The sequence below is a fragment of the Dietzia sp. PP-33 genome, from assembly GCF_033790845.1.
Classification (GTDB): domain Bacteria; phylum Actinomycetota; class Actinomycetes; order Mycobacteriales; family Mycobacteriaceae; genus Dietzia.
In genome coordinates this window covers 57,104-169,892 of record NZ_JAMYEI010000004.1, presented here as the reverse complement: position 1 = coordinate 169,892, position 112,789 = coordinate 57,104, and the positions used below count along the sequence as shown (strand labels likewise).

Below are 112,789 nucleotides of genomic sequence, written 5' to 3'. Positions count from 1 at the left end.
ACCACGTTCTGGTCGAGGCGGCCCGGAGCCCTCGCCTGTCGAGGGTCCACGAGACCGTCCTGGTCGAGACGAGCATGTGCCTGCACGCCATGCGCGGCACCTATTCGGACGCCGCGTCCAGACTCGCCGAACACCGCGCTATCGCCGACGCCGTCCGTGCCGGAGACGCGGATCGCTCCAGGACCCTGCTGGTCGAGCACATGAGGGACGGCCTCGACCGGGTCCGCGAGCGGGGAGGGGCCCGGTGAGCGGTGTGTTACGGCGAGGTCACGCTTGGCGCGTTAGGTGATGGACCCGGACGATTCGGCCATACGGTCGAGAGACCGTTAACTTCTACCCGACGGAGGCACGATGAGCACCACCATCTCGCGAAGGCAACTATTCAGGGGAGCGCTGGCTCTGGGCGGAGTGGTCGCGGTGGGTGGATCCCTCGCCGCGTGCTCCACCACGGACACCGGTGGCCCCGAGGCGGGCGGGGGCGGCGGCCTCCTCGAGCGGGCCCGGCAACAGGGCCTGCGGATCGCCATCGGCAACGAGCCGCCCTACACCGAGCTCGCGCCGGACGGCACCGTCACCGGGGCGGAGCCGGATGTCGTCAGGGCGGTCGCCGCCCGGATGGGGATCGACCAGGTCGAGGGCATCGTCTCCGGCTACGACGCGATGATCCCCGGGCTCAAGGCCAACCGGTGGGACACCATCGCCGCGGGGTTGTTCATGAAGCAGTCCCGCTGCAGCGAGGTCGCCTACGCCTCGCCCGTGATCGTCTCCACCGAGTCCTTCGGTGTGCGGCCGGGCAACCCGGAGAACATCACGACCATCGCCGACGTCCTGGAGCGGCCGGACCTGCGCGTGGGTGTGGTCCCCGGCGGGTTCGAACAGGGCATCCTCGAGACCGCAGGGGTCGGAGCGGACCAGATCATCAACGTCACCGACGCCCGGGGCGGGGCCGACGCGCTCGGAGCCGACCGGATCGACGCCTTCCTCCTGCCCACACTGTCCCTGCGCGAGCTCGACGGCGTGGAGGTGACCGAGCCCATCGAGGACGCCCCCAGCACGGGGTCCTCGGCGGCGTTCCGGCCCGAGGACCAGGACTTCCTCGACGCGTACAACACCGAGCTCGAGGCGTTCAAGACCGAGCCCGAGTTCGCCGAGATCCTGGAGAAGTGGGGGTTCGACCCCACGGTCGTCGAGGGCGTGACGACCGAGGAACTCTGCGCCGTCGACGGCTGATCCCTGTCGATGGACGCGATAGCCGAATACCTCCCACTCATCCGGCAAGGCTTCATCACCACCGTCCAGGTGACGGTCCTCGGCGCGGCGCTCGCGCTGGTCGTGGCCTTCGCCCTGGGTCTGGCCCGGCTGTCGACCCATCGCTGGCTGCGCTGGCCGGCGGCGTGCACCGTGGAGTTCCTCCGCGGCACGTCGCTGGTGGTGCAGTTGTTCTGGTTGTTCTTCGCGCTCCCGTTCTTCGGGATCCAGCTCACCCCGCTGTTCGCGGGGGTCCTCGCGTTGGGGCTCAACGAGGGTGCGTACGCCTCGGAGGTGGTCCGCGGGTCGATCGCGTCCCGGCCCCGGGGCCAGACCGAGGCCGCGATCGCCCTCAACATGACACCCGCCCAGCGGATGCGCCGCATCCTGCTGCCGCAGTCGATCCCGGCGATGCTGCCACCCATGGGCAACGTCATGGTGGACCTGCTCAAGAACAGCTCGCTGGTCTCCCTGGTGACGGTGGCGGACCTGACCTTCAACGCCGGGCTCATCCGGTCCTCCACCGGTGAGACCGCCCTGATCTACGGGATCATCCTGGTCCTGTACTTCATCCTGAGCCTCGTCATCGCCGGGATCATCGCGGTCCTCGAGCGGCGGTTCTCCCCGGACCGCCGGGGCGGCTCGCTGTTCGGCGCGCTGACCGGCCGGATGCAGGGCGTGAGCTGATGATCTGGGACAACGCCTTCGCCATCAGCATCATCCCCGACCTGCTCAGGGGGCTGGTCACCACGGTGCAGATCACGTTCGCGGGCATGGCCATCGCGGCCGTCCTCGGGCTGGTCGTGGCCGTGTTCAGGTACCTGCGGATCCCGGTGCTCTCACAGCTCCTGGGCTTCCTCGTGTACTTCATCCGCGGGACACCGTTGCTCGTCCAGGCGTTCTTCGTGTTCTACGTCCTGCCGGAATACGGCGTCACCATGAGTGCGCTGATCACCGGCATCATCGTGATCGGCGTCAACTACAGCGCCTACACCGCCGAGGTCTACCGGTCCGGGATCGAGGGGATCCCGGTCGGCCAGTGGGAGGCCGCGACCGCACTCAACCTGCCGGTGCGCCGCACCTGGACGAGGATCGTCCTGCCCCAGGCGGTGCGTCGGGTGGTCCCCCTCCTGGGGAACTACCTCATCCAGATGTTCAAGGACTCGGCCATCCTGTCCGCCATCACCGTCTACGAACTCATGTCGGTGGCCAAGGCGATCGGGCAGTCGGAGTTCCGCTACATCGAACCGTTCACCATCGCGGCGCTGCTCTTCCTCATCGTGAGCGTCCCGTGCACACTCGTCCTGCGTCGATTGGAGACTCGATATGGCACCGTCCACTGAGCTCGGCAGCCCCGGGGAGCCGATGGTCCGGTTCGAGAGGGTGAGCAAGAACTGGGGCGAGAACCGCGTCCTGCGGGAGCTCGACTTCACGGTGTCCGAGGGCGAGAAGATCTCGATCATCGGGCCGTCGGGATCCGGGAAGACCACCATCCTGCGCGTGCTGATGACACTGGAGTTCCCCACCTCCGGCCGCGTGATCGTGGAGGGGGACGAGCTGTGGAACACCGACGGTGCGCGCAAGCGGCCGCGGGAGACCAGGCGGATGCGGCAGATCCGCAGCCGGATCGGCATGGTGTTCCAGCAGTTCAACCTGTTCCCGCACATGACCGCGCTGGAGAACGTCATGGAGGCGCCCGTGCACGTGCTGGGCAAGGACAAGGCGACCGCCCGGCGGGAGGCGGAGGACCTGCTCGCGTTGGTCGGGTTGGCCGACCACTCGGCCAAGAAGCCGCCGCAGCTGTCCGGCGGCCAGCAACAACGCGTGGCGATCGCCCGGGCCATGGCCACCAAACCGGACGTCATGCTCTTCGACGAGCCCACCTCGGCCCTGGACCCCGAGCTGGTGGGGGAGGTGCTCAAGGTCATCCGCGACCTGGCCAACGACTCGTCCATGACGATGCTGATGGTCACCCACGAGATGAACTTCGCCCGCGAGATCTCCGACAGGGTGGTGATGTTCGACGGGGGCGTCGCGGTCGAGTCGGCCCCACCCGCGCAGTTCTTCGACTCACCCGAGCACGAGCGCACCAAGCGGTTCCTCGGCGCGGTGCTGGGGTACTGAGCTGCTGACCGCTCCGCCGGTCGCCGCGGTGGGTCAGCGGGAGGCCTCGAGCCCGTTGCGCATGGCCCACGCCACCGCCTGCGGTCTGGTCGTCACACCGATCTTGCGGTAGGCGTCCCGGATGTAGGTCTTGACCGTGTTGATCGACAGGTAGCACGCCGCGGCGATCTCCTCGTTGGAGCGGCCCTGGGCGATCAGCGCGAGCATCTCGGACTCCCGAGGGCTCAGACCGGCCTCCCCGCCCGGCCACGGCCCGCCCGGTGAGGCCTCCCCGTCGTCCCCCAGGATCCGGACGCGCTCGCCCGAGGCGATCCTCTCGATCGCCTCGATCAGAGCCTCGCCGGACAGTGACTTGGACAGGTACCCGGTCACTCCCGAGTCGAAGGCCTCGTCGACCGCCCGCGGGTCCGTGACGAACGAGTAGACGGCCACCGCGCCGATGGTCGGGTCGAGCGTCATGGCCGCGCACCTGGCCTGCCAGTCGGCCGGGGAGGCGAAGGTGTCGAACAGCACCACGTCCACGCCCGCCCCGTCCCGGCAATCCGGTCCGTTCACCACCACCTGGGCGCGGTCGGGATAGGGGGCGAGAAGAGCGTGCACACCCGCGATGACCACCGTGTAGTCGTTGACCACCGAGACTCTGACGGGCATGAGAAAATTCTATCAGTTGTGACCCATCCCACCCCTGGGGGTGTGCCGAATAGAGACGGGCTGAAAGAAGCTGAACTCGACGGGGGGAGAACCATGCAACCGACCGCCACGACCAGGATCGACGAGCGATGGGCCTGGGCCGATCACAGCATGTGCCGAGACGTGCCGGATCTGTTCTACAACGCCGAGGAGGATCCGAAGAGCCTGCGACGGCGCAAGGAATCGGCCGCGAAGAAACTGTGCGCGCAGTGCCCGGTCATCGAGGCGTGTCGAGCGCACGCCATGGCCCACCGCGAGCTGTACGGGGTCTGGGGTGGGATGACCGAGGCCGACCGCCACCGGCTCGCGGGTCGCGTCCGCACCGGCTGACAGGCCACCCGGCGCAGCCGGGCTCCCGCCCGGCCCCGCGGGCGCCGGTCAGCGGACCGGGATCGCGACGAGTTTGGTCTCCACGAACTCCTCGATACCCGTCAGGCCGCCCTCACGGCCGAGACCGGACTGTTTGATGCCCCCGAACGGCGCGGCCGGGTTGGAGACGATCCCGGTGTTGACGCCCACCATCCCGGCCTGCAGGCGCTCGGACATGGTCATCGCGCGGTCGAGGTTCTCGGTCATCACGTAGGAGACCAGGCCGAACTCGGTGTCATTGGCCATGGCCACGGCCTCGTCGTCGGAGTCGAACGGGATCAGGGCGGCCACGGGGCCGAAGATCTCGGTGGACATCAGGTCGGAGTCGGCGGTCACCCCGGTCAGGACGGTGGGTGGGTAAAAGTAGCCGGGGCCCTCGCCGCGGGCACCGCCGCACAGCACCTCGGCGCCGCGCCCCACGGCGTCGTCGACCAGGTCGACCACCTTGGCCACGGCCTTCTCCTCGACGAGCGGGCCCACGTCCGTGCCGTCCCGCGTGCCGTCGCCGACGGTCAGCGCGGCCATCCTCTCGGTGAGGCGCCGTCCGAACTCGTCCAGTACCGACCGGTGTACGAGGATCCGGTTGGCGGAGGTGCAGGCCTCGCCCATGTTGCGCATCTTGGCGGCCATCGCGGCGCCCACGGCGGTGTCCATGTCCGCGTCCTCGCACACCACGAACGGTGCGTTGCCGCCCAGTTCCATGGACGTGCGCAGCACCCCGCGGGCGCACTGTTCGAGCAGCTTCCGGCCGACCGGTGTGGACCCGGTGAAGGACAGCTTGCGGGCGATCCCGGAGTCGATCCACGGCTCCACCACACTGCCCGGGTCTGTGGTGCACACCACGTTCAGTACGCCGTCGGGGAGCCCCGCCTCGCGGAGGACGTCCACCACGTACAGCGAGGTCAGGGGCGTGAGATTGGCGGGCTTGAACACCATGGTGCACCCGGCGGCGATCGCCGGGCCGATCTTGCGGGTGGCCATGGCCAGCGGGAAGTTCCACGGTGTGATGAGGATGCACGGACCGACGGGCTCGTGGGTCACCATGAGCCTGGTCTTGCCGTCGGGGGAGCGGCGGGCGTCGCCACGGATGCGCACGGCCTCCTCGGAGAACCAGCGGAAGAACTCGGCGCCGTAGGTCACCTCGCCCCTCGCCTCGGCAAGCGGCTTGCCCATCTCGGTGGTCATGAGCAGCGCGATCTCGTCGGCGCGCTCGACCAGCAGTTCGTAGGCCCTGCGCAGGATCTCGGCCCGCTCGCGGGCGGGGACGGCGGCCCAGGAGGCCTGGGTGCGGCCCGCGGCCTCGATGGCGGCGGCGGCGTCGTCGGCCCCGCCGTCGGCGACGGCCGCGATCGACTCGCCGGTGGCGGGGTTGACCACCTCGAAGGTGGCGCCGGAGGCGGCGTCCCGCCACTGCCCGTCCACGTGCACGCCGGTGCCGAGCGCGGCGATGATGTCGGTGACGGAGCGGGTCATGTGTGCCTCCTGGTGGGTGCGGGGTCGGGGCTGTGGTCGGGGTCGGGGCCGTGGGGATCGGGATCGAGCAGTTCGAACAGGTGGCGGCCGGTGCGGCCGGATCCGGTCGTGGGGTCGGTGGCTCCCAGGTGGTGGACCTGGGTGGCGCAGGAGAAGCCGTCGGTGAGCACCGGTGCGGCCCGGTCGGCCCGCAGTGCGGGGGCCAGCGCCTGTTCGGCGACGGCGGCGGTGACCGCCTCGTGCCCGGCGGTGAAACCGAAGTCCCCGGCAACGCCGCAGCACCCGGTGGCCTCCCGGACCGAACCCACGCCCAACGCGGTGAGCGTGGCACGTTGGACGCGGTTGCCGAAGGTCGCGTACTCGTGGCAGTGGGTCTGGACGGTGACCCTGTCCGGTGCCACGCCGCCGGGCCACGCGGGGGCGCGGCCCTCGGCGGCGAGGCGGCCCAGGTGGTCGGCGGCCGAACGGATCCGGGCGGCCACGCGGGTCGCGGCCCCGGCGTCGGGGGAGTCGGCGAGCAGGCGGGGGAGGTCCTCGCGGAGGGTGGCGGCGCAGGAGGGTTCGACGACGACGACGGGGACCTCCGCCCCGTCCGGCCCGCGGATCGCATCGAGATGCCGGGCGGTCGCGGTCATGGTGCGGCGGGCCGCGTCGAGGCGGCCGGTCGTGACGTGGGTCAGTCCGCAGCACTGGTCCGCGGTGCACGCCACCGAGGTGTGCGCACCGCCCAGGACGCGGGCGGCGGCGCCGGCGACGGCGGGGCGCAGTCCGCGGGTGAACGAATCGAGGAACAACACGATCTCGGCCGAGGTGCGCCCCGGCTCCGGTTCGCGCACGGTCCACACGCTGTCCGGGACCCGGGCGAGCTCCTCGCGCAGCTCGCGGGCGGAGGTGAAGCGCGGCATGGTGCGCTCGGTGGCCAGCCCACCCAGTCGGGCGGCGACCCGCCCGGCGCGGGTGCCCAGCAGGGCGTTGATCGGCCCGGCCGCCCGGACGGTCCCGCGCAGCCACAGCGGGAGCAGACCGAGGGAGTAATGGGCCACAGGTCGCACCCGACGCCGGTAGCGCCGGTGCAGGGCCTCGGATTTGAAGGTGGCCATGTCGACGCCGGTGGGGCAGTCCGACGAGCACGCCTTGCACGCCAGGCACAACTCCAGCGATTCCTCGACCGCCGGGTCGTGGATGGGCAGCGTCCCGCGGACCACCTCCTGCAGTACGCGGGCCCGGCCGCGGGTGGAGTCCTTCTCGTCTCCCGTGGCGCGGAAGGACGGGCACATCACGCCACCGGTGGAGGTGCGGCAGCGGCCCACCCCGATGCAGGCCTGGACCGGGTGTGCGCCGTCCGGCGAGGTCAGCAGCCCCAGATCCCGGTGGCCGACCCCGGCCAGCGCGAGGTCCGCGTCCAGGGGTCGCGTGGCCGTCAACCCGCCCGGGGCCAGGATCCCCGTGGGGTCCCAGGTGCGGGCGAAGCGGGCGAAGGCGTCCAGCATCTCGGGTGAGTACATCACCGGGAGCAGTTCCGAGCGCGCACGGCCGTCGCCGTGTTCCCCGGACAGTGACCCGCCGTGGCTCACCACCAGGTGGGCGGCGTCCGTGCAGAAGGCCCGCATCGCGGCCCGGCCCTGGTCGGAGCGCAGATCGAAGCTGATCCGGATGTGCATGCACCCGGCGCCGAAGTGCCCGTACATGACGCCGGTGAGCCCGTGCCGCTCGAGCAGCTCGCGGAAGTCGGCCAGGTAGCCGGCCAGTCGCTCGGGTGCGACGGCCGAGTCCTCCCAGCCCGGCCAGGACTCGATGACCTCGCCCGTGGCGGGGTCGGTGAGCCTGGAGCTCAGCCCGGCCCCGTCCTCGCGTACCCGCCACAGATCGGCGCGGGCCACGGGATCGGTCACGACGAGCGCCTCGACCGCGTGGCCGGAGCCGGTGAGCTCGCCCGCCAGCTCGGCGACCCGGGCATCGAGCCGTCCCGCCGCGCCGGCCTCGTCGTCGTCGTTGTCGCTGTCGTCGAGCTCCACGAACAGCCACGCCCGACCCTCGGGGAGCTCTGCCACGGCGTCGGCCCCGCGCCGGGTGCGCATGGTCGCCACGATCGCCTCGTCGATCCCCTCCACTGCGGTGGGGTGGTGCCGCAGGATCGCGGGTACGTCGCGGGCGGCGTCCACGACGTCGGCGTAACCCACGACCAGCAGTCCGGTGCGTGCGGACCGGGGCACCGCACGCATGGTGGCGGCCGTGACCAGCGCACACGTGCCCTCCGAGCCGACGAGCGAGCGCGCCACGTCGAAGCCCTCCTCGGGCAACAGGTGGCGCAGGTGGTACCCGGACACCTGGCGGGGCAGCCGTCCGAGCTCGGTGCGAAGGGCGGCGAGGTGGTCGGAGGCCAGCGCGCGGAACTCGGCGGTCAGGTGTCCAGCGCGGGCCGTGGCGGCCGCGTCCGCCGGATCGGTGGCCTCGATCCCGCTGCGCGTGGCGGTCAGGCGCAGGCCGTCGGCGGTGACGAGCCGTAGCGCGATTACGTGGTCGGCGGTCCGGCCGTGGCGCACCGAGTGGTTGCCGCAGGCGTCGTTGCCGATCGCCCCGCCCAGGCAGGCCCGCGACTGACTGGAGGGGTCGGGGGCGAAGGTCAGTCGCTCGCCGGTGGCGGTGTGGACGGCCGAGCGCAGGGCGGTGAGGACGCATCCGGCCTCGGCGGTCACGGTCCCGGCGGTCTCGTCCACCTCCAGGACCCGGTTCATGTACCGCGACACGTCCAGCACCAGTCCGGTGCCGATCGCGTTGCCGGCCATCGACGTGCCGCCTCCGCGGGCGGTGGCGGGTACACCCAGCCGGTGACATACGGCCAGCGCGGTCGCGACCTCGGCCTCGGACCGCGGGAACAGCACGGCCGCGGGGACCACCCGGTAGTTGGAGGCGTCGTAGGAGTACTCGGCGATGCGGCGGGGGTCGGCCTCCGGCGCCAGGCCCTCCGCGACGAGAGCGCCCACCAGTGCCTCGGCGCCCGCGCGCGCCTGCCCGGGGGCGGCCGGTGCGACGCGGGTGGTCACGCCGCCCCGTCGCACACCCGGTGGACGGCGCGGGCGAAGCGCTCGACGCCGGCGTCCACCTCGTCCGCGGTCACCACCAGTGCGGGTATCAGGCGGACGACGGAGCCGGTGGGGCCGCAGGTGAGGGTGAGCAGGTCCTCGTCGATGCACGCCTGCTGCACCGCGCCGGCCAGTCGGGCGGCCTCCTGTGCGCCGGCGCTCCCGGCGGGCGCGGTGGGGTCGCCGAACTCCACGCCCAGCATGAGGCCGGTCCCGCGGATGTCGCAGATCTCGCTCACGTCGCCGAGGCTACGCCGCAGACCGTCCAGCATCTGCGTTCCGCGCTCGGCGGAGTTGGTCACCAGGCCCTCCCGCTCGACCACCCCGAGGGTCGCCACGCCGGCGGCGGCCGCCACGGCGTTGCCGCCGTAGGTGCCGCCCTGGGAGCCCGGCCAGCCCTTGGCCATGAGCGCGGAGGGTGCGGCGATCGCGGAGATGGGGAAGCCGGAGGCGATGCCCTTGGCGGTGATGATGATGTCGGGCACGAGCCCCTCGGTGTGCTGGTGGCCCCAGAAGCGGCCCGTGCGTCCGATGCCGGCCTGGACCTCGTCGAGTACCAGCAGCGCGCCGATCCGGTCCGCGCGCTCGCGCAAGCCCTGCAGGTACCGCGGCGGGGTGGCCGTGTAGCCGCCGTCGCCCAGCACCGGTTCGATCAGGAAGGCCGCGATCTCGCGGGCGTCGACCCGGGTGGCCATGAGGTAGTCGAGTTCGGCCAGCGCGAAGTCGATCGCGTCGTCCTCGCTCCACCCGTGGCGCAGGGCGTGCGGGAACGGGGTCATCACCACGCCGCCCATGAGCGGGGAGAAGCCGGCGGAGAAACGGGTCCCGGCGGTGGTGAGGCTGGCGGCGGCCACGGTGCGACCGTGGAAACCGCCCTGCACGGTGACGATGTTGGGCCGGCCCGTGGCCATGCGGGCCAGTCGGACCGCTGCCTCGACCGCCTCGGAACCCGAGTTGGCGTAGAACACCGAGTCGAGACCGTCGGGCAGGTGCTCGCCCAGCTTCTCCGTGAGTTGCAGTAGCGGCTGGTGCATGACTGTCGTGTACTGCGCGTGGATGATCTTCCCGCACTGCTCGCGCGCGGCCTCGACCACGTCGGGGTGGCAGTGTCCGGTGCTGGTCACACCGATGCCGGTCGTGAAGTCCAGGTAGGTGCGGCCGTCGGTGCCGTGGATCCACGAGCCGAGCGCGTGGTCCACCACGACGGGCGTGGCCTGCTTGAGAAGGGGCGACAGGTGCGCGGTCATGACGCCAGTGTGTGGCGCACCCCGTAGATTGTCAACAATCCGACGATCCTGGTTCGCGAGGGGGCCCGAGCGCTACCGTGTCCCCATGACGCAGACCCACCGGGACCCGGGCGCCCGACCCACCGTCGTGCTCCTCACCGCCGACGGGGTCGCCCCGCCCTCCTCGCTCGACGAGGTCCGCGAGCTCGCCGACGTGCGCGAGTGCACGGCGGACACCCTCGCCGGGGCATTGCCGGGAGCCGAGGTGCTGCTGGTGTGGGACATCTTCTCCGGCGCCCTGGCCGACGCCTGGCACGCCGCGGACTCGTTGCGGTGGGTCCACGTGGCCGCCGCCGGGGTGGACAAGCTCCTGTTCGACGGGCTGCGGGACTCGGACGTGCTGGTCACCAACGCCCGCGGGGTGTTCGACGGGCCGATCGCGGAATACGTGCTGGCCTGCGTCCTGGCCCACGACAAGCGCCTGCACGAGACGGAGGCGCTGCGGCGCGCAGGACAGTGGCGGCACCGCGAGACCACCCGGGTAGCCGGTCGTCGCGCCCTGGTGGTGGGGACCGGCGGGATAGGCCGGGCCACCGCGCGGCTACTGCGGGCGGTCGGGCTCGACGTGAGCGGGGCCGGACGTCGACCGCGCGACGACGACGAGGACTTCGGCGTCATCCTGGATTCGGCCCGCCTCGCCGACCACCTGGGCGAGGTCGACCACCTGATCATGGTGGCCCCGCTGACCGAGGCCACCCGGGGGATGCTCGGGGCCGCCGAGTTGGCGGAAATGCCGGACGGTGCCCACGTGGTCAACGTCGGGCGCGGGCAACTCGTGGACCAGGGTGCACTCACGCGGGAGATCGCCTCCGGCAGGCTCGCTGCGCACCTGGACGTCCTCGACGTCGAACCGCTTCCCGACGGCGACCCGCTGTGGACCCTGGACGGCGCGCACATCAGCCCACACATGTCGGGCGACGTGGAGGGGTGGCGGGGCACCCTCTCGGAGCAGTTCCGCGACCACCTGCGCACCTGGCTGGCGGGCGGTGAGCCCGGCCCGGCAGTGGATAAAAGTCGAGGATACGTCAGCGGCTGACCGGTTGTCAGTGGTCACGGTCACGGATACGGTCAGCGCCGCGAGGGTCGGCACACCTCGTTTTCCCGAGTCAGCCGGGGTTTTCAGGCTGAGGAGAGAAAGGAGTCGTAATGACCATTGCCGTTGATGACTATGTGACACGCGTGAGCGACATGCCGAGGATCATCGATCGACCGGACCCGGTGGTGTGGTCTCGTTCCCACGACCCCGAGATCCTCGAGTTCGCCGAGCGCGGCTACGTCCAGAGGGAGGACGCGCTGGACGACGGGCGGGTGGACGCCTGCCTGGAGGAACTGCACCGCATCGGCGCGGACCCCGCGATGTCCGGGGACCCCCGGGTGATCCGCGAGGCCGGCAGCGACGCGGTCCGCTCCATCTTCGACGTCCACACCCTCAGTGAGGTGGTGTGGGAGGCCGTCGAGCACTCCGGCGCGATCGACCTCGCCCGTGAGATCCTGGGCACGGACGTGTACATCCACCAGAGCAGGCTGAACTACAAACCCGGTTTCGCCGGCGGCGCGTTCTACTGGCACTCGGACTTCGAGACCTGGCACGCCGAGGACGGGATGCCCCGTCCACGCGCGTGCAGCGCCTCCCTCGCGCTCACCAGGAACGAGATCTACAACGGGCCGCTGATGATCATGCCGGGTACTCAGAAGTACTTCGTGCAGTGCGCGGGCGAGACGCCGGAGGACTACTACAAAGAGTCGCTCGTCTCGACCGCACCGAGGGTCGGCGTACCGTCCGAGGAGCACATCGCCGAGATGTACCGCTCCCACGGACTCGACGTCCTCACCGGAGGCTCCGGGTCGATGACCATGTTCGACTGCAACGCCCTGCACGCCTCCGGCGGCAACATCAGCCCGGTGCCCAGGGCGAACGTCTTCATCGTGTTCAACAGCGTCGAGAACGGGCTGACCGGCCCCTTCGCCGGGACCCCGCCGCGCCCCGACTTCCTCGCGCAACGCTGAGCCGGCGCGGCTACGGGGCGTCGAGCCCCAGCCCGAGCGCGGCCTCGGTGAACGCCTCGACGAAGGCGTGCAGCGGCCGACGCCGGGCGTCCCGCTCGCGGTAGGCGATGGAGACCGTCCTGGTGAGGGCATCGGTCAGCGGCAGCACGTCCACGTCCGCGGGTGAGGTGCTCAACCCCAGGTCGGACGCCAGGGTCACGCCGAGGCCGGCCGCGACGAGCGCGAGAGCCGTCGACTGCTCGCCCGCCTCGTGGCTCATCTGCGGTTCGAACCCCGCCTCCCGGCACGCCATCCGGACCGCCCGGCCGAAGTGCGAGCGCGGGTGGGCGAGCACCCAGGGTTGCCGGGCCAGGTCGGCCAACGCCACCTCGCGGGCGTCGATCACCCCGCGGGGGGCCACGACGTGCAGTGATTCCACGGCGACGGGTGTCCGGGTGAGTTCGGGGACACGCGCCATCGGATAGCTGGAGTAGTCCAGTACGAAGGCCAGGTCCAGTGAACCGTCCCGGACGGCGCCGGTGGTGTCCTCCGGTGCCAGTTCGCGGCTGCGGACCTCGATCCCCGGATGGTCGCGGGCGAGAACCCGGATCCCCGCCGGGAGCAGCGCCGAGGCGACCGACGCCCACACGCCTGCCGTGAGAGTGGTGCCGACCCCGGCCCGAGCCGCCTCCATCGCGTGACCGGCGTCCTCCACCGCCGCCAGGATCGTCTCGGCGTGCCCGACCAACACCAGACCGGCCTCGGTGAGCGCGATCCGTCGACCGCGCCGCTCGAACAGCGGGGTCCCCGCCTCCCGTTCGAGTAGCGCGAGCTGTTGTGAGACGGCGGAGACCGTGTAGTCCAGGGCTCCGGCGACGGCGGTGACGGTTCCTCGCCGTTCCAGCTCGCGGAGCAACCTGAGTCGGTGCAGTGACGGCTCCATGGTCCCGAGAATAGGGGCCCACCGGCAACTGTGCAGAAATAGTGAACGATCGACTCCACGGATTCGCGCTGGACCGCAGCCCGTGTGCGCTCGCATGCTTGGGTCACCCCGCAGGAGAGTCGGGACAGACGTTTCAGGAGGCGAGCACCATGACATCCATCGAGATTCCGGGTATGACCGCGACAACCGGGTCGGTGCCGGTGGCAGTGCCGGCTCCCCACTCCGCGGGGTCCGCCACCCGCGAGCCCTACCTGCGGTTGCACTGGAAGGACGATGTCACCGGGGCTCGTGGCTATCTCGTGGTGGACACCCTCGTCGGCGGCCTGGCCACCGGGGGGACCAGGATGCGGGCGGGCTGCACCCTGGGCGAGGTGGAGGATCTGGCCCGGGGCATGACCCGCAAGACCGCGGCCTTCGACCTCCCGGTGGGCGGCGCCAAGGGCGGGATCGACTTCGACCCCAAGGATCCCCGGGCCGTCGAGGTGCTGACCCGCTTCTGCGAGGCCATGCGGCCGTTCCTCGACCGCCACTGGGTGACGGCCGAGGACCTGGGGGTGCCGCAGCACCTGATCGATGAGGTCTTCGCCACGTTGGGGATGCGGCAGTCCTACCACGCGGCGCTCGAGCGCGCGGATGACCCGGCCGCGACCGCGGCACGCATCTTCCGCGGGTTGAACTCGGAGGTCCCGGGCGGACTGCTCGGCGACGTGATCGGCGGGTACGGGGTGGCGCAGGCCTGCCTGGCCGCCGCGTACGTGCGGGGCTGGGACCTTGCACGCACCACCGTCGCGGTCCAGGGAGTGGGCACCATGGGTGGCGCCGCCGCCTGGTACCTGCACGAGGCGGGGCTGACCGTGGTCGCCCTGGCCGACGCGGCCGGGACGCTCTACGACCCGGCGGGACTCGACGTCCCCGCGCTCCTGGCCACCCGCGACCGCTTCGGCGAGATCGACCGCGACGCCGTGCCCGCCCGGGTGCAGCTGCTCGCGCGGGACGAGATCATCGGGATGGACGTCGACGTCCTGGTCCCCGCCGCGGTCTCGTACGCGATCACGGCGGAGAACTGCGCCCGCGTCACCGCTCCGGTGGTGGTGGAGGCCGCCAACGCCGCGACGACCATCGACGCCGAACTCGACCTGACCGCCCGCGGGATCGCCGTCCTCCCGGACTTCGTGGCCAACGCCGGGGCCGTGGCCTGGGCCTGGTGGCTGATCCTCGGTGAGGTCGACGACCAGCCCGAGTCCTCGTTCCTGCGGCTCAGTCGCGAGATGACGGGCAAAGTCGCCGACCTGCTCACCGACTGGAACCCCGCGGACGGCCCGGTGCGCTGGGCGGCCGACGTCTCGAACCTGGTTCGTGAGGTCCCGACGGTCATGGTGCCCTGACCGCCGAACTCGACGACCGCGCCTGAGGACGATCGCAGGCGCGCGTAGCCACTGCAGCCGCACACGGAAATATCGTGTGCGGCTGCAGTGGTTGCGCGCGTGTGCGGCAGGCGGGGGCGGAGGGTGTTCAGGCCTCGGGCTCGGCTGCCGCTGCCGCGTTCCCCTCGGTATCCCCGTTGCCCTTGCCGATGGCGGTGTGCAGGCGCGCCCGGCGGGGTGAGTCGTCGGTGCCCAGCAGGAGGTCGATGGTCAGGCCGAGCCGGCTGTTGACGTCGGCGGCGGACGACCGCCTGGTGAGCCAGGAGACGAGGTTCGACATCCACACGTCGGAGACCACGCGGGCGATCGAGAGCTGGACCTCGTCCGGCTCCCCATCGGCCATGGCGCGGGCGATGATCCGGTCCATGTAGAAGCCCACCTCCTCGACCTCGTTGGCCACGGAGGCGTCGGCGAACATGAACGCCCGGGTCATTGCCTCGGTGAGGTTGGGGTCGCGCTGCATGGACTTGGTGATCATGTCCACCACGACCTTCATGCGTTCCTGTGCGGTGTCCCCGGGCGGAGCCGAGCGCTCGGTGCGCTGGTCCAGGCGGCGGAATTCGCGGGCCAGGGCCGAGACCAACAGGTGGACCTTGGAGGGGAAGTAGCGGTACAGCGTGCCCACCGCGACCTCGGCCTTCTCGGCGACGGCACGCATCTGCACCGCCTCGTACCCGCCCTTGGCGGCCAGCGCCAGCGTGGCGTCGAGGATCCGGCGACGACGCTCCCGCTGCGAGGAGGTGGTGGGCTCGTCACCGCGGGGCGCGGGTTCAGACACGGCAGGACCGGAACCGGTCTCGGTCGAGCTGTTGGTCATGAGGCGAGCCTCCTGGGCTGGCGAGCGGCCGACGGGGGCCGGGTGCGGTGATCAAGTCCTGCTGGTGCATTCTAGAACACACTTGTTAGAACACGTTCTATTATGGGCGGGGGTGTGGGTCCCGGAGGACCCGCACCGGCACGAACCCCACCCGCGCCGAGGAGCCACCGTGAGTATCGCCACCACCCCGGATCAGACCGAGATCCAGAACTCGATCAAGTCCTGGGCGAAGTCCGTCGATCCCGTGGACACAGTACGCGCACAGGAGACGGAACCCGACGCATGGAAGGCACATTGGGCGCAGTTGGCCGAACTGGGGATTTTCGGCGTGGCCGTCGCCGAGGAACACGGGGGAGCCGGCGCGGAGATCGTCGACCTGGCCTGCATGCTGGAGGAGGCCGCCGCCCGGATGGCTCCGGGCCCGGTGCTGTCGACCGCACTCGCCGGCGTCCTGGTGTCCCGGGCCGGTGGCGCCGTCGCCTCCGCACTGGGCGAGACCATCGCCGAGGGCGGGCTTCCCGTGGGCGTGTGCCTGGGCTACGGGGTGGCCATCCTCGACGTCTCGGACGGTGCGGGGTCGAGCACCGTGACCGGTGACCCGGGTATCGCCTACGGCGGAACCGCCGACGGCGCGATCCTCCTGCCCGTCGAGGTGGACGGACAGACCCGGTGGGCCCTCCTGGACGGGAGCACCGAGGGTCTCACGGTGACCCCCGCGACCCCGTACGACCTGTCGGCCTCCATCGGGCACGTGGCCCTGGAGGGCGCTTCGATCCCGCCCGACAGGTTCCTCGACGGCATCACCACAGACTGTGTCCACCAGCTCTTCGTGACACTTGCCGCCGCCGAGGCCGCCGGGGTCGCCGACTACACGCTGGCCACGGCGGTCGAGTACGCCAAGATCCGCGAGCAGTTCGGCCGCACGATCGGGTCGTTCCAGTCCATCAAGCACCTGGCGGCCGACATGCTCTGCCGCACCGAGCAGGTCCGCGCACTGGCCTGGGACGCCGCGGTCGCCGCCGAGGACCTCGGCACCGACGCCTCCGAGTTCCCCGTCGCCGCCTCGGTGGCGGGCGCGCTCGCCTTCGACAACGCCGTGCGCAACTCCCAGGACTGCATCCAGATCCTCGGCGGCATCGGCTTCACCTTCGAACACGACGCCCACTTCTACATGCGGCGGGCCGGTGCGCTGCGGCAGGCGATCGGCGGCTCCGCCCGCTGGCGACGCCTCCTGGCCGAGCTGACCCTGGCCGGACAGCGCCGCCATCTCGACATCGACCTGTCCGGGATCGAGGGGATCGACGCCAGGCGCGAGGAGATCAGGTCCCTGGTCGCGAGGGTGGCCGCCGTCGAGGGGGACGAGCGCAGACAGGCCCTGGCCGACACCGGCCTGTTCATGCCGCACCTGCCCGAGCCGTGGGGCCTCGGGGCCTCGCCCGCGGAGCAGCTCCTGATCGACGAGGAGCTCGAGGCCGCGGGCGTGAGCCGCCACAACATCACCATCGGCGGCTGGGCCGTGCCGACCATCCTGCAGGCCGCGCCCGAGCACGCCGATCTGTTGGTGCGTGGCACCATGGCCGGCGAGATCAAATGGTGTCAGCTGTTCTCGGAGCCCGGCGCCGGTTCCGATCTCGCCGCGCTGCGCGCGACCGCGGAGAAGGTCGACGGCGGGTGGAGGATCAACGGCCAGAAGGTGTGGACCTCGCTGGCCCGCGAGGCCGACTGGGCCATGTGTCTGGCCCGGACCGACCCCGACGCCCCCAAGCACAAGGGCATCACCTACTTCCTCGTGGACATGAAGTCAGAGGGGATCCGGACCAGGCCGCTGCGCGAGATCACCGGTGAGGCGCTGTTCAACGAGGTCTACCTCGAGGACCTGTTCGTCCCCGACGAGTTCCAGGTCGGACAGGTGAACGACGGCTGGAAGATCGCCCGCACCACACTGGCCAACGAGCGCGTGGCCATGGGCGGCGGCTCCTCGCTCGGCGACGCCGCCGAGGAGATCGTCGGCCTCATCCGCGCGGCGGGGGCGGAGGACGACGCCCTGGTGCTGGACGAGCTCGGCAAGCACGTCGCCGACGGCGTCGTGGGGAGCCTGCTCGACCTGCGCACCGCCCTGCGGACCCTCTCCGGCTCCGGCCCGGGCGCGGAGTCGTCCGTCCGCAAGATCGTGGGCGTGCGACACCGCCAGGACATCGCCGAGTTCGGGCTCGAGCTCACCGGCACCGGCGGGGTCGAGTTCACCGAGCAGGGCCGCAAGTTCCTCATGGTCCGCTGCCTGTCCATTGCCGGCGGCACCGAGCAGGTGCTGCTCAACGTGGTCGGTGAACGCATCCTCGGCCTTCCCCGCGACTGAACCCCTCCCACCCCCGGACCGAACAGGACTGATTCCCGTGGACTTCACCCGTACCGAGACCCAGGCGGCCGTCGCCGAGGCGGTAGCCGGCGCTCTCACCACGGCCGCCCCGGCCGACGAGTTGCTCACGGCGCTGCCCAGCCGCGGCGTCGACGACGCCGGATACGACGAGCGACTGTGGTCGGCGTTCGCCGGATCGGGGCTGCTCTCGCTGGGCCTGCCGGCGGCCCTCGGCGGTGACGATCTCTCGGTGGCCGACATCGCCGTGGTGCTCGAGGAGGTCGGCAGGGCCGGCGTCGTGATCCCCGTGCTGGAGACCCTCGGGCTGGGCGTCCTCCCGATCGTCGCCCTCGGCAACGCCGACCAACAGAAAGCGCTGCTCGAGGGGATCGAGGACGGCCGCATCCTCACCGCCGCCGTGGCCGAGCCCGGCAGTCCGCTACCACTCGAGCCCACGGTGCGCCTGGACGGCGGGACGATCACCGGCACCGTCACCTCGGTCCGCTACGCGGCCCAGGCCCGTTCCGTCCTGGTGCCGGTGTCCACGGCGGAAGGGGCCCTCGGCCTCGTTGTTGTCGCCCCCGACGCCCCCGGGGTCACCCTGACCCCGACCCTCGGGTCGCTCGGCGTCCCGGAGTACGCGATGCGGTTCGAGGCCACCCCGGTGGACGACGACGAGGTGCTCCGCGGCCGGGAGGACGGGGCCGTCCTCGACGAGTTCCGACGCCTCGTCCTGACCGCCTGTACCGCCCACGGCGACGGGCTGGTCTCCGGCGCGTTGGACATGACCGCGGACTACCTCAAGCAGAGGGAGCAGTTCGGCAGGCCGCTCGGGGCGTTCCAGGCGGTCCAGCAGGAGCTGGCCGACGTCTACATCGTCTCGCGTACGCTGCACGTGATCGCGCAGTCGGTGGCCTGGCGCGTCTCCGAGGGGCTCGCCGGCCCGGCGGACCGCTACTCCACCGACCCGACGATCGGCGCCTACTGGCTGGCCGCCGAGGGGCCGCGCGCGGTCCAGATCCTGCACCACCTGCACGGCGGCGTCGGAGTGGACATCACGTACCCGATGTTCAGGTACTCCTCGGCCGTCAAGGACCTGGCCCGGTTCGTCGGTGGTGCGCAGTTGCACCTGGACGGGCTAGCGTCCGCCGTGGCCGCCGACCCCGTCGAGCACGTGGCGCCCGCCTCCACCGACGCCGACGCGGGCGCGGCACCGGAGGGGACGTTCATCGACCTCACTCCCGAGCAACGGGCGCTGCAGGCCGAGCTCCGCGAGTACTTCTCCACCCTCATCTCGCCCGAGGAGGCGGCGGACATCGCCACCACCCGCCACGGCGACACCTACGCCGAGATCATCAAGCGCATGGGCCGCGACGGCTGGCTGGGCGTGGGCTGGCCCACCGAGTACGGCGGCAAGGGCTTCGGCCACATCGAGCAGCAGATCTTCACCAACGAGGCCACGCGCGCCGATGTCCCTTTGCCGTCGGTCACGCTCCAGACCGTGGGACCGACCCTGCAGAAGTACGGCTCGGAGAAGCAGAAGGAGAAGTTCCTCCCCGGCATCCTGGAGGGCACCCTGCATTTCGCGATCGGCTACTCCGAGCCCGACGCCGGCACCGATCTGGCGGCGCTGCGGACCACGGCCAGGAAGGACGAGGCGACCGGGGACTGGATCATCAACGGACAGAAGATGTGGACCACCGGCGGGCACCACGCCGACTACATCTGGCTGGCGGCCCGGACGGGGACCCCCGACTCGCGCCACCGCGGTCTGACCATCTTCATCGTCGACGCCTCCGACCCCGGTTTCTCGTTCACGCCGATCATCACCTGCGACGGCGCCCACCACGTCAACGCCACCTACTACTCGGACGTGCGCGTCCCCGCGGACATGGTCGTGGGCGAGGTCGACGGCGGCTGGAAGATGCTCACCACCCAGCTCAACCACGAGCGGGTCATGCTGGCCCCGTCCGGTCGACCGGGCGGCTACTACGACGGGCTGGCCGACTGGGCCCGGGGTACCGGCGCCGACGGCATCCGCCACCTGGACCGCCCCGAGGTCCGGCGGGGTCTGGCCGAGATCTTCGCGACCGTCCGGCTCAACGAGCTGCTCAACTGGCAGGTCTCCTCGACGGGCGACAACCCGTCCATGGGCGACTCCGCGGCGTCCAAGGTGTTCTCCACCGAGAAGATCCAGCACGTCGGCCGGATCGTCGAGGAACTGCTCGGCCGCTTCGGCGACCCCACCGACCCCGACACGGCGAAGCTGCAGCGGTGGTTCGACATGATGAACAAGCGCAACGTCGTGATCACCTTCGGTGGTGGCGTCAACGAGGTCATGCGCGAACTGACCTGCATGGGTGGCCTCGGCATGCCCCGCACGGCTCGCTAGACCCGGCCCGCTGACCCCGCACGAACGAAGTGAGGCATACATGAGTGACGACACGGTGACCAACGAGCGAGCCGGCCGCATCCTCGCCGCCGCCGACGAGGTGCGGGATTCCGGGGGCAGTTCCCGCCGGGCGGGTCGCGATCCGATCAACCTGCCCATGATCCGCAACTGGACCGAGGCGATCGGGGACGTCAACCCGGTCTACGAGTCCGAGGAGGCCGCCCGTGAGGCCGGCCACGAGGGTCTGGTCGCTCCGCCGGCCATGGCCCAGGTGTGGACCATGCGCGGCCTGGGCAGGACCCGGGAGTCCGACGACCCGTTGGGCCGGATGACGGACATCCTCGATGCCGAGGGATTCACCTCCGTGGTGGCCACCAACTGCGACTCGACCTACCACCGCTACACGCGACCGGGTGAAGAGGTCACCATCTCCTCGGTCCTCACCGACGTCGTGGGGCCCAAGACCACTGGTCTGGGGGAGGGCTGGTTCTTCACCACCCGCAACTACTGGCGGGTCGGCGACGAGGTCGTGGCCGAGATGGACTTCCGGATCCTCAAGTTCCGTCCGCCCGCGACGAAGGCCGAGCCGTCGACCGAGGAGGCCGCAGGCGCGATCGTGTCCAGCTCCGGATCGCCGACCGACGACCTCGTGGTGGGGAAGGTCCTGCGCCCGTCGGTCTCCCAGGACACGAGGTTCTTCTGGGACGGGGTCCGCGCCCACGAGCTGCGGATCCAGAGACTCGAGGACGGTTCGCTCCAGCACCCGCCGGTACCGGCGCTGTGGAAGGACAAGACCGAGCAGACCGACTACGTCGTGTCCTCGGGGCGCGGCACGGTGTTCAGCTTCGTCACCCATCACGCCCCGCGCGTGCCCGGTCGCACCCGGTTCCCGTTCGTCATCGCGCTGGTCGAGTTGGAGGAGGGCGTGCGCATGCTCGGCGAGTTGCGCGACGTCGACCCGGCCGAGGTGTCGATCGGGATGCCGGTTCAGTCCGAGTTCCTGGACATGCCCGGCGAGCCCGGCGAGGACGCGGCCTTCGGCACCGAACCGTGGACGCTCTACGCGTGGCGACCCGCCACCACCGATGAGGAGGGCTCGAAGTGAGCGACCGTGTGATCTGCCCGGAGACGCCGCCGTCCGTGACGGTGGGGGACCGGCTCCCGGAGCTGGCGATCGAGGGGACGCCGACGTTCATCGTGGCCTCGGCCCTGGCCACGCGTGACTTCCAGGACGTGCACCACGACCGCGACCTGGCCCACGCCAAGGGCTCGAAGGACATCTTCGTCAACATCCTCACCGACACCGGCCTGGTGCAGCGGTTCGTCACCGACTGGGCGGGCCAGCGCGCCCGGATCACCTCGATCAAGCTCCGCCTCGGGGTCCCCTGGTACGCCTACGACACCCTGACCCTGACCGGGGAGGTCACGGAGATCTCGGGCGACGGGCTGGTCACGCTGAAGATCGTCGGCACCGACTCGCTGGGCGCGCACGTCACCTCGACGGCCACCCTCTACATGGACGGAGGAGCGGCCTGATGGGCTCTCTGGCAACTGCGTCACTGTCAGACCGGGCGGCGATCGTCGGCATCGGCGCCACCGACTTCTCGAAGGACTCCGGTCGGTCGGAGCTTCGCCTGGCCGCGGAGGCCGTCCGGGCCGCCGTGGCCGACGCCGGGCTGCAACCGTCGGACGTCGACGGACTGGTGTCCTTCACGATGGACACCAACACCGAGATCGCGGTGGCCCGGGCCGCCGGCATCGGGTCGCTGAACTTCTTCTCCCGCATCCACTACGGCGGCGGTGCTGCGTGCGCCACGGTGCAGCAGGCCGCGATGGCCGTGGCGACGGGCGTCGCCGAGGTCGTGGTCTGCTACCGGGCGTTCAACGAGCGGTCCGGGATGCGATTCGGTCAGGTCAACTCCGCGCTGGTCCAGCAGGTCAACTCCTCCGGAACGGACAACGCGTTCTCCTACCCGCACGGGTTGTCGACCCCCGCCGGGTTCGTGGCCATGGTCGCGCAGCGCTACATGCACGAGTACGGCGCCACCAGCGAGGACTTCGGGCGGGTCGCGGTGGTGGACCGCAAGCACGCCGCCGTCAACCCCGCGGCCTTCTTCCACGGCAAGCCGATCACGTTGGACGACCACCAGAACTCGCGCTACATCGCCGAGCCGCTGCACCTGCTGGACTGCTGCCAGGAGTCCGACGGCGGCCAGGCGATCGTGGTGACCACGCCCGAGCGGGCCAGGGACCTCCCGCACCGGCCGGTGTCGATCGCCGCGGCCGCGTCGGGCTCGGGGCCGGACCAGTACATCATGACCTCGTACTACCGCCCGGAGCTCGCGGGACTGCCGGAGATGGGCATCGTCGGCGATCAGCTCTGGGCCCAGTCGGGCCTGCGTCCCGGGGACATGGACATGGCGGTGCTCTACGACCACTTCACGCCGTATGTCCTCATGCAGCTGGAGGAGCTGGGCTTCTGCGGTCGGGGAGAGGCCAAGGACCTGGTCCGTGAACCCGGTGCGCTGGAGGTGGGCGGGCGGCTACCGCTGAACACCCACGGCGGGCAGCTGGGTGAGGCCTACATCCACGGGATGAACGGCATCGCCGAGGGCGTACGGCAGCTGCGGGGCGACTCGGTGAACCAGGTGCCGGGTGCCGAGAAACTGGTCGTGACCGCGGGGACCGGGGTGCCCACGTCGGGTCTGGTGCTCACGGTCTGACCGTTCCGATCCCACCGCCGCGGCCGCGCACGGCCGGGTTCAGTCGCGCAGGCACCCGCGGACGAACGAGCCGATGTCGCGGACCGCGAGCTTGGCCTCCGGCACGAGGGGGTGGAACACCTGGAACACGTGGAACTGGTGTGGCCACAGTTGGAACTCGTGCCGGACACCGTGTTCGGCGAAGCGCTCGGCCAGTTGCTCGATCCCCCCGCTGAAGATCTCCTCTCCGCCGCACTGGATGAGGAACGGAGGCCAGTCGGGGGAGGGCACGTACTTGATCGGCGAGATTGCCGGGTCGTCCGGGTCCACGCCCGGTGCGTACTGCGAGCGACAGAGTTCGGCCAGCCCCACCGCGAGGAACGGGTCCTTGCGGGCCCGGTCCCGTGCGGTCATGTCCGTGAAGTCCAGGTCCACCCACGGCGAGAGCAGGACGACCCCCGCCGGCATCGGGGCGTTGTCCCTGTCCAGGGCCGCCACGAGTTGGAGGGCGAGGTTCCCGCCGGCGGAGTCGCCGGCCACCACGATGTCCTCGGCGCGGAAACCCATGCTCAGCAGCCACTCCCAGCCGGCGAGGGTGTCCTCCGTGGCCGCGGGGTGCGGGTGCTCCGGTGCGAGCCGGTAGTCGGGCAGGAAGACCGGCACACCGGTCTCGCTGGCGATCCGCGAGGCGAGCGCCTTGTGCGACCAGGGGGATCCGAACGTGAACCCGCCGCCGTGGATGTGGAAGATCACCTTGTCCGAGTGGAAGAACCGCTTGCGCCCCACCCACAGCCCTGGCACGGGGCCGTCCGAGGACCAGTCGTTGGTGGTCTCGAGGGCCGCCGCACGACCGGCTCCCGAGGTCAGCGCCCGCAGGCGTCCGAGGGAGACGTCGGTCGCCGGCATCTTGTCGAGGGCCGGACGGACGAACATCCGCAGTCCACCGGCGAGGCCGCGGGACCGGAGGGTCCCGTGTTCCCCGGGACCCGTCAGGGCCGGGGTCCGGGCGGACGGCCGGTCCGCCTCGGGGGCGGCGGATCGGCGGCCGTCGACGGGAACGCTGCCCGACCGGGTGGCGTGGGGCAGCATCAGGCCCCCGTCGTAGGGCGCGCGTCGTCGCGGTGGCCGCCGTGAACTCATGTCCAAAATGTAGGCCGTCCCAGGGCCCGGAGCACACCGATTCGGCTCAGGCGGCCGATTTGGTTCTGTAACCTGTTGCAGTAATCTAGAGTTAGAGCAGGTCAGCTTGCCGTCTGGACATGAGAACAAGTTCAGGTCACAATGTGAGGACCGCCACAATTAAGCCCCCTCCGTGCGAAGGAATCTGCCATGACTGATGCCCCCGACCAACTCGCCGATCCGCTGGCCGGAACCAACCCGGAGATGAACGAGGCCTCCGTGTTCGAGGCCGTCGCGGACAAGATCCCGGACAACTTGTTGCTCACCATAGACGGGGCGGAGTACTCCTACCGTCAGATCGATGAGCTGGCCAACCGGATGGGCCACCTGCTCCGGGCGCACGGCGTCGAGCCGCGCACGCACATCGCGCTGTACATGAAGAACAGCCTCGAACACATGACGGCGATCATCGGCTGCATGAAGATCCGGGTCGCCGGCATCAACGTCAACTACCGCTACACCCCGGCGGAGTTGGTCTACCTCTTCAACGACTCGCAGTCGGTGGCCGTCCTGGTGGACGGGGAGTTCGCGGAGACCATGGCGGCAGCGGTGCCCCGCCTGGAGACCGTACGGACCGTGTTGGCGGTCGGCGGGGTGTCCGAGGTGCTGGCGACCGCGTGTGCCGACAAGGGGATCGAGGTCGTCGACGTCGACACGGAGTGGCCGACGCAGTCCGCCGAGCGTGACTTCGAGCCCGCTCGCGGGGACGACCACTGGATCGTCTACACCGGCGGCACCACGGGCTTCCCCAAGGGCGTGCAGTGGCACATGTCGGACTATTACTACGCGTGCCTGTCCGGCGGCAACCCGTACGGGGACAAGCGCCACAGCCCGCAGGAGGTCGCCGATAACGTCTCGCCCGACGGTGGCCTGAAGGTCGTCGTCTCGGCGCCGCTCATGCACGGTGCAGGTCTGTTCACGCTGCTGACCTTCGTCAATCTCGGTGGACACCTGATCATGTTCCGCGACTTCGACGCCGGTGAGATCGTCCGCGCCACCGCCGAGAACAAGGCCGCGATCCTGATGTTCGTCGGCGACGGCATGGCGGTCCCCATCACTGACGAGCTGATCGCCGCCTCGGAGACGATGGACTTCAGCTCGTTGTTCATGGTCGCCTCCGGGGGCGGCATCTGGTCCAAGTCCTCACGCGAGCGGCTGATCGAGGTGTTCCCCAACGTCATCGTCCGCGACAACTTCGGTGCGTCGGAGTCGGGGAACGACGGGGAGCTGGGCATGAACGAGGCAGGCGAGATGACGATCCCCGCCAGTGCCCGGCTCGGTGTCATCGATGAGTCGAACAACCCGGTCCCGCCCGGTTCGGACGAGATCGGCTACATTGTCCGCCGCGGCCACGTCCCGGTCGGCTACTGGAACGACCCGGAGAAGACCGCCAGGACCTTCCCCGAGGTCGACGGCCAGCGGGTGTCCGTCCTCGGTGACATGGGGCAGATCCGTGAGGACGGCACCATCGTCTTCCTCGGTCGCGGCTCGGGGTGCATCAACACCGGCGGGGAGAAGGTGTTCCCCGAGGAGGTCGAGCAGGCGCTCAAGGCCCACCCGGCCGTTCACGACGCGCTGGTCGCTGGTGCCCCGGACCCCCGGTACGGGCAGAAGGTCGCCGCGGTCGTGTCGTTCCGCGAGGGACAGTCGGCCGAATCCGACGAGCTCACGGCGTTCCTGCGCGAGTCGCTGGCCAACTACAAGGTGCCCAAGGTGATCGTGGACGTGCCCGAGATCCGCCGCTCGCCGGCGGGCAAGGCCGACTACAAGTGGGCCAAGGACCAGCTGCCGGCGAGCTGACGCCGGGGCTAGTCCGTCGCGAGGATCCGCTCGACCGCGCCCAGCGGGACCCCGATCCAGCTGGGCCGGTTGCGCGACTCGTACATGACCTCGTAGAGGGCCTTGTCCAGGGTGTAGGCCCGCAGCAGAGCTCCGGTCTCCCTCGGGTCGGAGTCACTGACCCCGGCGTAGCCGCTGCAGAAGGCGTCGACGTTGCGGTCACACCACTCCCGCGCCCGGAACCGCAGCTGCCGGTCGGTGACCCCGACCAGCGTGTGCTGGGCGGCGTAGTCGAGGCTGCGCAGGATCCCCGCCACGTCGCGGGCGGGCGAGTCCGGCACCCGTCGCTCGGCCAGGGGGGCCGCCGGTTCGCCCTCGAAGTCGATGATGATCCAGCGGTCCGGGGTGCGGAGTGTCTGGCCCAGGTGCAGGTCGCCGTGGACGCGGTGGACCGGCACCGGGCCGGAACCGGCGACCTCGTCGAACACGGCGCGGGCCGCGTCGACGAACCCGCCGAGCTCGGGGACCTCGGCCACCGCCGCGTCGAGACGCGCCCGCATGGCCGCCACGATCTCGCCGCCGGGCCGGGTGGAGGTTCCGGTCGCGGCCGCGAGGTCGTCGTGGACCCGCGCCACTGCGGCGCCCAGCCGATGGGCCTCGTCGGCGAAGTCGGTGCCCACCTCCTCGGCCAGCAGGTCGGCCTCCGCGAACAGGTCCCGCACGCTCGCCGTGGCCATCGCCCACCCGTCCGCGGCGCCCGCGAGGAACTCCTGGGCCATGGCCAACGTTGTGGGACCGGCATCGTCGTCGTCATCCAGTTCAACCCAGCCCCGCAGCGGCGCGACGGCCGGACACCCCCGGTCGGCCAGCGCGGCGTGGAGCTCCACGTCCGGGTTCAGGCCCGGCTGCACCAGGCGGAACACCTTGACCATGAGGTCGTCGCCGAACACCAGCGACGAGTTGGACTGCTCGCCCTCCAGCAACCGGCCCCACGTGGGTTCCGGGAGTGCGGTGTCGGGTACGCGCCGGAACCGCAGGCCGCCCACCTCGTCCTGCGCGGTCAGATGGGCGAGCAGGGACTCGGTGCCGCGCGGGTCGCGGAGCCCGTCGTAGACGACGGGCGAGGTGCCCTCGGGGGTCAGCGGGTGTGCCCGCCGGTCGCCCGGGAGTTCGGCAGCGGTGGCGATCGGCACCTGGTAGCGCTGGGGTCGGTCGTCGACCAGGACGTCCACCAGCAGGTGCTCGACCAGCACCCCGGACTCGTCCAACAGGACGGCCCGGCGGGAGATCCGCACCCCGGTCAGCACCGACCCCTTGCCGGAGAACCACCGTTGCTCGGGCAACCAGTCCGTCAGCAGACGGGTCAGGGTCGCGTCGTCGACCGGGGTGATGCCTGCGCCGGTGTCGGTCATGACGGTCCCTCCGTGGGGCTGCGCAGCTCGAGCCAGTAGAAGCCGTACCCGGGCAGGGTGAGCTGGTACGGATCGGCGTCGACCCCGGGGAACGGCACGCCGCCGGTGAGCTCCACGGGCTGGCGGCCGGCGAACTCGGCCAGGTCCAGGCGCACGGCCTGGGGGAACCGGGACAGGTTGTTGACGCACAGGATGAGGTCCGGCTCGCCCCCGTCGGCGGACTCGAGGCGGCGCAGGTAGGACAGGATGGACGGGTTGGACCCGCCGAGGTCGGTGAACTCGCCGCGGCCGAACGCGGGGTGACTCTTGCGCACGTGGATCATCCGCCTGGTCCAGTGCAGCAGGCTCGCGCTGGAGTTGAGCTGGGCCTCCACGTTGACGCCCTGGTAGCCGTACTGCGGGTCCATGATCACCGGGAGGTACAGCTTGCCGGGGTCGCACCGGGAGAATCCCGCGTTGCGGTCGGGGCTCCACTGCATGGGCGTGCGCACGGCGTCGCGGTCGCCCAACCAGATGTTGTCACCCATCCCTATCTCGTCGCCGTAGTACAGCATCGGCGATCCGGGCAGGCTCAGCAGCAGCGCGGAGAACAACTCGAGTTGGTTGGTGTCACCGTCGAGCAGCGGGGCCAGGCGCCGGCGGATGCCGATGTTGGCCTTCATCCGCGGGTCCTTGGCGTACTCCGCGTACATGTAGTCGCGTTCCTCGTCGGTGACCATCTCGAGCGTCAGCTCGTCGTGGTTGCGCAGGAAGATCGCCCACTGGGCCGACGACGGGATGTCGGGGGTGTGGGCCAGGATCTCGGTGACGGGGAAGCGGGACTGCCGACGCACGGCCATGAAGATCCGCGGCATGAGCGGGAAGTGGAACGCCATGTGGCACTCGTCGCCCACCTCGGGCTCGCCGTAGTAGTCCACCACGTCCTCGGGCCACTGGTTGGCCTCGGCCAGCAGCACGCGCCCGGGGTACTCCTCCTCGACCACCGCGCGGCACTTACGCAGGAACTCGTGGGTCTCGGGCAGGTTCTCGCAGTTGGTGCCGTCGCGCTCGAACAGATACGGCACGGCGTCCAGGCGGAACCCGTCGATCCCCAGGTCCAACCAGAAGCGCAGGACGTCGATCATGGCGTCCTGGACCTCGGGGTTGTCGTAGTTGAGGTCGGGTTGGTGGGAGAAGAAGCGGTGCCAGTAGAACTGCCCGCGGACCGGGTCGTAGGTCCAGTTGGAGGACTCGGTGTCGACGAAGATGATGCGGGCGTCCGGGTACCGGGTGTCGTCGTCGGACCACACGTAGTAGTCGCCGTACGGGCCGGTCGGGTCGGACCGGGACTCGGTGAACCAGGCGTGGGTGTCGGAGGTGTGGTTCATGACCAGGTCGGTGATCACGCGCATGCCGCGCTTGTGGGCCTGGTCGAGGAACTCCACGAAGTCGTCGACGGTGCCGAACTCGGGGAGCACCGTCCGGAAGTCGCGGATGTCGTAGCCGCCATCGCGCAGCGGCGAATCATAGAACGGCGGCAGCCACAGGCAGTCGACCCCCAGCCACTCCAGGTAGTCCAGCTTCTCCGTGAGTCCGCGCAGGTCGCCGGTCCCGTTGCCGTCCGAGTCGTTGAACGCCCTGACCAGTACCTCGTAGAAGACGGCCGACTTGTACCATTCCCGGTCGATCTCGAGCTCGGACGCGTGGCGGTAGTCGTCGGCGCTGGGCTCGATCACGTGCCCGTCGTCGGTGAGCTCGGGTTCGGCTGGGCGGGGATCGGACGGGTGGAGATCGGCCTGGTGGCGCGACGTCGGTGCCATGGGGGCGAGCCTACGGCCCCGTACGATCCGTTGCATGCGGAAATTCCAGTCGATGGCGCGCCTGCGCGACCTGGGGCGCCTGAATCCCGCGCGGTCGTACCGGGACCGTCACGGCCGGCGTGCCCTCGCGCTGGCGGCGCTGTTGGACGGCGACGACGACGAGGTGGTCGTGCGCCCGTGGGACCTGCGATTGCCCCGGACGGTCATCCTCGCCGCGGCCCGGAGCAGGGGACTGGAGCCCGTGGGCGGAACGCGGTCGCTGGTCCCGCGCGGGCCGTGGACCGATCCCGTGCGGTTCACGCGCTCGTCCGGGGAGGGTGTGCGGTGAGCCCCGGCTGGGCGCTCGTGGTCGTAGCACTGGTGCCGCTCGCCGCGTGGCTGGTGGCCCTGTCCGTGGTGGTCGTGCGCCGGGCGCTGCGCCGCCGGGGGGACGAACAGGCGCGCCGACTGCGACTGGCGCGGATGCTGGGGTCCGCCGACCTCGTCGTCGTCCCCACCGCGGACGTCGACCTGCCCGAGCACACCGTCATGGAGGTCGCCTCGGGCGCGGGGTTCAGGTTCCTGGGTTACGAGCGCACCGACTCCCCGCTGCGCAGGCGCGTCGGGGTCTTCGTCCGGGCCGGCGGCGCGGTCGACGCGGTGGTCCGCGGAGGAGGGACCGGGGCCCCCCGGTAATGTCGCGCCCATGCGTATCGGGATGGCACTCAACTACAGCGGCGGGTTCGCCGAGACGGCGGCCGAGGCCGCGGACCTCGAGCGGGCGGGGTTGGACATCGCGTTCGTCCCCGAGGCCTACTCGTTCGACGCGGTGAGCCAACTCGGCTACCTCGCGGCCAGGACGTCCACCATGGAGCTGGCGTCGGGAATCCTGCAGATCTACACCCGTACGCCCACGCTCACCGCGATGACGGCGGCGGGCCTGGACTACGTCTCCGACGGGCGTTTCACCCTGGGGCTCGGTGCCTCCGGGCCGCAGGTGGTCGAGGGCTTCCACGGCGTGAAATACGACGCGCCGCTGGCCCGCACGCGCGAGATCATCGAGATCTGCCGCAAGGTGTGGCGCCGGGAGAAGCTCGTGCACGACGGGGCCAAGTACCAGATCCCGCTGCCCGCCGACCAGGGCACGGGGCTGGGCAAGCCGCTCAAGCTCATCAACCACCCGGTCCGGTCGACCATCCCGATCGTGCTGGCCGCGCTGGGGCCGAAGAACGTGCAGCTCGCGGCCGAGATCGCCGACGGGTGGCAGCCGTTGTTCTTCCACCCCGAGAAGGCGGACTTGGCGTGGGGCGACGCACTGGCCAAGGGCCGCGAGAAGCGTGATCCGTCGCTGGGCGAGCTCGAGGTCTACGCCGGGCCCGCGTTGGCGATCTGCGAGGAGGACGAGGTTCCGGGCTACCTGGACTTCGTGCGCCCGCACCTCGCCCTCTACATCGGTGGCATGGGCGCGCGGGGCAAGAACTTCTACAACGAGCTGGCCTGCCGCTACGGCTACGAAGCCGAGGCCGCCCGCATCCAGGACCTGTATCTGGACGGCAAGAAGGACGAGGCCACCGCGGCCGTGCCCGACGAGCTGGTGCGGTCGGTCTCGCTGATCGGCCCCGAGTCGTACGTGGCCGAGCGGGTCGAGGCGTTCCGCGAGGCCGGTGCCACGACCCTGACCGTGACCCCGATGGCGATGGACGCGCCCGGCCGTGTCCGCCTCGTGGAGCAGTTCCGCGCGCTGTGTTGATCTAACCCCCGCGCTGACGGACTCCCCGGACTGACGGGTCAGGCGAGCGTGACCACCACGTTCTTGAGCACGGGGGCGTCGTCGCGGTCGGCGGACGTGGCTGCCACGAGCAGGCGCGAGCCGTCTTCCCACACCCGGATACGCATGGTCTCACCGGGGAAGAAGACGCCACCGAACGTCACCCCGTAGCCGCGCACCCGCTCGACGTCGCCGTCCAGGACCTCGTCGACGACCGCGCGCAGCACCATGCCGTACGAGCACAGCCCGTGGAGGATGGGCCGCGGGAACCCGGCGGCCTCGGCGAACGCGGGATCGGAGTGCAGCGGGTTGCGGTCACCGCACAGGCGGTAGATCAGGGCCTGTTGCGGCAGGCTCGCGACCTCGATGGTGTGGTCGGCCTCGCGCTCGGGGTACTCGACCTTCTCGGACGTCCCGCGCTCGCCGCCGAAGCCGCCCTCACCCTTGGCGAAGATCCCGGACCGCGAGGTCCACAGCTTCTCGCCCTCGGCGGAGACGGTCTCGGACTCCTGGATGATCACCGCGGCCGAGCCCTTGTCCTGGATCTCCGCGATCCGGGTGGTGGTGACGGCGGTGCCGTCCGCGGGGATGGGGCGGTGCAGCTCGACGGACTGGCTGCCGTGCACGACCTTGGCCAGGTCGATCTCGACGCCGGGGAAGGACACCCGCGGCGCCTCGGTGACGTTCATCGTGGCGGCGACGGTGGCGAACGACGGCAGCACCTTGGGCTGCGAGTCGTCCACGTAGGCGAGCCCGGCGGTGTCCATCGGATCGCCGGCCGCGCCCACCCCGAGCGCGTAGAGCGCCACGTCGGAGGCGGTCCAGGAGAACTCCTGGGAGGGGAGCTCGGCCCCCAGGGCGGTCGAGAGGTCTATCGGCACGTCAGACTCCCGTCTTGTCGGTGCTGGTGGTGGACCCGGTGGAGACGCCGGCCAGCATGTGCTCGACCGCGAGGTATCCGAAGACCATCGCGGGGCCGATCGTCGCCCCGGGTCCGGCGTAGGTGTGGCCCATGACCGGCGACGACGCGTTGCCGGCGGCGTACAGCCCCTCGATCACGGAACCGTCCGACCGGAGCACGCGACCGTGGACGTCGGTGTTCGCCCCGCCCTTGGTGCCGAGGTCTCCGGGCACCATCTTGGCGGCGAAGAACGGGGCCTTTCGGACCGGGCCGAGGCTCGGGTTGGGCTTGTTGGTGGGGTCACCGTAGTAGTGGTCGTACCCCGAGACGCCGCGCTGGAAATCCTCGTCGACGCCCTTCTCGGCGAAGCCGTTGAAGCGGGAGGCCGTCTTCTCCAGCGCCTCGGCGGGGACGCCGATGAGGTCGGCGAGCTCGGCGAGGGTGTCCGCCTTGTGGAAGTTCTCCGTGGCGAGCCACTTCTTCGGCAGCGGCTGCTTGGCCTGGAGGCCGGCGAAGAGGTACCGGTTCTTGTACTCCTGGTCGAAGATGATCCAGGCCGGGACGTTCTCACCCTCGGCCCCCTCCTGTCCGGCTGCCGCCTGACCGTACTCGCCGCCGTACATCCTGTGGCCGGCCTCGACGTAGGGCAGGGACTCGTTCATGAACCGCTCGCCCCGGGAGTTGACCAGGAACGAGCAGGGCAGGGACCGCTCGGCGAGCGCGAACCAGGGACCACGGGGGAGCAGGATCGTGGGACCCCACCACGCGTCCTCCATGAAGGCCAGTTCCGCCCCCACCTTCTCCATGTACTCGATTCCCTCGCCGGTGTTGGCGGCGGCTCCGACGGTCCACGAGGTGGGGATGGGCTGACGCTGGTACTTGTCGCGCATCTCCTGGTTGTGCTCGAATCCGCCCGACCCGATGATCACGCCCCGACGGGCGCGGAGGGTCTGCTCCTCGCCGCCACGGGTGACGGTGATGCCCACGACCCGCTCCTGGTTGCCGGAGCCCTCGGTCACGAGTCCGGTCATGGGCGTCTCGAGCCACACCGGGACGCCGGCGTCGAGCAGGCCCTTGCGCATCGCGGCGATGAGGGCGCGACCCATGCCCACCGAGTTCTGGCCGCGCGCCTTGGCCAGGAACATCCGCAGGGCGACCCGGATGGAGCGTCTGATGCCCTTGGTGTGCGGCCGCTGTAGGAGGTTGAGCCAGCGGTAGTCGGACTGCATGACCACCATGTTGACCGGCGCCTTGGCGTAACCCGGCTCCAACTTGTCGGCCTCGGACCCGAGCTGGCGGAGGTCGAACGGCCTGGGCTCGACGGACCGGCCGCCAAGACGACCACCGGGGGCCTCGGGGTAGTAGTCGGAGTAGTCCTTGACCCACTCGAGGCGCAGGGGACTGTTGGCCAGGACGAAGTCCAGGACCTCGGGACCGCGGTCGACGTAGGTGTCGATCCGCTCCGGGGCCACGACGTCGCCGACGATCGACCGGAGGTAGGTGCGGGCGGCCTCCGGGGTGTCCTGGACCCCGTCCCGCCGGAGGACCGAGTTGCCCGGGATCCACACGCCGCCGCCGGAGCGGGCGGTGGAGCCGCCGTAGTGTGGGGCCTTCTCCACGAGGACCACACTGAGGCCCTTCTTCGCTGCTGCGAGGGCGGCCGTCATGCCTGCTCCACCGCTACCGACGACGACGACGTCGAATTCCTGATCTGCCATGTAGAACACGTTATAGAACCGAGCGCATTCGCGCCAGACGGCCCAGGTAGCATCCCGTCCATGCTCAACGAGGAGACCCGCGCCACTCTCGCACAGCGACTCTGGGACGCCGAGGCCGACGTCGCGCCCGTCCAGCCGCTCACTACCGACCACCCGGACATGACCCCGGACGACGCGTTCGAGATCCAGCTCGTCAACATCCGCCGCAAGCTCGACGCCGGTGCCGTGGTCACGGGGCACAAGGTGGGCCTGGCCTCCAAGGCGATGCAGGAGATGATGGGTGTCGACGAGCCCGACTACGGACATCTCCTCGACACGATGGAGTACCCCGAGGGTGCCCCGGTCGAGGCGGCCCGCTTCTGTTTCCCGCGTGTCGAGGTCGAGGTGGGCTTCATCCTCGGTGCCGACATCCCGCCGGAGGGGTGTTCCCAGGAGGAGGCCGCCGCGGCCATCGAGTGGGTGGTGCCCTCGATCGAGCTCATCGACTCGCGGATCAGGGACTGGAAGATCACGCTGCCCGACACGATCGCCGACAACGCGTCGTCCTGTGGGTACGTCGTCGGGGCGCAGCGCGTGAGACTGGCGGACATCGACGTCGCCGCGATCGACGCGACCCTCTACAAGAACGGCGAGTTCCTGGCCTCGGGCCGGTCCGACGCGGTCCTGGGCAACCCGCTCAACTCGGTGGGTTGGCTGGCGTCGACGGTCGCCAAGTTCGGCGTCCGTCTGCGCAAGGGTGACGTGATCCTGCCGGGGACGGCCATCCGCGCGATGGACGCCGCTCCCGGCGATTCCTTCCGCGCGGAGTTCGCGGGTCTGGGCGACGTGACCATGGAATTCAGCTAGCGAGGAGTTTGGCCGGCGCGGGAATCCAGCTAGTGCGCCGCTCCTACCGGTCTGACGCCATCGAGCGACTGGCGGCCACCGCCACCCTGGTGACCAGGGGCTCCAGTCGCGCGAGTGCCGCCCCGTCCGCCGCACTCGCGGACAGTGCCGCCACCGCCCGCGTGCCGCCGGTGCCCTCCTCGTCGTCGTCGAACACCGGCGCGGCCACGCAGTAGAGGCCGGGCGTGAGTTCTGCGCGATCCACCGCTCGTCTCCTGCGTCGGATCTCCGCGAGCTCCACGGCGAGCGCATCCGGCGAGGTCAGCGTGGTATCGGTCCATTCGACCATCGGGCCCTGCGCCACCCGTTCGGCAGCCGCGTCGTCGAACGCGAGCATCGCTTTGCCCACACCGGTGCAGTAGGCCGGCAGTCCGCCGCCGATCCGCGACGGCGACGGGATGGGCCGGGGACCGTGCAACTTGTTGAGGTACACGACCTCGTCACCGTGCAACGTGGCCAGATGCACCGTCGCCCGGGTCGCTTCGAAGAGGTGCGCGAGGAACGGGGTGAGTACCCGGCGTATCCGCTCGTATGCCGGGGAGGTGGGAATGGGATCCAGCTCGTTGACCAGCGGGCCCAGCCGGTAGCGCTGTTCGATCCGGGTGACCGCGCCGTTGCGTTCGAGCGCCGTCAGTAGACGCAGGGTCGTGGATTTGGCGAGTCCGGTCGCCCGCGCGATCTCGCTCAGCGTCAGCCCGGTTCCCGCGGCCGTCGCGCGCAGGACGTCGAAGGCGCGGTCGACGGGGGAGGAGGGGGCGTCGGTCATGTCGGAAGTGTAGCGGTGCGCTCGCGGGGCGCCTATTCGAACACTTGCGCGATAGTTGCGGCGAGGGTAGAGTGGAACGTGCGTTCGAATCCGGCGCAACGTGGGGAGGGGGATGGTCATGACGACGACGACAACAACATCGACCTCGCCTGGCCCTGTGCGGTTTCGCGACCCCGTTCTGTTTCACGACCACCGCGAAGCCCTGGACACCCTCGGTGCGGAGGCGTTGAGCGAGGTCGCCCGGTCAGCGACAGTGACGCAGAACCTCGCCGCCGCCACCCGGCTGGAGGCCGCTCACTTCCTGGTCGAGGCGATGCGCCGCGTCGATGCCGAGGCTCACTCCGGCTCGGATTCGGGCAGTGCGCGTCGCCCCGCCCGCGCCCGCCCCTCCCATGCCCGGTTGGTTCCCGAGGACCGGGCCCGCGACCACCTGTGTGCCGCCCTGACCCTGACCACCTGGCACGCCGCCCGCCTGGTCACCGCCGGCGTGCAGATCCACACCCGACTGCCCCGCCTGCGCTCGGTGGTGGCCCGCGGCATGTTCCCCGAACAACTCGCGGTCGACGCAGCCTGCCGGCTTGCCGCCGTCCCCGACGACATCCTCCCCGGCGTGGAGTCCGAGGTCGTCGACGCCCTGGCCCGCCACCTCGACGGCGGACACCGCCCCAGCCGCAGCAACGTCGACAACCTCATCGACACCGCGGTCGAACGCCGCGACCCCCGCGCCGCCGAGGACGCCGTCGCCGACGCCATCGAGAAGCGCACTGTGCGTTTCCGGCCCGAACGAGGTGGCATGGCCTCCCTGTGGGCCAACCTGCCCGTCGCCGCCGCCGAGAAACTGCGCCGCCGCATCGAGGCCGCCGCCAAAGCCGCCGCCGACTCAGGACATCCCCGCACCCGCGATCAACTGCGCGCCGACGCGCTGGCCGCTCTCGGCGACCCCACCACCGACGACATCGGCAACCCCCTCCACGATGATGACGCCCCCGCCCCCGACACCGACACCGGCGCTGGCGCATGCGGCGGCGAGGCCGCCCGCCCCGCCCCGGGCAGCGCGTGGGGTACCGATCAACCCATCCGGATATCCGTCATCGCCGCCGCCGCGGAGGGCCTGCCCAACCGGGTCCAGTTCGTCAACGGCGCCTACTCCAGCTTCGGCTGGCTCTGCCAGGAACTTCTCGAAGGCGGGGACGCCAGGGTCCGCTTCGAACTCATCGACCCCGCCCCCGGCGTCCTCGACAAGCCCGACTCGGCCCTCAAGTACTTCATCACCCCGGCCCTGGCCGAACGCATCAGACTACGGGACGCCACCTGCCGCCATCCCGGTTGCACCGTCAACGCTCACGACTGCGACGTCGACCACATCATCGCCTTCGACCTGCAACGACCCGAACTGGGTGGGCCCACCGCCGAGTGGAATCTCGTCTGTCTCTGCAGAAAGCACCATCGCGAGAAGACCTTCGGTCACAACGCCTACCGCCCCGGCCCCTTCGGGGAGCTGATCATCATCACCGACACCGGACACGAACACCGCACAAGACCGTCGGGGCCACTGGCCCAGGCCCGCGACCAACTGCTCGAACACACCTGGCAACAGCGCCTCGATCACCTCATCGCCGACGACGGGCACCTCGCGAACCCACCAGGTGTCTCCAGGGTCGATCGCTACTCACCGGACCCCGACAGCAGTCACTCCGCCTGAAGTTCCACTCAGCGGCACGCACGATTGTGGCCCGCGCGCCCTGGGGTGACACTGACGGGTATGACAGAGAAGACCAAGCTCAGCGCCGCGATAGTCGGGTCGGGAAACATCGGAACCGACCTCATGTACAAGCTCGAGCGCAGCGAGTACATCGAACCCAAGTGGATGATCGGTATCGATGCGGAGTCCGAGGGGATGAAGCGCGCCGCGGACCACGGATTGACGTGTATGTCGGGCGGCGCCGACGAACTGCTCAGCTCGATCGAGGCCGGTGGCGAGAAGCCCGACCTGCTCTTCGAGGCCACCAGCGCCTACGTGCACAAGGAGTATGCGCCCAAGTACGAGGCCGCCGGCATCATCGCCATTGATCTCACGCCGGCAGCGGTCGGACCGATGGTGATCCCTCCCGCGAACCTCCACGAACACGTCGACGCACCGAACCACAACATGGTCACCTGTGGCGGCCAGGCCACGATCCCTATGGTCCACGCCGTCTCGTCGGTCGTGCCGGTCGAGTACGCGGAGATCGTGGCCTCCGTCTCCTCGGAGTCGGCGGGGCCGGGTACCCGGGCGAACATCGACGAGTTCACCGAAACCACCAAGCTGGCCATCGAGAAGGTCGGCGGCGCCAAGCGCGGCAAGGCGATCATCATCCTCAACCCGGCCGAACCGCCCATGATCATGCGCGACACCATCTTCTGCGCGATCCCCCCCGACGCCGACCACGACCTCATCACCACCGCCATCCGCAAACGCGAGAAGGAGATCCAGGAGTACGTCCCGGGCTACCGGCTCCTCCAGGAACCACAGTTCGACCCGCCCACCGAGATCACCGGCGGGATGGCGCGCGTCGCCATCTTCGTCGAGGTCGAGGGCGCCGGGGACTTCCTCCCGCCGTACGCCGGCAACCTCGACATCATGACCGCCGCCGCCACCAAGGTCGGCGAGGACATCGCCAAGACCAAGCTCGCCAAGACCACGCTCGGAGTGTGAGAACAATGGACAGGACCAACCCGTACAACGCCGACGCCCGCGCGTACAGCTCCGAACTCGACATCCGCATCACCGACTCGTCACTGCGAGACGGATCGCACCACAAGCGCCACCAGTTCTCCGTCGAGGACGTGCGCAACGTCGTCGCCGCGCTCGACGGTGCCGGTGTCCCCGTCATCGAGGTCACCCACGGTGACGGTCTCGGCGGCGCCTCCTTCAACTACGGCTTCGCGAAGTCCTACGACCAGGAGCTCATCAGGGCGGCGGCCGAGACCGCCACCCAGGCCAAGATTGCCTTCCTCACGCTCCCGGGCCTGGGGATCAAGGACGACATCCTCGCCGCACGCGACAACGGTGGCTCCATCTGCCGCGTCGCGACCCACTGCACCGAGGCCGACGTCTCCATCCAGCACTTCGGGTATGCCCGCGACCTCGGACTCGAGACGGTGGGCTTCCTCATGATGAGCCACACCCAGCCGCCGGAGGTGCTGGCGAGGCAGGCCCGCATCATGGCGGACGCGGGGTGCCAGTGCGTGTACATCGTCGACTCGGCGGGGGCGCTTGTCATGGACCAGGTGTCCGACAGGGTCGCGGCGGTGGTCGCGGAGCTCGGCGATGACGCGCAGGTGGGATTCCACGGACACGAGAACCTCGACGTGGGCGTCGGGAACTCGATCATGGCCATCCGTGCGGGAGCGCAGCAGATCGACGGATCCACCCGCCGTTTCGGTGCGGGCGCCGGCAACACCCCGGTCGAGGCGCTCGTGGGCGTGTGCGACAAGCTCGGCATCACCACCGGTGTCGACTTCTTCAAGATCGCGGACGCCGCCGAGGACGTGGTGCGACCGCTCATGCCCACCGAGTGCGTGGTCGACCGCTCGGCGCTGATGCTCGGCTACGCGGGCTGCTACTCCTCGTTCCTCAAGCACGCCGAGGGCCACGCCAACCGCTATGGTGTGCCGTCGTCGGAGATCCTCATCCGGGCGGGGGAGCGTCGCCTGGTGGGTGGTCAGGAGGACCAGCTCATCGACATCGCTCTGGAGATCCAGAAGGAGCAGGTCAACGCCTGATCCCGCCCGGGGCTCGCTCCAGGGCGCCAGCCCCGCGGCTGCGGGTGCGTGTGGCCCCTGTCGTAGCGGTTCACACGCCGGCGTCGGTCACTCCGAGTAGGAGACCTCCACGCGATCGGTCTTGGGCAGGAGCTGGCAGCTCAGGACGTACCCCTCCTCGACCTCCTCCGGATCGAGGATCCCGTTGTGGATCATCTCGACCTCGCCGGACTTGAGGACGCAGGCGCACGCCGAGCACTCACCCTTCCGGCAGGAGAACGGTGCCTTGATGCCCTTGGACAGGAGCACGTCCAGGAGCGGGGTGTTGCGGGGCCACGAGATCTCGTGGGTCTCGTCGTCGAGTTCCACGATCGCGGTGGCCGGGCCCACCCCGTCGTCGCCGGGGGAGTCGTCGATCACGATCTCGGCGAACGGGTCGCCTTCGATGGAGGAGAACACCTCGGTGTGGATGAGGTGCATGTCGGCCCCCGAGCGCCGGAGTCCGTCCTTGACCGTCTCCATGAACGGTGCCGGACCACAGATGTACGAATGGCGCTTGGTGGCCACCGGATGCAGGAGGTTGCCGATCATCTCGGGGGAGGGGATTCCGGACACCGACTCGAGCCAGTGGAGGACCGTGAGCCGGTCGGGGTTCTCCCGCTGCAGGGTCTGCAGTTCGTCCTTGAAGATCACGGACTTCTCATCCCGGTTGGCGTACACCATCACGATGTGCCCGGTGCCCTGGGCGAGCGCCGACTTCAGGATCGACATGACCGGGGTGATCCCGGATCCCGCCGCCAGGAGGATGAAGTCCTGGTCGAGGTTCTTGGGTGTGAAGATCCCGGACGGCGCCAGCACGTGCATGGCCATGCCGGCCTCGGCGTTGTCGCACAGCCAGTTGGAACCGTAGCCGTCGACCGTGCGCTTGACGGTCACCTTCAGCTTGGATTCCTCGGTGGGCGAGCTCGAGAGCGAGTAGCACCGCGCCACCGACCCGGTCTGGTCGCTGGGGATCCGCAGGGTCAGGAACTGCCCGGGGGTGTAGCGGAAGTCGTCCTCGGCGCCGGCGGGGACGTCGAAGACGATCGACTTGGCGTCGGCGGTCTCCTCGATCACCTCGGCGATCGAGAGTTCGCGCACGAAGGAGCCGAGTTGTGGGGTGTCGGTCATGGATTGGGAGCCTATCGCTTGAATGCGGCGGGGCGGGCGGTCACTCCGGGGCGTACAGCGGATTGACCATGTGGTCGGCATCGGCCGGGTCGACACCCTCCGAGAGGGTGATCAGGCCCTCCGCATACGCGTACCGGATGCTGGCGAGCATCCGGGGACAGGTGTCCTCGCCCTGCGGCCGCTCGCCGCCCCCTCGCCACTCGGTGAGCACGGGACACGAGCGGTCGCTGCCCTCGGTCCACTGGATGGAGGTGTGCTTCTCGCTGTTCTTCCGCACGGCGGCGCAGGCCCCGCAGGCCTGGCATTCCACGGGCTGGAAGCCTGCCCGGGTGTAGGTCTCGCGGTCCAGGTCGGTGTGGGCGTGCAGTCGCGCGGCGCGCGCCGGGTCGGTCTGGTCCCAGGTGGGCGCGCGCCGCGAATCGTGTTGTTTGAACATCACTTCTCGGACCGGGAGGCTCCGGCTTCCTGGGCGACCTCGGCGATACCCGTGTACTGGGTCTGCGGGGTCGACTCCTCGATCTCCTCCGCGTTCTCTCGGCGGATGTTCTCGGCGACCTCGTTCTCCCAGTACTGGTTGGCCGCGGTGGTGTCGACCTCGAACTCGAAGCGTTCCTGCATCTCGGGCTCGACCTTGTCGCGGTCCACGTAGAACTGCTCGTACCACCGGCGCAGCTGGTAGACGGGTCCGTCCTCCTCGCACAGGAGGGGGTTGGCGATCTGGGACTTGCGCTGCCAGATGCGGACGTCCTGCAGGAAACCCTGGCCGAAGAACGTCGCGATCTTCGCGGCCATCTTGGCCGACGTCTCGTCGTCGAAGCCCTGGGGCTTCTTGACCGACAGTCCGTACATCAGCACGAACGAGTTCTGGTCGATCGGGTAGTGGCAGTTGATGAGGATCGCTTCGGTCTCGAAGTCGCCGTACATCTGCTTGAGGGGATTGATCATGTACGCCGGTCCGAAGTACGAGGCCTCGGACTCCAGGAGCGTGTCACCGTACTTGCCGCCCGTGGGGTCGTGGTCGGGCCGGCCCTTGGTGTTGAGGTATTGGGTGGCCTTCTGCCCCTCGAAGACGTTCTTGAAGTACGTCGGGAACGCGAAGTGAATGTAGTAGAAGTGCGCCATGTCGACCACGTTGTCGACGATCTCCATGCAGTTCGAGCCCTCGATGACGAGGCGGTTCCACTCCCAGTCGGTCCACTCCCCGGTCTCGTACTCCGCGATGGTCGGGATGGCGTCCTCCTCGAGGGGAGGGTTGCCCTCGTGGTCGTGCCAGACGAAGACCTGGCCGGACTGGATGTTGGTGATCCAGGCGCGTGTCTTGGCGCGCAGGGGGACGCGCTTGGCGTAGGGGATGCCCTTGCACTTGCCGTCGCCGCCCCAGCGCCAGTCGTGGAACGGGCACGCGATGTTGCCGTCCTTGACCTCGCCGTCGGAGAGGTCGCCACCGAGGTGGCGGCAATAGGCGTCGAGGACGTTGATCTCACCCTCGTCGTTCGCCCACACGACCAACTTGGAGCCGAAGGCGTGGATGGAGTGGGGCTTGCCGTCGGTGAACTCCTTGACGGTGCCGATGCAGTGCCAGCCGCGGGCGTAGCGCTCCCGGACCTCGCCGGTGTCGATCTCTCGGATGGCTCCGGGGGTCGAGCCGATTGCGGTCATGATGATCCTCCTGAGGGCATGAGCCGGATGAGAACAGGTTATAGAATCGGGATGCTGGTCACAACCAATCCGTGTAGGTGCTGGCACGAGGTGCCATAGCCTGCTGTTCGGGGGGTTCGGTCTGGTGAAAAACTGTAACGTGTTCTAGTCTAGGGTCAAGCGCCCCGTAAAAGCCAGAGAGGTATCACATGAGCGAGCACGCCAACCACGAGGTAATCGACCGGATCAAAGCCCTGCTGCCCGGTTTCGCCGAGCGTGCCCAGGAGACCGAGGACCTGCGCAGGGTCCACCCGCAGAACATCGCGGAGCTCGACGAGGCGGGCTTCTTCAAGCTCTGCCAGCCGGCCCAGTGGGGCGGTTACGAGGCGGACATGGAGGCCTTCTACACCGCGGCGATGACCATCGCGACGGCGTGCCCGTCCACCGGGTGGTGCGCCAGCATCCTCGGGATCCACAACTGGCACCTGGCCCTGTTCCCGCAGCAGGCCCAGGAGGATGTCTGGGGCTCGGACAGCACCGTGCGCATCTCGTCCTCGTACGCCCCGATGGGCGCGGCCAAGAAGACCGACGACGGGTTCCTCCTCAACGGCAAGTGGTCCTGGTCCTCGGGTTGCGACCACGCCGACTGGGTCTTCGTGGGCGGCCCCGTGCTCGACGAGAACGACAAGATGATCGACTTCTGCACCTTCCTCGTGGAGAAGTCGCAGTACGAGATCCTCGACGTCTGGCACGTCGCCGGGCTCAAGGGCACGGGCTCCAACGACATCCTGGTCAAGGACGCGCTCATCCCCGCGCATCGTGTGCTGTCCTTCGGGGACATGGCGAACACCACCAGCCCGGGGCTCGAGGTCAACACCAACCCGATCTACCGGATGCCGTGGGGCACCATCCACCCCACCACCATCTCCACCCCGATCGTGGGCATGGCCTTCGGCTGCTACGAGGTCCATCGCGAGCACCAGCGGGCGCGCGTCCGGGCCGCCTTCGGCACGAAGGCCAAGGACGATCCGTTCGCCAAGGTCCGGCTCGCCGAGGCCGCGGGCGACATCGATGCCGCGTGGCTGCAGTTGATGCGCAACGTGCGGGAGGAGATGGACCTGATCAAGGCCGGTGACTACCCGGGTATGGACATCCGTACCCGCGCGCGTCGCGACCAGGTCCGCGCCACCCAGCGCTCGATCGACGCCATCGGATTGCTGTTCCAGAACTCCGGCGCCCGCGCGCTCGAGGACACCTCGCCGATCCAGCGGTTCTGGCGCGACGCCAACGCCGGTCGGGTCCACGCCGCCAACGAGGCGACCAAGGCGTACATCATGTACGGACAGAACGAGTTCGGCGAAAAGGTCTCGGATTCGATGGTCTGATCCGCCGGAGCGGATCGAGAGGACTGACTTGGCATGGCAATAAGCAACTTCGGATATGTGCGGATCTACGCCACCGATATGGACGCGTGGCGTGAGTACGGCACCAAGGTGCTCGGGTTCGTCGTCGGTTCGGGCGACGACCCGGACGCGCTCTACTTCCGTATGGACGAGAATCCGCACCGGTGGATCGTCGTGCCGGGACCCGAGGACGAGCTCGCCGCGGTGGGCTGGGAGTGCGCGAACGAGGCCGAGCTCGACGACGTGAGGACGCGTCTCGACGCGGCCGGGGTGGCCTGGGAGGAGGCCCCGGACGAGGTCAAACGCGACCGCAAGGTGCGGGGTCTGATCACCTGCGTGGACCCCGCCGGTTTCACGCTGGAGATCTACCACACCATCGCGCTGCAGCACCGTCGCATCCCGACCCCCTACGGGCACCAGTTCGTCACGGGCGATCAGGGCGCGGGACACATCGTGCTCTCTACCCCGGACGAGGTGGCGGCGCTCGAGTTCTACCGCGACGTGCTCGGTTTCTCGCTCCGCGATTCCATGAGCCTGCCCCCGGAGATCGTCGGCCGCCCGGCCGACGGGGAGCCCGCGTGGTTGCGCTTCCTCGGTTGCAACCCCCGCCACCACTCGCTCGCCTTCACACCGTTCCCCAACCCCACCGGGATCATCCACCTGATGGTGGAGGTCGCCTCGGCCGACGACGTGGGCCTGGCGCTCGACAGGGCACTGCGTAAGAAGGTCCAGATGTCGGCGTCGCTCGGCCGGCACGTCAACGACAAGATGCTGAGCTTCTACATGAAGACGCCCGGCGGCTTCGACTGCGAGTACGGCTGCGAGGGCGTACAGGTCGAGGACGACGAGAAGTGGGTCGCGCGGGAGTCGACGGCCGTCAGCCTGTGGGGCCACGACTTCTCCGTCGGCTTCAAATAGACGCATAGGCTGAGTTACGTACGGCTGAGTCCCGTACGGCCGGGCCACACCCCTATCCCCGTCCCCGAGTCCTGGGAGGACCGACTTCTGATGAGCAGTACCGACAAGCCCACGGAGGAGCAGAGCTTCTCCAGCCGGGGACTGCGCGACGCGCTCGGCCAGTTCTGCACGGGGATCACCGTCATCACGGCGGTCAGCGACGACGCTCCGGTGGGCTTCGCCTGCCAGTCCTTCTCCGCGCTCTCCCTCGAACCGCCACTGGTCCTGTTCTGTCCGATGAAGACGTCGGGGTCGTGGAAGGGCATCGAGGCGGCCGGTCGGTTCTGCGTCAACATCCTCTCGGAGGATCAGGAGGATGTCTCGTCCACCTTCGGGCGCCGCGGCGACGACAAGTTCGCGTCGATCGACTGGTCGCCGAGTCCGCTCGGCTCGCCGGTGATCGACGGGGTGATGGCGTGGCTCGACTGTGAGATCGAGCAGGTGCTGGACGGCGGCGACCACTGGATCGTCCTGGGACGCGTCGTCAACCTCGGACCGACCGAGCGGGAGGTGCGACCACTGCTGTTCTACCGGGGCGCGTACCTCAGCATCGAGGAGGACGTGGTCGACCCCACGCCCGAGCAGGAAGAGCTCGCCAACTTCATCACGTCCGCCGACTCGTACACGTGGCTGTGAGCGGCGCGGTGGGGGAGAGCTCGGTGGGGGAGACCGGTGTGACCGCGCCGCTGGCCAGGGCGCTGGCCGAGGCGGAGCGGATCATCCGGTCCGCGCCGCACGTGCGCACCGAGGACGATGTGGCCGAGGGGCTGGACTACCTCCTCGGGACGATCCGTGGGGTGCTCGAGAGCGGGCAGCACCGCGGTCGCAGCCATCCGCAGTTGTTCCAGGCCACCGGCCCGTACACCAAGATGGGCCTGGACAACCCGGACACGCTGTACTTCTACGCCAACCTCACCGACGGTGCCGAATACGTGATCGAAGGTCGTCGCGGCACCACCGCGGACCTGTCCTTCCAGGTCATGGCCGGGACGTACTCGGCGGACGAGCGCGCGGCGTCGCACGCGGCGTTCGACGACCGCGCCCTGGAGATCGACGACGACGGTCGGTACTCGTTCCGTCTGGGGCCGCCACGATACGACGACGACGAGGGCGACGCCGGCTACGTGGTGCTCCGTCCCGGTACCTCGATGATCGCCGTCCGCGAGGTCTACTCGGACTGGGCCGCCGAGGAGGCCGGCTCGGCCGTTCTGCGCCGTGTCGACGCGGTGGGTACCGCCCCGGAGCCGGTGACGCTCGCGGGGCAGGAGAAGTTCTACGCCAAACTCGCGGACGCGCTGACCGGCCGGTTGCAGACCTGGTTGGCGTTCCCGGGATGGTTCTTCGGCGAGCAGCCCCGCAACACCCTCGGCCCACCGCGGCAGACGCCCGGGGGGCTCACCACGCAGTTCTCCTCGGCCGGGGTCTTCGAACTCGGGCCGGACGAGGCCATGGTGATCTCCGTGCCCGTCGCGGGTGCCCCCTACCAGGGCTTCCAGCTGGGCAGCATGTGGTACGCCTCGCTCGAGTACGTGCACCACCAGACCAGCCTGACCGCCGATCAGGCGCACGTCGCGGCGGACGGGATGGTCCACCTCGTGGTGGCCGACCGGGACCCCGGGTTGGCCAACTGGATCGAGACCCTGGGCCACCGGGAGGGCATCATGCAGTTCCGCTGGCAGCGCGTGGACGCCCCGATCACCCCGGAGCAGGGACCGACCGTCAAGGTCGTGCCCGTCGAGTCGCTCGCCGCCGAGGTGCCCGGATACGCCGACCAGCGGGTCACCGCCGAGCAGTGGCGCGAGCGGATCGCCGCCCGACAGGACGCCTTCGCGCGACGGGGCCTCTCATGAGCGGGGCGATCGTGAATGACGCGGACCGGGTCCACGTCGGGACCGTCGACGACCTCCACGCGAGCGCCTCGCGGGCCGTCGGACTCGAGGACTTCGGGGACGGGGAGGACCGTCACCGCGAGGCGCTGGGTGTGCTGCTCGACTCGCTGCACTCCGACGCCGGGCTCACCCCGGCCGGCAGCAAGTACTGGCGGTCCGTGCTCAAGGGCGCGATGGTCGCCCGGCTCGTCTCGCAGGCGGGTTTCGCGGCGGGCCCGGCCCAGGCGGACGTCGAGATCGAGCGGCCCGTCGTCGTCACCGGGCTTCCCCGGACCGGCACCACGGCGCTGCACCGGCTCCTCGGCGCCGACCCCGCCAACCAGGGGTTGGAACTGTGGCTCACGGAAGTGCCCAAGCCGCGGCCACCCCGGGAGCAGTGGGAGGACGACCCCACCTACCGCGGACTGCGGGATCTGTACGCCGGCTTCATGTCGGAGAACCCCGACTACGGCGGCGTGCACTACATCTCCGCCGACGACCTGGAGGAGTGCTGGCAGCTGCTGCGCCAGTCCGCCACGTCGGCCTCGTACGAGTGCCTGAGCAGGCTCGACGGATACTCCAGATGGCTGGAGGGCGTGGACTGGGTGCCCGCCTACCGGCGGCACAAGCGCAACCTGCAGCTGATCGGCGCGGACGACCCCGGACGTCGCTGGGTGCTCAAGAACCCCAGCCACCTGTTCGCGCTCGACGCGCTGCTGGAGGTGTACCCGGACGCCGTGGTGGTGCAGACCCACCGCGATCCGCGCAAGTCCATGGCGTCGATGTTCTCGCTGGCGCACCGGACCGCCGCGGACTGGTCGACCCGCTTCACCCCGGAGTACATCGGGTCCTCGCAGCTCGACCTGTGGGCGCGGGGCGTGGCCGAGTTCGACACGGCCCGCGCCCGGCACGAGGCGGACCCGGCGTCGAGGGCGACCTTCGTCGACGTCGAGCACCGCGAGCTCATCGAGGACCCGGCGGGAGTGGTGGAACGTGTGTACGCCGCGGTCGGCACCGGGCTGGACGAGGGGGTCCGGGAGGCGGTCGAGAGCGAGAACGAGAAGAGCCTGTCCGGCGACCGGGCGCCCGCGCACCGCTACACGCTGGCCGACTACGGGCTGAACGAGGAGCAGATCGCCGAGCGGTTCGCGGGCTACCGGGGGTTGGAGCGCTAGAGGTACGGCCGGACCGCCTCGATGATGCGGTCCGCCACGTCCTCCTTGCAGACGAGCAGGTCGGGGAACTCGTTCTGTTCGCTGTTGTAGACCAGCTCGGAACCGTCGAGTCGGCTGGCGTGCAGGCCGCGTTGGCGGACCACGCCGTACGTCGCGGCCGAATCCCACTGGTGGTGTCCGCTGGTGTGGATGTAGGCGTCGCACTCGTCCTCCACCACGGTGGCGGTCTTGCCGCCGCCCGAGCCGAGGCGGGCGAGGGAGGCACCGAGCGCCTCGGCGAGTTCCTCCGAGAATTCCGGGGGCTCGGCCTCCGAGACGGCGATGCGCAGGCGGTCGTCCTCCCGCGGGGGGACCAGCGGCCCGGGACGCGGACCGCGGATGATGGAGGCCGGCTGATAGGTGGTGGCGCCGCGGCCGGTGATCACCCGCCCGTAGGCGGGCATGGCGATCGCGCAGGCGGTGATCCCGCCGACGCCCTCCGGGTCCTTCTCCCACAGGGCCACGTGTACCGCCCAGTCGGGGCGGCCCTCGGTGCGATACGAGCGGACGCCGTCCAGCGGGTCGATCATCCACACCCGGTCGGCCTCGAGGCGGGCGCGCGAATCCGGGTTCCATTCGCCAAAGACGACGTCGTCGGGACGGGCCACGGAGAGCCGGTCCACCATGACGGCGCGGGCCTCACCCTCGGCGAACTCGGCCAGTTCCTCCGCGGGGACCCGGGAGACCCGGAGGTCGGTGAGCAGCCGCCCGGCCTGGGCCGCCAGATCTTCGGCGAGTCGTTGGTCGTTGGTACGTCCGTGCTCGGGGAAGGGGCTCATACAGGCGATTCTAGAGGCCCGCGGCGGCCTCCAGTGCAGTGAGGATCTCGTGGGGTTGGCCGAGCAACTGGGCCGTGCCGTGGGCGCGTTTGAAGTACAGGTGGGCGTCGTACTCCCACGTGATCCCCACGCCACCGTGGAGTTGGATGGACTCTCCGGCGATCCACTGCAGCGCCTCGGAGCAGTACACCTTGGCGGCGGCGGCCTCGATCTCGGCGGCGTACGCGATCTCGTCGGGGCCGTCCTGGGCCTCGGCGACCGACGCGGCGGCCGAATAGGACAGCGACGCCGCGGTCTCGGCCCTGACGTACATGTCGGCCATCCGGTGCTTGAGAGCCTGGAAGGAGCCGATGGCGCGGCCGAACTGCTTGCGCTCCTGCGTGTACGCCACGGTCGCCTCCAGGACGGCCCGCGCGGCCCCGATCTGTTCGGCGGAGATCGCCGCCCACCCCGCGGCGCGCAGGCGGGGAAGGAAGCTGGGACGGGTCGGGATCGGGGTCGCGGCGACGGACTCGAACTCGACGCGGGCCATCGTGCGGGTGGGATCCATGACCGGGACGCGCGAGATGGTGACCCCGTCCGCGTGGGCGGGGACCTCGAACAGCGCCACGGTGTGCCCGGTGAGGGCCAACACGAGAAGCGACGAGGCGATGTCGGCGCCCAGGACGTGGTGGGCGGTCCCCGTGAGTGTGTCCCCGGTCGCGCGAACTCCTGGTGTCGACCAGCCGCCCTTCGACGCCCAGCAGAGGGCGACCTGCTCGCCGGCGGCGATGCCGGGCAGGATCCGCGCGCAGGCCGCGTCGTCCCCGGCGGCCAGCACGGCCTGCGCGGACAGGACGGCCGAACCGAGCAACGGCGAGGGGGTCAGTCGTCGGCCCAGCTCCTCGCACACCAGGTGGGTCTCCACCCAGGTGGCACCCGCACCGTCGTACCGCTCGGGGATGGACAGCGCGGCCGCGCCGATCTGCTCGCACAGCGTGGACCACAGGGCGGGGTCGTAGCCGTCCGGCGAGGCGAAGGCCGCGCGCACCGCGGCCGGGTCGGAGCGCTTGGTCAGCAGCGCGGCCACCGAGTCACGCAGGGCGGCCTGCTCGTCGGTGTCGACCCCGGGGGCGGTGGTCGTCGTCATCGCGCGCGCTCCAGGCTGTCCAGGACCCGTCCTCGGTGGTAGCTCTGTGTTCCCCACGCCGACTGCAGGGCACGGGTCTTGGTGAGCCACAGCCCCAGGTCGTGCTCGAGGGTGTAGCCGATCGCGCCGTGGATCTGCAGGGCGGTGCGGGCGGAGAGGTGGGCGGCGTCGGCGACGGCCACGCGGGCGGCGGAGACGTCGCGTGCGGCGGCGTGCGGGTCGTCCGGGTTCCCGGCCACCGCGAGTGCGCCCGCCCACAGCAGCGGGCGGGCCATCTCGATCGCGATCGCGACCTCGGCCAGCTGGTGCTTGAGCGCCTGGTACTGGCCGATGACCTTGCCGTACTGCGAGCGCTGCTTGGCGTAGTCCACGCTCATGTCGAGCATCGCCTGCCCCAGGCCCATGAGCTGGGCCGCGGTGCCGAGCGCGCCGTGGTTGACCAGGTCCACGGTGGAGGCGGAGGCGACCCGCTCCCCGCGCTGCGGGGTGAACACGGTGCGCGCCCGGTCGACCGACCGGCGACCGTCGCCGGCCGTGCCGGTGAACACGGCGTCGTCGTCGGCGACCCACAGGTGTGCGGCGACGTGGGCGTCCGGGGCGAACGGCGAGACGCCGGGGACGGCGACCGACGCGAGCGCACCGCCGGCCAGCTCGCCGGCGATGTCGGGGGTGGTCTCCCGGAGTGCGGCCGCGATGCGGGGCGCCACCATGACCGACTCCACGACCGGTCCGGGGACGGCGTGGCGGCCCAGGACCTCCAGGGCGACGACGGCTTCCACGGCCGATGCGCCTGCGCCGCCCGACTCCTCGGTGACCAACAGTGCGGCGACGCCGGTCTCGGCGACACGGCTCCACACCGCCGTGCCGGGGTCGGTGTCACCGGCGCTCCAGGCGCGGATGACCGACGGCACGTCGGATCTGACCAGTAGCGAGTCGATGCTCGCCGCGAAGTCGACGATCTCGGGATCGAGTGCGAATCTCATGGTGCTCTCCAGTCCCGTCAGCCGCGTGGGAGGCCGAGGAGGCGCTCGGCGATGATGTTCTTCTGGACCTCGTTGGTGCCCGCGTAGATGGGCCCGGCGAGGGCGAACAGGTACCCGTCCATCCACTGCTCTCCCGCGAGTTCGCCCGCGGTGCCGAGGACGTCCAGGGCGGTCTCGTGGGTGGCGATGTCCCAGTTCGACCAGAAGACCTTGTTGATCGAGGACTCGAAACCCAGGTTGGCCCCGCCGGTCAGCTTGGTGACGGTGTTCCAGGTACTGAGCTCGTAGGCGCGCGAGCCGATCCAGGCGTCCACCACGCGATCGGCCAGTGCACCGCGGGTGCGCTCGTCGAGGTCCGCCTCGGCCGAGCCCCACAGGTCGAGCAGCCGGTCGGTGGTGGCGAGGAACCGGCCGGGGGAGCGCAGGGAGAGGCCGCGCTCGTTGTTGGCGGTGGACATGGCCACCTTCCACCCCTGGTTGACCTCACCGATCACACCGGAGGAGGCCGGGTGTGCTGGATCATCCGCGACGAAGACGTCCTCGAGGAAGAGCTCGGCGAAGCCGGGCAGGCCGTCGAGCTGGTCGATCGGTCGTACGGTGACGCCGTCGGCCCGCAGGTCGAACATGAAGTAGGTCAGTCCCTTGTGGCGGGGCTCGTCCGGGTCGGTGCGGAACAGGCCGAAGCCCCGGTCGGCGAAGGAGGCGCGGGTGGACCACACTTTCTGGCCGCTGAGGACCCAGCCGCCGTCGACCCTCTTCGCCGTGGAGCGTAGTGAGGCGAGGTCGGAGCCGGCCTCGGGCTCGGACCAGGCCTGCGCCCAGATGTCGTCGGCGCGGGCCATGCGCGGCATGATCACGGCGAGCTGCTCGGGGGAGGCGTGGTCGAACAGCGTGGGGGCGAGCAGGAAGATGCCGTTCTGGCTCACGCGGAGCGGGGCGCCGGCGCGAAAGTACTCCTCCTCGAAGACCACCCAGTTGACCAGTCCGCAGTCGCGGCCGCCGAACTCCTCGGGCCAGGACACGACCGACATGCGGGCGTCGGCCATCGTCCGCTCCCACTCGCGGTGCGCCTCGAACCCCTCGCGGGTGTCCATGTGCGGCAAGGGTTCGGTGGGCACGTTGGCGGCGAGCCAGTCGCGAACCTCAAGGCGGAACTCCTGGGTCGAGGCGTCAAGATCCAGATCCACGACGTCAGCCCTCCGTCTTCCCGGTCGAGCCCTTGTTGGCACTGTCCCGCATCGAGCGCGCGTCCATTCCCCCCAGCGAGGCGGAGAACGAGTCGGTGTCGTCGGGTTCGGCGTTGGCCGAGTGGGCGAACATGTGCCACCCGAACGCGGAGTCCAGCGAGGTCTGCAGGCCCATCTGGTCCTCGTTGGAGTTGATGACCTTCTTGGTCAGCGTGAGACCGAAGGGGGGCATCGCCTTGATCTCGTCCGCGATGGAGTCGACCTTGGCCTGGAGCTCCTCGCGTGGAACGACGTGGTTGAGCATGCCCCACTCCAGCGCCTCGGCCGCGCCGAACCTGCGACCGGTGTAGAGGATCTCCTTGGCGCGTCGCGGACCCAGGACGAAGGCGTGGGCGAAGTACTCGACGCCCGGGATGCCCATCTTGACCACGGGGTCGGAGAAGAAGGCGTCGTCGGAGGCCACGATGAAGTCGCAGACCCAGGCCAGCATGAGACCGCCGGCGATGCACGCGCCGTGGACCTGGGCGATCACCGGCTTGGGGATCTCGCGCCAGCGCCGGCACATCTGGACGTAGACCTCGGTCTCGCGTGCCAATCGGCGGTCGCCGCCGCCCCGGGTGGTGTGGTCCCACCAGATCGAGGCGCGGTTGGGGTACTGCACGTGGTGGTCGCGCTCGGTGGTCCCGATGTCGTGCCCGGCGGAGAAGTGCTTGCCGTTGGCGCGCAACACGATCACCTTGACCGAGTCGTCCTCGACGGCCTTGATGAAGGCGTTGTCCAGCGAGTAGGTCATGACCGAGTTCTGCGCGTTGCGGAAATCGGGGCGGTTGAGCGTGACGTACGCGGTACCGCCGGAGGCCTCATAGGCGACCGGCTGCGTGTCCGGTCCGAGGTCGTCGACCTCGAGGACCGGGGGGATCTGTGCATCGGTCATGAGCTGCGGTTCTCCTTACCTAGCAAGTGCTTGGTTGGTACTGTACCGGACTCCTGCGCGCGAGCGGATCCAGACGCCGTAACCACCGTCGTTCAGACGCCGTAGCCACCGTCGACGTCGAGTTTCTGGCCCGAGATGAAGCCCGCCCGCTCCGAGGCCAGGAACGCCACCGCCTCCGCGATGTCGACGGCGGTGCCGAACCGCCGCAGCGGGATGTTGCCGCGGGTGATCTCCAGCGCCCGCTCGTCGAGGTCGCCGGAGGAGATCAGTCGCTCGGCCATCCCGTCGGTGAGCATCCCCGGGCCCACGCAGTTCACGCGCACCCCGAACCTGCCCTCCTCGGCCGCCAGGGCCCGCGCCAGCTGTTCGACCGCCCCCTTGGGGGCCGCGGACAGACCGTCCCGGACCGGGTAGCGGGTGGTGGCGGCGGTGGTGACGACGACGACGTTGCCGCCCGCCGCGCGCAGGTGCGGCAGCGCGGGGTGCACGATCGCGAAGAACCCGGCGGCGTCCGCGTCCAGCTGGGCGCGCAGTTCGGCGGGGCTGGTCCGGGACAGGTGGACCATGGGCACGTGCGGTCCGGCACAGTGCGCGAGGACGGCTATCCCGCCGTGCCGGGAGCCGATCCCGTCGATCGCGGCGGCCACCTCGTCGTCGCCGTCGTCGTCGCCGCCACCGAGGCCCGGCGCCAGGCGCACGGTCTCCGCCCCCAGTTCCTCCGCCAGGTCCTCCGGCTTCCTCGAGCGGTAACCGAGAGCCAACGGCGCCCCCGGGAACTCGGCCGCCAGGCGCCGGGCGACCGCACCGCCGATGCCGCCGGAGGCGCCGGTGACCAGGACCGCACCGGCGCCGACCGCGGGAGCGCTCATCGCAGGTCGGTCTTGAGGATCTTGCCCGAGGCGTTGCGCGGGAAGGCCTCGACGAACTCCACCGTCCGGGGCCGTTTGAAGTTGGCCAGGTGCTCGGCCGTGAAGTCCAGGACGTGCTGCTCGGTGAGGTCCGACCCTTCCCGGCGGACGATGAAGGCCTTGCCGACCTCGCCCATGCGCTCGTCGGGCACGCCTATCACCGCGGACTCGACCACTCCGTCGATGCGCGCGAGGGCCTGCTCGATCTCGGCGGGGTACACGTTGAACCCACCGGTGATGTACATGTCCTTCAGGCGGTCGGTGATGCGCAGGTTGCCCCGCGCGTCTATCTCCCCGACGTCGCCGGTGTGCAGCCACCCGTCCGGCTCGATGGTCTTCGCGGTGTTCTCGGGATCGTCGAGGTAGCCCTGCATGACCATCTCACCGCGCGTGAGGATCTCGCCGTGCTCCCCGATCCGGATCTCCATGCCCGGGTACGCGCGACCGCAGGTGGTGGCCACGGTGACGTCGTCGTCGTCCGCGGTGGTGGTGGTGATGAAGCCCATCGTCTCGGTCTGGCCGTACGCGGTCAGGACCGTCTCCAGCCCCAGGTCGGACTGCATGCGCTCGACCAGCACGACCGGCACGACAGACGCCCCGGTGACGGCCAGGCGCAGGGAGGACAGGTCGAACTCCGCGCGGTCGGGGGCGTCGAGGATGGTCTGGAAGATCGTCGGCGCGCCCGGCAGGACCGTGGCCCGTTCGCTCTGGACCAGACGCATCGCCTCGGTGGGGGAGTACACGGCCAGTGGGATGACGGTCGCGCCGAACAAGGTGCACACCAGGAAGCCCGCCTTGTAGCCGAAGCTGTGGAAGAACGGGTTGACGATGAGGTAGCGGTCCTGCTCGGTGAGCCCGCCGTTCGAACCCCACGCGCGGGAGCCGGCGATCGTCTGGCGGTGCAGCGCCACCACGCCCTTGCTCCTGCCGGTGGTGCCGGAGGTGAACAGGATGTCGGCCACGTCGTCACCGGTCACCGCGTCGGCGCGGGCGTCGGCCTCGGCGAGCGAGGAGTCGGAGGCCTGCGCCTGGAGGTCGGTGACGTCGACTACGGCGAGGTCGGCGGTCGCGGTGTCCCCGCCGTCGAGGGGGATCCGCACGATCGTGCGCAACCCCGTCGCCCCGGACAGACTGCCTCCGGCCGCCGCGGTCAGGTCGGCGATCCGCTCGGAACCCAGGAACGTGCCGGCGACCACCGCCGCCACTGCATGGGTGCGCTGGATGAGCTCGAGGGTCTCGCTACCGGTGTAGCGGGTGTTGGCGGGGACCACCGCCGCTCCCGCGAACTGGACGCCGAGCGCGGCGACGATCCAGTGGCGGGTGTTGGGCGCCCAGATCACCACCCTGTCGTCCTTCTCCACCCCACGCGCGACGAGCCCGGCCGCGAACCGCCGGACCTCGTCGAGCAGCTGCGACCACGTCCAGCGGGTGGCGTGGCCGGTCTGGATGTCCGCGATCGCCTCGCGGTCCGGCCACTGCTCTGCCGCCCGGCGGAGAGCGGCGGGGGTTGTCTCGACGGCGGTGCTCATGTGCTGCACCGTACCAAGCAAATGCTTGGTCTGTCCCCCCGCTCAGTACTTGAGCGCGCCCCGGTCGAACGGGATCTGGACTCCCGAGATCGATCGGGACCCGTCGCCGGCCAGGTAGGACACCACGTCGGCGACCTCCTCGGGAGGCATGAAGTCCGCCAGGGTGCTGGCGCCGTCCTTGCGTGCGTCCTTGAGGGGCATCGGCGAGAAGCTGTGCAGGAACGACGGGAACCGGCCGAAGAGTTCCGCCATCCCGTCGGGGTCGATCATCGGCGTGTCCACCGAGTAGGGGTGGATGGAGTTGACGCGGATGCCGTACTCACCGGCCTCGAGAGCGAGTGAGTTGGTCAGCGCCACCAGTCCGGCCTTGGAGGCCGAGTAGTGCCCGTTCCCCGGCGTGGCCTTGAGTCCCGCCGACGAGCTGACGATGATGATCGACCCGCCGTTGCCCGCCTCGATCATCGCCGGCACGGCCGCGCGGATCGTCCGCCACGTGCCGCTCAGATTGACGCCGATGACCATGTCCCAGTCGTCCTCCGGCAGCTCCCACAGCCGACCCCAGCTGAGGATGCCGGCGTTGGCGACGAGGATGTCGAGTCGGCCGAAGGTGGCGACGGTGCGGGCGACCAGGTCCTGGAGTGGGCCGAGTTCCCGGATGTCGATGACGGCCGAGAGGGCCTTGCGTCCGGTCTCCTCGACCAGTCGGACGGTCTCGGCGAGGTCGTCCGGTGTGGGTGCCGGGTAGGAGACGGACCCGGACACCGGCGCGCAGATGTCGGTGACGACGACGTCGGCTCCTTCTGAGGCCAGGCGGACCGCGTGGGCCCGGCCCTGGGCCCGGGCGGCTCCGGTGACGAATGCGACCTTGCCGGCCAGGGGCTTGACGGGTGAGTTCATACGGGACATCCAACGCGACGCGGGGGGCGACGGCGGGCGGTTCCGGCGAACCAAGCAAGTGCTTGGTAGTGTGGCCGCATGACCCAGAGCACCAGGCCGGCCTCGGAGTTGACCGACGACGAGTTCGCCGCGGAGTTCCGCACATGGCTGGACGCCAACCTCCAGGGGGATTTCGCCGAGATCAAGGGCGCCGGCGGGCCCGGCAGCGAGCACCAGTTCTTCGCGCGCCGTCTGGCCTGGGAGCGGCATATGGCCGAGGCCGGGTGGACCTGCGTGGGATGGCCGGTCGAGTACGGCGGCCGTGGTGCGTCCCTGAGCCAGCAGGTGCGGTTCCACGAGGAGTACGCGAAGGCCGACGCCCCGGCGCGGGTCTCCCACCTGGGAGAGACGTTGCTCGGCCCCACGCTCATCGCCCACGGCACGCAGGAGCAGAAGGACCGCTTCCTGCCCCGGATCATCGACATCACCGAACTGTGGGCGCAGGGATACTCCGAGCCGGGGGCGGGGTCGGACCTGGCCAACGTGTCCACCACCGCCAGGCTGGACGAGGACGGGAAGTGGCATCTCGACGGGCAGAAGGTCTGGACCTCCCTGGCGCACCTGAGCCAGTGGGTGTTCGTCGTGGCGCGCACCGAGGAGGGCACCAGTCGGCACAAGGGCCTGAGCTTCCTCCTGGTGCCGCTGGACCAGCCGGGCGTGGAGATCCGTCCCATCCAGCAGCTCACCGGGACATCCGAGTTCAACGAGGTTTTTTTCGACGACGCCGTCACCGACGCCGGGATGATCGTGGGGGAGCGGGGCGAGGGCTGGAAGGTGGCCATGACCCTGCTCGAGTTCGAGCGCGGGGTCTCCACGCTCGGCCAGCAGGTCGGCTTCGCCCGCGAGCTCGACCAGCTCGTGGAGATGGCCCACGCCAACGGCAGCGCCGGGGTTCCCGCGGTGCGCGAGCGGATCACCCGCGCGTGGGTCGGGCTCAAGGTGATCCGCGCCCACGCGTTGCGCACCCTCGCCGGGCGCGACGCCTCAGGGGGCACCGCCTCCGCGGCCAAGCTGCTGTGGGCCAACTGGCACCGCGACCTGGGTGAGCTGGCCATGGAGGTCCAGGGTGCGGAGTCGCTCACCGGGCCCACCCACGACTCCGAGGGCGGCGCCGTCGACCTGCACGACCCGGAGCACCTCGAGCTGGCGCAGTGGCAACGGCTCTTCCTGTTCACCCGCTCCGACACCATCTACGGCGGATCCAACGAGATCCAGCGCAACATCATCTCCGAGCGCGTGCTCGGACTACCCCGAGAGGCCAGGCCGTCATGACCCAGCACAAGTCCCCCCTCGCACGAGTTCCCGAGGAGACCCCGGGCCACGGGCTGCTCACGGGCAGGAAGGTCGTGGTGACCGCGGCCGCCGGCACCGGTATCGGCTTCTCCGCCGCCCGCCGGGCCGCTCTCGAGGGCGCGGACGTGCTCGTGTCCGACTTCCACGAGCGCCGGATGAACGAGGCCCGCGACGCGCTGGCCGCGGAGTTCCCCGACCAGCAGTTCGAGGCCATCACGTGCAACGTCCAGTCGACCTCGGACGTCGACGGCCTGATCGCCGGCGCCGCGGAGAAGCTCGGCCGGGTCGACGTGCTGGTCAACAACGCCGGGTTCGGTGGCGAGGGCGAGCTCGTGGACATGACCGACGAGGACTGGGACCGCGTCCTGGACATCACCTTGAACGGCACGTTCCGCGCCACCCGCGCCGCGCTGCGCTACTTCCGCGACGCACCCCATGGCGGCGTGATCGTCAACAACGCCTCGGTGCTCGGCTGGCGCGCGCAGCGGGCGCAGGCGCACTACGCGGCGGCCAAGGCCGGCGTCATGGCCCTGACCCGGTGCTCGGCCATCGAGGGTGCGGACTACGGCGTGCGCATCAACGCGATCGCCCCCTCCATCGCCCGGCACCCGTTCCTCGAGAAGTCGGCCTCGGCCGAACTGCTGGACGAGCTGGCCTCCAAGGAGGCCTTCGGGCGCGCCGCCGAGGTGTGGGAGGTCGCCGCGACCATCGCCATGCTCGCCAGCGACTACACCACCTACCTCACCGGCGAGGTCGTCTCCATCTCGTCCCAGCGGGCCTGAGGCGCCCCTCGCCGCGCGCGTTCCCGGTCAGGCGCCCCGGATCTTCTCGACCTGCCTGACGAAGGTGTCCATGGCGGTGTCGCGGTCCGCGTCGGAGACCGGGCCCGCGCCGTTCGCGGCGGTGACGGACACGCCGATCCCCCGGACGACCCCGGTGAGCAGGACGTTGCCCGTGCGCACCTCTTGGCCCATCATGTCCATGGCGTTGGACTGCGAGATGGCCGCGAAGTGCTCCACGCCCTCCGGGGCCTCCAGCGGCAGCAGGGAGTTCTCGGCCAGGGTCGTGACCTCGGTCCCCTGGAGGGGGATCGTGACCGTCATGGTGGGGCAGTCGGCGATGAGCCGGCCGCGCTCGGGCAGGCTCTCGGTGACGGTCGTCACCGACACGGCGTACGCGGTGTCGCCGCGCTGACCCGCCTGGACGGCCATCGCGCCCGGTTCCGCCTGGGCGAGGAAGGAGTCCTGGTTGAAGTCCGCACACCGCTCCGGCTCGACGCGGACCCCGGCGGCGATGTCCTCGAGTGCCCCGACCCCGCCGGTGATGTCCTCGGTGGAGACGGGGGCCAGGCCGAGATCCGGGGCGTCCTCGGCGTTCAGGACCAGCTGGTCCACGCCCGCCTCCGGGGTGTCGGGCGTGTCCGGGGCGCCCGGCTGCGGTTCCTCCGGGTTCTGCTCCTGTGAGGTCGACGCGGGCGCCGACGTCGAGCCCGGGCTGGCCTCGTCGTCGTCGGTCTGACCGATCGTGCACGCGGTCAGGCTCAGGGCGAGGCCGAACGCCGCCGAGGCCGCGAGGACGCGGCGGCCGGCTCGGCGCGGCTGGGGCCGGGTGGTGGAGCGCATGGTGGGGAGTCTAGGCAGACGGCGACGGCAGGCTGTACCTAGCAAGTGCTTGGTTGGTACTGTGGGCGGCATGACCAGCACGACCAGACGTGAAGAGCTCCTGGCGATCGCCGCCGCGCTCTTCGCCGAGCGCGGCCTCCGTGCCACCACCGTGCGGGACATCGCGGACGCGGCCGGGATCCTCTCGGGCAGCCTGTACCACCACTTCGCGTCCAAGGAGGCGATCGTAGACGAGATCCTCCGGAGTTTCCTCGACTCCCTCTTCGGCGACTACCGCCGGATCGTCGACGCGGGGTCGTCCCCCCGCCAGACGCTCGAGGGGCTGGTCCGCGTGTCGTTCGAGGCCATCCACCGCCACCGGGACGAGGTGGCGATCTACCAGGACGAGCTCAAGCATCTCCGCGGCAACCCCGCATTCGCCTACCTCCGCGAGCGCAACACCGAGTTCCGCGAGATGTGGACCGACGTGCTCCGCCGGGGGATGGAATCGGGTGAGTTCCGCTCCGACCTCGACATCAGGCTCACCTACCGGTTCCTGCGGGACACCGTCTGGGTGGCCGTGCGCTGGTATCGGCCGGAGGACGCCAACGACCACGCCGTGATCGCGGACCAGTACCTGCACATCGTGCTCGACGGCCTCGCCGTCGACTGACATCCCGACCCCTATCTAGATCTCATCCCCCACGAGGAGACATATGACCAGCGTGACCGGCCGCGAGGCCTACGTGATCGACGCCGTCCGGACCCCTGTGGGCAAACGCGGCGGGAGCCTGTCCGGCCTGCACCCGGCCGATCTGGGCGCGCACGTCATCCGCTCCGTGGTGGAGCGCACGGGCATCGACCCCGAGGTCGTCGACGACGTGATCTTCGGCTGCGTGGACGCCATCGGACCCCAGGCCGGCAACATCGCCCGGTCCGCGTGGCTGGCCGCCGGGATGCCGCTCGGTGTCCCCGGCACCACGATCGACCGGCAGTGCGGCTCCAGCCAGCAGGCCATCCACTTCGGTGCACAGGCCATCATGTCCGGCACCCAGGACGTGGTGCTGTTCGGCGGCGTGCAGAACATGAGCGCCCTGCCCATCTCGTCCGCCATGCTGGCGGGTCGCGAGTACGGGTTCGATGATCCGTTCACCGGGTCCACCGGGTGGGTCGAACGTTTCGGTTCCCAGGAGATCTCCCAGTTCAACGGCGCGCAGATGATGGCCGACGAATGGGAGATCTCGCGCGCGGAGATGGAGGAGTGGGCCCTGCAGTCCCACACCCGCGCCCGCGCGGCGATCGCCGAGGGGCGCTTCGCGGCCGAGTACGTCCCGCTGGCCGGGCTCGAGGCGGACGAGACCACCCGGGAGACCACCCTCGAGAAGATGGCCTCGCTGCCGGCTCTCGCCGAGGGGGGCTCGCTGACCGCCGCGGTGGCGTCGCAGATCTGCGACGGCGCGTCGGCGGGCCTGCTCGCGTCCGCCGAGGCCGTGGAGAAGTACGGCCTGACACCGCGTGCCCGGATCCACCACCTGACCGTGCGCGGCGACGACCCGGTGATGATGCTCTCCGCACCGATCCCCGCGACCCGGTGGGCCCTGGATAAGGCGGGTCTGACGATCGACGACATCGACGTGGTGGAGATCAACGAGGCCTTCGCGCCCGTCGTGCTGGCCTGGATCAAGGAGATCGGCGCCGACCCGGCCCGGGTGAACCCCAACGGCGGCGGCATCGCACTCGGTCACCCGCTCGGCGCCACCGGGGCCAAGCTGTTCGCGACCCTGTTGAACGAGCTCGAGCGCACCGGCGGCCGCTACGGCCTGCAGACCATGTGCGAGGGCGGCGGCACCGCCAACGTGACGATCATCGAGCGCCTGGACACCTAGAGGCCCCCGCCCCACGCGCCCACGAGAAGGGCCCCGCACCACCCGGTGCGGGGCCCTTGCGCGTGTGCTGTCAGTTCGCGGTGTCGCCGGCCGCGGAGAGGGTGTCGAGGTTGAGCTCGCCACCGGCCTCGCCGCCCATGGCGGAGGACAGGGCGTCGAGACCGAGCTCGCCGCCGGCCTCGCCGCCGCCGAGCAGGCCGAGGACGCTGCCGAGGCCGCTGTCATCGCCCTCGCCGGTGGCGGCGGAGAGCGTTCCGAGGGTGTCCTCGGTCGACAGGCCGCCGATGCTGCCCTCGATCGCCTCGGCGGGATCGCCGACGAGCACGGGCCCTGCGATGTCCGGGTCGCCGAGCAGGCAGTAGGTGACCACCGCGTACACGTTGGAGTCCACCGTGGCCGAGACCGTGACGTCGCCCAACGTCACATTGGCGAGCGGGGTGGGCACGAGGCCGGAGGTCTGGAGGAACGTCACGTCGGAGTTGCCGTTGATCAGGTCACCGATCGCGTTGAGGTCCAGGTTCGAGAGCGCCTCGAGCTGCGCAGCGAGCGCCGGCGCGCTGGACGTGGGGACCACCGCGGCGACACAGGTGTCGACGTCGCCGAGGCCGTCGTTCTCGAACGTGACGGAGACGGTGTTGCCGTCCACCGCGGGCGCGGTGGGGGTGGCGGCGAACGCGGCGCCGGCGCCGGCGACGGTGAGGGCGGCGGTGGCGCCGAGGACGGCGGCCGTGCGGACGGCGGTGCGGGGGGCGGTCATAGAGTTCTCCTGAGGGTGTGGGGGTCGTGTCCGCGGGAGGCGGGCAACGACTCTCAGAGTAGGCCAAGAATTACCTGAGCATGGACTGATTGGCCGAACATGGCCGCACCCGCCGACCTCGAGGTCGGCGGGTACGTTACGGGAGTGATCAGTGTGTCTTATGGGGTCTCAGCCGAGATGGTGGAGGGACTCCAACCGCTCGTGCGCCTGCGTCATGATCCGCTGGATCAGCTGCCGTACTCGTCCAGGAGATCCTCGACAAAGATGTCGAGCTCGGCGGACCCCGTCTCGAGGCTGCCCTGGGCGGCCTCGAGCGGGTTGCCCATAACGACGGGCCTGATCTCGGGGTTCTCCCGATCCGAGAGGCAAATGCTCACGAGAGCGTAGACGTCTGGCCGGACGTCGTTCGCCGAGACCGTCCCGGTGGGGGAGCCGACCAAAGGCAACCGGTTCGGCGTCACGAACGGGAGCCTTACGAGTCCCCCGCTTTCTAACATGATGACATTGGGGTCTTCCGCCAGTAGTCCGAAGATGGCTCGCAGGTCGCCTCCTGCGAACTCGGCCGCGACCCGGGGGGCCGACGCGGCCGGGGTGAGAACGGCCCCACAGAGGTCCGACGACTGGCCCTCCTCGAGTGTGAAGGACACGGACACCGTGCGGGCTTCGCCGTTGATGTCCGGGGCGGTGATGGTGGCCATCGCGGCGCCGGCCCCGGCGACGGTCAGGGCTGTGGCGGCGCCGAGGACGGCGGCCGTACGGGCGGCGGTTTGGGGAGCAGCCATGGCGGTCCTCCTTGGGGCGGTCGGGAGAAGCCCGGACAGCCCCAGCATGTGAGTTGGATCACAACGACGGTACCACTCGTTGACCGGTGTGTAAGGGTGCTCGACCCTGCTATTGCAGCCCGCGAAGCACCGCCAATCGCTCCAACGCCTGCGTCATGATCCGCTGGATCAGCTCGTCGCAGCTGGGAAGGTCCTCGATCATCCCCACCACCTGTCCGGAGGCCAGAACGCCCGCCTCGGTGTTGCCCTCCACCAGGCCGGCCTTCAGCAGCATCGGGGTGTTGGCCGCCATGACGATCTGTTGCCACGTGCGGTCGGAGGCCTTCTTCATGTTGAGGCCGTCCTTGGCGAGCGCCTGCCACTTCATGCCCGTCATGGACTTGAACTTGTTGGCGTTCTGCACGGCCGCCACCAACCCCTTGACGGGGCTTCCCGACTCGAGCGCGTTGACCAGGCCGGTGCGCAGGACGCGGTGCGGCATGCCGTCGACCCGGGTGGACACCACGGTGTCCTGCAGTCCCCGCTCGAGATACTGCTTCTTGACCGCATCCGGCACGCGGGAGTCGCTGGTGAGCAGGAACCGGGTGCCCATCGCGACGCCGGCGGCGCCGTAGGACAGCGCGGCCACCAGTCCGCGGCCGTCGAAGAACCCGCCGCCCGCCACCACCGGGATCGAGGTGTTGCCCGCGCCGCCGAGCGCGTCGACGACGCTCGGCAGCAGGAGTGTCGTGGCGACCTGGCCGGTGTGCCCGCCGCCCTCGCCGCCCTGGACGATCACCGCGTCGGCGCCCCAGGAGGCCACCTTGACGGCGTGCTTCGCCGCGCCGATCGAGGGGACGACGACGAGGCCGTTCTCCTTCAACCGGGCGATCAGTTCCGGCTTGGGCGCCAGGGCGAACGACGCGACTTTCACCCCGTGACGGATCATCAGCTCGCACCGCTCGGCGGCGTCCGCGGCGTCCGCCCGGAGGTTGACCCCGAACGGCTTGTCCGTCAGCTTCTTGGTCCGCACGATGGCGTGCTCGAGCTCGGCGTAGGTCATCGTTGCGGAGGCGATGATCCCCAGTCCACCGGCGTTGGCGGTCGCGGCGGTGAGCTCGGGTCCGGAGACCCAGCCCATGCCGGTCTGGACGATCGGGTACTCGACGCCGACGAGCTCGGTGAAGGCCGTGGTGATGGTCGGAGCGCTCACGCGGCCGGCACCTCACGGTCACGGAACCCGCGCGGGTCCAGCACCTCTCGGATGATCCGCAGTTCCTCGGCGGACGGGTCACGGGTGACGCCGGCCTCGGCCAGGCCCTCGATCTCGAAGCCGGTGTTATCCGCGACCTCGTCCGCGGTGACGCCCGGGTGGAGGCTCACCGCGCGCATGCTGCGATCGGCGCCGCCGAAGTCGAACACGCCCAGGTTGGAGACCACGCGGTGGATGTGGTGGTAGCGGAATGCGGGATCGCCCTCGTCGTAGCGGTCGTAGCCCACTCCGCAGATGATGTCGACCTTCTCGGTGAACACCCGGCTGGAGTGCTTGCCCACCCAGTAGCTGGTGGAGTGGTTGATCGAGTTGCCGGGGGCGCCCCGCAGGCCGAACATCTGGCGACCGGGCTTCTGGACGTCGTCCCCGAAGGCCGACAGGTTCTGGTTGCCGAACCGGTCGATCTGGTTGGCCCCCATCACGACGTGGCGGGTGCCGGCCTGGAGCACGTCGAACACGCGGGGGAACGGGATGTACCCCTCGTAGTCGATGGTCTTGCCCAGCGGCGGTGTCTGGCCGAGGAAGCGGTACTCGCCGTCGGTGATGAGTAGGTCGGGCTCGGTGGTGAGCCGCGCGAGGCGGGCCCCGATGGTGGCCATCGGGGTCATGGGGGAGGCGAAGATCTCGCCGGCCCCGGCGAAGATCTCCGCACACGCGATGGCGCAGTACTCGGCCCTGGTTGCGGGCTCGGTGGCGGGCTCTGAGGCGGACTGGGTCGTGTCGTCGGACATCACTTGGCTCCCTTCTGGGCGGCCTTCTCGGCGGCGACCTTCTCCGCGAACGCGGTGACCGCCTTCTGGTAGTCCTCCTCGGACCCGGACAGGAACTCGGAGACGAACGCCTCCCAGGACGCGTCGTCCTTGGCGGAGGTGGCGTAGTGCTTCTGGAACGCCTCGTCACGGCCGTAGCCGCCGGCAAAGGTGAAGTGGGCGCCGTTCGGTGCCTCGGAGACGGTGTCGACGAACATGCGCGAGAGCAGCATGCGCTGCGGACCCACCTCGGTCATCAGCGTGTCCGCCGAGTCCACGACCTCGTCGACCTCGAGTAGGACGGTGTCCGCGGACATCGCGTAGAGGTCGTCGAAGTAGCCGTCGACGCCCGTGAACGCCGCGTTGCCGTGCTTGTCGGCCTTGTCGAGGTGGATCAGGGCGGCGTCCAGGCGCAGGGCGGGCATCGCCACCAGGGTCTCGGTCCTGCCGTCCACCTGGTAGGGCGAGTCGACGGTCTTGAGTTCGTCACCCCAGAACCGGAACACGTCCGAGCCGAGGCCCGCCCGTGTGGGGAGGAACGGCAGCCGGTGCGCCGCGGCGGTGAGTCCCGCGCGGACCATGCCCTCGTCCATCTCGCGGGAGTCGATCGCCCCCTCGGTCCGGCGACGCGCGAACCACGGGTCGTAGAACGGTGCGGAGTCCAGGGAGACGAAGCCGTAGTAGGCCTTCGAGACCTTTCCGGCCGAGCAGAGGAGCCCGAGGTCCGGTCCACCGAAAGAGACGACGGTGAGGTCGGTCAGGTCCTCGCGACGCAGGATCGCCCGGACGAGGGCCATCGGCTTGCGCCGCGAGCCCCAACCGCCGATGCCGATGGTCATGCCGCTGGAGAGGCGCCCCACGGCCTCGTCGAGACTGGTGCGCTTGTCGCGCGGGGTGGGGGTCGTCGTCACTTGTTCTCGCCCGTCCTCTCGGTGCTCTTGTCTCGTCTGTCCAGGTTCCGGCCGGACGTGACGAACTCGTCGCGGTGCTCGTCGGCCACGCCGGCGAGGTTGAGCTCGAAGGTGAATCCCTGTTCCATGCGGTACGAGGTCTTCACGTCCACCGGGTCGATGTGGTTGATGGCTTCCTTTGCCGCGCGGATCACCCGGGTGTCCTTGGCGGCGATCGTCTCCGCGAGGTCCCGCGCCGCCGCGTCGAGCCGGTCGCGGGGGACCACCTCGTACACCGTCCCCCAGGAGTGGAGTTGCTGGGCGGTGACGTTGCGGGAGGTGAAGTACAGCGTGCGCATCATGTGCGTCGGGACCATGCGTGCCAGGTGGGTGGCGGCGCCGAGCGCTCCCCGGTCCACCTCGGGCAGGCCGAACACCGCGTCGTCGGAGGCGACGATGCAGTCCGCGTTGCCGACCAGGCCGATGCCGCCGCCCACGCAGAAGCCGCCCACCGCCGCGATCACCGGGACCGCGCACTCGTACACGGCGTTGAAGGCCACGTAGCACCCTCGATTCGCGGCCAGCAGGTGGTCGAAGCCCTCGAAGTTCTGCATCTCCTTGATGTCGACGCCCGCGTTGAATCCCCGGCCCTCGGACCGGAGGATCACGACGTGGACCTCCGGATCGCGACCCGCGGCGAGTATCTGCTCGCCGAGTTCGAACCATCCCGCGGACGGGATGGCGTTGACAGGGGGAAAGTCGACGGTGACGGTCGCGATGCCGTCTGCTCCCTTGTCGACACTGATGCCCATGGTGCTCCCTTCGCACGCCGCCGCTGTGCTTCAGCGGTCGGGTGACTAACCAAACGCTTGCTTGGTAGGCTAGCACGCATGACGAACATCGATCTGGGTCTGGCGGGCAGGGTCGTCCTCGTGACGGGCGGGGTCCGCGGCGTCGGCGCGGGCATCAGCAGGGTCTTCCGCGAGGCGGGCGCCGTCGTGATCACCTGCGCACGGCGCCCCGCCGACGACGGGACCGATGTCGCGGAGCTGGAGTTCCACTCCGTCGACCTCCGGGACGCCGACGCGGTCCGCGCGATGGTCGACCGGATCGTGGAACGACACTCCCGGTTGGACGTGGTGGTCAACAACGCCGGCGGCGCCCCGTTCGCGCTCGCGGCGGACGCCAGCGCCAACTTCCACTCCAAGATCGTCGCGCTGAATCTGCTGTCCGCGCTGACGGTCGCCCAGGAGGCGCACCGGGTGATGCAGCCGGACGGCGGGGTGATCGTCAACATCTCGTCGGTCTCCGGCCACCGGCCGTCCCCCGGAACCGCGTCCTACGGCGCCGCCAAGGCGGGGATCGACTCCCTCACGCAGTCCCTCGCCGTCGAATGGGCCCCCGCCGTCCGGGTCAACTCGGTTGTCGTGGGGCCGGTCAAGACCGAGCTCGCCGAGATGCACTACGGGGATTCCGAGGGGATCGCCGCGGTCGACGCCACCATCCCGATGGGCAGGATGGCGGACCCGCGGGATGTCGGCCAGGCGGCCGCGTTCCTGGCCTCACCGCTGGCCGCGTACATCACCGGGGCCGAACTCCTGGTCCACGGGGGCGGCGAGAAGCCGGCGTTCCTCTCGGCGGCCAACGCCAACACCACGTCCTGACACCACCGATCCACTATGCAAGGAGAACCAATGGGAATCTGCGACGGACGCATCGTCATCGTCACCGGCGCGGGCCGCGGAATCGGCCGGGAGCACGCACTGGCCTTCGCGGCCGAGGGAGCCAAGGTCGTGGTGAACGACCTCGGTGCCGGGCTCGACGGGTCGGACGTGGGGGAGTCCCCCGCCGAGCAGGTGGTCTCGGAGATCAAGGCCGCCGGCGGTGAGGCCGTGGTCAACGGCAACGACATCTCGTCGTGGGAAGGCGCCCGCGAACTCGTGCAGCAGGCGATCGACACCTTCGGTGGCCTCGACGTGCTGGTCAACAACGCCGGGTTCCTGCGCGACAAGATGCTCGTGGGCATGGGCGAGAGCGACTGGGACAACGTCATCAACGTGCACCTCAAGGGCCATTTCGCGCCGCTGCGCCACGCCGCCGAGTACTGGCGCGCCGAGTCCAAGGCCGGGCGCCCCCGCCAGGCCCGTGTCATCAACACCTCCTCCGGGGCCGGCCTGTTCGGTTCGGTGGGCCAGGGCAACTACGCCACCGCCAAGGCCGGCATCGCGCTGCTGACCGTCCAGACCGCCGCCGAGATGAAGGGCTACGGCGTCACCGCCAACGCCATCGCCCCGGCCGCACGGACCAGGATGACGACCTCCGCGGGGGAGGGCATGGCTTCGCAGATGGCCGCGCCCGAGGACGGTTCCTTCGACGCCATGGACCCGGCCAACGTCTCACCGCTGGTCGTGTGGCTGGGTTCGGAGGAGTCGGCCGAGGTCACCGGCCGTGTGTTCGAGGTCGAGGGCGGGAAGGTCACCGTGTGCGACGGGTGGCAGCGCGCGGCCTCCGAGGACAAGGGTGCCAAGTGGGCGCCCGCGGAGCTCGGGTCGGTGGTCCCGCGACTGCTCGCCGAGTCCCCGGCCCCGGTGCCCGTGTACGGCGCCCGCTGAACGTCCCCGCCTGACCACGACAGGAGCCCCGCACCTGTCCAGGTGCGGGGCTCCTGTCGTCGATGCCCGGGTCGGCGTCGGGGATCAGGTGGTCAGTTCTCGGGATCCGGGCACTCCTGCGCGTCGACAGAGCCCAGTCCGGCCAGCTGGTCGATCTGGTCCTGCGGCAGGTCGCAGACGGTCGGCAGGGGCGGCAGGCCCGGCATCGGGGGGAGCGGCGGGAGCGCCACCCCGCCGCTGATCGCTGCTCCGGCGAGGACGAGGGTGCCGCCCAGTGACAGGACGGGGAGCATGGCGGTCCCCGAACCGCCCTCGTCGGCCAGGCTGGCGGCGGCCTCCAGGGAGGACAGCGCGCCCATCTCCGACCCCAGGTTGGTCGAGAACGTGCCCTGGACGGAACCGTTCTCCAACGACCCGGTCAGTGCGGTGAGCGAACCGTTCACCTCGGTGAGCTCCCCGAACGATCCGGTGAGGACGTCGGCGCTGCCGCCGGTGGAGCCGGTGATCAGGTCCGAGCTCTGGCCCGTGGAACCGCTTTCGCCGGACAGTGAGCCGGAGGTCTCCTCGATGGAACCGGAGAGCGCAGGCAGGATCCCGCCCTCGGCGATGGAGCCGATGATGGGGTCGGCGGAGTTGCTCTCCACCGAACCCGCGAGCTGGTTGGCGGAGCCGTTGGTCAGCGAACCGCCGATGCCGTCGCCGACGAGAGCGGCGGAGCCGCCGATGCCCTCGGTCGAACCGTCCGGGAAGTTGGCGGACAGCGGGGGGAGCTCCGCGGAGCCGCCGAGGAAGTTGAGCTCGGTCGACAGCGGTGACATCCCGGCCGAGCCCATGCCCTCGGAGCCGGTGAGGGGGGAGAGGTCGGAGGACTCGAAGTCGGCGGAGCCGCCGAGCAGGTCGGTGGAGAGCGGGGCCATGTCGTCCGAGCCCACGTCCCCCGAGCCGACGAGGAGCTCGGTGGACAGCGGGGTCATGCCGAGGGAGCCGACCTCGGTCGATCCGAACTCGGCCGAGCCGCCGAGGAGATTGGTGGACAGCGGCGCCAGTTCAGAGGACTGGAAGTCCGCCGAGCCGCCGAGGAGTTCGGTGGACAGGGGCATCATGCCGAGGGAACCGACCTCGAGGTCCGCGGAACCCCCGAGGAGGTTCGTGGACAGTGGGGCCATCTCCGCCGAGCCGATGTCCGACGACCCGCCGAGCAGATCCGAGCTGGCCGGCAGTGCCGATGACCCGCCGAGCAGATCCGAGCTGCCCGGTAGTGCCGACGACCCCCCGAGGGGATCGGAGCTGAGAGCGGGAAGCTCGGAGGAACCGCCGAGGGGATCCGAGCTGAAGGCGGGGAGATCAGAGGAGAGGCCCGCCGAGCTGGGGAAGTCCGAGGAACCGGGGAACGAGGCGGAGCCGTCGAGCGGGCTGAAATCGCCCGACCCCCCGGCGAGGTCACCGGCGGAACCGGTGAACGGGTCCAAGATCGGCCCGGCCGCGTCGATGATGCTGCCTAGATCCTGCGCGTTCGCCGTGCCCTGGACGCCGGCGGCGGCCAGCAGGAATGACGCCGCGACCGCGGCGGCCCTCGTGGGCTTGTTCATGGGGAGATCCTTTCGCTGGTGTGATCCCTCGGACGCCTGTGACCCGCTCGGTCCCAGGTCCGGGAATCTAACGCGCATAAGAATCCTCTAAGCCTGAGTCTCTGTCAATGCTTTGCTCAGGAAGTGGTACTGGAGTGACCCATGGGGTGATATGGGGCTGATAAACCGTTGTCGAGACCTGTGTGCGGGGTAAACAAAAGTCCAGAGGCCACTGCCCGCGGCAGGGGCCGACGACGACGGCCGGAACCTCTCGCGTGGAGAGGTCCCGGCCGAAGGGGCGTGCGTCAGTCGCGCGGTTCGCAGATCACCACGGGGATGACCCGGCTCGTGTTGGCCTGGTACGAGGCGAAGTCCGCGTACCGCTCGACGAGGCGTGGCCACAGTTCGGCACGCTCGGAGGGGGTCGCCTCCCTCGCCGTCATCTCCCGGGTCCTCCGCCCGACCTGGACGGTGACGTCGGGGTTCACCAGGATGTTCCGGTACCACTGCGGGTGCTTGGGCAGGCCGCCCTGGGAGGCGACGAGCAGGACGCGGTCACCGTCCGGGAGGTGCAGCAGCGGCACCGTCCGTGGTTCGCCGGACTTGCGCCCCGTCGTCGTCACCAGGCAGACCGGAACCGGTGCCTTCAGCGCCGATCCCACCCGCCAGTTGCCACCGACTCTGCCGCCGGAGACGCGGTACGCCCAGGTGTTGACGCGGGACATCACCTTGATGACGCCGAGGACCCACGGCTTGGAACGCCGGGGATCGTCCACGCCGGTCTCCACCTCGGGGTACTGCTCGCTCACCGCGACCCCGGCAGCGGCGCGCGGACGATCACGTGCTTGCCCGGGAAGAACGCCGCCAGCTCGCGCCGGCACTCCCTCAGTGCGGCCAGTCCGAAGCCCTTCTTGCGCTCCTCGGGGCGGATCCAGATGGCCACGTCGACGTCGCCGTCGTCGATCTGCTCGCCGAAGACCAGTCCCACCGCCTGGTCTCGCGCGGAGTCGACCGCGACGAACCACATGGCCGACTCCGACTCGATGCGCCCCAGGCCCTCGCGACGCTCGGACTCGGTCTTCTGCTCATCCCACGTGCCACCCGTCGCCGACGTCTCGTCCGAGGAACGCGCGTGGAAGAGCGCCGTGTGGTCGTCGTGGTCGCGGAACGGGTGGAGGGTGAAGCCTCCCTGCCCCGGGGTGGCGGACCCGTCCGACTGCCCCAGGAAGCTCTCCAGGGGTGCCCGGAGGACCGCCTCGGCCTCCTCGGAGGGGAGGGACAGGAGGTCGGCCAGTGCCGTCACCGCGTCCTGGCGGCTGCCCGCGGAGGCGATGGTGGCGAAGACCTCCTGCCTCCGGGATGCGGCTGTCTCTATGGCGGTGCTGCTCATGTCAGATCCTCTCGATGATGCTCGCCGAGGCCTGGGCGCCTCCCGCGCACATCGTGATGAGGGCGCGCTCGCCGTCCGTGCGCTCGAGCTCGTGCAGGGCGGTGGTGATGAGCCGCGATCCGGTGCTGCCGACGGGGTGGCCGATGGCGATGGCGCCCCCGTTGACGTTGACCTTGTCCATATCGGGCCCATGTACCTGCGCCCAGCTTAGGAGTACGGAGGCGAACGCCTCGTTGCATTCGAAGAGATCGAAGTCGGAGATGGACATCCCCGACCGGTCGAGCACCCGCTGGGTGGCCTGGACGGGACCGTCGAGGTGATACTCGGGCTCGCCGCCCACCAGGGCCTGGTGGGCGATCCGCGCCCGGGGTGTGAGTCCGTGTGCCCTGGCCACGTCCTCGTCCATGAGCAGCACGGCGGCGGATCCGTCGGACATCTGGCTCGACGTGCCGGCGGTGTGGAGCCCGCCCTCGAGGACCGGCTTGAGGCCGGCGAGCGCCTCCGCGGTGGTCTCGCGCAGGCCCTGGTCGCGCGTGACGGTCAGCGTCTCGCCGGTGTAGGTGCCGTCCTTGAGACGCTCGGGAGCATCGACCGCAAAGGTCTCGCGGTCGAACCGGCCCTCGTCCCATGCCCTCCTGGCGTGTGCCTGAGAGCGCACGCCGAGCTCCTCGAGCTGCTCGCGGGTGATCCCCCGACGGGCGGCGATACGGTCCGCGGCGGTGAACTGGTCGGGCAGATCGAGCTCCCAGTCGTCCGGCCGCGGCATGCCGTTCTCCCCGTTCCCGACGGCCGCGCGCAGGGCGATCCAGCTCATCGACTCCACCCCGCAGGCGATCCCGACATCCATCGCGCCGGCGTGGATGAGGTTGGCGATGAAGTGGTTGGCCTGCTGCGCGGACGAACACTGGCAGTCGATCGTCGTGCACGCCGTCTGCCACGGCAGTCCGGACGCGAGCCACGCGCCACGGGTGATGTTGTTGCCCTGGGCGCCCGCCTGGGTCACGCAACCGCCCACCACCTGCTCCACGAGCGAGGCGTCGATGCCCGCGCGGCGGATGACCTCCTTCTGCGAGGCACCCAGCAGGTGTGCGGGATGCAGGCCCGACAGTGCGCCGCGAGCCTTGCCGATCGGGGTGCGAACGGCCTCGACGATGACGGGATTGCCCATGGTGGTCCTTCCGGGTGACCGGGCCTGGAGAAATCTGGGCCCGGGGGGAACGTGTTCTAGTATGGTTGGTGGAACGTGTTCTAGATTACCGCTCGGACGCCGGGTTCGCAGTATCCCGGGGGTCGTCGGTCGCCGAGCACGAGACGCATCCGACGCGGTCAAGGAGTACCAGTGCAGCCAGTCACCATCCCCGAAGGTTTCGACTTCACGGACCCGGAGCTCTACGAGAAGCGGCTCCCGCACCCCGAGTGGGCGCACCTCCGTCGTACCGAGCCGATCCGCTGGTGCGCCAACGAGCCCGGTGCCGACGGTTTCGACGACCACGGGTACTGGGTCGTCACCAAGCACGAGGACGTCAAGGAGATCTCGCGGCGCACCAACGAGGTGTTCTCCACCTTCGAGAACACCGCGATCCCCCGCTTCGCGCCCGGCACCGAGCGCGAGATCGTCGAACTGACCCGTCTGCTGTTCATCAACCAGGACGGCGAGGAGCACAAGAAGTACCGGCGCACCATCTCCAAGGGCTTCACCCCGCGCAACATCGAGAAGCTCCGGGACCACCTCGCCGAGAAGGCCCGGGTCATCGTCGAGACGGCGGCGGCCAAGGGCAGCGGCGACTTCATCACCGAGGTCGCCTCCGAACTGCCGCTGCAGGCGATCGCCGAGCTCATCGGCATCCCCCTCGAGGACCGTCACCAGATCTTCGAGTGGTCCAACCAGATGACCAGCTACGACGTGCCCGGCAAGGTCGAGGAGTCGCAGATGGCCAACGCGATGGTCCTGTCCTACGCGCAGGAACTCGCGGCCAAGCGCGAGATCGACCCCCGCGACGACCTGGTCACCAAGCTCATCCAGGCCGACATCGACGGCGAGAGGCTCACCGCCGACGAGTTCGGCTGGTTCGTCGTACTGCTGGCGGTCGCCGGCAACGAGACGACCCGCAACGCCACCACCCACGGCATGATCGCCTTCCTCGACAACCCCGACCAGTGGGAACTGTTCAAGGCCGAGCGCCCCGAGACCGCATACGACGAGATCCTCCGCTGGGCCTCGCCGATCACCTCATTCCAGCGCACCGCCACCGAGGACGTCGAGATCGGGGGCGTGACCATGAAGAAGGGCGATCGCGCCGCCATCATGTACGGATCGGCCAACTTCGACGAGGACGTCTTCTCCGACCCCTTCACCTTCAACATCCTCCGCGACCCCAACCCGCACCTGAGCTTCGGCGGCAACGGTCCGCACTACTGCATCGGTGCCAACCTGGCGCGGCTGCAGATCGAACTGATCTTCAACGCCATCGCCGACCACCTCCCCAACCTGGAGGCCCTCGGCGAGCCGTCCCGTATCCGCTCGGGGTGGCTCAACGGCATCACCGAGTGGTCCGTCGACTACAAGTGCCCGGTCATGCGGTGAGCTGAGCCCCCCGCCACCGGTATCGACGGGCAGACCTCGTCGTCGTCATCCTCCGTCGCCGACGATTCAACCGAACCCCGCCGAGCGCGGGGTGAAAGGGGCAGGGTGACAGGCATGTTCGACCACCGCTTCGTCGACCGCGACGGCGTACGTCTGCACTATGTGGTGTCCCGGTCCGGAGCCGTCCCCGACCCGACGCCCCCGGACGACGGCCCCGGCGCCGTGGTGCTGCTCCACGGCTTCCCCCACTTCTGGTTCACCTGGCACCGCATGATCCCGGAGTTGGCCGCCGCGGGGTGGCGGGTCATCGCACCCGACCTGCGAGGCATGGGACGGTCCGACGCCCCCACCGACGTGCAGGCCTACACCCCGCGGGAGGTGGTCGACGACGTACTGGCGGTATGCGACGCCGAGGGTGCGGGCAGGGTCGTCCTGGTGGGCTTCGACTTCGGCGCGGGCGTCGCCTACGACACCTGCCATCTGGAGCCGGAACGCGTGCGCGCGGTGATAGGGATGGAGAACCCGTTCATGGGTACGGCCGGGTCGATCCCGCCCCTGGAGGGCTCGGCGATGATCGCGGAGAAGCACTTCCTGCACATGGACTACTTCGCGCGACCCGGGGTGGCGGAGGCCGATCTCGCGGGCCGCGAGCGCGAATTCCTCACCCGCGTCTTCTGGGCCCTCTCGGCCGAGTATCACTACCTCGACGTCTGGGAGCACCCCCCGGGTTCGACGTACCTCCAGGCACTGCCCCAGGCGCCGCCGCTGCCCTGGCGGTGGTTCTCCGTCGGGGAGATGGACATCTACGAGACCGAGTACGCGCGCACCGGGTTCGCCGGTCCGTTGCAGTGGTACCGGGCGATGGACGTGAGCTGGTCCGCCCGCAAGGAGTTCGAGCGTCAGACCAACCCGGTGCCGTACTACTTCCTCTACTCCGAGCACGACCCGGACCTCGAGGGCTTCCACGGCAGGGATCCGCTCTCCAAGCTCGGGCGCCATCACGACGATGTCCGGATGGTCCGCGCGATCTCCTCACCCGCCGGGCACCTGATGCATCTGGAGGCCACGCAGGACACCCACCGCGAGATCCTGGTCTGCCTCGCCGACATCGCGCAGAACATCCCCGACTGAGCGCCGGGTCGGCGGTCAGCGCCACCCGGCTGGCGGACTTCTGAGCTGCTCTCGGCGGTGATCTGCGCACATTCCGTCCGCCGGGCGCCGGGGAGTGTCCGCCAACCCGGCGGGCAGGAGTCGAGTGATCCGAGTGGTGGAGCTCAGCCGGACCCGGAGCGCCGGGCCCGGTCGAGGGCGGCGCCGACATCGCGGAGCACCTCGTCCTGATCCATCCCGCCGACCACGCGGACGACCTGCCATCCGAGAAACGCGAGCCGGGCGTTGACCCTGATGTCCCATCTCCACTGTTCAGGGTCCACGTGGACCTCCCCGTCGTAGAAGATCGCGACCTTCTCGCGTTCATACCCCAGGTCCGCTGTGGCGACACGGCGGCCGTCGGCATCGTGGATGCGGAGCTGCGGTGTGGGATTCGGGAGGTCCGAGCGGGTGATCGCCAACCGGAGCATGCTCTCCGGGGGCGAGTCCGCCCGGGGATCGCAGGACGGCAGGAGTCGCACCACCCGCGAGACCCCGTGCTGACCGGGCATCCGGCCCGCGGCTGCGGCGACAGCAGTGAGGTCGGTTCCGGTGGCGTTGCAGACGGAATCGATCATGGCGACCGTGCGGTCAGCGCCGCGGGCCCACCGGGCCACGTCGACGGCGGTTCGGGCGGGCGTGGTGATTCGTACCCCGTTCACCACGTCGATATCCGGGTCGGTGAGCGGCCGACGGATGCGCCGCTCACGCACGCCGGCGGGGATGCGGGGTTCGAGCCCGGTCAGGACATCGACGGCACCGTGGGCGCGGTCCCCGGAGTACCACCGTTCGCCGTGCAGGTAAGCCGCAGCCCACCCGCCGATCACCGCGTCGGCCGGGGCCCACAGCCAGACGGCTCGGATGCGGTCCCAGCCCGTCAACTCGGTGCCGCGGGTTGCGTACACGCCGGGCACGACCATGATGAACCCGGTCCCGAGGGAGTGCCGGGTCACCAACCCCTCGGCCAGCGCGTGCGTTGCGCGGAACGGTCTGCCGCCGGCCACGGCATCGGCAAGCGACGTGGGATGGGGCAGTGGCGGCCGGCCGGCCCGCGGGCGGGGATCGCGTCTCACGGGCTCCATGATCTGCTGCCGGGCGCCGGCGGACGCCCAGTGGAGGGACGCCTGTGGAGCAGATGGACGACCATTCACACCCGGCCATGCTGGCAGCGCCCCCGGGTTGGCGGACATGCCCACTCCGCCAACGGCATAGCGGTGTCCGCCAACCGTGGAAGGGTGTCCGCCAACCGCGGGGGCGGGGGCCGGAGTGGCGGGACTAGGAACCCAGGCCGTACTTCTCGCCGAAGGCGGCGATGGACTCGAGCTTCTGCTCGGTGGTGCAGTCGAAGCCGTGGCCGTCGACCATCCAGGGCATCACGATGATGTCGGTGACCCCGGCCTCGGCGAGCTCGGTGAAGCCCCGCGTGCCGAAGCGGTCCAGGCAGACCACCTGGATGGCGAAGGGCCTGCCGTCGCCGCGGTCGGCCAGGGACCGTCCATCGGCCTCGAGGAGCTCGCCCAGGCGCGTGACGGTGGCCACGATGTCGTCGTAGCCCATCATGGCGCTGGTCCAGCCCTGGCCCACCCGCGCGGCCCGCTTGAGCGCGATCTCGGTGTGCCCGCCCACGTAGAACGGCACCTGCTCGGACGGCGCGGGGGTGAAGATCAGTTCGTCGAAGTCGAAGTGCTGGCCGTGGAACTCCATCCAGTCGCCACGCAGTGCCTCACGCATGATCGCCAGCGACTCGTCCGTGCGCTTGCCGCGGCCCTTGAACGGGGCCCCGCACCACTCGAACTCGTTGGGGTCCCAGCCGATGCCCACGCCCAGGTCCAGCCGGTTGCCGGTGAGCAGTGCGACGGACGCGACCTGCCGGGTGAGCAGCAGCGGGTTACGCGGCCCGACCTTGAGCACCTGCGGGCAGAAACGGATGGTCGAGGTGGCCCCGCCCATGGCGGCGGAGGCGATGAGCGGCTCCACCCACTGCGTGTCCTCGTTCCACATGCGGGAGCCGTCCGGGGTGTACGGGTAGTCCTTGTCCTGCCGGCGCGGGTGGAACAGCGAGTCGGGCAGCACGATCCGGTCGAAGCCGGCGGCCTCGGCGCCGCGGGCGATGTCGAGGTACTGGTCGACCGGGGAGAAGGAGACGGGGACGGAGAACTCGACGTCCACTACTCGGCTCATGGTCACTGGCCCTTTCCGGCGGCGCCGGCGATGGCAGCCCTGTCGTCGTCGGTGAGCGGCCGCAGTCCCGAGGCCATGGCCACGTCCTGCTCCCAGAAGGCGCGGAGGGAGACCAGACGGCCGTCGGAGTCGACCCGGTAGTCCACGGCGATGTCGATCTCCATGATGCTGGAGCCCATGTGGGTGCGCATGGTCCCGATGCAGAGCAGTTCGTCGCCCACGGCGATCCCGCGATCGAAGCGGAACTCGATGTGGTCCGGTGTCGCCACGGCTTTCTCCCAGAACTCCAGGAGCCGCTGCGTGCCGGTGTGGCCGATTCCCTCGGCGTCGAACATCGACGGCCCCACGGGATCCTCGATGGTGCCCTCGGGGGACCATCCGGCGATCCAGGCGTCGCGGTCGCCGGCGTTGGTGGCGGCCCACGAGCGGCGCGCCGCCGCGTAGGCGGGGCAGGCCTCGGCGGCCTCGCTCATCTCGAGCGGCCGGTACTGGCCGCTGTCGTCCAGATAGGGGTTGTTCATTCCTTACGCTCCGTTCCGACGACCCACATCGAGAAGTACTGCGACCCGCCGCCGTAGGCGTGACCGAGAGCTTTGCGTGCGCCCGGGATCTGGTGCTCGTCGGCGCGGCCCATGACCTGCCGGGCGGCCTCGGCGAAGCGCAGCATCCCGGAGGCGCCGATCGGGTTGGAGCACAGGACCCCGCCGGACGGGTTGACGGGCAGGGAGCCGTCGCGGGCGGTCGCTCCGGACTCGGTCATGCGCCAGCCCTCGCCCTCCTCGCAGAACCCGAGGTTCTCCAGCCACATGGGCTCGAACCAGGAGAAAGGGACGTAGATCTCGGCCGCGTCGATCTCCTCGGCCGGGTCGGTGATCCCGGCCTCGGCCCACAGCGCCGCGGCGGCGTCGCGGCCGGCCTGCGGGCTGCGGTAGTTGCGGAACGCGTAGGTACCGGGCTCGGTGCGCAGCGCGGTGGCGTGGACCCAGGCGACGTGGCGGCCGGTGGACTCGACCGCCTCCGCGGCCTCCGCGTCACCGAGGACTATCGCGCACGCGCCGTCGGAGGACGGGCAGGTCTCGTCGTACCGGATCGGGTCCCACAGCATCTGGCCCGCAAGCACCTTGTCGACGGTGAGGTCGGGCTGCTTGAGGTGGGCATGGGGGTTGACCGAACCGTTCAGTCGGTCCTTGACCGCCACCATGGCGCCGACGTGCTCCGGGGCGCCGGTGGTGCGGATGTAGGAGCGGACGTGGGGGGCGAAGTAGCCGCCGGCGCCGGCCCCGACGGGCGCGGTGAACGGCACGGGCAGGCTCAGGGCCCACATCGCGTTGGACTCGGACTGCTTCTCCCACGCCACGGCCAGCACCCGGCGGTAGCGGCCGGACTGGACGTGGGACGCGGCCACGACCGCGGTCGAACCACCGACGGACCCGGCGGTGTGGACGCGCAGGAGCGGTTTGCCCACGGCGCCGAGGGCGTCGGCCATCATGAGTTCGGGCATCATGACGCCCTCGAACAGGTCGGGGGCCTTGCCCACGATGACGGCGTCGATGTCGTCCCAACCCACGCCGGCGTCCTTCATCGCTGCGTCGATGGCCTCGCGGCAGAGCCCGGCCATGGAGACGTCGGTGCGGCGGGAGACGTGGTGGGTCTGACCGGTGCCGAGAACGGCCGCGGGGAGACCGTTGGTGCTGGATCCAACGCTGTGGGCGCTCATGCGGTGCGTCCTTCCAGGAGGCAGATGAGGTTCTGCTGCAGCAGGTGACCGCTGGTGGCGTGGGCGAGAGCGCGCTCGGAGCGGCCCTCCCAGATGCTGTGCGCGGCGTAGCCGATGCGCTCGAGACCCGCGGAGAACAGCGGGTCGGCGAGCAGCGAGCCGCCGGACGGGGTCACGGCCACGTCGTCGGAGATCCCCAGCGCGCGGCGCAGGAGCAGCTCCTGGTGGGTGTATTGGGTGTGCAGCTCTGCCACGCTCACCCCACCCAGGTCGGGACGGTCGGTGCTCGAGCCGGTCGCGCGGACGGCCGCCGCGCGGGCAGACGGGGAGTCGGTGAGGTCGCGGGCGCCGAACTCGGCGGAGTCGGCGATGTGTTCCATCCCGGTGATGTACGCCGGGGCGTCGACCAGCTCGCGGGCCCGGTCGGCGGACGCGAGGATGATCGCGCCGGCGCCGTCGGTCACCGGAGGGCAGTCGTGCCGGCGCAGTGGGTCGGCCACGTACGCCTCGGCGAGCAGGTCCTTCTCGTCCCGGCCGGTGGCGCGGGCGGCCACCGAGGCCATCTCGGCCTCGGACCAGCAACCGGCGTCGATCCCGGCGCGGGCCTGCAGTGCGGCCATGTGGTGCCGGCCGGGCCACAGTGGCGCGACGGTGTACGGGTCGAGCTGCAGCGCCAGCGCCGAGTCCAGGTCGGTGCTCGCCGAGGCCTTGCCGAACCCGTAGACCAGCGCGGTGTCGGCCTGGCCGGAGGCGATCTTGAGGTAGGCCTCGAAGAACGCCCAGGCGGCGTCCATCTCCACGTGTGATTCGGAGATGGGGGGCACGGCGCCGATGGTGTCGACCGCGGAGATGAAGGAGAAGGCGCGGCCGGCGAGGTAGTCGGAGGAGCCGGAGCACCAGAACTCGATGTCGGTCCGGTCCAGCCCCGTCTGCCGGTAGCACTCGGCGAAGACGGGGGCCAGCATCTCGACACCGTTGGTGGTGCCGAAGGTGGACTCGGTGTGTCGGGCGTGGGCGAAACCGACGACGGCCACGTCCCGGGGTGCGGTGGGGGTCACGGGTGTCCTCTACAGGTGCTTGGCGTAGGTGTCGGGGTCGGCGTCGGGATCGCCGCTCGGCTCGAAGTGCGTGATGGCCTTCATCGAGGCGGGGCGGTCGGCCTCGGGGGTCCACACCGCGCGTACCCGCATCCCCATGCGGACCTCGGAGGCCTCGCAGCCGAGTACCAGGTGCTGGATGGGGACGTCGGATCCGTCGAGCAGGATGTAGGCGGTGACGTACGGGGGCTTGATCTCCTGCCCGGCGAACGGCACGTTGACAATCCCGAAGGTGGTGACGGTGCCGATGTCGGCGACCTCCACGTAGTCGCCCATGGCCACCCCGTCGGACGGGCAGTAGTCGCGGGGCGGTACGTATACCTCGGGACCGTTGGAGCGGCGTCGCCCGAGCATCCGGCCCTGCACGATCGCCCGGAGGAACTCGCTCTCGGCGGGCCCGGCGGTGTGGGTCACCGAGAGGCCGATCGGGGTGATGACCACGGAGACGGCCTCGTCCCCGGAGGGCTGCGGCACCTCGTCGTCGTCGCTCTGATTGTTGTCGCTCTGGTCTTTGCCGCCCGGTACGTCGGCGGGGACCACGCACGCGATGTCGTGGATGGTCCCGGTCCGCTCGGCGGACCACCGAAGGCGCACGCGCATCCCGGAACTCACGGCCTCGGGGCCGTCGGCGACCAGGGGGAGGAGGACGGCGGTGTCGGCGCCGTCGAACCGGACCAGGGCCCACGCGAAGGGCGAGTCGAGTCGGTGGACGTCGGTGGGTTCGGGCACCCAGGTCCATACGACGACGAGGCCTTCGATCCCGGCCCCCGAGCCCACCTCGACGAGGTCCGTCAGGGCCTCGCGCGTGTGGGGGTCGAACTCCACCGGCGGCACGTGCACGGCGCCGCGGGAGTCGCGGACCCCCATGAGGCGGCCGTCGCGCAGTCCGGTGAAGAACGCGCCCAGGACCGGCCCGGTCGACCGCGTGTAGTCGAAGGACGGGGCGAGCGGGGCCGAGAGCACGGCCTCGTCGGGCGGGGTGATGTCGACAACGATCTCTCTGGATGTCACGCCCACAAGTAGAACACGTTCCACCCCGCGGTGTGTGGCTTTTGTGCGCTCCGCACCGTAGCGGGGCGCGGTGGGTGACACTGGTGCCCATGAAATTCGCCTTGCAGCTCGGATACTGGGGCGCGCAGCCGCCCACCAACCACGCCGACCTCGTGGTGGCCGCGGACAAGGCGGGCTTCGACACCGTCTTCACCGCCGAGGCCTGGGGTTCGGACGCGTTCACCCCGCTGGCCTGGTTCGGCTCGCTCACCGAGCGGATCCGACTGTCCACGGCGGTCGTGCAGCTGTCGGCCCGCACGCCCACCGCCACGGCGATGAGCACCATGACCCTGGACCACCTCTCCGGTGGCCGCTTCTGCCTGGGCCTCGGCGTCTCCGGTCCCCAGGTGGTCGAGGGCTGGTACGGCCAGCCGTTCGCCAAACCACTGGCACGCACCCGTGAGTACGTCGACATCATCCGCAGGGTCCTGCGCCGCGAGGCCCCCGTGACCTCCGACGGTCCGGCGTACGCCCTGCCCTACCGGGGGGCCGACGCCTCCGGGCTGGGCAAGCCGCTCAAGTCGATCCTCCACCCGCTCCGCGAGGACGTCCCCATCTGGCTGGGGGCCGAGGGGCCCAAGAACGTCGCACTCGCCGCCGAGATCGCGGACGGCTGGCTGGGCTTCCTGGCCTCGCCCCGATCAGCGGACCAGTTCAACGCGTGGCTCGACGAGGGCTTCGCCCGCCCCGGGGCGCGTCGGACCCGCGAGGACTTCGAGGTGGCCTTCCTGTGCCAGCTCCACGTGACCGACGACCGGCGCGCGGTGATCGACGCGTACAAGCCGTTCACCGCGCTCTACGCCGGCGGGATGGGTGCTGAGGAGAAGAACTTCCACGCCGAGGCGTTCCGCCGGATGGGGTTCGCCGACGACGTCGCCCGCATCACCGAACTCTTCCGCGCGGGCCGCAAGGAGGAGGCCGCCGCCGCGGTGCCGGACGAGATGGTGGAGGCCACCGCGATCATCGGTGACGAGGCCGAGGTCCGGTCGCAGATCGCCGAGTGGGAGGCCGCGGGGGTGACCATGCTCGTGGTGACCGCCCGGTCGGTCGAGGAGATCGAGACCCTGAGTCGGCTGATCGACTGACCCCAATCCCTGGACCTGGAACAGGAACACGTTCTAGTCTGATGGGCATGAGTGCACCCACGCCCACCGTTCCCGCCGACGCCGGAGTCCCCGACCCTCGGACCGGGGAGTACGTGACCAGTGTCTACCGGATCGCCGAGGCGGAGCCGGATCGCGTCGCGGTGATCGAGGCCTCCGGACGGCAGGTGACCTTCGGCCAGCTCGTGGACGCGGCCCACGGTCACGCCCGCGGGCTGCGCGCGCTGGGTCTGGGCTCCGGCGACGGCATCGTCCTGATGGCGCCCAACAGCATCGGCTTCCTCGAGGTCTACTTCGCGGCCCTGGAGATCGGCCTCTACGTGGCTCCCGCCAACTGGCACCTCACCGGACCCGAGGTGGCCTACATCCTCGACAACTCCGGCTCGACGGTGTTCATCGCGGATGAGCGCTTCGCCGACGTGGCCACCACCGCCGCTGCGGAGGCCGGGCTCGACCCCGCCCGCTGCTACGCGATCGGCGACGTACCCGGCTTCCGTCCGCTCTCCGAGCTCGCCGTTCCGGCGGAGGGGCAGGACCCGTCACCGTCGGGTCGCACCCTCGGTGCGCCGATGCTCTACACCTCGGGGACCACCGGACGCCCCAAGGGTGTGCGTCGCCCGCTGACCGGCGCCTCGCCGGACCAGGTGACGGTGCCCAACTACTACTTCTTCGCCGGGTTCGGCATCGAGGGCCCGGACAACGTCCACATCTGCGGCTCGCCGCTCTACCACACGGCCGTGCTCAACTTCGTGGCCATCTCTCTCAATCTCGGCCAGGCCGTGGTGCTGATGGACAAGTGGACGCCCGAGGAGATGCTGCGGCTCATCGACGCCCACGGCGTCACCCAGTCGCACATGGTCCCCACCCAGTTCTCGCGGCTGCTCGAGCTGCCCGAGGAGGTGCGGGCGAAGTACGACGTGTCCAGCCTGCGCACGATCGTCCACGGGGCCGCGCCCTGCCCCAAGCACGTCAAACAGGCGATGCTCGACTGGTGGGGGCCGGTGCTCACCGAGTACTACGCCGGCACCGAGGGTGGCGGCTGCACCATCACCGGCGAGGAGTGGCTGCGCAAACCCGGCAGTGTGGGCCGGCCGTGGAAGACCACCACCCTGAAGATCCTCGACGACGACGGCGAGGAGGTGCCCGTCGGCGAGACCGGCAACGTCTACCTGCAGATGCACGGGTCGAAGTTCGAGTACCACCAGGACGCCGAGAAGACCGCGAAGACCTACGTCGGCGAGCTGTTCACCATGGGGGACATCGGCTACGTCGACTCCGACGGCTACCTCTTCCTGTGCGACCGCAAGAACGACATGATCATCTCCGGCGGCGTGAACATCTACCCGGCCGAGATCGAGTCGGAGATGTCGCGGCACGAGGCGGTCCGCGACGTGGCGGTGTTCGGCATTCCGCACAAGGACTGGGGCGAGGAGGTCAAGGCCGTGATCGAGCTGGCCGAGGGCGTCACCGAGTCCGAGGAGCTCAAGGCGCAGATCCTCGGCGACCTCGCGGGTCGACTGGCGAAGTTCAAGATGCCGCGGTCGATCGACGTGGTGGACGCGCTGCCCCGGCAGGCCAACGGCAAGCTGGTCAAGCGGACACTCAAGGATCCGTACTGGGCGGACGCCAAATGATGCGCGTGCTCGACTGACACACCGGGTTCTATGGCCGCACCGGGTTCTCCGGCCACACCGGGTGGGACCACGTCCTACCCTGGACGCATGACCAGAACCCCGACCGCCCGTGACCTCACGCTCGCCCAGATCCTCGAGCGGCAGCAGCAGGCGTTCCTCGCCGACCCGCAGCCCGGTGCCGGGATCCGACGCGACCGGATCCAGCGGCTCAAGCGGCTCGTCCTGGACAACGCCGCCGAGCTCACCGAGGCGATCCGCGAGGACTACGGCTCGCGTCCCGAGACCCTCTCGACGCTCACCGACATCGCCTCGTCCATCCCGGATCTGGACCATCAGCGCGGGCACCTCACGAAGTGGATGAAGCCGACGCGCATCTCCCGCGTGCTCGACAGGGCCGGATTCGTACAGGAGGTCCGCCATGACCCCAAGGGCGTCGTGGGGATCATCGGACCCTGGAACTTCCCGCTGTACCTGACGATCGTCCCGGCCGGGTCGGCGCTCGCCGCGGGCAACCGGGTGATGATCCGGCCGTCGTCGGTCACCGCGCGCACCACCGAGGTGCTGTGCCGCCTGGCGCCGCAGTACTTCGCCGTCGACGAGCTGGCCGTCGCCGGCCCCGAGCACGGCCGCGGCTCCGACTTCTCCGCACTCGCCTTCGACCACCTGTTCTTCACCGGTTCCCCCGGCGTCGGCAAGTCCGTGGCCAGGGACGCCGCCGAGAACCTCACCCCGGTCACGCTCGAGCTGGGCGGCAAGAACCCCGTCGTGGTGGACTCGAGCGCCGACATCGACCGCGCCGCACGGGGCATCGCCTCCTCGCGCCTGATCAACGGCGGGCAGGTCTGCATGTGCCCCGACTACGTCTTCGTCCCCGAGGCCGGGCTCGACACGTTCTGCGACACCGTCCTGGACCAGTGGCGCGGCTCCCTGCCGGCCATCGTCGGCAACCCCGAGTACACGGCGACGGTCAACACCTCAAACTACGAGCGGATCGTCGGCCTGATCGACGACGCCGTGGCCAAGGGTGCCGTCATGCGCGACGCCGCACCCGCGGGGGAGCAGCTTCCGGACCCGGTCGTCCGCAAGATCGCACCGACCCTGCTCACCGGTGTCACACCGGAGATGGAGATCGACTCCGACGAGGTCTTCGGGCCCGTCCTGACCGTCTTCGGCTACAGAAGTGTCGACGAGGCCGTCCGCTACATCAACGACCGTCCCAGCCCGCTGGTCCTGTACTGGTACGGGGAGAAGAACGAGCGGTTCGAGGTCGTGGCCGACCGCACCCGCTCCGGCACCATCTACGGCAACGATTTCGGGATCGGGATGGCGTCCCCGGCAATCCCCTTCGGCGGGGTCGGGAATTCCGGGATGGGCGGGTACCACGGGCACTACGGCTTCCGGACGTTCACGCACGAGCGGGCCGTCGCGATGCACTCCTACGGCGCCACCGTCTCCGAAATGCTGGTGCCCCCGTTCACGTCGGGCAAGAAGCGACTGGCCTCGGGGTATTTCCGGGTACTCAGGGCGCGGACCCGACTCGGCCTGTAGCCGGGAACGGGCGCGTGGTCACTCGCCCCGGAACTCCGGCTTGCGCTTCTCCGCGAAGGCGCGGGGGCCCTCCTTGGCGTCCGCGGAGGCGAAGACCCGGCCCCCGACCTCGGCGTCGACGCGGAAGGCCTCCTCCTCGTGCATCCCCTCGGTGCGGCGGATCGTCTCGATCATCCCCCGGACCGCCAGGGGGCCGTTCGCGGCGATGAGCTCGGCGATCTCGAGGGCCTTGTCCAGCGCGGTTCCGTCCTCGACCACGTGGCCGATGAGCCCGAACCGCTCCGCCTCCTCGGCGGTGAGGTGGCGGCCCGTCATGAGGACCTCCATCGCGACGGTGTAGGGGATCTGGCGTACGAGCCGGACCGCGGACCCGCCTAGGGGGTAGAGGCCCCAGCGGGCCTCGGAGACGCCGAACCTCGCCGACCGTCCGGCCACGCGGATGTCGGTGCCCTGCAGGATCTCCGTGCCGCCGGCGATGGCCGGGCCCTCGACCGCGGCGATGAGCGGCTTGCTCAGGCGGCGGCCCTTGAGCAGCGCGGGCAGCCGCGTGAGGTCCCAGCCCCCACCGGCGAACTTGTCGCCCGGGGCCTGCTCGTTCATCGCCTTGAGGTCGGCGCCCGCGCAGAAGTACCCGCCCGCGCCCGTCAGGATGCACGCCCGGATCTCCGGGTCGGAGTCCACCAGGTCCCACGCCGACTCCATGCCGCGCATCATCGGGCCGGACAGGGCGTTGCGGGCCTCGGGGCGGTTCATGGTGACCACGAGGACGTGACCACGCCGCTCGGTGAGAAGATGCTGGTCCTCGGGCGTGTCGACGCGGGTCATCGGGCCTCCTGGAAAATTAGTTACACGGGTTCACGGCTTTCGCTCACGGGCGACGGTAACACGTTCTACTTTGGATGTATGGCGTACACCATCGGAGACCTCGTCGAGCACAGTGTTGATCGCGTCCCGGACCGGGTCGTCCTGGTCCAGGAGGGTCGGTCGTTCACGTTCAGGGAGCTGGAGGCGCGGGCGAACAGACTCGCCCACCACCTCCGGTCCGTCGGCGTCGGGCCGGACGACAAGGTGGCGGTGTACAGCCGCAACACCATCGAGGCGGTGGAGGCGATGGTCGCGATCTTCAAGATCCGCGCGGTCATGGTCAACGTCAACTACCGGTACGTCTCCTCCGAGCTCGAGTACCTGCTCGACAACTCCGACTCCGTCGTGGTCATCCACGAGCGTCGCTACGCGGACGTGCTCTCCCAGGCCCTGCCCAGCACCCCGGGGGTCCGGCACTGCCTCGTCATCGAGGACGGCACCGACGGGCCCGACCCGGCCGCACCGGACGGCGTCTCCGTCGCCCACTATGACGACGCGCTGGCCGCGCAGCCACCCGAACGCGACTTCGGCGAGCGATCCGGCGACGACATCTACATGCTCTACACCGGCGGCACCACGGGCTCCCCGAAGGGCGTGATGTGGCGGCAGGAGGACGTGTTCATGGTCCTCGGCGGCGGCATCGACTTCCTCACCGGCGAGAAGGTCGCCGACGAGTGGGAGCTGGCGAACAAGGCGGTCGACGGCGGGGTGCTGGTCCGGGCCGCCCTGCCCCCGCTCATCCACGGCGGCGCCCAGTGGGCGATCCTCATGTCCCTGTTCGCCGGCCACACCAGCGTGCTCATCCCGGAGTTCGATCCCCGGGCCGTCTGGCAGGCCGTGACCGAGCACAAAATCAACCTGCTGTTCATCACCGGCGACGCGATGGCGCGCCCCATGATCGAAGCCTGGGATCCGAAAGAGTACGACTCGTCGTCGTTGTTCTACATCGGGTCCTCCGCGGCTCTGTTCTCGCCCTCGGTCAAGGACCAGTTCATTGACGCCTTCCCGAACGTCATGCTCTCGGACTCCATCGGGTCATCGGAGACCGGTTTCTCCGGCATCGCTCTGGCGGAGAAGGGCAAGACGCACACGGGCGGCCCGCGGGTGAAGATCGACGGCGAGACCACCGTCCTGGACGCGGACGGCAACGAGATCGAGCCCGGCTCGGAGGTCATCGGCAAGGTGGCGCGCACCGGCCACATCCCGATCGGCTACTACAAGGACGAGGTCAAGACGGCGTCGACGTTCAAGACGTACAACGGCAAGCGCTACTCCATCCCCGGTGACGACGCCCGCGTCGAGGCCGACGGCACCGTGACGATGCTCGGCCGCGGGTCGGTGACCATCAACACCGGTGGCGAGAAGGTGCACCCGGAGGAGGTCGAGGCCGCGCTCAAGACCCACCCCGACGTATACGACGCCCTCGTGATCGGCGTGCCCGACGAGCGGATGGGCCACAAGGTGGCCGCCGTGTTGCACACCCGCGACGGCAAATGCCCGCCGATCGAGGAGCTCAACTCCCACGCCCGACACGAGATCGCCCGCTACAAGTGCCCGCGCGCGCTCTGGATCGAACCGGGCGTCAAACGCAATCCCGCGGGCAAGCCCGACTACCGGTGGGCCGCGGAGATCGCCGCGTCCCGCCCCGCAGACGACAGCCAGGAGATCAGCAAGTGAGCATTCGCACCCCCCTCGCGGAGCAGTTCGGGATCGAGTACCCGGTCTTCGCGTTCACCCCGTCCAAGGCCGTGGCCGCCGCGGTCACCCGCGCCGGCGGCATGGGAGTGCTCGGCTGCGTCCGGTACAACGACGCAGCGGAGCTCGACGAGGTCCTGACCTGGATGGACGAGAACACCGACGGCAAGCCGTACGGCGTCGACATCGTCATGCCCAACAAGGTGCCCACCGAGGGCAACCCCTCCGACATCGCCGCGATGATCCCCGAGGAGCACAAGGCGTTCGTCTCCCGCGTCCTGGACGATCTCGGCGTGCCACCGCTCGGTGACGACGCCGAGCACAACGCGGGAGTCCTGGGATGGCTGCACTCGGTCGCGCAGGCGCACGTCGAGATGTCGCTCAAGCACCGGCCCGTGCTCATCGCCAACGCGCTCGGCTCGCCGCCGAAGCACATCATCGACCTCGCCCACGAGAACGGGATGAAGGTCGCCGCGCTCGCCGGTGCCACCAAGCACGCGCTCGCGCACGTGGACAACGGCGTCGACATCGTGATCGCGCAGGGCGGCGAGGCCGGTGGCCACACCGGTGAGGTCGCCACGCTCGTACTGGTGCCGGAGATCGTCGCCGCGCTCGACGGGCGCGCCCCCGTGCTGGCCGCGGGCGGCATCGGTAGCGGCTCCCAGGTCGCTGCCGTGATCGGGATGGGCGCCGAGGGCGCGTGGATGGGGTCCCGGTGGCTCACCGCCGCCGAATACGGCGACGACGGCGGCTCCAAGGCCATGCAGAAGGCACTCGTCGCCGCGACCAGCGCGGACACCGTCCGCACCCGCATCTACTCCGGCAAGCCCGCCCGCCTGCTCAAGAGCAGGTGGACCGAGGCGTGGGCGGCGGAGGGTGCGCCGAGTCCGCTGCCGATGCCGCTGCAGAACATCCTCGTGGCCGAGGCACACCAGCGCATCTCGCAGTCGCAGGACCCTGAGGTCGTGGCCATGCCGGCCGGTCAGATCATCGGCTCGCTCGACGGCGTCGTCCCCGTGGCCGACACGATGGCCCAGATCGTCTCCGAGTACGAGGCCGCCGTCGAGCGGTTGCGCGGCACCCTGGGCTGACGGCCCGGGCGCTACCCACTACAGCCGCTCGCCGCGCTACCCACAACAGCCGCCCCTGTCGATGAACGCGCGCCCTCGCCGATGCGCACGCGCGAGTTCATCGACAGGGGCGGCTGCGATCCGGACGTACAGGCGCGGGAGCGGATGCCGGCCCCGGGGGAAGGGTTCTGCGGTCAGCCCTGGAGGACGAACAGGAGCATCGCGGCCCAGTGGCAGGCGAACGCGATGACCGTGCAGGTGTGGAAGACCTCGTGGAACCCGAACACGCCCGGTGACGGGTCGGGCCGCTTGAGGCCGTAGACCACCGCTCCGCCGGTGTACGCCAGACCGCCGGCCAGGACGAGGCCCACCGCGACGGGGTCGACGGCGAGCAGGTCGCCGGCGAACCACACGGCGGTCCAGCCCAGCAGGATGTACAGCGCCACGTACAGCCACCGGGGCGCCGAGAGCCAGAACAATCGGAATGCGATCCCGAGCAGCGCCCCGGTCCACACGATCACCAGCAGGATCGTGCTGGCCGGGGCGTCGAGCGCAGCGACCGTCATGGGCGTGTACGTGCCGGCGATGAGCAGGAAGATGTTGGAGTGGTCCAACCGGCGCATCAACGCGGCGGCCCGCGGACGCCAGTGGACGCGGTGGTACAACGCCGAGATGCCGAACAGCAGCGACGAGGTGGCCAGGAACACCGCGCACGCCAAGGTCAGGGCGGTGCCCTCGGCCAGCACGGTCAGGACCACGCCCAGCGCGATCGCCACCGGCAGGGTCCCGGCGTGGATCCAGCCCCGCAGTAGCGGTTTGGGAGGGACGGCGGTGATGCCGAAGTCGTCGTCCTCGACGTCGGTGGCCGGGTTCGGTTCGGGGTTCACGGCAGAGTCCACACACAGGAAACTACCGAGTAGTCACTTGAGGGTGTTATCGCGCCAGTCACACGGGCGTGAACGACCTCGTCCCGTCCGGGCGGATCCACAGGCGGTCACCGGCGGGGTCGGCGCCCCGCTCGGTCAGGTCGCGGGCCCGGAACTTGAAGCTGGCCGTCCGGGGCAGGGCGGCGGTCACCCGCAGCAGCGACGGCCACTGTTTGGGGCCGAGGTCGCCCTGGCCCTCCAGAAAGGTGCCCAGTCCGCCCGCCACTGCGACCGGGTCCGCACCGTCCCGCAACACCACCGCCGCCGCGACGGCGTCTCCGATCGCGCCCGCACCGCGCACCGTCTCCGCCGGCACCGCGTACACCCCCACCTCCGCCAGGTTCGGATGCCGCCGCAGTACGCGTTCGATCGGTGCCGCCGCCAGGTTCTCCCCGTCGACGCGCATCCAGCCACCGGACCGGCCCGCGAAGTAGACCCACCCGTCGTCGTCGACGTACGCGAGGTCACCGGAGTGGAACCGGCCGCCGCGCATCCTCTCGGCGTCGGCGGCGGGGTCGCCGTAGTACCCGGAGAACAGTCCCGGCCCGTCGGCGACCATCTCGCCCACGGCCTCGTCGGAGTTGAGCAGTACGCCGGCGTCGTCGAAGCGGGCGCGGGGGCACCGGGCACCGGTCTCGGTGTCGACGATCGAGACGCGCTCGGGTAGCGGGCCGAGTGCGGCGTCGGGGGTCCCGGGGGTACGGGTGACGGAGATGCCGCCCTCGCTGGAGCCGAACCCGTCCACCACGGCGACGCCGAAGCGCCGGGCGAACTCGCGACGCACGTCGGCGGGCGCCTCGTTGCCGTAGACCACGCGCATGGGGTTGTCGGCGTCGTCGGGCCGCTCGGGGGTGGCCAGGATGTAGGACAGGGGCGCGCCGACGTAGTTGGCGAAGGTGCAGCCGTGTCGCCGGACGTCGTCGAGCCAGTTGGAGGCGGAGAAGCGACGCCGCAAGGCGATCGAACACCCGGAGTACAGGGCGATCGGCCACGCCACCATCACGGCGTTGGAGTGGAACAGCGGCATCGCGCTGTAGACGCAGTCATCCGGGCCGATGCCGAACCTCTCGGCGAGCATGCGGCCGGGCACGGAGATCTTGTTCTGGGTGATCCGGACGGCCTTGGGGTCGCCGCTCGTGCCCGAGGTGAACACCAGCGCGACGAGGTCGTCGGGGCCGACGGGCACGCCCGCCGTCTCCGGGAGCGCCGCGCCGGCGTGCCGGTCCAGCAGGGCGGTCCACTCGGGGGAGTCGACGGAGACCACGGGCACGCCGGGATCGAGCCCGTCGAGCAGCGCCGCGTTGTCGGTGTCGGTGAGGATGAGCGCGCAGTCGGCGAGCGCGGCGTCGCGGATCAGCGCCTCACCGCGCCGCGTGGGGTTGAGTCCGGCCACGACGAGCTCCGAGCACGCCGCCGCGCCGAGCAGGTGGAGGTAGTCGGGCGTGCCGGACAGGAGGAGGCCGACGTGGGGACGTGACGATGTCGACGACGACGACGCCATCAGCTCCCGTAGCGCCGCGATCCGCACGGCCACTGCACCGACGGCCTCCGACCACGGCGTGAGCCGACCGTCGGACCAGATGCCGCGATCGCCCACGGCGGACAGGGCGTGCACCGCGTCGGCGACGGAGGTGAACGGCCGGGCCGCGACGTCCGCGATCGTCTTGACCGCGCCGCTCACGCCGAGTACTCCCACGGATCCCCGTGGGTGGCCAGGACCGCGCCGAGGTCGATCAGCTGCCGGGTGGCGCCGCCCAGGCGGAACTCCCCGGCCTTGGCCGCCAGGAAGTAACGGTGGGCGGGTTCCGAACGGTCCAGTCCCACGCCGCCGTGGACGTGGACGGCGGTATGGGCGAGCCGGTGGCCGGCGTCGCAGGCCCAGAAGTGGGCGGAGGCCACGGCGGCGCGGGTCGTGGCGCCCGGTTCCCCGCCACAGGAGTCGAGCTCATAGGCGGCCCGCAGGGTGCTCAGGCGCACGGCGTCGACGTCTATCGAGCCGTCGGCCAGGCGCGCGGCCACGGCCTGGAAGGAGCCGATCGGGCGACCGAACTGGTGGCGGGTGCTCGCGTACGCGGCCGTCCGCTCGAGCGCGGCCTCGATCACGCCCCACTGGTGGGCTGACAGGTGGACGCGGCGGCGCAGGGCGTCCGACTCCGCGGCCGCGCCGGGGAGGGCGACGGACTCTCCCGCCGGGCCGGTCACCAGGCCCGCACAGGAGAAGTCGACGGGGACCGTCCGCTCGACGGTCACTTCCGCGCGGTCCGAGACGTCCACCTGTCCGTTCTCGGGGGAGGTCTGGACGAGGACATCGGCGATCGGCGCCCAGTCCACCTCGGGGGCGTTCCCGTCCGAGACCGCCGCGATCTCGCGGCCCTCGGCCACGGCGGTGGCGCGGTCGGTCAGGCCGGCGGCCTCGAGCAGCCACGACGCGCGGACTGCGGCCGACAGCGGGACGGGCGCCAGAACCCGGCCCAGCTCACGCATGACCAGCGCCTCACCGACCACGCCGAGGCCGGCGCCGCCGAGCCGCTCGGGCGCGAGGGCGGCCGGCACCCCGGCGCGGACGAGCTCGTCCCAGAACCGGGCGTGGAACCGGGCGGTGGAGCGGTCGGTGCCCCCGGCTTCCGTCCCGGGCCCGAAGCGGGCGTCGAGCTCGCGCAGGGAGTCGTCGGTGACGAGGCGTTGACCCATGTCGCGGACGAGGGTGCAGAGCTCGCGCGTGCTGTCGTCGATGTGGAAGTCCATGTCAGCTGTCCTTCCGGGCAGGGGCGGGGGTCACGCGGGGCGCGGGCGGCAGCCCGAGCCCGGCGGCGGCGATGATGTCGCGCTGCACCTCGTTGGTGCCGCCGCCGAAGGTGAGGATGAGAGCGGAGCGGTGCAGCCGCTCGATGCGACCGTGCAGGGCGGCCGTGGGGGAGTGGGAGCGCTGGTACCCGCTCGAGCCGAGCACCTCCATGAGCAGCCGGTACGCCTCGCACGCGGTCTCGGTGCCGTAGACCTTGGTGGCCGACGCCGCGATGCGGGTGGGTGCGGCGGTGTCCGCGGAGACGATCTCCCAGTTGCGCAGGGCGAGGTACTCCGCCATCGCGTGCACGCGGGCCAGATGGGTACGCACCCACTCGTTGTCGATGACGTCGCCGCCACCGGGCAGACCGACGTCACTCGAACGGGTCGACCGCGCCCAGTCGAGGACCAGTCGGAGCGAGGCCTGGAGCGGGCCGGCCGCGGTGAGGGCGACGCGCTCGTGGTTGAGCTGGTTGGTCATCAGCGGCCAGCCGCCGTGCTCGGGCCCGACGAGGTTGGAGGCGGGCACCACCACGTCCTGGTAGTAGGTGGCGCTGGTGTCGGGGCCGGCCATGGTGTGGACCGGGGTCCAGGAGAAGCCCTCGGCGTCGGTGGGCACCATGATCATGGAGATGCCCTTGTGCCGCTTGGCGTCCGGATCCGTGCGCGCGGCCAGCCAGATCCAGTCCGCGTAGGCCACCAGGGACGTCCACATCTTCTGTCCGTTGATGCGGTAGACCTCCTGCCCCTCGTGCTCCCCGGTCCCGGCTTCGCGGACGGCCCGGGTCTTGAGGGAGGCCAGGTCGGTGCCGGAATCCGGCTCGGAGTAGCCGATGCCGAAGTGCAGCTCACCTCGGCTGATCCGGGGCAGGAAGTAGTTCTTCTGCTCGTCGGAGCCGAAGGCCATGATCGTGGGTGCCACCGAGTTGATGGTGAGGAACGGCACGGGCACGCCCGCGATCGCTGCCTCGTCGGTGAAGATCAGCTGCTCGACCATCGGGCGGTCGCGGCCGCCGAACTCCTCCGGCCACCCGATCGTCAGCCATCCGTCGCGGCCCATCTCGGCGACGATCTCGCGGTAGGCGTTGCCGTGGCCGTATTCCCCGGTGGTGGAGGTGAAGGCCTCGCGCCGTTCCGGGGTCATCAGTGCCGAGAAGTACTCGCGCAACTCGCCGCGGAGCCGTTCCTGGTCTGTGGTGTAGGTGATGTCCATATGCCCTAAGCTCGTCTCGAGTGGAACACGTTCTAGTGTCGTGACTCACATAGTATCGAATCACGCCCGCGGTCACAGTGGTCGCGGGCCCGGCCAAGGAGGACGGGTATGAGGATTGAAGTCGATCCCGACCGCTGCGAGGGGCAGGCCGTGTGTGTCGGGCTCGCCCCGAAGGTCTTCGAGTTGAACGACGACGACGAGGTGGTGCGCGTGATCGTCGACGAGGTCCCCGAGGAGTCGCAGAAACGCGCCCTCAAAGCGGTGGAGAAGTGTCCGATGGCTGCTCTCAGGGCCGCGGAGTGAACCCGGGGATGGATCGTGGGGGACTCGACGCGGACCTCTCGCTGGACGGGCGGGTCGCGGTCGTCACCGGTTCGGGCTCCGGGCTGGGCGCCGCGGAGGCGGTCGAACTGGCGCGCTCGGGCGCCGCCGCGGTCGTCATCAACGACATCCGTTCCGGTGACGCCACCGACGCGGTGATCGCCGACATCGAGGCGGCGGGCGCCAGGGCCGCACTGGTGGTGGGTGATGTCTCCGAGCGGGAGACGGCGGATGCGATGGTGGCCGAGGCGGTGCGGCTCGGCGGTCTCCACGTGGTGGTCAACAACGCCGGTATCACCCGGGACAAGATGCTGTTCAACATGGAGGACGACGACTTCGACGCGGTGGTCAAGGTGCACCTGCGCGGGCACTTCCTCCTCACCCGCAACGCTGCCGCCCACTGGCGCGGCGAGAGCAAGACCTCGGGTGCCCCGGTCTACGGCCGGTTGATCAACACCTCGTCCGAGGCGGGCCTCTTCGGGCCTCCCGGGCAGGCGAACTACGGGGCCGCCAAGGCGGCCATCACGGCGCTCACGCTCTCGGCCTCGCGGGTGCTCTCGCGGATCGGGTGCACGGCCAACGCGATCGCCCCCCGTGGGCGCACGGGGATGACCGAGGGCGTCTTCGAGGAGTGGGACGAGTCGGCGGGGCCGGACCCGCTGTCCCCGGACCGGGTGGCCGACCTGGTCTCCTACCTGGCCTCGCCGGCCGCGGCCGACGTCAGCGGTCAGCTGTTCGTGGTATATGGCGGCATGGTCGCACTCGTGGAGGCGCCGGTCGTGGAGAAGCGGTTCGACGCCGAGGGTGGCGTCTGGGACCGTCGCGCCTTCGCCGACGCGGTCTCCGGGCACTGGTCAGCACGACCGGAGGGGAAGTCCTTCTCGGCCGCGGAGATCATGGCGCTCTGACCTCTTTCCACTCGGTCCCCGGTGCGTTTACTGAGAGACGCGCCGGGGACCGATTGTGTGAGGTCGGGGCGTGTTAGATTCCCGCCAACCGGCAGGGGCACCGATCGGGGGTGATCGGTAGGCCTTGCTAATGAGAACGTGTTCTAGCTACTGTGTAATCGGGGTCACACCGAACCGGTCACTTGTTCAGTTCGTGTGCGGCCGGGGGCCGAGAGAAGACGGGAGGGGGGCGACATGGCGAGAGTTCTCGATACGCCACTCAGGGGAGTGGGGGAGTTCTTCGCGTTGACCCTCGACACGTTCGTCTCGTTCCCGTCGATCGTCAGACAGGGCCGCGAGTTCGTCGAACAGTCGTGGTTCATCGCCCGGGTGTCCATGCTCGCGACGGTGTTGGTGGCCATCCCCTTCACCGTCCTGGTGAGCTTCACTCTCAACATCCTCCTGAGGGAGATCGGCGCGGCCGACCTGTCCGGTGCGGGCGCGGCGCTCGGTGCCGTCACCCAGGTCGGACCGATGGTCACCGTCCTCATCGTCGCCGGCGCCGGCGCCACGGCTATCTGCGCCGACCTCGGTGCGCGCACGATCCGCGAGGAGATCGACGCCATGGAGGTCCTCGGCATCGACCCGGTCAAGAGGCTCGTCGTCCCCCGGGTCGCGGCGTCCACCTTCGTCGCCCTGATGCTCAACGGTCTGGTGTGCACGATCGGCATCCTCGGTGGCTTCCTCTTCTCGGTGCTGCTCCAGGGCGTCAACCCCGGGGCGTTCGTCAACGGCATCACGCTGCTCACGGGCTTCGGGGAGCTCATGTTGGCGCAGATCAAGGCGGGCATGTTCGGCATGCTCGCCGGTCTCGTCGCCTGCTACAAGGGACTCTCCGTGCGGGGCGGGCCGAAGGACGTCGGCAACGCGGTCAACGAGACCGTCGTCTTCGCGTTCATGGCCCTGTTCGTCGTCAACACGGTGCTCACCGCCGTGGGCGTCAAGGTCCTGGGGGCATGAAATGACAGTGATCGAGACCGCGCGGTTCCCCCGCCTGTCGCGCGTGCGGCACAACGCCGTCGGACGGTTCGACGACGTCGGCGACATCGCCCTCTTCTTCTGGCGCGCGATCGTGGCCACCCCGCGGGCGCTCACCCAGTACCCCCGTGAGACGGTCCGGCTCATCGCCGAGATCGCCATGGGCACCGGCGCGCTGGCCATGATCGGCGGCACCGTGGTGATCGTGGGGTTCCTCACGCTCTCGACCGGCGGCGTCATCGCGGTCCAGGGGTTCTCCTCACTCACCGACGTCGGGGTCGAGGCGCTCACGGGCTTCTTCGCCGCGTTCATCAACGTGCGGATCGCCGCCCCGGTCATCGCCGGGATCGGGCTGGCGGCCACGATCGGCGCCGGCGCCACCGCGCAGCTCGGTGCCATGCGCGTGTCCGAGGAGATCGACGCGCTCGAGGTCATGGCCATCGACTCGATCACCTACCTGGTGTCCACCAGGATCGTCGCGGGGATGATCGCGGTGATACCCCTGTACTCCCTCGCCGTCATCGCCTCGTTCCTCGCCAGCCGGTTCGCCACCGTGACCATCTACGGGCAGTCCGGGGGCGTGTACGACCACTACTTCTCGACCTTCCTCATCCCCACGGACATCCTGTGGTCCTTCATCCAGGCGATCTGCATGGCCATCACGATCATGTTGATCCACACCTACTACGGCTACAACGCCGCCGGCGGGCCCGCCGGCGTCGGTTCGGCGGTCGGTAACGCCGTCCGTACCTCGCTCATCGCCGTGGTGACCGTGACCCTTCTCGTCTCCCTCGCGATCTACGGCGGCGACGGCAACTTCAACTTGTCGGGATAGGAGGCGATCATGGCGAGGACGGTGAGTCAGAGCGACACGGTACCCAAGCGCATCGCGGGCGCGTGCCTGGTGTTGTTCGTCGTGGCGATCGTGGTGCTGTCGCTGCTCATGTTCGCGCGCGCCTTCACCGACCGGGTTCCTCTCACCGTGCGGAGTGACCGCGCCGGGTTGGTCATGGAGGCCGATGCCACGGTGCGCTCACGAGGAGTGGAGATCGGCAACGTCACCGATATCCAGCAGGAGTTCGACGGCGCGACGATCAACATCGAGGTGGACCCGGCCGCTCTGGAGGCGATCCCGTCGAACTCCCTGGTCAACATCAGCTCGAACACGGTCTTCGGCGCCAAGTCGGTGAACTTCGATCCACCGCCCGGCGACCCCGCCGACCCGCTGGACGCGGGGGCCGTGGTCGAGGCCTCCAACGTCACCGCCGAGGTCAACACCCTGTTCGAGGATCTCACCACCCTGCTCCAGGCCATCGAACCGGAGAAGCTCAACGCCACCCTCGGCGCCATCTCCGGCGCGGTGGACGGCCGGGGTGAGCAGGTGGGCCGCACGATCACCGACCTCAACTCCTACCTGCAGGAGATCAACCCACAGATCGAGACCCTCCAGCGTGACCTGGCCAAGGGGTCGAGGGTGGCCAACCTCTACGCCGACGCGACCCCGGACGTGATGCGCCTGCTCGACTCCGGTACGGACGTCGGCACCAACGTGGTCAACAACCAGGCCCGCTTCGAGCAGCTGCTGGCATCCTCGATCGGCACCGGTGAGACCGGCAAGCGGCTGCTGTCGGAGAACGGCGACGAACTCGTGAAGACCCTGTCGGACCTGCGCGCCTCGACGAGCCTCCTCGCCGAGTACCACCCCATGCTCACGTGCCTCATCGTGGGGCTCAACCAGGGCGTCGAGGGGGCCAAGGCGGCCTTCGGTGGCGAGGACCAGCCCGGTCTGGTCTTCAAGGCCGGCTTCCAGCAGGGAGCGCGGGCGTACGAGTACCCGAAGGACCTGCCCAAGGTCAACGCCAGCACCGGCCCGAACTGCTACGGCCTCCCGTTCCCCGATCCGGACGTCCACGCCCCGTTCGTCGTGACCGACACGGGCTCCAATCCCGTGGAGGGGATGCCCGACGTGTTCACCTCGCGACCCGCCCCGTTGTTCGGGCCCCTGCGACCGATGGAGCCCGGCAGGCCCGCGCCCCCGACCCTGTTGCAGGTCATGCTCGGGATGGACGGGGGAGCGCCGTGACCGCCGGACGGACGGCCGCGCGGCAGGCGCGGGCCACGCTGATCAAGCTGGTGGTCTTCACCACCGTGATGGTGCTCGTGCTCGCGGCCCTGGTGATGGTGTTCAGCGAGTACCGTTCGGGCGACTTCGAGGACTACAACGCGGCCTTCACGGACGTCTCGGGGCTCGAGGACGGGGACAAGGTACGTATCGCGGGGGTCGAGGTGGGCCGGGTGGGGTCCATCGATCTCGTGGACGGGAACACGGCCGACGTCGAGTTCACCGTGGCCGGGAACCAGACGATCCATCAGAGTACCGAGGCGATGGTGCGCTACGAGAACCTCACCGGAGACCGGTACCTCGAGCTCCGTCGGGGCACAGGGGACCAGTCGCCGCTCGAGCCGGGCGGCACGCTCCCGATCTCGCAGACCTCCCCGGCGCTCGACCTGGACGCGCTGCTCGGCGGGTTTCGCCCGCTGTTCAAGGCGCTCGATCCAGGCCAGGTCAACCAGCTCTCGGAGTCCATCGTCAAGGTGTTCCAGGGCGAGGCGGGGACCGTGCAGGACCTGCTCGCCTCCACCTCGTCGCTGACGGGGCCCTGGCCGACCGGGACCAGCTCATCGGGGACGTCATCACCAACCTCAACGGGGTGCTGACGACCGTCGAGGAGAACCACGACAACGTGGACTCGATCGTCGTGGACCTCCAGCAGCTCGTCTCCGGTCTGGCGGCCAACTCGGAGCCGATCGGTGAGTCGGTGTCCCGACTCAACGACGCGAGCGCGAACATGACCACCCTGCTCTCGGATGTCCGTCCCCCTCTCAAGGAGGACCTCGCGCAGTTGGACCGCGTGGCGACCCTGATCAACGAGGACGAGCCGTTCGTCGACAACGTGATCAAGCGACTGCCGGGCGACTTCGAGAAGATGGGTCGCCTGGGCGTCTACGGCAGCTTCTTCCAGTTCTATCTCTGCGGAGTGATCGTGCGGGTCACCAGCCCGGTGACGGGCCAGGACGTCTTCCTGCCGCAGTACGAACAGACGACGGGAAGGTGTGCGTTCCCCGATGAGTGACACATCCGATGGCGCTCCGCGCTCCGCCCCGAAGGGCCAGCTCCGGTTCCGCGACCGCGATCCCAGGAAGATCGGCGTGTGGGGCGCCGTCGTCGCCGTGGCGCTGATGGCCCTCTCGCTCAACTTCGACCGGATCCCGTACCTCAACGGCATGCGCGGTGCCACGGCGTACGTGGCCGACGCGGCCGGTCTCAGCACCGGTGACGAGGTCCAGGTCGCCGGCATGAAGGTCGGCAGCATCCGCGGGATCGCGCTGTCCGGCGACAAGGTGGAGGTGCGGTTCGATATCGCCACCGACGTGGAACTGGGCGCGGACACGTCGGCGCAGATCAAGACCGACTCGATCCTCGGCCGCCGCGCTCTCGCCGTGTTCTCGGACGGCCGCGGCGAGCTCGCGGACGCCACCATCCCCCTCGAGAGGACCTCCGTTCCGTACTCGCTCACCTCGGCGCTCGGCGACCTCAGCGACACGGTCGAGGCAATGGACACCGAGAAGGTGGACGAGGCGCTCACCGTGATCTCCGAGACCATGGAGACGTCGTCACCGGAGGTCCGGGGCGCGATGGACGGGATCACCCGGTTGTCACGGTCCCTCAACGAGCGGGACGAGGGCGTGCGCCAGCTCCTCGAGAAGGCCGCCGGCGCCACGGACATCCTCGGTCAGCGCAGCGAGCAGCTCAACCAGCTCATGGTGGACGGGAACATCCTGTTCACGCAGCTCGACCTGCGCCGGCGGGCGATCAGCGAGCTGGTCGTCAACATCGACACCCTCGCGCAGCAGCTCTCCGGGGTGGTGCAGGACAACGAGGCGCAGCTCGGACCCGCCCTCGACAAGCTCGAGAGGGTCTCGGACCTGCTGATCCGCAACACGGAGGAGATCGACCTCGGCCTGCGCCGGATCGTGCCCTTCTCCACCGCGCTCAGCGAGGCCGTGGCCTCGGGCCCGTGGTTCAACGCCTACGTGAACAACCTGTCACTCGGCCAGTACCAGCAGACCATCCTGCGGGACGTCATGCCGCTCCTCGACGACCGTATCCAGCCCGAACCCGGACTGGTGCGTGAGCCGACCATGCCCGGTGTGCCGGGACTGACCATCATGGACGAGTTCCCCGGTTGGGGCGAGAATAGGTTGCCACGATGAGCCGACTGCTGTCTTCCACCGGTGCCAAGATCGTGGCGTTGATCGTCGTGGTGGCCGTCATCGCCGCCGCGGCGTGGTTCCTCGTCGCCCGTACCAAGACCGTCACGGCGCACTTCGAGTCCACCCGGGGCGTCTATGTCGATGACTCCGTCCGGATCCTCGGCGTCAAGGTCGGACAGATCGCGGAGATCACCACCGAGGGCGGGGTGTCCAGGGTCACGATGGAGATCGACGAGGAGGTGGCTGTCCCGGCCGACGCCAACGCCCTGCTCGTCGCGCAGTCCCTCGTCGCCGAGCGGTTCATCCAGCTCACGCCCGTGTTCACGGGCGGAGCCGAGATGGAGGACGGTGGCACGATCCCGGTCGAGCGGACCGCGATCCCCGTCGAGTGGGACGGCGTCAAGGAGCAGCTCATGAAGCTCTCCTCGGCGCTCGGCCCCACCGGGGAGGACGATCGGGGTGCCCTCGGCGACTTTGTCGAATCCGCCGACGCGATGCTGGACGGCAACGGGTCCGAGGTGCGTGACGCGCTCGGCGAGCTCTCGCAGACCATGGCGATGCTCTCCGACGGGCGGGAGAACCTCTTCACCACCCTCAAGAACCTCCAGCTCTTCGTCACGGCGCTCTCGCAGAGCGAGGAGCAGATCGTCTCCTTCGGCGGCAAGCTCGCCAGCGTCACCCAGGTGCTGGGCGACCAGACGGACGGTATCGACGCCGCGTTGAAGGACCTCGACCTCGCGGTGACCGACATCAACCGCTTCCTCGACAACCACGGGACCCGGGTGACGACCGCGGTGGACAAGCTGGGACAGGCCACCAAGGTGGTCCGCGACCGTCGCGCCGATCTCGAGGGTGTGTTGCACGTGGGCCCCACGGCGATGGCGAACTTCTACAACATCTACCGCCCGTACCAGGGCGTGCTCACCGGCGTCCTGGCGATGAACCAGATGGCCAACCCGACCAACTTCATCTGCGGGGCCATCGCCGGCCTGGCCAACAACACGGCCGAGTCCGACGCGCAGCTGTGCGCGCAGTACCTGGCGCCGATGTTCAACTCCCTCACCTCCAACTACCCGTACGGCGCGGTGACCCCGCCGATCACCCCGACCGCCGAGCCCCAGCAGATCTGGAACTCGCAGACGCCGGGGACGCAGACCCCGCCGGGCGTGCAGCCGGTGTCCGATCGGCCCGACCCACTGGTCAACGTGGTCAACAAGGGCGACAACCTCACCGACACCCTGATCGTGACAGGTGGTGCGTGATGAACCGCGATCGTTCCCTGCGCCCCCGCCTCCTCGCGGCCGGCGCCCTCGGCGGGGTCGTCCTGCTCTCCGGGGCGGGATGTACCTGGGAGGGGTTGAACTCCCTGCCGCTGCCCGGTGCCCAGGGCAACGGTGAGGGGGCCTACGAGGTCACCATCGAGATGCCCAACGTCACGACCATCACGCGCAACTCGCCGGTGCGGGTCAACGACGTCAACGTCGGTTCCATCACCGGCATGAGGGTCGAGGACTACACGGCGATCGTCACGGTCTCGCTCAACGAGGACGTCCGGCTCCCGGGCAACTCCCACGCGAAGATCGGCCAGACGAGCCTCCTCGGTTCACAGCATCTCGAGATCTTCCCGCCGCCGGACGGTGATCCGCAGGGCTCGCTCTCGGACGGGGACGTGATCCCGCTGGCCAACGCCGGCGTCTACCCGACCACCGAACAGACCCTGTCCGCGTTGTCGGTGGTCCTCACCGACGGCGGTTTGGCACAGTTCGAGACCATCGCCACCGAGCTCAACACGGCTCTGGACGGTCGCCAGGTCGACGCCAAGGAGGTCATCACGCAGCTGGAGTCCACCGTGAGCGGGCTCGACGAGCAGCGGGCCGACATCATCGCCGCGATGGACGGCCTCGACCGGCTCTCGCGCCAGATCAACGAGCAGAACGACACCCTGTCCAAGGCTCTCGGTCAGATGCCGGAGGCGTTGACACTCATCAACGACCAGAAGCAGGAGCTCACCACCGCGATCGTCTCCCTGGGGGACTTCGGCAACAAGGCCAACCAGCTCATCGACGCCGGGGGCGGGCGAGACCTCGTCGCCAACCTCGAGGACATCACGCCGGTGCTCGACGCCCTGGCGAACAGCGGCCGCAACCTCACCCGGGTCCTGCAGATCCTCATCACCTTCCCGTTCCCGCAATCCGGTCTCGACAACTTCCTCCGCGGGGACTACGCCAACCTCTACATCGACGCCGATGCGACCATGCCGCGGTTGGCGGAGACCCTGCTCCTGGGAACCGAGTTCGGAAACCGGATGGCCGGTCTCGAGGGTTATGCCGGCCTCGCCCCGAATCCGCTGGCGGGCGCGGACCCGTACTCGCTCGACGTCCCGCAGCCCGCTACCCCGGACCAGCCGGACCAGCCGGACGAGGCGGACCAGGCGGACCAGCCGGCCGGGAGCCCGGCCGCGCCGGACACCGCCACGGAACCCGCGCCCACGACCGAGGAGGCCCCCCGATGACCCGGTTCGTCAGGCTCCAGCTGACGGTCTTCGCCGTCGTCACGGTCATCTCCCTCGCGATCATGTCGGTCGCGTACCTCAAGCTGCCCACGGCGTTCGGATGGAACCGGACCGACGTGGCCCTCGAGATGCCTGACACCGGCGGTCTCTACCAGAACGCCAACGTCTCCTACCTCGGTACCGTCATCGGCCGGGTGGACGCCGTGACCCTCAAACCGGGCCGCGTGGTCGCCGACCTCCACTTCGAATCCGGCGCGGACGTCCCCGAGAACGTGCGCGCCGAGATCCGCAGCGTCTCGGCGATCGGCGAGCAGTACGTGGAGTTCGTGCCCGAGGGGGAGCCGGAGGGCGAGCTGTCCGACGGCACCGTGCTCGGCAGGGAGCGGGTCGACATGCCCCAGGGAATCGGCCCCGTCCTGGACCAGGCCACCGTCCTCATGGCCTCGATCGACGACGCGAAGATGCGTCGAGTCATCTCCGAGTCGTTCGACGCGTTCAACGGGTCCGAGCGGGACCTGCAACAGTTCCTCGACTCGGCCCAACTGCTCCTCGACGAGGCGAAGCGCAACACCGGGTCCACCCGGCAACTCATCGAGGACGCCGAACCGGTCCTGGACTCGCAGCTGCGGTCGTCGGAGTCGATCCGCGCCTGGACCCGCAATCTCGCCGACGTCACCGATCAGCTGCGGACCAACGAGCCGCAGCTCACCTCGCTGATCCAGCGCGGCCCCGATTCACTGGGCCGGGCGACCAAGGTCCTCAACGACCTGCAACCGACCATGCCGGTGCTCGTGGCCAACCTGGTGAGCGTCGGTGAGGTCGGGGTGGTCTACAACCGGTCGATCGAGCAGCTGCTGGTGATCTACCCGGCGTTGGTGTCCTCACTCATCACCGCCATCAACGGGGCCAAGGAATCCGGCCAGATCAAGGTCGACTTCAACCTGCAGATCAACGAGACGCCGCCGTGCACCACGGGCTTCCTCCCGGCCGCGGACCGCCGGTCGCCCGCCGACCTCACGGTGCCGCCCCTGATGAACGGCATCTACTGCAAGGTGCCCAAGGACTCCCAGATCGCCGTCCGCGGGGCCCGCAACCTACCGTGCATGGAGTACCCGGGTCGACGAGCGGCCTCACCGGCGGAGTGTGCCGCGAACGACTACGTACCGGAAGGACACAACCCGCCCGACACCAGCGAGGTCGGACCTCCCGGGAACAACCCGAACGCGTACAACGTCGAACCGTCCTCCGATACCGGTGAGCGGGAGATCCGCACCTCCGCGGCCATGTACGACCCGGAGACCGGTGAATACCTCGGTGCCGACGGCAAGACGTATCGTCAGGTGAACCTCGGGACGACGGGCAAGCTGCCCGCCGACGCGAAGCTCGCAGACATCCTCACGAACGGAGTGACCTAGTAGTGCCATCACAGGACACGCCCCGCGGTGGAGGTCGGACCGGCCTGATCGTCGCCGCAGTGGTCGCCGCCGTCTCCCTCGTCGCAGCGCTCGTCGCGACGGGACTGTGGCTCACCGAACGGGGGGAGGCGGCATCGATACGCGCCGATCGCGCAGCCGCCACCGAGCTCGACGAGGCCTACCGTGACTACGCGACCGAGGTGATGACCCACCTCATGACCATCCGGCAGGAGACGCTCACCGAGGACGTCGACCGGATCGTCGGCATGATCGAGGGCGACTTCTCGGAGCAGTTCGCTCCGCGTCGTGACTCCTACGAGGAGGTCGTCAAGACCACCGACGTGGTCGCGGACGGCGTCGTGTCGGCAGCCGCGGTCGAGAACTCCTACCCCGAATACGCGGACGTGATCATGGCGATAGACCAGACCATCGGCAACCCCAAGTCCGAGGAGGACCAGGACCGGCAGTACCGCGTCCGCGTCACGGTCAACCGCCACGACGACGGCGTCATGAAGGTGTCGGGGGTGAACTTCATCCCGTGATCGACGACCAGAAGAACGACGCGACCGGCTCCTCCGCCGGATCCGACATCCGGGCCACGCGACGCGCGCAGCGCGAGGCCGAACGGGCGGCGCGCGCCCAGCGCAAGGCCGACGCCGCGCGCGAACGCGCCCTCGAGGCCGCCCGTGCGGGCGGGCTCTTCGAGGGGATGGAGGCGATTCCGCGCACGGCTGCCGATCGCACGGATACCGAGCGCGCTGATTCCGAGCGCACGGATACCGAGGGTGCTGATGCCGAGAGCACCGACACCGGACAAGCCGCCGCACCGGACACGGACACGGGGCGTCCTGCGAGGACCGGCGCCGGCGTCCGCGCGACACCGGCGACCACGGTTCACTCCGAGGAGGCCGCGGCCCGGCGTCGACGGCTCATCCCGATCCTGGCCGTGGTGTCGGTGGTCCTGCTCGTACTGGCCGGGCTGGCGACGTGGCAGTACGTCGAGGCGCGGGAGAGGACGGCGACCGAGCAGACCATCGCGGCCGCTCCGAAGGAGGCCACCGACGCGGCTCGGGAGATCGTCACGCAGATGTTCACCTACGATCACCGGACGGTGGACGCAGATCTCGCGGCGGTCCGTGAACGCCTGACCGACCCCGCGCTGACCGAGTTCGTGGAGCAGTCCATGCCGAGTGTCGCGTCGGCGGCCAAGCAACAGGAGGCGAGTGTGTACGCCACCGTCGCCGCCGCCGCACCGCAGGAGGTCGTCGACGCCGACCGCGTGAGGGTTCTCGTGATGCTCAACCGGATGGTCTCTACCAAGGAGAGTCCGGAGGCGGCGAGCTCTGCCTCGCGGCTGAGCGTGGAGATGGTCCGGGTCGACGGGACGTGGAAGCTGGGGGAGCTCTCGGCCCTCTGACCGGGGGCGGTCTCCGGACTACTCCGACGTGGCGTCGAGGGTCTCGAAGAACCGGCGTGCCCACCTGTGGACGTCGTTTCCCAGTACCTGACGGCGTAGCGACCGCATGCGCCGGCGCCGGTCCTCCTTGGGTTCGTTGATCGCAGCCATGATCGCGTCCTTGACGCCGTCGAGGTCGTGCGGGTTGCACAGGTAGGACTGCCGCAGTTCCGCTGCGGCCCCGGCGAACTCGCTCAGGACCAGCGCACCGTCCCCGTCGGTACACGAGGCCACGTACTCCTTGGCCACCAGGTTCATCCCGTCCCGCACGGGTGTGACGAGCATGACGTCGGCGGCCACATAGAAGGCGGTGAGTTCGGACTTGGGCACCGGTCGGTGGATGTAGGTCACCACGGGGTGGCCGATCTCGCCGAACCGACCGTTGATCCGGCCGACCGACTCCTCGATCTGCGACCGCATGATCTGGTACTGCTCGACCCGCTCGCGGCTGGGGGTGGCCAACTGCAGCAGGGTCACGTCGGCGGTGTCGAGGCGGCCCTCCTCGAACAGTTCCTCGAGTGCCTTGAGGCGGACGTCGATGCCCTTGGTGTAGTCGAGCCGGTCCACGCCCAGCAGCAGGACCTCCGGCGAGCCGAGCTCGGTGCGGAGTCGCGCGGCGCGGGCGATGGTCCCGCGGTCGCGCGCGGTGGTGTCGATGGCCGCGGAGTCGATCGAGATGGGGAACGCCCCCACCCGGACCATGCGGTCGCCCACCCGGATCTCGGACGCCCGCCCCCGGGTGGACCGCAGTCGCACCGAGGGGTAGCCGCCGAGCCGGTTGGCGAGGATCCGGAAGTTGTCCGCGCCACCGGGGAGGTGGAATCCCACCAGGTCGGCGCCGAGCATGCCCTCGACGATCGTCGACCGCCACGGCAGTTGCATGAACAACTCGATGGGCGGGAACGGGATGTGGAGGAAGAACCCGATGGTCAGGTCGGGTCGGAGTTCGCGGAGCAGTCGGGGGACCAGCAGGAGTTGGTAGTCCTGGACCCAGACGGTGGCGTCGGGGGCTGCTGCTGCGGCGGTGGCCTCGGCGAACCGCGTGTTGATCTCCACGTAGGCGTTCCACCACTCGCGGTGGTACTCGGGTGGCACCACCACGTCGTGGAACAGCGGCCACAGGGTGCCGTTGGAGAACCCCTCGTAGTAGAGCTCGACGTCCTCGGCCGAGAGCGTGACCGAGTGCAGCCGGATGCCGTCGGCGTCGAACGGCTCGGGGGCGGCGTCGGCGACGCCGGGCCACCCCACCCAGGCGCCGTCATTGGCCCTGAGGATGGACTCCAACGCCGTCACCAGCCCTCCGGGGCTGGCCTTCCAGTGTTCGGTCCCGTCGGGGTCGCGCACCAGGTCCACGGGGAGACGATTGGCGACGACGACGAAGTCCGCGCCGGCCTCGGGTGGCCTCTGCTCGGTGACGCCCGTCATCGGCGTTCCCCTCCGTGGTCGCTGCGGTGCTGTGATCCGGGCTCGGTCGGTACTACTCGGCGTCGGCCGGGTCGATCTTCTCCGGACCGATCCCGAGCATGTCGAGGAGCATCCGGCACTCGTCGGCGTCGGCGGAGTACGAGGCCACGATCCTCTGGGCCTGGTACGCGGTCTCGTCGGCGACCGGCTCGAGGTCGACGTCGAGCTCGGGCTCTTTACTTGCCGCAGCGGCGGATGCCATGTGTGTCCTCCCGTGGTCGGTATCGGACGGCGGACCCGGGTGGGCCACATCGTCCGAGGCCATTCTACGTCACTGGTCGGCGGCGGCGGACCTGCGCAGATTACGGGTGACCCACTCGCCGAAGACGATGCCGGCGGCGAGCGCCACCGCGATCGCCAGCGCCTGGAACATCAGACCCACACCGATACCCGTCTGGTCACTGGTCAGCGCCGACAATCCCCGGTAGACGGACAACCCGGGCAGGAGCGGGGTGATCCCGGCGATGGTCACGATCAGCGGTGGGACCGTCGCGATACGGGCGAGGATGCCACCGAACAGGCCCATCGCGCAGGCCGCCAGGGCGGAGCCCACGACCACGCCGAGCCCGGTCACCATCACGATCTGGAAGATGAGCATCCCGATCGACCCGACGGCCGCGGCGAGCCAGGTCGAGCGGACCGTCGCGTAGCTGGCCACCGCGAAGCCCGCCGCTCCGACCCCCGCCGCGAAGACCCCCACGAACACCGACGCGTTCCCGGAGATGGACGGATCGATCGGGGGAGGGGACATGCCCAGGCGGGCGAACACCGCGAGGGCGATCGTGATCCCACCGAGCACCCCTCCGGTGAGGATCATCGTCTCCACCCCACGACCGGCCGAGGTGACGGGGAAACCGGTGATGGCGTCCTCGATCGCACCGACGAGCGTGAGCCCCGCCAGGAGCACGATGATCCCCGCGGCGACGAGGGTGGACGGCTGGATCTCCACGAAGTTGTCGGCCAGTAGCACGTAGGCCAGCAGCGCCCAGGCGGCGGCGATGAACCCGCCCACGACCTGCTGGAAGAACTTGGGCAGGCGGTGGCGGTCGAGATAGCGGTTGGCGTACATCAGTGCGAACGTCGACACCATGGACAGGAGTCCGGCCAGCGGGCTGCCGCCCAGCTGGATGACGACCGCGCAGCCGAGCATCGCCCAGCCCAGGACGGCCACCCGGAACGAGTGCGGGTGCGGGGAGGCGACGATCCGCTCGACCTCGGAGGTGGCCTGCTCGACCGTCAGCTGACGGCGGACGATGAGATCGATGAGCCGGGCGACACGGGTCACCCGCGTCATGTCGATCGTGCGGTAGTTGACCACCCGGATGACGGAGATCGGTGGCCGACCACGACGGCGGTTCACGCCGATGGTGAGCGAGGTGAAGGTGACCTCGACCGTGGCACCCGGTAGACCGAACGCGGCCGCGACCGATTCCGCCTGCGCCACGGTGTCCGCCGCGCCCTCGCCGGAGGAGAGCAGGATGCCGGCGATCTCCAAGGCGAGATTGAGTACGTCGGTGACCGCGCCGTCGTCGTCGAGGTCGACCGGCGCCATGGGGGACAGGGGCGGCTCGACCGCCAGGTCCATCGTGGATTTTCGCAGTCCCAGCCACGCCAGAGGGCGGGTGTACGGTGCCGGTGCGTCGCGGGTCTCCACGGTGGACACCGTAGTCCTGGCGGCGGCGGGCACGAGCGCGGCCCGGTGTCCGGTTAGGATGTGAGGCCGGACCCGGCGGTGCCGGGGCCGTGCTGGAGTGGCGCAATTGGTAGCGCACCCGACTTGTAATCGGGCGGTTGCGAGTTCAAGTCTCGTCTCCAGCTCTCGTCGCACGTCCGGGCCGGTGTCCGTCGCGCACTCCCGCGCGATGTGAACGGTCGACATATGTTTAATCTTCTCAGCTTCACGGGTAATGTGGTCCGGGTGTGCAGCAGAGGCGGGGGCTCCGTAGACGACGACGCGGAGTCCACCCGCAGGATCGCCGAGGCGTGGATGGAGGCCGTGACCTCTGGGGACGAGGAGGCGGCGATAGCGTTGTCGTCGCCGTCGATCGTCTACACCAACGGCGGGCACGTCCGCCGCTACGAGGGGTACGACGGTCTCCGCGACATCATCGAGGACTTCGCCCGACTGTCGGGTTTCCTCAGCGTGGCGGTCCTGTCCGCGGTGGCGGAACCGGGGATCGTCGCCCTCAAGCGCCGCGAGAGGTACACGCTGCCCGAGGGGGGCGTGGAGATCCCGGCGTGTTCGTTCGTCGAGGTGGCCGACGGGGTGGTCACGCTGTGGGCGGACTACAAGGATCTCCAGCCGCTCGACAGGTTCTCGGCGTGAGCGTCGACGTGGGGGGCGGAGCGATGGACCGGAGCGCCCGGGGCGGGCACGCCGGCGAGGTGGCCAGGGAACTCCTCGAGGCGACGTTCCGGGGTGACGTCGAGGCCGCCACCGCCCTCTGCGCTCCGGACCTCGTGCTCAGTATCGAGGGGACCCAGACCGTGCACGGGCACGAGGGGCTGGCCCAGCTGATCGAGTTCAACGGGGAGGTCTCCACCGACGTCCGGGTGGAGATCCACCGGGTCCTGTCCTCGGGCGACACCGCCGCCGTCAGCAGGACCACGTTCCTCACCATCGGCGGTCGACGCATCGAACTGGGAGTGGGCGCCTTCTTCACGCTCCGAGACGGTCTGGTGTCCGAATGGAGCGACTACCAGGACATGGGGGAGGTCACGCGCGCGCTGGGGCACTGATGTTCCGGACCCCGGCCGTCCCCGGGGCGATCAGTCCTCGGGGACGAACTCGCCGTATCCGAGCTCGCGCAGTGCTCGACGGATCGTCACGGCCGCGGCATCCGACTTCTCCGCCGGCATGTCCGGGTCCGCCCGCGACAGGTCGAAGCCCGACATGTCGTCGGCGGGGAAGACGTGCACATGCGTGTGCGGCACCTCGAACCCGGCGATGAGGTATCCGGCCCGCGCCGCCCCGAAGCCTTCGAGGACGGCCCTACCCACGGCCTGCGCGACCTCGTTGACCCGCACCAGCAACCCGGGTTCGAGGTCGGTCCAACGGTCGACCTCCTCGCGCGGGACCACGAGTGTGTGACCGGCGGCGACGGGTGCGATCGTGAGGAAGGCGACCACGTCCGGGTCCTTCCACACGAACCTTCCCGGGATCTCACCGGCGATGATCTTGCTGAATACCGTCGACATGACCACAGCCTACGTTTCCGGGGCGGCCGGTTGCGGCGGATGTCCGGCGGTACGTGGTGTAATTGGGGGTGGACCAATCGGACGACGAGCGGTGAGCGGTCCTTAGAGGATGGCGGAGGAACGGCGCAATGATCGAGGTATCGGTACCGACGGCGGACGAGTCCGTGAAGAAGAAGGCTTACCATCACGGAGACCTCCGCAACGCGATCATCCACGAGGCCACGACGCGGGCGCGGGAATCGGGGGAGAAGGCGATCGTCCTGCGGGAGATCGCCCCGGTGATCGGTGTCTCGGCCACCGCCGCCTACCGGCACTTCACCAATCGGCAGCAGCTGGTCGAGGAGGTCTCGGCCCGCGGCTTCACCGCCATGGGCGAGCGCGCGAGCCTGCCCGGCGTGACGGGTGCCGAGACCGACCCGGGTCTCGCCGCCTACCTCGACCTGCGGAACACGGGCATCGCGATCGTGGAGTTCACGGTCGCGGAGCCGGCGTGGGCGCGGATGATGGTCGAGACCCTGGGGGACTCGGCGGGTGTCGCGTTCGCGGCCTCGGGAGTCCGGGAGATCATGCAGCAGATCGTCGACCGCGGGATCGCGGCCGGGATGTTCCGGCCCGGGACGCAGGTCAGGGACCAGCGCGTCATGTGGGCCGGGATCGACGGCCTCTGCGCCCACGCGATGTTCGGGCTCAACCCGATGGGGACCCCGGAATCCGATCACGCCACGGCCCGCGTGATCGATCTGTGCATGACGGACATGCTCACCCCGGAGGGGCTCCGGACCCGCGACGCCGCGACGTTACCGGACGGGATCGCGACCGAACTGCCCCGCTGACTCCTGCGGGGCAGACCGCCCGCCGGGCTCGGTCCGCCGCCTCCGGGTCACGCCTACCGGGGGGCGGTACTACTGTGGTCCTCGTGCGCATTCTCGTGATCGGTTCCGGTGCCCGTGAGCACGCCCTCCTCGTCGCCCTCGCCTCGGATCCCGCGGTGACGGAGCTCCACGCCGCGCCGGGCAACCCCGGCATGGTGCAGGCCACGCTCCACGACACGGCGGTCACGGATCCCGCGGCCGTCACTACTCTCGCCCGCCGCCTGGAGGTGGACCTGGTGGTGATCGGCCCCGAGGTGCCCCTGGTGGCCGGGGTGGCGGACGCTCTCCGCGCGGCCGGCATCCCGGTCTTCGGTCCCTCCGCGGAGGCCGCCCGCATCGAGGGTTCCAAGGCGTTCGCGAAGGACGTCATGGCCGCGGCCGGGGTCCGGACGGCGCGCGCCGAGGTCGTCGACTCACCGGCGGATCTCGATACTGCCCTGGACCGGTTCGGTCCCACCTGGGTGGTCAAGGACGACGGCCTTGCCGCGGGCAAGGGCGTCGTGGTCACGCCGGACCGCGCCGCCGCCCACGCCCACGCCCTCGCCTGCCTGGACGACGGTCACCCGGTCCTTCTCGAGTCCTTCCTCGACGGCCCCGAGGTCTCGCTGTTCTGCCTGGTGGACGGGGAGACGGTGGTGCCGCTCCTGCCCGCTCAGGACCACAAGCGCGTGGGTGAGGGCGACCGGGGGCCCAACACCGGCGGGATGGGCGCCTACACGCCACTGCCGTGGCTGCCGGAGGGGATGGTCGAGCGGATCGTCTCCGAGGTGTGCGAGCCCGTGGCCCGGGAGATGGTCGCGCGCGGCTGCGGATTCTCCGGGCTCCTGTACGCGGGGCTGGCGATCACCACGTCGGGGCCCGAGGTCGTGGAATTCAACTGCCGCTTCGGCGATCCGGAGACCCAGGCCGTGTTGGCGTTGCTGGAGTCACCGTTGGGACAGGCCCTCCACGCGGTGGCGACCGGCCGCCTCGCCGAGCTCCCACCGTTGGTGTGGCGCGACGGGGCCGCCGTGACGGTCGTGCTGGCGGCGGAGAACTACCCGTCCGCCCCGCGTCGCGGCGACGTGATCGAGGGCGCCGAGCAGCCGGGGGTGTTCCACGCGGGAACCGCGAGGGACACCGACGGGCGACTGGTCTCGGCCGGCGGTCGGGTCCTGTCGGTGGTCGGTACCGGTTCCGACCTGACGGCCGCGCGCGCCGAGGCCTACGCGATCCTCGACGGCGTCGAACTGGGCGGCGGGCACTTCCGTCGGGACATCGGCCGGGCGGCCGAGGAGGGGCGCATCAGCATCCCGGGATGAGGCCGCGCCACTGTCCTCAACGACTGTAGAGGTCCATCCGGGGCGTCTGGGCCACGAACCAGGGGCTGAAGACGAACGGTGTGGCGTCGACGGCTCTCCGGACGTCGTCGGGCCGGGCCCAGCGGTACGCGCACACCTCGTCGGCCCGCGGGTTCAGGTCGGCGCGGATGCGCGCGGTGAACACCGGACAGATCTCGTTCTCCACGACGCCGGAGTCGTCCACCGCCCGGTATCGGAAGTCCGGCACGGACTCGGCGATCCCGTCGACGCGCGTGCCGAGTTCCTGCTCCGCCCGGCGCGCGATCGCCTCGGCGGGGTCCTCCCCGGGCCCGGGGTGGCCACAGAACGAGTTGGTCCACACTCCGGGCCAGGCGCGCTTCCCGAGGGCGCGACGGGTGAGCAGGACGCGCCCGTCGTCGTCGACCACGTGGCACGAGAACGCCAGGTGAAGGGGCGTGTCGGTCGTGTGCACGGTGGACTTGTCCGCGGTACCGATGGGGCGGCCGTCCTCCGACAGGAGGACGACGTACTCGGTGGCCACGGGGGAGGAGGCGTCGGAGGACGAGGACATGCCGACCACCTTAGGCTCTTTCGACGGGGCCGGTCCCCGGGCTCTCAGCCGGCCAGGTCGCGGGCGATCACCAGACGTTGGATCTGGTTGGTGCCCTCGAAGATCTGGGTGATCTTGGCCTCGCGCATGTACCGCTCGACCGGGAACTCCCTCGTGTAGCCGACTCCGCCGAGCACCTGTACCGCGTCCGTCGTCACCTTCATGGCGGCATCGGTCGCGGTGAGCTTGGCGATCGAGGCCTGGCGCGAGTAGGGCCGACCGGCGTCCTTGCGGCGTGCCGCGTCGAGGTAGGTGGCACGGGCGGAGGCCACGGCCGCCGCCATGTCCGCCAGGAGGAAGCCGAGGCCCTGGTGGCCGATGATGGTCTTGCCGAACGTCTCGCGCTCGCGCGCGTAGGCCACGGCGTCGTCGAGGGCGCGCTGGGCGATGCCCGTGGCGACGGCCGCGATCCCCAACCGTCCCGAGTCCAGGGCCGAGAACGCGATGCGCAGGCCGTCGCCCTCGGCACCCAGGAGGCGGCCGGCGTCGACGCGCGCGCCCTCGTACGAGGCGGTCGTGGTGGGCACCCCGTTGAGCCCCATCTTGTCCTCGGGCTTGCCGAAGTGCAGGTTCTCCGTCTCGCGCGG

General features: G+C 70.0%; 106 protein-coding genes, 1 tRNA gene and 2 pseudogenes (2 of these 109 cut by a window edge). 58 read left to right on the top strand and 51 right to left on the bottom strand.

The window, feature by feature from the left end:
• The 5 genes from NJE57_RS08925 to NJE57_RS08905 form a co-directional block, all read left to right on the top strand.
• Positions 1-248 carry the 3' end of a GntR family transcriptional regulator gene (locus NJE57_RS08925; protein WP_319028047.1) on the top strand. 436 nt of this gene lie to the left of the window's left edge, so 248 of the gene's 684 nt are visible here — the last part of the coding sequence; the start codon falls outside the window, past its left edge; its stop codon occupies positions 246-248.
• Positions 249-351: 103 nt separating this feature from the next.
• Positions 352-1,230: an ectoine/hydroxyectoine ABC transporter substrate-binding protein EhuB gene (gene ehuB, locus NJE57_RS08920; protein ID WP_319028046.1), complete on the top strand. Its 879-nt coding sequence runs from the start codon at positions 352-354 to the stop codon at positions 1,228-1,230.
• A 9-nt stretch (positions 1,231-1,239) separates the two neighbouring features.
• Positions 1,240-1,935, top strand: coding sequence for an ectoine/hydroxyectoine ABC transporter permease subunit EhuC (gene ehuC / locus NJE57_RS08915; RefSeq protein ID WP_319028045.1), 696 nt, complete (start codon positions 1,240-1,242; stop codon positions 1,933-1,935).
• Positions 1,935-2,591 (top strand): ectoine/hydroxyectoine ABC transporter permease subunit EhuD, encoded by a 657-nt coding sequence (ehuD, locus tag NJE57_RS08910; RefSeq protein WP_319028044.1) that lies wholly within the window; start codon positions 1,935-1,937, stop codon positions 2,589-2,591. The genes ehuC and ehuD overlap by 1 nt, the downstream gene beginning before the upstream one ends.
• A 22-nt stretch (positions 2,592-2,613) precedes the next feature.
• Positions 2,614-3,372, top strand: coding sequence for an amino acid ABC transporter ATP-binding protein (locus tag NJE57_RS08905; protein WP_319028244.1), 759 nt, complete (start codon positions 2,614-2,616; stop codon positions 3,370-3,372).
• A 33-nt stretch (positions 3,373-3,405) separates the two neighbouring features.
• On the opposite strand, the gene NJE57_RS08900 is transcribed toward NJE57_RS08905, so the two are convergent.
• A complete protein-coding gene (locus tag NJE57_RS08900; RefSeq protein WP_319028043.1) occupies positions 3,406-4,023 on the bottom strand; it encodes a response regulator transcription factor in 618 nt (205 codons plus the stop codon).
• Between the two features lie 93 nt (positions 4,024-4,116).
• Between NJE57_RS08900 and NJE57_RS08895 the strand changes: the two genes are divergently transcribed.
• Positions 4,117-4,392, top strand: a complete 276-nt coding sequence (locus tag NJE57_RS08895; RefSeq protein WP_319028042.1) for a WhiB family transcriptional regulator — start codon at positions 4,117-4,119, stop codon at positions 4,390-4,392.
• Between the two features lie 48 nt (positions 4,393-4,440).
• On the opposite strand, the gene NJE57_RS08890 is transcribed toward NJE57_RS08895, so the two are convergent.
• From NJE57_RS08890 to NJE57_RS08880, 3 genes are read right to left on the bottom strand one after another with little or no spacing between them, the layout of a single operon-like run.
• Positions 4,441-5,904, bottom strand: coding sequence for an NAD-dependent succinate-semialdehyde dehydrogenase (locus NJE57_RS08890; protein ID WP_319028041.1), 1,464 nt, complete (start codon positions 5,902-5,904; stop codon positions 4,441-4,443).
• Complete coding sequence (locus NJE57_RS08885; protein ID WP_413464388.1) at positions 5,901-8,948, bottom strand: FAD-binding and (Fe-S)-binding domain-containing protein; 3,048 nt, start codon at positions 8,946-8,948, stop codon at positions 5,901-5,903. The genes NJE57_RS08890 and NJE57_RS08885 overlap by 4 nt, the downstream gene beginning before the upstream one ends.
• Complete coding sequence (locus NJE57_RS08880) at positions 8,945-10,234, bottom strand: aspartate aminotransferase family protein (protein ID WP_319028040.1); 1,290 nt, start codon at positions 10,232-10,234, stop codon at positions 8,945-8,947. The genes NJE57_RS08885 and NJE57_RS08880 overlap by 4 nt, the downstream gene beginning before the upstream one ends.
• 85 nt (positions 10,235-10,319) lie before the next feature.
• Between NJE57_RS08880 and NJE57_RS08875 the strand changes: the two genes are divergently transcribed.
• The gene (locus NJE57_RS08875) at positions 10,320-11,309 is read left to right on the top strand and encodes a D-2-hydroxyacid dehydrogenase (RefSeq protein WP_319028039.1); all 990 of its coding nucleotides are present in this window, start codon (positions 10,320-10,322) and stop codon (positions 11,307-11,309) included.
• 110 nt (positions 11,310-11,419) lie between these two features.
• Entirely contained in the window at positions 11,420-12,280 is an 861-nt protein-coding gene (locus tag NJE57_RS08870) for a phytanoyl-CoA dioxygenase family protein (protein ID WP_319028038.1), read from the top strand.
• A 10-nt stretch (positions 12,281-12,290) separates the two neighbouring features.
• Here the strand turns inward: NJE57_RS08870 and NJE57_RS08865 are convergent, their stop codons facing one another.
• Entirely contained in the window at positions 12,291-13,202 is a 912-nt protein-coding gene (locus NJE57_RS08865) for a LysR family transcriptional regulator (RefSeq protein WP_319028037.1), read from the bottom strand.
• 149 nt (positions 13,203-13,351) lie between these two features.
• On the opposite strand from NJE57_RS08865, the gene NJE57_RS08860 reads away from it, so the two are divergent.
• On the top strand, positions 13,352-14,587 hold the full coding sequence (locus NJE57_RS08860) for a Glu/Leu/Phe/Val family dehydrogenase (RefSeq protein ID WP_319028036.1): 1,236 nt from the start codon (positions 13,352-13,354) through the stop codon (positions 14,585-14,587).
• 127 nt (positions 14,588-14,714) lie between these two features.
• On the opposite strand, the gene kstR is transcribed toward NJE57_RS08860, so the two are convergent.
• Complete coding sequence (kstR, locus tag NJE57_RS08855) at positions 14,715-15,443, bottom strand: cholesterol catabolism transcriptional regulator KstR (RefSeq protein ID WP_319028035.1); 729 nt, start codon at positions 15,441-15,443, stop codon at positions 14,715-14,717.
• A gap of 169 nt (positions 15,444-15,612) precedes the next feature.
• On the opposite strand from kstR, the gene NJE57_RS08850 reads away from it, so the two are divergent.
• From NJE57_RS08850 to NJE57_RS08825, 6 genes and pseudogenes are all read left to right on the top strand, one after another.
• Positions 15,613-17,799, top strand: a complete 2,187-nt coding sequence (locus NJE57_RS08850; protein WP_319028034.1) for an acyl-CoA dehydrogenase — start codon at positions 15,613-15,615, stop codon at positions 17,797-17,799.
• Positions 17,768-18,898 (top strand): annotated as a pseudogene (locus tag NJE57_RS08845) (acyl-CoA dehydrogenase family protein); the annotation flags it as partial. The gene NJE57_RS08850 and the pseudogene NJE57_RS08845, both read left to right, overlap by 32 nt.
• Positions 18,899-18,973: 75 nt before the next feature.
• Positions 18,974-20,191 (top strand): acyl-CoA dehydrogenase family protein, encoded by a 1,218-nt coding sequence (locus NJE57_RS08840; RefSeq protein ID WP_319028242.1) that lies wholly within the window; start codon positions 18,974-18,976, stop codon positions 20,189-20,191.
• A gap of 40 nt (positions 20,192-20,231) precedes the next feature.
• The gene (locus NJE57_RS08835) at positions 20,232-21,296 is read left to right on the top strand and encodes a bifunctional MaoC family dehydratase N-terminal/OB-fold nucleic acid binding domain-containing protein (protein ID WP_319028033.1); all 1,065 of its coding nucleotides are present in this window, start codon (positions 20,232-20,234) and stop codon (positions 21,294-21,296) included.
• Positions 21,293-21,727 (top strand): MaoC family dehydratase, encoded by a 435-nt coding sequence (locus NJE57_RS08830; protein WP_319028032.1) that lies wholly within the window; start codon positions 21,293-21,295, stop codon positions 21,725-21,727. Before NJE57_RS08835 ends, NJE57_RS08830 begins: the two co-directional genes overlap by 4 nt.
• Positions 21,727-22,914 (top strand): lipid-transfer protein, encoded by a 1,188-nt coding sequence (locus NJE57_RS08825; RefSeq protein WP_319028031.1) that lies wholly within the window; start codon positions 21,727-21,729, stop codon positions 22,912-22,914. The genes NJE57_RS08830 and NJE57_RS08825 overlap by 1 nt, the downstream gene beginning before the upstream one ends.
• 39 nt (positions 22,915-22,953) lie before the next feature.
• On the opposite strand, the gene NJE57_RS08820 is transcribed toward NJE57_RS08825, so the two are convergent.
• On the bottom strand, positions 22,954-24,033 hold the full coding sequence (locus tag NJE57_RS08820) for an alpha/beta hydrolase (protein ID WP_319028030.1): 1,080 nt from the start codon (positions 24,031-24,033) through the stop codon (positions 22,954-22,956).
• 189 nt (positions 24,034-24,222) lie between these two features.
• On the opposite strand from NJE57_RS08820, the gene NJE57_RS08815 reads away from it, so the two are divergent.
• The gene (locus NJE57_RS08815) at positions 24,223-25,872 is read left to right on the top strand and encodes an AMP-binding protein (RefSeq protein ID WP_319028029.1); all 1,650 of its coding nucleotides are present in this window, start codon (positions 24,223-24,225) and stop codon (positions 25,870-25,872) included.
• An 8-nt stretch (positions 25,873-25,880) separates the two neighbouring features.
• Here the strand turns inward: NJE57_RS08815 and NJE57_RS08810 are convergent, their stop codons facing one another.
• Both NJE57_RS08810 and treS read right to left on the bottom strand, forming a co-directional pair.
• Positions 25,881-27,263: a maltokinase N-terminal cap-like domain-containing protein gene (locus NJE57_RS08810; RefSeq protein WP_319028028.1), complete on the bottom strand. Its 1,383-nt coding sequence runs from the start codon at positions 27,261-27,263 to the stop codon at positions 25,881-25,883.
• Positions 27,260-29,062, bottom strand: coding sequence for a maltose alpha-D-glucosyltransferase (gene treS, locus NJE57_RS08805; protein ID WP_319028027.1), 1,803 nt, complete (start codon positions 29,060-29,062; stop codon positions 27,260-27,262). The genes NJE57_RS08810 and treS overlap by 4 nt, the downstream gene beginning before the upstream one ends.
• Before the next feature lie 34 nt (positions 29,063-29,096).
• Between treS and NJE57_RS08800 the strand changes: the two genes are divergently transcribed.
• Genes NJE57_RS08800 through NJE57_RS08790 form a run of 3 tightly spaced genes read left to right on the top strand, consistent with a single transcriptional unit; the run spans position 29,097 to position 30,791 of the window.
• Positions 29,097-29,390 (top strand): hypothetical protein, encoded by a 294-nt coding sequence (locus NJE57_RS08800; protein WP_319028026.1) that lies wholly within the window; start codon positions 29,097-29,099, stop codon positions 29,388-29,390.
• Complete coding sequence (locus NJE57_RS08795; protein ID WP_319028025.1) at positions 29,387-29,737, top strand: hypothetical protein; 351 nt, start codon at positions 29,387-29,389, stop codon at positions 29,735-29,737. The genes NJE57_RS08800 and NJE57_RS08795 overlap by 4 nt, the downstream gene beginning before the upstream one ends.
• Before the next feature lie 10 nt (positions 29,738-29,747).
• The gene (locus NJE57_RS08790; RefSeq protein ID WP_319028024.1) at positions 29,748-30,791 is read left to right on the top strand and encodes an LLM class F420-dependent oxidoreductase; all 1,044 of its coding nucleotides are present in this window, start codon (positions 29,748-29,750) and stop codon (positions 30,789-30,791) included.
• A gap of 38 nt (positions 30,792-30,829) precedes the next feature.
• Here the strand turns inward: NJE57_RS08790 and NJE57_RS08785 are convergent, their stop codons facing one another.
• Together NJE57_RS08785 and kstD are read right to left on the bottom strand one after the other, a co-directional pair.
• The gene (locus NJE57_RS08785) at positions 30,830-31,690 is read right to left on the bottom strand and encodes a MaoC/PaaZ C-terminal domain-containing protein (protein ID WP_319028023.1); all 861 of its coding nucleotides are present in this window, start codon (positions 31,688-31,690) and stop codon (positions 30,830-30,832) included.
• Position 31,691: 1 nt separating this feature from the next.
• Positions 31,692-33,428, bottom strand: coding sequence for a 3-oxosteroid 1-dehydrogenase (gene kstD, locus NJE57_RS08780; RefSeq protein ID WP_319028022.1), 1,737 nt, complete (start codon positions 33,426-33,428; stop codon positions 31,692-31,694).
• A gap of 60 nt (positions 33,429-33,488) precedes the next feature.
• On the opposite strand from kstD, the gene NJE57_RS08775 reads away from it, so the two are divergent.
• On the top strand, positions 33,489-34,274 hold the full coding sequence (locus NJE57_RS08775) for a 2-keto-4-pentenoate hydratase (protein WP_319028021.1): 786 nt from the start codon (positions 33,489-33,491) through the stop codon (positions 34,272-34,274).
• Between the two features lie 43 nt (positions 34,275-34,317).
• Here NJE57_RS08775 and NJE57_RS08770 read toward each other — a convergent pair whose 3' ends face one another.
• Positions 34,318-35,079 (bottom strand): IclR family transcriptional regulator, encoded by a 762-nt coding sequence (locus NJE57_RS08770; protein WP_319028020.1) that lies wholly within the window; start codon positions 35,077-35,079, stop codon positions 34,318-34,320.
• A gap of 157 nt (positions 35,080-35,236) precedes the next feature.
• Here NJE57_RS08770 and NJE57_RS08765 point away from each other — a divergent pair, with 157 nt between their 5' ends.
• The 3 genes from NJE57_RS08765 to dmpG are packed head-to-tail and all read left to right on the top strand — an operon-like array spanning position 35,237 to position 38,844.
• The gene (locus NJE57_RS08765) at positions 35,237-36,781 is read left to right on the top strand and encodes an HNH endonuclease signature motif containing protein (protein WP_319028019.1); all 1,545 of its coding nucleotides are present in this window, start codon (positions 35,237-35,239) and stop codon (positions 36,779-36,781) included.
• Positions 36,782-36,841: 60 nt separating this feature from the next.
• Positions 36,842-37,774 carry an acetaldehyde dehydrogenase (acetylating) gene (locus NJE57_RS08760; RefSeq protein ID WP_319028018.1) on the top strand — a complete coding sequence of 311 codons (933 nt, stop codon included), beginning with the start codon at positions 36,842-36,844 and terminating at the stop codon, positions 37,772-37,774.
• 5 nt (positions 37,775-37,779) lie between these two features.
• Positions 37,780-38,844 (top strand): 4-hydroxy-2-oxovalerate aldolase, encoded by a 1,065-nt coding sequence (gene dmpG / locus NJE57_RS08755; protein WP_319028017.1) that lies wholly within the window; start codon positions 37,780-37,782, stop codon positions 38,842-38,844.
• Between the two features lie 87 nt (positions 38,845-38,931).
• Here the strand turns inward: dmpG and NJE57_RS08750 are convergent, their stop codons facing one another.
• Genes NJE57_RS08750 through NJE57_RS08740 form a run of 3 tightly spaced genes read right to left on the bottom strand, consistent with a single transcriptional unit; the run spans position 38,932 to position 41,652 of the window.
• Positions 38,932-39,993, bottom strand: a complete 1,062-nt coding sequence (locus tag NJE57_RS08750; RefSeq protein ID WP_319028016.1) for a ferredoxin--NADP reductase — start codon at positions 39,991-39,993, stop codon at positions 38,932-38,934.
• A gap of 40 nt (positions 39,994-40,033) precedes the next feature.
• Positions 40,034-40,429 (bottom strand): hypothetical protein, encoded by a 396-nt coding sequence (locus NJE57_RS08745; RefSeq protein ID WP_319028015.1) that lies wholly within the window; start codon positions 40,427-40,429, stop codon positions 40,034-40,036.
• Positions 40,429-41,652, bottom strand: a complete 1,224-nt coding sequence (locus NJE57_RS08740) for a Rieske 2Fe-2S domain-containing protein (RefSeq protein ID WP_319028014.1) — start codon at positions 41,650-41,652, stop codon at positions 40,429-40,431. The genes NJE57_RS08745 and NJE57_RS08740 overlap by 1 nt, the downstream gene beginning before the upstream one ends.
• A 188-nt stretch (positions 41,653-41,840) precedes the next feature.
• Between NJE57_RS08740 and hsaA the strand changes: the two genes are divergently transcribed.
• The 5 genes from hsaA to NJE57_RS08715 all read left to right on the top strand — a co-directional run bounded on the left by hsaA (position 41,841) and on the right by NJE57_RS08715 (position 47,034).
• Positions 41,841-43,016 (top strand): 3-hydroxy-9,10-secoandrosta-1,3,5(10)-triene-9,17-dione monooxygenase oxygenase subunit, encoded by a 1,176-nt coding sequence (hsaA, locus tag NJE57_RS08735; protein ID WP_319028013.1) that lies wholly within the window; start codon positions 41,841-41,843, stop codon positions 43,014-43,016.
• Positions 43,017-43,049: 33 nt separating this feature from the next.
• Positions 43,050-43,952, top strand: a complete 903-nt coding sequence (hsaC, locus tag NJE57_RS08730; RefSeq protein WP_319028012.1) for an iron-dependent extradiol dioxygenase HsaC — start codon at positions 43,050-43,052, stop codon at positions 43,950-43,952.
• A 90-nt stretch (positions 43,953-44,042) separates the two neighbouring features.
• Positions 44,043-44,627, top strand: a complete 585-nt coding sequence (hsaB, locus tag NJE57_RS08725; protein ID WP_319028011.1) for a 3-hydroxy-9,10-secoandrosta-1,3,5(10)-triene-9,17-dione monooxygenase reductase subunit — start codon at positions 44,043-44,045, stop codon at positions 44,625-44,627.
• Positions 44,624-45,841, top strand: coding sequence for a hypothetical protein (locus NJE57_RS08720; RefSeq protein WP_413464393.1), 1,218 nt, complete (start codon positions 44,624-44,626; stop codon positions 45,839-45,841). The genes hsaB and NJE57_RS08720 overlap by 4 nt, the downstream gene beginning before the upstream one ends.
• Before the next feature lie 11 nt (positions 45,842-45,852).
• On the top strand, positions 45,853-47,034 hold the full coding sequence (locus tag NJE57_RS08715; RefSeq protein WP_413464387.1) for a sulfotransferase family protein: 1,182 nt from the start codon (positions 45,853-45,855) through the stop codon (positions 47,032-47,034).
• On the opposite strand, the gene NJE57_RS08710 is transcribed toward NJE57_RS08715, so the two are convergent.
• The 8 genes from NJE57_RS08710 to NJE57_RS08675 all read right to left on the bottom strand — a co-directional run bounded on the left by NJE57_RS08710 (position 47,031) and on the right by NJE57_RS08675 (position 55,419).
• Positions 47,031-47,852: an inositol monophosphatase family protein gene (locus tag NJE57_RS08710; RefSeq protein WP_319028008.1), complete on the bottom strand. Its 822-nt coding sequence runs from the start codon at positions 47,850-47,852 to the stop codon at positions 47,031-47,033. The genes NJE57_RS08715 and NJE57_RS08710 overlap by 4 nt on opposite strands.
• A 10-nt stretch (positions 47,853-47,862) precedes the next feature.
• The gene (locus tag NJE57_RS08705; protein ID WP_319028007.1) at positions 47,863-48,981 is read right to left on the bottom strand and encodes an acyl-CoA dehydrogenase family protein; all 1,119 of its coding nucleotides are present in this window, start codon (positions 48,979-48,981) and stop codon (positions 47,863-47,865) included.
• Positions 48,978-49,964 carry an acyl-CoA dehydrogenase gene (locus tag NJE57_RS08700; protein WP_319028006.1) on the bottom strand — a complete coding sequence of 329 codons (987 nt, stop codon included), beginning with the start codon at positions 49,962-49,964 and terminating at the stop codon, positions 48,978-48,980. Before NJE57_RS08700 ends, NJE57_RS08705 begins: the two co-directional genes overlap by 4 nt.
• Positions 49,965-49,981: 17 nt before the next feature.
• Positions 49,982-51,151, bottom strand: a complete 1,170-nt coding sequence (locus tag NJE57_RS08695) for an acyl-CoA dehydrogenase family protein (RefSeq protein WP_319028005.1) — start codon at positions 51,149-51,151, stop codon at positions 49,982-49,984.
• Positions 51,152-51,155: 4 nt separating this feature from the next.
• Positions 51,156-52,085 carry an enoyl-CoA hydratase gene (locus tag NJE57_RS08690; protein ID WP_319028004.1) on the bottom strand — a complete coding sequence of 310 codons (930 nt, stop codon included), beginning with the start codon at positions 52,083-52,085 and terminating at the stop codon, positions 51,156-51,158.
• A 92-nt stretch (positions 52,086-52,177) separates the two neighbouring features.
• Positions 52,178-52,954, bottom strand: coding sequence for an SDR family NAD(P)-dependent oxidoreductase (locus NJE57_RS08685; protein WP_319028003.1), 777 nt, complete (start codon positions 52,952-52,954; stop codon positions 52,178-52,180).
• Positions 52,951-54,522, bottom strand: a complete 1,572-nt coding sequence (locus tag NJE57_RS08680) for a FadD3 family acyl-CoA ligase (RefSeq protein ID WP_319028002.1) — start codon at positions 54,520-54,522, stop codon at positions 52,951-52,953. The genes NJE57_RS08685 and NJE57_RS08680 overlap by 4 nt, the downstream gene beginning before the upstream one ends.
• Before the next feature lie 42 nt (positions 54,523-54,564).
• Positions 54,565-55,419, bottom strand: coding sequence for a mycofactocin-coupled SDR family oxidoreductase (locus NJE57_RS08675; RefSeq protein ID WP_319028001.1), 855 nt, complete (start codon positions 55,417-55,419; stop codon positions 54,565-54,567).
• Between the two features lie 78 nt (positions 55,420-55,497).
• Between NJE57_RS08675 and NJE57_RS08670 the strand changes: the two genes are divergently transcribed.
• Both NJE57_RS08670 and NJE57_RS08665 read left to right on the top strand, forming a co-directional pair.
• A complete protein-coding gene (locus NJE57_RS08670) occupies positions 55,498-56,730 on the top strand; it encodes an acyl-CoA dehydrogenase family protein (protein ID WP_319028000.1) in 1,233 nt (410 codons plus the stop codon).
• Positions 56,727-57,533, top strand: a complete 807-nt coding sequence (locus NJE57_RS08665; protein ID WP_319027999.1) for an SDR family oxidoreductase — start codon at positions 56,727-56,729, stop codon at positions 57,531-57,533. Before NJE57_RS08670 ends, NJE57_RS08665 begins: the two co-directional genes overlap by 4 nt.
• A 27-nt stretch (positions 57,534-57,560) precedes the next feature.
• On the opposite strand, the gene NJE57_RS08660 is transcribed toward NJE57_RS08665, so the two are convergent.
• Entirely contained in the window at positions 57,561-58,373 is an 813-nt protein-coding gene (locus tag NJE57_RS08660) for a hypothetical protein (protein ID WP_319027998.1), read from the bottom strand.
• A 70-nt stretch (positions 58,374-58,443) separates the two neighbouring features.
• Between NJE57_RS08660 and NJE57_RS08655 the strand changes: the two genes are divergently transcribed.
• A complete protein-coding gene (locus NJE57_RS08655; protein ID WP_319027997.1) occupies positions 58,444-59,025 on the top strand; it encodes a TetR/AcrR family transcriptional regulator in 582 nt (193 codons plus the stop codon).
• A 43-nt stretch (positions 59,026-59,068) separates the two neighbouring features.
• A complete protein-coding gene (locus NJE57_RS08650) occupies positions 59,069-60,238 on the top strand; it encodes an acetyl-CoA C-acetyltransferase (RefSeq protein WP_319027996.1) in 1,170 nt (389 codons plus the stop codon).
• 70 nt (positions 60,239-60,308) lie between these two features.
• On the opposite strand, the gene NJE57_RS08645 is transcribed toward NJE57_RS08650, so the two are convergent.
• From NJE57_RS08645 to NJE57_RS08620, 6 genes are all read right to left on the bottom strand, one after another.
• A complete protein-coding gene (locus NJE57_RS08645) occupies positions 60,309-60,995 on the bottom strand; it encodes a hypothetical protein (RefSeq protein ID WP_319027995.1) in 687 nt (228 codons plus the stop codon).
• 227 nt (positions 60,996-61,222) lie between these two features.
• Positions 61,223-61,777 (bottom strand): hypothetical protein, encoded by a 555-nt coding sequence (locus tag NJE57_RS08640; RefSeq protein ID WP_319027994.1) that lies wholly within the window; start codon positions 61,775-61,777, stop codon positions 61,223-61,225.
• 109 nt (positions 61,778-61,886) lie between these two features.
• Positions 61,887-62,969, bottom strand: a complete 1,083-nt coding sequence (locus NJE57_RS08635; protein ID WP_319027993.1) for an NAD(P)H-dependent flavin oxidoreductase — start codon at positions 62,967-62,969, stop codon at positions 61,887-61,889.
• Positions 62,966-63,760 (bottom strand): CoA-transferase, encoded by a 795-nt coding sequence (locus tag NJE57_RS08630; RefSeq protein ID WP_319027992.1) that lies wholly within the window; start codon positions 63,758-63,760, stop codon positions 62,966-62,968. Before NJE57_RS08630 ends, NJE57_RS08635 begins: the two co-directional genes overlap by 4 nt.
• Positions 63,760-64,617 (bottom strand): CoA transferase subunit A, encoded by an 858-nt coding sequence (locus NJE57_RS08625; RefSeq protein ID WP_413464392.1) that lies wholly within the window; start codon positions 64,615-64,617, stop codon positions 63,760-63,762. The genes NJE57_RS08630 and NJE57_RS08625 overlap by 1 nt, the downstream gene beginning before the upstream one ends.
• Positions 64,618-64,685: 68 nt before the next feature.
• Positions 64,686-65,480 (bottom strand): enoyl-CoA hydratase family protein, encoded by a 795-nt coding sequence (locus NJE57_RS08620; protein ID WP_319027990.1) that lies wholly within the window; start codon positions 65,478-65,480, stop codon positions 64,686-64,688.
• 78 nt (positions 65,481-65,558) lie between these two features.
• Here NJE57_RS08620 and NJE57_RS08615 point away from each other — a divergent pair, with 78 nt between their 5' ends.
• Both NJE57_RS08615 and NJE57_RS08610 read left to right on the top strand, forming a co-directional pair.
• Positions 65,559-66,332, top strand: a complete 774-nt coding sequence (locus tag NJE57_RS08615; protein WP_319027989.1) for an SDR family oxidoreductase — start codon at positions 65,559-65,561, stop codon at positions 66,330-66,332.
• A 30-nt stretch (positions 66,333-66,362) separates the two neighbouring features.
• Complete coding sequence (locus NJE57_RS08610) at positions 66,363-67,280, top strand: SDR family oxidoreductase (protein ID WP_319027988.1); 918 nt, start codon at positions 66,363-66,365, stop codon at positions 67,278-67,280.
• A gap of 92 nt (positions 67,281-67,372) precedes the next feature.
• On the opposite strand, the gene NJE57_RS08605 is transcribed toward NJE57_RS08610, so the two are convergent.
• From NJE57_RS08605 to NJE57_RS08590, 4 genes are all read right to left on the bottom strand, one after another.
• A complete protein-coding gene (locus tag NJE57_RS08605; RefSeq protein WP_319027987.1) occupies positions 67,373-68,869 on the bottom strand; it encodes a hypothetical protein in 1,497 nt (498 codons plus the stop codon).
• Positions 68,870-69,153: 284 nt separating this feature from the next.
• Entirely contained in the window at positions 69,154-69,657 is a 504-nt protein-coding gene (locus NJE57_RS08600; RefSeq protein ID WP_413464386.1) for a nitroreductase family deazaflavin-dependent oxidoreductase, read from the bottom strand.
• Complete coding sequence (locus NJE57_RS08595; protein WP_319027986.1) at positions 69,654-70,238, bottom strand: GNAT family N-acetyltransferase; 585 nt, start codon at positions 70,236-70,238, stop codon at positions 69,654-69,656. The genes NJE57_RS08600 and NJE57_RS08595 overlap by 4 nt, the downstream gene beginning before the upstream one ends.
• A gap of 1 nt (position 70,239) precedes the next feature.
• A complete protein-coding gene (locus NJE57_RS08590) occupies positions 70,240-71,406 on the bottom strand; it encodes a steroid 3-ketoacyl-CoA thiolase (protein WP_319027985.1) in 1,167 nt (388 codons plus the stop codon).
• 171 nt (positions 71,407-71,577) lie between these two features.
• Between NJE57_RS08590 and NJE57_RS08585 the strand changes: the two genes are divergently transcribed.
• Positions 71,578-72,822 (top strand): cytochrome P450, encoded by a 1,245-nt coding sequence (locus NJE57_RS08585; RefSeq protein ID WP_319027984.1) that lies wholly within the window; start codon positions 71,578-71,580, stop codon positions 72,820-72,822.
• A gap of 114 nt (positions 72,823-72,936) precedes the next feature.
• Positions 72,937-73,953, top strand: a complete 1,017-nt coding sequence (locus NJE57_RS08580) for an alpha/beta hydrolase (RefSeq protein WP_319027983.1) — start codon at positions 72,937-72,939, stop codon at positions 73,951-73,953.
• 143 nt (positions 73,954-74,096) lie between these two features.
• Here NJE57_RS08580 and NJE57_RS08575 read toward each other — a convergent pair whose 3' ends face one another.
• From NJE57_RS08575 to NJE57_RS08550, 6 genes are all read right to left on the bottom strand, one after another.
• Positions 74,097-75,044, bottom strand: coding sequence for a type IV toxin-antitoxin system AbiEi family antitoxin (locus tag NJE57_RS08575; RefSeq protein ID WP_319027982.1), 948 nt, complete (start codon positions 75,042-75,044; stop codon positions 74,097-74,099).
• Positions 75,045-75,246: 202 nt separating this feature from the next.
• Positions 75,247-76,152, bottom strand: a complete 906-nt coding sequence (locus tag NJE57_RS08570; protein ID WP_319027981.1) for a TIGR03619 family F420-dependent LLM class oxidoreductase — start codon at positions 76,150-76,152, stop codon at positions 75,247-75,249.
• 2 nt (positions 76,153-76,154) lie between these two features.
• Complete coding sequence (locus NJE57_RS08565) at positions 76,155-76,673, bottom strand: nuclear transport factor 2 family protein (protein WP_319027980.1); 519 nt, start codon at positions 76,671-76,673, stop codon at positions 76,155-76,157.
• On the bottom strand, positions 76,670-77,869 hold the full coding sequence (locus NJE57_RS08560; RefSeq protein ID WP_319027979.1) for a thiolase domain-containing protein: 1,200 nt from the start codon (positions 77,867-77,869) through the stop codon (positions 76,670-76,672). The genes NJE57_RS08565 and NJE57_RS08560 overlap by 4 nt, the downstream gene beginning before the upstream one ends.
• Positions 77,866-78,927, bottom strand: coding sequence for a thiolase domain-containing protein (locus NJE57_RS08555; RefSeq protein WP_319027978.1), 1,062 nt, complete (start codon positions 78,925-78,927; stop codon positions 77,866-77,868). Before NJE57_RS08555 ends, NJE57_RS08560 begins: the two co-directional genes overlap by 4 nt.
• A gap of 9 nt (positions 78,928-78,936) precedes the next feature.
• Positions 78,937-79,977: a Zn-ribbon domain-containing OB-fold protein gene (locus NJE57_RS08550; protein WP_319027976.1), complete on the bottom strand. Its 1,041-nt coding sequence runs from the start codon at positions 79,975-79,977 to the stop codon at positions 78,937-78,939.
• Positions 79,978-80,066: 89 nt separating this feature from the next.
• Between NJE57_RS08550 and NJE57_RS08545 the strand changes: the two genes are divergently transcribed.
• The 3 genes from NJE57_RS08545 to NJE57_RS08535 all read left to right on the top strand — a co-directional run bounded on the left by NJE57_RS08545 (position 80,067) and on the right by NJE57_RS08535 (position 84,301).
• Positions 80,067-81,101 carry an LLM class F420-dependent oxidoreductase gene (locus tag NJE57_RS08545; protein WP_319027975.1) on the top strand — a complete coding sequence of 345 codons (1,035 nt, stop codon included), beginning with the start codon at positions 80,067-80,069 and terminating at the stop codon, positions 81,099-81,101.
• 47 nt (positions 81,102-81,148) lie between these two features.
• Positions 81,149-82,753: an acyl-CoA synthetase gene (locus tag NJE57_RS08540; protein WP_319027974.1), complete on the top strand. Its 1,605-nt coding sequence runs from the start codon at positions 81,149-81,151 to the stop codon at positions 82,751-82,753.
• Positions 82,754-82,840: 87 nt separating this feature from the next.
• Entirely contained in the window at positions 82,841-84,301 is a 1,461-nt protein-coding gene (locus NJE57_RS08535; RefSeq protein WP_319027973.1) for an aldehyde dehydrogenase family protein, read from the top strand.
• 18 nt (positions 84,302-84,319) lie between these two features.
• Here the strand turns inward: NJE57_RS08535 and NJE57_RS08530 are convergent, their stop codons facing one another.
• Complete coding sequence (locus tag NJE57_RS08530) at positions 84,320-85,126, bottom strand: crotonase/enoyl-CoA hydratase family protein (RefSeq protein WP_319027972.1); 807 nt, start codon at positions 85,124-85,126, stop codon at positions 84,320-84,322.
• Positions 85,127-85,204: 78 nt separating this feature from the next.
• Here NJE57_RS08530 and NJE57_RS08525 point away from each other — a divergent pair, with 78 nt between their 5' ends.
• Positions 85,205-86,842 (top strand): acyl-CoA synthetase, encoded by a 1,638-nt coding sequence (locus NJE57_RS08525; RefSeq protein WP_319027971.1) that lies wholly within the window; start codon positions 85,205-85,207, stop codon positions 86,840-86,842.
• Positions 86,843-86,844: 2 nt separating this feature from the next.
• Complete coding sequence (locus NJE57_RS08520) at positions 86,845-87,951, top strand: nitronate monooxygenase family protein (RefSeq protein ID WP_319028240.1); 1,107 nt, start codon at positions 86,845-86,847, stop codon at positions 87,949-87,951.
• Between the two features lie 173 nt (positions 87,952-88,124).
• On the opposite strand, the gene trhA is transcribed toward NJE57_RS08520, so the two are convergent.
• From trhA to NJE57_RS08500, 4 genes are read right to left on the bottom strand one after another with little or no spacing between them, the layout of a single operon-like run.
• On the bottom strand, positions 88,125-88,817 hold the full coding sequence (trhA, locus tag NJE57_RS08515) for a PAQR family membrane homeostasis protein TrhA (protein WP_319027970.1): 693 nt from the start codon (positions 88,815-88,817) through the stop codon (positions 88,125-88,127).
• Between the two features lie 58 nt (positions 88,818-88,875).
• On the bottom strand, positions 88,876-90,537 hold the full coding sequence (locus NJE57_RS08510) for an AMP-binding protein (RefSeq protein ID WP_319027969.1): 1,662 nt from the start codon (positions 90,535-90,537) through the stop codon (positions 88,876-88,878).
• A complete protein-coding gene (locus NJE57_RS08505) occupies positions 90,534-91,601 on the bottom strand; it encodes an acyl-CoA dehydrogenase family protein (RefSeq protein WP_319027968.1) in 1,068 nt (355 codons plus the stop codon). Before NJE57_RS08505 ends, NJE57_RS08510 begins: the two co-directional genes overlap by 4 nt.
• 1 nt (position 91,602) lies before the next feature.
• Positions 91,603-92,853: an acyl-CoA dehydrogenase family protein gene (locus NJE57_RS08500; RefSeq protein WP_319027967.1), complete on the bottom strand. Its 1,251-nt coding sequence runs from the start codon at positions 92,851-92,853 to the stop codon at positions 91,603-91,605.
• A gap of 108 nt (positions 92,854-92,961) precedes the next feature.
• Between NJE57_RS08500 and NJE57_RS08495 the strand changes: the two genes are divergently transcribed.
• The 12 genes and pseudogenes from NJE57_RS08495 (at position 92,962) to NJE57_RS08435 (ending at position 104,718) form a co-directional block, all read left to right on the top strand.
• Entirely contained in the window at positions 92,962-93,156 is a 195-nt protein-coding gene (locus NJE57_RS08495; RefSeq protein ID WP_319027966.1) for a ferredoxin, read from the top strand.
• Between the two features lie 8 nt (positions 93,157-93,164).
• A complete protein-coding gene (locus NJE57_RS08490) occupies positions 93,165-94,082 on the top strand; it encodes a 3-oxoacyl-ACP reductase (RefSeq protein WP_319027965.1) in 918 nt (305 codons plus the stop codon).
• Between the two features lie 234 nt (positions 94,083-94,316).
• Positions 94,317-95,081 carry an ABC transporter permease gene (locus tag NJE57_RS08485; RefSeq protein ID WP_319027964.1) on the top strand — a complete coding sequence of 255 codons (765 nt, stop codon included), beginning with the start codon at positions 94,317-94,319 and terminating at the stop codon, positions 95,079-95,081.
• Between the two features lies 1 nt (position 95,082).
• A complete protein-coding gene (locus tag NJE57_RS08480) occupies positions 95,083-95,934 on the top strand; it encodes an ABC transporter permease (protein ID WP_319027963.1) in 852 nt (283 codons plus the stop codon).
• 9 nt (positions 95,935-95,943) lie between these two features.
• Positions 95,944-97,182: an MCE family protein gene (locus NJE57_RS08475; protein WP_319027962.1), complete on the top strand. Its 1,239-nt coding sequence runs from the start codon at positions 95,944-95,946 to the stop codon at positions 97,180-97,182.
• Positions 97,179-98,233, top strand: a pseudogene (locus NJE57_RS20015) (MCE family protein). The gene NJE57_RS08475 and the pseudogene NJE57_RS20015 overlap by 4 nt, the downstream one beginning before the upstream one ends.
• Positions 98,226-99,374, top strand: a complete 1,149-nt coding sequence (locus NJE57_RS08460; protein ID WP_319027959.1) for an MCE family protein — start codon at positions 98,226-98,228, stop codon at positions 99,372-99,374. Before NJE57_RS20015 ends, NJE57_RS08460 begins: the two are co-directional and overlap by 8 nt.
• Positions 99,371-100,636 carry an MCE family protein gene (locus tag NJE57_RS08455; protein WP_319027958.1) on the top strand — a complete coding sequence of 422 codons (1,266 nt, stop codon included), beginning with the start codon at positions 99,371-99,373 and terminating at the stop codon, positions 100,634-100,636. The genes NJE57_RS08460 and NJE57_RS08455 overlap by 4 nt, the downstream gene beginning before the upstream one ends.
• Positions 100,636-101,886, top strand: coding sequence for an MCE family protein (locus NJE57_RS08450; protein ID WP_319027957.1), 1,251 nt, complete (start codon positions 100,636-100,638; stop codon positions 101,884-101,886). The genes NJE57_RS08455 and NJE57_RS08450 overlap by 1 nt, the downstream gene beginning before the upstream one ends.
• Positions 101,883-103,301, top strand: a complete 1,419-nt coding sequence (locus tag NJE57_RS08445; RefSeq protein ID WP_319027956.1) for an MlaD family protein — start codon at positions 101,883-101,885, stop codon at positions 103,299-103,301. The genes NJE57_RS08450 and NJE57_RS08445 overlap by 4 nt, the downstream gene beginning before the upstream one ends.
• Before the next feature lie 2 nt (positions 103,302-103,303).
• Positions 103,304-103,843, top strand: coding sequence for a hypothetical protein (locus NJE57_RS08440; protein WP_319027955.1), 540 nt, complete (start codon positions 103,304-103,306; stop codon positions 103,841-103,843).
• The gene (locus NJE57_RS08435; RefSeq protein WP_319027954.1) at positions 103,840-104,718 is read left to right on the top strand and encodes a hypothetical protein; all 879 of its coding nucleotides are present in this window, start codon (positions 103,840-103,842) and stop codon (positions 104,716-104,718) included. Before NJE57_RS08440 ends, NJE57_RS08435 begins: the two co-directional genes overlap by 4 nt.
• A gap of 18 nt (positions 104,719-104,736) precedes the next feature.
• On the opposite strand, the gene NJE57_RS08430 is transcribed toward NJE57_RS08435, so the two are convergent.
• From NJE57_RS08430 to NJE57_RS08420, 3 genes are all read right to left on the bottom strand, one after another.
• Positions 104,737-106,182, bottom strand: coding sequence for a trehalose-6-phosphate synthase (locus NJE57_RS08430; protein ID WP_319027953.1), 1,446 nt, complete (start codon positions 106,180-106,182; stop codon positions 104,737-104,739).
• A gap of 52 nt (positions 106,183-106,234) precedes the next feature.
• Entirely contained in the window at positions 106,235-106,423 is a 189-nt protein-coding gene (locus NJE57_RS08425) for a hypothetical protein (protein ID WP_319027952.1), read from the bottom strand.
• Between the two features lie 69 nt (positions 106,424-106,492).
• Positions 106,493-107,875: a threonine/serine ThrE exporter family protein gene (locus NJE57_RS08420; RefSeq protein WP_319027951.1), complete on the bottom strand. Its 1,383-nt coding sequence runs from the start codon at positions 107,873-107,875 to the stop codon at positions 106,493-106,495.
• 91 nt (positions 107,876-107,966) lie between these two features.
• On the opposite strand from NJE57_RS08420, the gene NJE57_RS08415 reads away from it, so the two are divergent.
• The 3 genes from NJE57_RS08415 to NJE57_RS08405 all read left to right on the top strand — a co-directional run bounded on the left by NJE57_RS08415 (position 107,967) and on the right by NJE57_RS08405 (position 108,960).
• Positions 107,967-108,039: transfer RNA gene (locus NJE57_RS08415), tRNA-Thr, on the top strand.
• 100 nt (positions 108,040-108,139) lie between these two features.
• A complete protein-coding gene (locus NJE57_RS08410; protein ID WP_319027950.1) occupies positions 108,140-108,547 on the top strand; it encodes a nuclear transport factor 2 family protein in 408 nt (135 codons plus the stop codon).
• Positions 108,544-108,960, top strand: coding sequence for a nuclear transport factor 2 family protein (locus tag NJE57_RS08405; protein ID WP_319027949.1), 417 nt, complete (start codon positions 108,544-108,546; stop codon positions 108,958-108,960). Before NJE57_RS08410 ends, NJE57_RS08405 begins: the two co-directional genes overlap by 4 nt.
• Positions 108,961-108,990: 30 nt before the next feature.
• Here NJE57_RS08405 and NJE57_RS08400 read toward each other — a convergent pair whose 3' ends face one another.
• The gene (locus NJE57_RS08400) at positions 108,991-109,419 is read right to left on the bottom strand and encodes an HIT family protein (RefSeq protein ID WP_319027948.1); all 429 of its coding nucleotides are present in this window, start codon (positions 109,417-109,419) and stop codon (positions 108,991-108,993) included.
• 128 nt (positions 109,420-109,547) lie between these two features.
• Here NJE57_RS08400 and NJE57_RS08395 point away from each other — a divergent pair, with 128 nt between their 5' ends.
• Together NJE57_RS08395 and purD are read left to right on the top strand one after the other, a co-directional pair.
• Positions 109,548-110,252 (top strand): TetR/AcrR family transcriptional regulator, encoded by a 705-nt coding sequence (locus tag NJE57_RS08395; RefSeq protein WP_319027947.1) that lies wholly within the window; start codon positions 109,548-109,550, stop codon positions 110,250-110,252.
• An 83-nt stretch (positions 110,253-110,335) separates the two neighbouring features.
• Positions 110,336-111,592: a phosphoribosylamine--glycine ligase gene (purD, locus tag NJE57_RS08390; protein WP_319027946.1), complete on the top strand. Its 1,257-nt coding sequence runs from the start codon at positions 110,336-110,338 to the stop codon at positions 111,590-111,592.
• A gap of 16 nt (positions 111,593-111,608) precedes the next feature.
• On the opposite strand, the gene idi is transcribed toward purD, so the two are convergent.
• Both idi and NJE57_RS08380 read right to left on the bottom strand, forming a co-directional pair.
• Positions 111,609-112,163, bottom strand: a complete 555-nt coding sequence (gene idi, locus NJE57_RS08385; protein WP_319027945.1) for an isopentenyl-diphosphate Delta-isomerase — start codon at positions 112,161-112,163, stop codon at positions 111,609-111,611.
• A gap of 44 nt (positions 112,164-112,207) precedes the next feature.
• Positions 112,208-112,789 carry the 3' portion of an acyl-CoA dehydrogenase family protein gene (locus NJE57_RS08380; protein ID WP_319027944.1) on the bottom strand. Its footprint extends 570 nt past the window's final position, so the window shows 582 of its 1,152 coding nt (coding positions 571-1,152); the start codon falls outside the window, past its right edge; it ends in the stop codon at positions 112,208-112,210.

What these genes read in the sequence shown, in the direction of transcription:
- NJE57_RS08685 (WP_319028003.1), bottom strand. Translation starts at nt 52,954, where the DNA reads ATGAGCGCTCCCGCGGTCGGCGCCGGTGCGGTCCTGGTCACCGGCGCC.
- NJE57_RS08665 (WP_319027999.1), top strand. Translation starts at nt 56,727, where the DNA reads ATGACCCAGCACAAGTCCCCCCTCGCACGAGTTCCCGAGGAGACCCCG.
- NJE57_RS08480 (WP_319027963.1), top strand. Translation starts at nt 95,083, where the DNA reads ATGACAGTGATCGAGACCGCGCGGTTCCCCCGCCTGTCGCGCGTGCGG.
- NJE57_RS08445 (WP_319027956.1), top strand. Translation starts at nt 101,883, where the DNA reads ATGACCCGGTTCGTCAGGCTCCAGCTGACGGTCTTCGCCGTCGTCACG.
- NJE57_RS08590 (WP_319027985.1), bottom strand. Translation starts at nt 71,406, where the DNA reads ATGGGCAATCCCGTCATCGTCGAGGCCGTTCGCACCCCGATCGGCAAG.
- NJE57_RS08490 (WP_319027965.1), top strand. Translation starts at nt 93,165, where the DNA reads ATGGATCGTGGGGGACTCGACGCGGACCTCTCGCTGGACGGGCGGGTC.
- NJE57_RS08880 (WP_319028040.1), bottom strand. Translation starts at nt 10,234, where the DNA reads ATGACCGCGCACCTGTCGCCCCTTCTCAAGCAGGCCACGCCCGTCGTG.
- dmpG (WP_319028017.1), top strand. Translation starts at nt 37,780, where the DNA reads ATGGACAGGACCAACCCGTACAACGCCGACGCCCGCGCGTACAGCTCC.
- NJE57_RS08495 (WP_319027966.1), top strand. Translation starts at nt 92,962, where the DNA reads ATGAGGATTGAAGTCGATCCCGACCGCTGCGAGGGGCAGGCCGTGTGT.
- NJE57_RS08570 (WP_319027981.1), bottom strand. Translation starts at nt 76,152, where the DNA reads ATGAGCCGAGTAGTGGACGTCGAGTTCTCCGTCCCCGTCTCCTTCTCC.
- NJE57_RS08895 (WP_319028042.1), top strand. Translation starts at nt 4,117, where the DNA reads ATGCAACCGACCGCCACGACCAGGATCGACGAGCGATGGGCCTGGGCC.
- kstR (WP_319028035.1), bottom strand. Translation starts at nt 15,443, where the DNA reads ATGACCAACAGCTCGACCGAGACCGGTTCCGGTCCTGCCGTGTCTGAA.
- NJE57_RS08670 (WP_319028000.1), top strand. Translation starts at nt 55,498, where the DNA reads ATGACCCAGAGCACCAGGCCGGCCTCGGAGTTGACCGACGACGAGTTC.
- NJE57_RS08430 (WP_319027953.1), bottom strand. Translation starts at nt 106,182, where the DNA reads ATGACGGGCGTCACCGAGCAGAGGCCACCCGAGGCCGGCGCGGACTTC.
- NJE57_RS08770 (WP_319028020.1), bottom strand. Translation starts at nt 35,079, where the DNA reads ATGACCGACGCCCCCTCCTCCCCCGTCGACCGCGCCTTCGACGTCCTG.
- NJE57_RS08540 (WP_319027974.1), top strand. Translation starts at nt 81,149, where the DNA reads ATGAGTGCACCCACGCCCACCGTTCCCGCCGACGCCGGAGTCCCCGAC.
- NJE57_RS08530 (WP_319027972.1), bottom strand. Translation starts at nt 85,126, where the DNA reads ATGACCCGCGTCGACACGCCCGAGGACCAGCATCTTCTCACCGAGCGG.
- NJE57_RS08655 (WP_319027997.1), top strand. Translation starts at nt 58,444, where the DNA reads ATGACCAGCACGACCAGACGTGAAGAGCTCCTGGCGATCGCCGCCGCG.
- NJE57_RS08615 (WP_319027989.1), top strand. Translation starts at nt 65,559, where the DNA reads ATGACGAACATCGATCTGGGTCTGGCGGGCAGGGTCGTCCTCGTGACG.
- NJE57_RS08560 (WP_319027979.1), bottom strand. Translation starts at nt 77,869, where the DNA reads ATGAGCGCCCACAGCGTTGGATCCAGCACCAACGGTCTCCCCGCGGCC.
- NJE57_RS08595 (WP_319027986.1), bottom strand. Translation starts at nt 70,238, where the DNA reads ATGAGCAGCACCGCCATAGAGACAGCCGCATCCCGGAGGCAGGAGGTC.
- NJE57_RS08525 (WP_319027971.1), top strand. Translation starts at nt 85,205, where the DNA reads ATGGCGTACACCATCGGAGACCTCGTCGAGCACAGTGTTGATCGCGTC.
- NJE57_RS08645 (WP_319027995.1), bottom strand. Translation starts at nt 60,995, where the DNA reads ATGACCGCCCCCCGCACCGCCGTCCGCACGGCCGCCGTCCTCGGCGCC.
- NJE57_RS08640 (WP_319027994.1), bottom strand. Translation starts at nt 61,777, where the DNA reads ATGGCTGCTCCCCAAACCGCCGCCCGTACGGCCGCCGTCCTCGGCGCC.
- NJE57_RS08425 (WP_319027952.1), bottom strand. Translation starts at nt 106,423, where the DNA reads ATGGCATCCGCCGCTGCGGCAAGTAAAGAGCCCGAGCTCGACGTCGAC.
- NJE57_RS08835 (WP_319028033.1), top strand. Translation starts at nt 20,232, where the DNA reads ATGAGTGACGACACGGTGACCAACGAGCGAGCCGGCCGCATCCTCGCC.
- NJE57_RS08475 (WP_319027962.1), top strand. Translation starts at nt 95,944, where the DNA reads ATGGCGAGGACGGTGAGTCAGAGCGACACGGTACCCAAGCGCATCGCG.
- NJE57_RS08815 (WP_319028029.1), top strand. Translation starts at nt 24,223, where the DNA reads ATGACTGATGCCCCCGACCAACTCGCCGATCCGCTGGCCGGAACCAAC.
- NJE57_RS08545 (WP_319027975.1), top strand. Translation starts at nt 80,067, where the DNA reads ATGAAATTCGCCTTGCAGCTCGGATACTGGGGCGCGCAGCCGCCCACC.
- NJE57_RS08400 (WP_319027948.1), bottom strand. Translation starts at nt 109,419, where the DNA reads ATGTCGACGGTATTCAGCAAGATCATCGCCGGTGAGATCCCGGGAAGG.
- ehuB (WP_319028046.1), top strand. Translation starts at nt 352, where the DNA reads ATGAGCACCACCATCTCGCGAAGGCAACTATTCAGGGGAGCGCTGGCT.
- hsaB (WP_319028011.1), top strand. Translation starts at nt 44,043, where the DNA reads ATGAGCAGTACCGACAAGCCCACGGAGGAGCAGAGCTTCTCCAGCCGG.
- NJE57_RS08630 (WP_319027992.1), bottom strand. Translation starts at nt 63,760, where the DNA reads ATGTCCGACGACACGACCCAGTCCGCCTCAGAGCCCGCCACCGAGCCC.
- NJE57_RS08460 (WP_319027959.1), top strand. Translation starts at nt 98,226, where the DNA reads ATGAGTGACACATCCGATGGCGCTCCGCGCTCCGCCCCGAAGGGCCAG.
- hsaA (WP_319028013.1), top strand. Translation starts at nt 41,841, where the DNA reads ATGAGCGAGCACGCCAACCACGAGGTAATCGACCGGATCAAAGCCCTG.
- NJE57_RS08605 (WP_319027987.1), bottom strand. Translation starts at nt 68,869, where the DNA reads ATGAACAAGCCCACGAGGGCCGCCGCGGTCGCGGCGTCATTCCTGCTG.
- NJE57_RS08535 (WP_319027973.1), top strand. Translation starts at nt 82,841, where the DNA reads ATGACCAGAACCCCGACCGCCCGTGACCTCACGCTCGCCCAGATCCTC.
- NJE57_RS08705 (WP_319028007.1), bottom strand. Translation starts at nt 48,981, where the DNA reads ATGACGACGACCACCGCCCCCGGGGTCGACACCGACGAGCAGGCCGCC.
- NJE57_RS08820 (WP_319028030.1), bottom strand. Translation starts at nt 24,033, where the DNA reads ATGAGTTCACGGCGGCCACCGCGACGACGCGCGCCCTACGACGGGGGC.
- NJE57_RS08710 (WP_319028008.1), bottom strand. Translation starts at nt 47,852, where the DNA reads ATGAGCCCCTTCCCCGAGCACGGACGTACCAACGACCAACGACTCGCC.
- NJE57_RS08485 (WP_319027964.1), top strand. Translation starts at nt 94,317, where the DNA reads ATGGCGAGAGTTCTCGATACGCCACTCAGGGGAGTGGGGGAGTTCTTC.
- NJE57_RS08660 (WP_319027998.1), bottom strand. Translation starts at nt 58,373, where the DNA reads ATGCGCTCCACCACCCGGCCCCAGCCGCGCCGAGCCGGCCGCCGCGTC.
- NJE57_RS08610 (WP_319027988.1), top strand. Translation starts at nt 66,363, where the DNA reads ATGGGAATCTGCGACGGACGCATCGTCATCGTCACCGGCGCGGGCCGC.
- NJE57_RS08675 (WP_319028001.1), bottom strand. Translation starts at nt 55,419, where the DNA reads ATGAACTCACCCGTCAAGCCCCTGGCCGGCAAGGTCGCATTCGTCACC.
- NJE57_RS08760 (WP_319028018.1), top strand. Translation starts at nt 36,842, where the DNA reads ATGACAGAGAAGACCAAGCTCAGCGCCGCGATAGTCGGGTCGGGAAAC.
- NJE57_RS08875 (WP_319028039.1), top strand. Translation starts at nt 10,320, where the DNA reads ATGACGCAGACCCACCGGGACCCGGGCGCCCGACCCACCGTCGTGCTC.
- NJE57_RS08890 (WP_319028041.1), bottom strand. Translation starts at nt 5,904, where the DNA reads ATGACCCGCTCCGTCACCGACATCATCGCCGCGCTCGGCACCGGCGTG.
- NJE57_RS08800 (WP_319028026.1), top strand. Translation starts at nt 29,097, where the DNA reads ATGCGGAAATTCCAGTCGATGGCGCGCCTGCGCGACCTGGGGCGCCTG.
- NJE57_RS08455 (WP_319027958.1), top strand. Translation starts at nt 99,371, where the DNA reads ATGAGCCGACTGCTGTCTTCCACCGGTGCCAAGATCGTGGCGTTGATC.
- NJE57_RS08900 (WP_319028043.1), bottom strand. Translation starts at nt 4,023, where the DNA reads ATGCCCGTCAGAGTCTCGGTGGTCAACGACTACACGGTGGTCATCGCG.
- NJE57_RS08870 (WP_319028038.1), top strand. Translation starts at nt 11,420, where the DNA reads ATGACCATTGCCGTTGATGACTATGTGACACGCGTGAGCGACATGCCG.
- NJE57_RS08395 (WP_319027947.1), top strand. Translation starts at nt 109,548, where the DNA reads ATGATCGAGGTATCGGTACCGACGGCGGACGAGTCCGTGAAGAAGAAG.
- NJE57_RS08565 (WP_319027980.1), bottom strand. Translation starts at nt 76,673, where the DNA reads ATGAACAACCCCTATCTGGACGACAGCGGCCAGTACCGGCCGCTCGAG.
- NJE57_RS08700 (WP_319028006.1), bottom strand. Translation starts at nt 49,964, where the DNA reads ATGAGATTCGCACTCGATCCCGAGATCGTCGACTTCGCGGCGAGCATC.
- NJE57_RS08505 (WP_319027968.1), bottom strand. Translation starts at nt 91,601, where the DNA reads ATGGACTTCCACATCGACGACAGCACGCGCGAGCTCTGCACCCTCGTC.
- idi (WP_319027945.1), bottom strand. Translation starts at nt 112,163, where the DNA reads ATGTCCTCGTCCTCCGACGCCTCCTCCCCCGTGGCCACCGAGTACGTC.
- kstD (WP_319028022.1), bottom strand. Translation starts at nt 33,428, where the DNA reads ATGGCAGATCAGGAATTCGACGTCGTCGTCGTCGGTAGCGGTGGAGCA.
- NJE57_RS08775 (WP_319028021.1), top strand. Translation starts at nt 33,489, where the DNA reads ATGCTCAACGAGGAGACCCGCGCCACTCTCGCACAGCGACTCTGGGAC.
- NJE57_RS08450 (WP_319027957.1), top strand. Translation starts at nt 100,636, where the DNA reads ATGAACCGCGATCGTTCCCTGCGCCCCCGCCTCCTCGCGGCCGGCGCC.
- NJE57_RS08580 (WP_319027983.1), top strand. Translation starts at nt 72,937, where the DNA reads ATGTTCGACCACCGCTTCGTCGACCGCGACGGCGTACGTCTGCACTAT.
- NJE57_RS08860 (WP_319028036.1), top strand. Translation starts at nt 13,352, where the DNA reads ATGACATCCATCGAGATTCCGGGTATGACCGCGACAACCGGGTCGGTG.
- NJE57_RS08680 (WP_319028002.1), bottom strand. Translation starts at nt 54,522, where the DNA reads ATGAGCACCGCCGTCGAGACAACCCCCGCCGCTCTCCGCCGGGCGGCA.
- NJE57_RS08905 (WP_319028244.1), top strand. Translation starts at nt 2,614, where the DNA reads ATGGTCCGGTTCGAGAGGGTGAGCAAGAACTGGGGCGAGAACCGCGTC.
- NJE57_RS08740 (WP_319028014.1), bottom strand. Translation starts at nt 41,652, where the DNA reads ATGACCGCAATCGGCTCGACCCCCGGAGCCATCCGAGAGATCGACACC.
- NJE57_RS08500 (WP_319027967.1), bottom strand. Translation starts at nt 92,853, where the DNA reads ATGGACATCACCTACACCACAGACCAGGAACGGCTCCGCGGCGAGTTG.
- NJE57_RS08745 (WP_319028015.1), bottom strand. Translation starts at nt 40,429, where the DNA reads ATGTTCAAACAACACGATTCGCGGCGCGCGCCCACCTGGGACCAGACC.
- treS (WP_319028027.1), bottom strand. Translation starts at nt 29,062, where the DNA reads ATGGCACCGACGTCGCGCCACCAGGCCGATCTCCACCCGTCCGATCCC.
- NJE57_RS08810 (WP_319028028.1), bottom strand. Translation starts at nt 27,263, where the DNA reads ATGACCGACACCGGCGCAGGCATCACCCCGGTCGACGACGCGACCCTG.
- NJE57_RS08620 (WP_319027990.1), bottom strand. Translation starts at nt 65,480, where the DNA reads ATGGGCATCAGTGTCGACAAGGGAGCAGACGGCATCGCGACCGTCACC.
- ehuD (WP_319028044.1), top strand. Translation starts at nt 1,935, where the DNA reads ATGATCTGGGACAACGCCTTCGCCATCAGCATCATCCCCGACCTGCTC.
- NJE57_RS08865 (WP_319028037.1), bottom strand. Translation starts at nt 13,202, where the DNA reads ATGGAGCCGTCACTGCACCGACTCAGGTTGCTCCGCGAGCTGGAACGG.
- NJE57_RS08625 (WP_413464392.1), bottom strand. Translation starts at nt 64,617, where the DNA reads ATGACCATCGGCATCGGCGGTTGGGGCTCGCGGCGCAAGCCGATGGCC.
- ehuC (WP_319028045.1), top strand. Translation starts at nt 1,240, where the DNA reads ATGGACGCGATAGCCGAATACCTCCCACTCATCCGGCAAGGCTTCATC.
- NJE57_RS08750 (WP_319028016.1), bottom strand. Translation starts at nt 39,993, where the DNA reads ATGACCGACACCCCACAACTCGGCTCCTTCGTGCGCGAACTCTCGATC.
- NJE57_RS08790 (WP_319028024.1), top strand. Translation starts at nt 29,748, where the DNA reads ATGCGTATCGGGATGGCACTCAACTACAGCGGCGGGTTCGCCGAGACG.
- NJE57_RS08690 (WP_319028004.1), bottom strand. Translation starts at nt 52,085, where the DNA reads ATGACCGATGCACAGATCCCCCCGGTCCTCGAGGTCGACGACCTCGGA.
- NJE57_RS08650 (WP_319027996.1), top strand. Translation starts at nt 59,069, where the DNA reads ATGACCAGCGTGACCGGCCGCGAGGCCTACGTGATCGACGCCGTCCGG.
- NJE57_RS08825 (WP_319028031.1), top strand. Translation starts at nt 21,727, where the DNA reads ATGGGCTCTCTGGCAACTGCGTCACTGTCAGACCGGGCGGCGATCGTC.
- hsaC (WP_319028012.1), top strand. Translation starts at nt 43,050, where the DNA reads ATGGCAATAAGCAACTTCGGATATGTGCGGATCTACGCCACCGATATG.